Source organism: Streptomyces sp. DSM 116793 (genome assembly GCF_057320905.1).
Genome location: NZ_CM170494.1, coordinates 8,681,103 through 8,796,445, shown reverse-complemented (window position 1 = coordinate 8,796,445; position 115,343 = coordinate 8,681,103). Strand labels below are relative to the sequence as shown.

87 protein-coding genes and 5 pseudogenes (2 of these 92 cut by a window edge) are annotated in these 115,343 nt (G+C 72.3%); 60 read left to right on the top strand and 32 right to left on the bottom strand.

The features are described from left to right. The 3 genes in view from ACSMXW_RS34755 to ACSMXW_RS34745 are tightly spaced (at most 26 nt apart) and all read right to left on the bottom strand, a layout consistent with a single transcriptional unit that may run on beyond the window. Positions 1-600, bottom strand: partial view of a threonine aldolase family protein gene (locus ACSMXW_RS34755; protein WP_485802278.1) — the 5' portion only. The gene continues 471 nt to the left of window position 1, outside the view; the window shows 600 of its 1,071 coding nt (coding positions 1-600); the start codon lies at positions 598-600; its stop codon lies beyond the left edge, outside the window. Next, the gene (locus ACSMXW_RS34750) at positions 597-1,349 is read right to left on the bottom strand and encodes an SDR family NAD(P)-dependent oxidoreductase (protein ID WP_485802276.1); all 753 of its coding nucleotides are present in this window, start codon (positions 1,347-1,349) and stop codon (positions 597-599) included. Before ACSMXW_RS34750 ends, ACSMXW_RS34755 begins: the two co-directional genes overlap by 4 nt. 26 nt (positions 1,350-1,375) lie before the next feature. Beyond that, a complete protein-coding gene (locus ACSMXW_RS34745) occupies positions 1,376-2,773 on the bottom strand; it encodes a DUF6421 family protein (RefSeq protein WP_485802275.1) in 1,398 nt (465 codons plus the stop codon). Positions 2,774-3,233: 460 nt separating this feature from the next. Between ACSMXW_RS34745 and ACSMXW_RS34740 the strand changes: the two genes are divergently transcribed. Further along, positions 3,234-3,917 (top strand): glycerophosphodiester phosphodiesterase, encoded by a 684-nt coding sequence (locus ACSMXW_RS34740; RefSeq protein ID WP_485802273.1) that lies wholly within the window; start codon positions 3,234-3,236, stop codon positions 3,915-3,917. An 81-nt stretch (positions 3,918-3,998) separates the two neighbouring features. On the opposite strand, the gene ACSMXW_RS34735 is transcribed toward ACSMXW_RS34740, so the two are convergent. Then, positions 3,999-4,550, bottom strand: coding sequence for a GNAT family N-acetyltransferase (locus tag ACSMXW_RS34735; RefSeq protein WP_485802272.1), 552 nt, complete (start codon positions 4,548-4,550; stop codon positions 3,999-4,001). Between the two features lie 181 nt (positions 4,551-4,731). On the opposite strand from ACSMXW_RS34735, the gene ACSMXW_RS34730 reads away from it, so the two are divergent. The 7 genes from ACSMXW_RS34730 (at position 4,732) to ACSMXW_RS34700 (ending at position 11,163) form a co-directional block, all read left to right on the top strand. Further along, positions 4,732-5,118 carry a VOC family protein gene (locus tag ACSMXW_RS34730; protein WP_485802270.1) on the top strand — a complete coding sequence of 129 codons (387 nt, stop codon included), beginning with the start codon at positions 4,732-4,734 and terminating at the stop codon, positions 5,116-5,118. 336 nt (positions 5,119-5,454) lie between these two features. Then, the gene (locus ACSMXW_RS34725; RefSeq protein WP_485802268.1) at positions 5,455-6,042 is read left to right on the top strand and encodes a DUF5134 domain-containing protein; all 588 of its coding nucleotides are present in this window, start codon (positions 5,455-5,457) and stop codon (positions 6,040-6,042) included. A gap of 181 nt (positions 6,043-6,223) precedes the next feature. Beyond that, a complete protein-coding gene (locus ACSMXW_RS34720; RefSeq protein WP_485802266.1) occupies positions 6,224-7,156 on the top strand; it encodes a M56 family metallopeptidase in 933 nt (310 codons plus the stop codon). Between the two features lie 373 nt (positions 7,157-7,529). Next, on the top strand, positions 7,530-8,207 hold the full coding sequence (locus ACSMXW_RS34715; protein WP_485802264.1) for a phosphatase PAP2 family protein: 678 nt from the start codon (positions 7,530-7,532) through the stop codon (positions 8,205-8,207). Between the two features lie 113 nt (positions 8,208-8,320). Next, positions 8,321-9,016 carry an HAD family hydrolase gene (locus tag ACSMXW_RS34710; protein ID WP_485802263.1) on the top strand — a complete coding sequence of 232 codons (696 nt, stop codon included), beginning with the start codon at positions 8,321-8,323 and terminating at the stop codon, positions 9,014-9,016. A 199-nt stretch (positions 9,017-9,215) separates the two neighbouring features. After that, the gene (locus tag ACSMXW_RS34705) at positions 9,216-9,893 is read left to right on the top strand and encodes a TetR/AcrR family transcriptional regulator (RefSeq protein ID WP_485802261.1); all 678 of its coding nucleotides are present in this window, start codon (positions 9,216-9,218) and stop codon (positions 9,891-9,893) included. Positions 9,894-10,290: 397 nt separating this feature from the next. Continuing rightward, the gene (locus ACSMXW_RS34700; RefSeq protein WP_485802259.1) at positions 10,291-11,163 is read left to right on the top strand and encodes an aldo/keto reductase; all 873 of its coding nucleotides are present in this window, start codon (positions 10,291-10,293) and stop codon (positions 11,161-11,163) included. A 569-nt stretch (positions 11,164-11,732) separates the two neighbouring features. On the opposite strand, the gene ACSMXW_RS34695 is transcribed toward ACSMXW_RS34700, so the two are convergent. Next, entirely contained in the window at positions 11,733-12,104 is a 372-nt protein-coding gene (locus tag ACSMXW_RS34695) for an ArsR/SmtB family transcription factor (RefSeq protein ID WP_485802257.1), read from the bottom strand. A 272-nt stretch (positions 12,105-12,376) separates the two neighbouring features. Here ACSMXW_RS34695 and ACSMXW_RS34690 point away from each other — a divergent pair, with 272 nt between their 5' ends. From ACSMXW_RS34690 to ACSMXW_RS34665, 6 genes are all read left to right on the top strand, one after another. Beyond that, positions 12,377-13,456: an NADH:flavin oxidoreductase/NADH oxidase gene (locus ACSMXW_RS34690; RefSeq protein WP_485802255.1), complete on the top strand. Its 1,080-nt coding sequence runs from the start codon at positions 12,377-12,379 to the stop codon at positions 13,454-13,456. A 375-nt stretch (positions 13,457-13,831) separates the two neighbouring features. After that, positions 13,832-14,803 carry a homocysteine S-methyltransferase gene (mmuM, locus tag ACSMXW_RS34685; RefSeq protein ID WP_485802253.1) on the top strand — a complete coding sequence of 324 codons (972 nt, stop codon included), beginning with the start codon at positions 13,832-13,834 and terminating at the stop codon, positions 14,801-14,803. Between the two features lie 116 nt (positions 14,804-14,919). Further along, positions 14,920-16,005, top strand: a complete 1,086-nt coding sequence (locus ACSMXW_RS34680) for a WD40/YVTN/BNR-like repeat-containing protein (RefSeq protein ID WP_485802251.1) — start codon at positions 14,920-14,922, stop codon at positions 16,003-16,005. A 496-nt stretch (positions 16,006-16,501) separates the two neighbouring features. Next, the gene (locus ACSMXW_RS34675; RefSeq protein WP_485802250.1) at positions 16,502-17,179 is read left to right on the top strand and encodes a uracil-DNA glycosylase; all 678 of its coding nucleotides are present in this window, start codon (positions 16,502-16,504) and stop codon (positions 17,177-17,179) included. Then, the gene (locus tag ACSMXW_RS34670; protein WP_485802248.1) at positions 17,176-18,213 is read left to right on the top strand and encodes an N-acetylglucosamine kinase; all 1,038 of its coding nucleotides are present in this window, start codon (positions 17,176-17,178) and stop codon (positions 18,211-18,213) included. Before ACSMXW_RS34675 ends, ACSMXW_RS34670 begins: the two co-directional genes overlap by 4 nt. Before the next feature lie 581 nt (positions 18,214-18,794). Then, entirely contained in the window at positions 18,795-19,721 is a 927-nt protein-coding gene (locus ACSMXW_RS34665; protein ID WP_485802246.1) for a sirohydrochlorin chelatase, read from the top strand. A 248-nt stretch (positions 19,722-19,969) separates the two neighbouring features. Here ACSMXW_RS34665 and ACSMXW_RS34660 read toward each other — a convergent pair whose 3' ends face one another. Continuing rightward, positions 19,970-21,007: a lactonase family protein gene (locus ACSMXW_RS34660; RefSeq protein WP_485802244.1), complete on the bottom strand. Its 1,038-nt coding sequence runs from the start codon at positions 21,005-21,007 to the stop codon at positions 19,970-19,972. A gap of 112 nt (positions 21,008-21,119) precedes the next feature. Here ACSMXW_RS34660 and ACSMXW_RS34655 point away from each other — a divergent pair, with 112 nt between their 5' ends. Further along, positions 21,120-21,896 carry an HAD family hydrolase gene (locus ACSMXW_RS34655; RefSeq protein ID WP_485802242.1) on the top strand — a complete coding sequence of 259 codons (777 nt, stop codon included), beginning with the start codon at positions 21,120-21,122 and terminating at the stop codon, positions 21,894-21,896. Between the two features lie 270 nt (positions 21,897-22,166). Here ACSMXW_RS34655 and ACSMXW_RS34650 read toward each other — a convergent pair whose 3' ends face one another. Both ACSMXW_RS34650 and ACSMXW_RS34645 read right to left on the bottom strand, forming a co-directional pair. Then, positions 22,167-25,442, bottom strand: coding sequence for a glycoside hydrolase family 2 TIM barrel-domain containing protein (locus ACSMXW_RS34650; protein ID WP_485802240.1), 3,276 nt, complete (start codon positions 25,440-25,442; stop codon positions 22,167-22,169). A gap of 349 nt (positions 25,443-25,791) precedes the next feature. Continuing rightward, the gene (locus ACSMXW_RS34645) at positions 25,792-26,214 is read right to left on the bottom strand and encodes a secondary thiamine-phosphate synthase enzyme YjbQ (protein WP_485802238.1); all 423 of its coding nucleotides are present in this window, start codon (positions 26,212-26,214) and stop codon (positions 25,792-25,794) included. Positions 26,215-26,414: 200 nt separating this feature from the next. Here ACSMXW_RS34645 and ACSMXW_RS34640 point away from each other — a divergent pair, with 200 nt between their 5' ends. Further along, positions 26,415-27,524 carry an NAD(P)-binding domain-containing protein gene (locus ACSMXW_RS34640; RefSeq protein ID WP_485802236.1) on the top strand — a complete coding sequence of 370 codons (1,110 nt, stop codon included), beginning with the start codon at positions 26,415-26,417 and terminating at the stop codon, positions 27,522-27,524. 2 nt (positions 27,525-27,526) lie between these two features. Here ACSMXW_RS34640 and mltG read toward each other — a convergent pair whose 3' ends face one another. Continuing rightward, positions 27,527-28,378: an endolytic transglycosylase MltG gene (mltG, locus tag ACSMXW_RS34635; RefSeq protein ID WP_485802234.1), complete on the bottom strand. Its 852-nt coding sequence runs from the start codon at positions 28,376-28,378 to the stop codon at positions 27,527-27,529. A 43-nt stretch (positions 28,379-28,421) separates the two neighbouring features. Beyond that, positions 28,422-30,221, bottom strand: coding sequence for an ABC transporter ATP-binding protein (locus tag ACSMXW_RS34630; protein ID WP_485802233.1), 1,800 nt, complete (start codon positions 30,219-30,221; stop codon positions 28,422-28,424). 154 nt (positions 30,222-30,375) lie between these two features. Here ACSMXW_RS34630 and ACSMXW_RS34625 point away from each other — a divergent pair, with 154 nt between their 5' ends. Continuing rightward, entirely contained in the window at positions 30,376-30,852 is a 477-nt protein-coding gene (locus ACSMXW_RS34625; protein ID WP_485802232.1) for a MarR family winged helix-turn-helix transcriptional regulator, read from the top strand. Between the two features lie 73 nt (positions 30,853-30,925). On the opposite strand, the gene ACSMXW_RS34620 is transcribed toward ACSMXW_RS34625, so the two are convergent. Then, positions 30,926-31,612 (bottom strand): L,D-transpeptidase family protein, encoded by a 687-nt coding sequence (locus tag ACSMXW_RS34620; protein ID WP_485808494.1) that lies wholly within the window; start codon positions 31,610-31,612, stop codon positions 30,926-30,928. A 354-nt stretch (positions 31,613-31,966) separates the two neighbouring features. Between ACSMXW_RS34620 and ACSMXW_RS34615 the strand changes: the two genes are divergently transcribed. Both ACSMXW_RS34615 and ACSMXW_RS34610 read left to right on the top strand, forming a co-directional pair. After that, complete coding sequence (locus ACSMXW_RS34615; protein ID WP_485802230.1) at positions 31,967-33,880, top strand: ABC transporter transmembrane domain-containing protein; 1,914 nt, start codon at positions 31,967-31,969, stop codon at positions 33,878-33,880. Next, complete coding sequence (locus ACSMXW_RS34610) at positions 33,877-35,712, top strand: ABC transporter ATP-binding protein (protein ID WP_485802228.1); 1,836 nt, start codon at positions 33,877-33,879, stop codon at positions 35,710-35,712. Before ACSMXW_RS34615 ends, ACSMXW_RS34610 begins: the two co-directional genes overlap by 4 nt. A 200-nt stretch (positions 35,713-35,912) precedes the next feature. Here ACSMXW_RS34610 and ACSMXW_RS34605 read toward each other — a convergent pair whose 3' ends face one another. Beyond that, positions 35,913-36,707, bottom strand: coding sequence for a metal-dependent hydrolase (locus ACSMXW_RS34605; protein ID WP_485802226.1), 795 nt, complete (start codon positions 36,705-36,707; stop codon positions 35,913-35,915). Positions 36,708-36,852: 145 nt separating this feature from the next. On the opposite strand from ACSMXW_RS34605, the gene ACSMXW_RS34600 reads away from it, so the two are divergent. Further along, entirely contained in the window at positions 36,853-39,366 is a 2,514-nt protein-coding gene (locus tag ACSMXW_RS34600; RefSeq protein WP_485802224.1) for a DEAD/DEAH box helicase, read from the top strand. A gap of 73 nt (positions 39,367-39,439) precedes the next feature. After that, positions 39,440-40,306: an acyl-CoA thioesterase gene (locus ACSMXW_RS34595; protein WP_485802222.1), complete on the top strand. Its 867-nt coding sequence runs from the start codon at positions 39,440-39,442 to the stop codon at positions 40,304-40,306. A gap of 98 nt (positions 40,307-40,404) precedes the next feature. Here ACSMXW_RS34595 and ACSMXW_RS34590 read toward each other — a convergent pair whose 3' ends face one another. Then, positions 40,405-41,376 (bottom strand): DUF6397 family protein, encoded by a 972-nt coding sequence (locus ACSMXW_RS34590; protein ID WP_485802220.1) that lies wholly within the window; start codon positions 41,374-41,376, stop codon positions 40,405-40,407. A gap of 179 nt (positions 41,377-41,555) precedes the next feature. Beyond that, a complete protein-coding gene (locus ACSMXW_RS34585) occupies positions 41,556-41,969 on the bottom strand; it encodes a roadblock/LC7 domain-containing protein (protein WP_485802218.1) in 414 nt (137 codons plus the stop codon). Positions 41,970-42,071: 102 nt separating this feature from the next. Here ACSMXW_RS34585 and ACSMXW_RS34580 point away from each other — a divergent pair, with 102 nt between their 5' ends. The 3 genes from ACSMXW_RS34580 (at position 42,072) to ACSMXW_RS34570 (ending at position 44,196) form a co-directional block, all read left to right on the top strand. After that, entirely contained in the window at positions 42,072-42,500 is a 429-nt protein-coding gene (locus ACSMXW_RS34580; protein ID WP_485802216.1) for a PPOX class F420-dependent oxidoreductase, read from the top strand. A gap of 86 nt (positions 42,501-42,586) precedes the next feature. Next, positions 42,587-43,186 (top strand): class I SAM-dependent methyltransferase, encoded by a 600-nt coding sequence (locus tag ACSMXW_RS34575; protein ID WP_485802214.1) that lies wholly within the window; start codon positions 42,587-42,589, stop codon positions 43,184-43,186. 158 nt (positions 43,187-43,344) lie between these two features. After that, a complete protein-coding gene (locus tag ACSMXW_RS34570) occupies positions 43,345-44,196 on the top strand; it encodes a hypothetical protein (protein ID WP_485802213.1) in 852 nt (283 codons plus the stop codon). Between the two features lie 144 nt (positions 44,197-44,340). Here the strand turns inward: ACSMXW_RS34570 and ACSMXW_RS34565 are convergent, their stop codons facing one another. Both ACSMXW_RS34565 and ACSMXW_RS34560 read right to left on the bottom strand, forming a co-directional pair. Then, positions 44,341-44,523: a hypothetical protein gene (locus tag ACSMXW_RS34565; RefSeq protein ID WP_485802211.1), complete on the bottom strand. Its 183-nt coding sequence runs from the start codon at positions 44,521-44,523 to the stop codon at positions 44,341-44,343. 128 nt (positions 44,524-44,651) lie between these two features. Beyond that, complete coding sequence (locus ACSMXW_RS34560; protein ID WP_485802209.1) at positions 44,652-45,755, bottom strand: fatty acid desaturase family protein; 1,104 nt, start codon at positions 45,753-45,755, stop codon at positions 44,652-44,654. An 822-nt stretch (positions 45,756-46,577) separates the two neighbouring features. Between ACSMXW_RS34560 and ACSMXW_RS34555 the strand changes: the two are divergent. Next, positions 46,578-46,811, top strand: a pseudogene (locus ACSMXW_RS34555) (SNF2-related protein); the annotation flags it as partial. A gap of 407 nt (positions 46,812-47,218) precedes the next feature. Continuing rightward, complete coding sequence (locus ACSMXW_RS34550) at positions 47,219-49,246, top strand: HelD family protein (RefSeq protein ID WP_485802207.1); 2,028 nt, start codon at positions 47,219-47,221, stop codon at positions 49,244-49,246. Between the two features lie 516 nt (positions 49,247-49,762). Here ACSMXW_RS34550 and ACSMXW_RS34545 read toward each other — a convergent pair. The 3 genes and pseudogenes from ACSMXW_RS34545 to ACSMXW_RS34535 form a co-directional block, all read right to left on the bottom strand. Beyond that, a complete protein-coding gene (locus tag ACSMXW_RS34545) occupies positions 49,763-50,056 on the bottom strand; it encodes a DUF1330 domain-containing protein (protein ID WP_391432481.1) in 294 nt (97 codons plus the stop codon). A gap of 225 nt (positions 50,057-50,281) precedes the next feature. Continuing rightward, a pseudogene (locus tag ACSMXW_RS34540) lies at positions 50,282-50,464 on the bottom strand (carboxymuconolactone decarboxylase family protein); the annotation flags it as partial. 29 nt (positions 50,465-50,493) lie between these two features. After that, the gene (locus ACSMXW_RS34535; RefSeq protein ID WP_485802205.1) at positions 50,494-50,901 is read right to left on the bottom strand and encodes a winged helix-turn-helix transcriptional regulator; all 408 of its coding nucleotides are present in this window, start codon (positions 50,899-50,901) and stop codon (positions 50,494-50,496) included. Between the two features lie 230 nt (positions 50,902-51,131). Here ACSMXW_RS34535 and ACSMXW_RS34530 point away from each other — a divergent pair. The 4 genes and pseudogenes from ACSMXW_RS34530 to ACSMXW_RS34515 all read left to right on the top strand — a co-directional run. After that, positions 51,132-51,422 (top strand): annotated as a pseudogene (locus tag ACSMXW_RS34530) (hypothetical protein); the annotation flags it as partial. Between the two features lie 91 nt (positions 51,423-51,513). Further along, positions 51,514-51,678, top strand: a complete 165-nt coding sequence (locus tag ACSMXW_RS34525; protein WP_485808492.1) for a hypothetical protein — start codon at positions 51,514-51,516, stop codon at positions 51,676-51,678. Further along, the gene (locus ACSMXW_RS34520) at positions 51,675-52,034 is read left to right on the top strand and encodes a beta/alpha barrel domain-containing protein (RefSeq protein WP_485808490.1); all 360 of its coding nucleotides are present in this window, start codon (positions 51,675-51,677) and stop codon (positions 52,032-52,034) included. Before ACSMXW_RS34525 ends, ACSMXW_RS34520 begins: the two co-directional genes overlap by 4 nt. Further along, positions 52,022-52,876 (top strand): PhzF family phenazine biosynthesis protein, encoded by an 855-nt coding sequence (locus ACSMXW_RS34515; protein ID WP_485802203.1) that lies wholly within the window; start codon positions 52,022-52,024, stop codon positions 52,874-52,876. Before ACSMXW_RS34520 ends, ACSMXW_RS34515 begins: the two co-directional genes overlap by 13 nt. A 12-nt stretch (positions 52,877-52,888) precedes the next feature. Here ACSMXW_RS34515 and ACSMXW_RS34510 read toward each other — a convergent pair whose 3' ends face one another. Then, on the bottom strand, positions 52,889-53,044 hold the full coding sequence (locus tag ACSMXW_RS34510; protein WP_485802202.1) for a hypothetical protein: 156 nt from the start codon (positions 53,042-53,044) through the stop codon (positions 52,889-52,891). A gap of 111 nt (positions 53,045-53,155) precedes the next feature. Between ACSMXW_RS34510 and ACSMXW_RS34505 the strand changes: the two are divergent. Beyond that, positions 53,156-54,514: pseudogene (locus ACSMXW_RS34505) on the top strand (SWIM zinc finger family protein). A gap of 138 nt (positions 54,515-54,652) precedes the next feature. Here ACSMXW_RS34505 and xylA read toward each other — a convergent pair. Then, complete coding sequence (xylA, locus tag ACSMXW_RS34500) at positions 54,653-55,819, bottom strand: xylose isomerase (RefSeq protein WP_485802200.1); 1,167 nt, start codon at positions 55,817-55,819, stop codon at positions 54,653-54,655. 185 nt (positions 55,820-56,004) lie between these two features. Here xylA and xylB point away from each other — a divergent pair, with 185 nt between their 5' ends. The 13 genes from xylB to cimA all read left to right on the top strand — a co-directional run bounded on the left by xylB (position 56,005) and on the right by cimA (position 76,918). Then, positions 56,005-57,438, top strand: coding sequence for a xylulokinase (xylB, locus tag ACSMXW_RS34495; RefSeq protein ID WP_485802198.1), 1,434 nt, complete (start codon positions 56,005-56,007; stop codon positions 57,436-57,438). A 61-nt stretch (positions 57,439-57,499) separates the two neighbouring features. Beyond that, on the top strand, positions 57,500-58,693 hold the full coding sequence (locus ACSMXW_RS34490) for an ROK family protein (protein WP_485802196.1): 1,194 nt from the start codon (positions 57,500-57,502) through the stop codon (positions 58,691-58,693). Positions 58,694-59,546: 853 nt separating this feature from the next. Then, positions 59,547-61,583, top strand: a complete 2,037-nt coding sequence (locus tag ACSMXW_RS34485; RefSeq protein WP_485802194.1) for an AfsR/SARP family transcriptional regulator — start codon at positions 59,547-59,549, stop codon at positions 61,581-61,583. Positions 61,584-61,611: 28 nt separating this feature from the next. Then, positions 61,612-63,399, top strand: coding sequence for an ABC transporter ATP-binding protein (locus tag ACSMXW_RS34480; RefSeq protein WP_485802193.1), 1,788 nt, complete (start codon positions 61,612-61,614; stop codon positions 63,397-63,399). A gap of 395 nt (positions 63,400-63,794) precedes the next feature. Further along, positions 63,795-65,363: a Rossmann-fold NAD(P)-binding domain-containing protein gene (locus tag ACSMXW_RS34475; RefSeq protein WP_485802191.1), complete on the top strand. Its 1,569-nt coding sequence runs from the start codon at positions 63,795-63,797 to the stop codon at positions 65,361-65,363. Next, positions 65,363-66,394 carry a Gfo/Idh/MocA family oxidoreductase gene (locus ACSMXW_RS34470; protein ID WP_485802189.1) on the top strand — a complete coding sequence of 344 codons (1,032 nt, stop codon included), beginning with the start codon at positions 65,363-65,365 and terminating at the stop codon, positions 66,392-66,394. Before ACSMXW_RS34475 ends, ACSMXW_RS34470 begins: the two co-directional genes overlap by 1 nt. A gap of 129 nt (positions 66,395-66,523) precedes the next feature. Then, positions 66,524-67,795, top strand: a complete 1,272-nt coding sequence (locus tag ACSMXW_RS34465; RefSeq protein ID WP_485802187.1) for a B12-binding domain-containing radical SAM protein — start codon at positions 66,524-66,526, stop codon at positions 67,793-67,795. A 35-nt stretch (positions 67,796-67,830) separates the two neighbouring features. Further along, positions 67,831-69,345: a methionine--tRNA ligase gene (locus ACSMXW_RS34460; RefSeq protein WP_485802185.1), complete on the top strand. Its 1,515-nt coding sequence runs from the start codon at positions 67,831-67,833 to the stop codon at positions 69,343-69,345. Further along, on the top strand, positions 69,342-70,604 hold the full coding sequence (locus ACSMXW_RS34455) for a GNAT family N-acetyltransferase (protein WP_485802183.1): 1,263 nt from the start codon (positions 69,342-69,344) through the stop codon (positions 70,602-70,604). The genes ACSMXW_RS34460 and ACSMXW_RS34455 overlap by 4 nt, the downstream gene beginning before the upstream one ends. Beyond that, a complete protein-coding gene (locus tag ACSMXW_RS34450) occupies positions 70,571-71,665 on the top strand; it encodes a Gfo/Idh/MocA family protein (RefSeq protein WP_485802181.1) in 1,095 nt (364 codons plus the stop codon). The genes ACSMXW_RS34455 and ACSMXW_RS34450 overlap by 34 nt, the downstream gene beginning before the upstream one ends. Positions 71,666-71,676: 11 nt before the next feature. Then, entirely contained in the window at positions 71,677-73,308 is a 1,632-nt protein-coding gene (locus ACSMXW_RS34445) for a serine hydrolase domain-containing protein (RefSeq protein ID WP_485802179.1), read from the top strand. Between the two features lie 65 nt (positions 73,309-73,373). Then, positions 73,374-75,212, top strand: a complete 1,839-nt coding sequence (gene asnB / locus ACSMXW_RS34440; RefSeq protein ID WP_485802177.1) for an asparagine synthase (glutamine-hydrolyzing) — start codon at positions 73,374-73,376, stop codon at positions 75,210-75,212. Further along, a complete protein-coding gene (cimA, locus tag ACSMXW_RS34435; protein ID WP_485802175.1) occupies positions 75,209-76,918 on the top strand; it encodes a citramalate synthase in 1,710 nt (569 codons plus the stop codon). The genes asnB and cimA overlap by 4 nt, the downstream gene beginning before the upstream one ends. A 98-nt stretch (positions 76,919-77,016) precedes the next feature. Here cimA and ACSMXW_RS34430 read toward each other — a convergent pair whose 3' ends face one another. Then, positions 77,017-77,670 (bottom strand): CoA transferase, encoded by a 654-nt coding sequence (locus ACSMXW_RS34430; RefSeq protein ID WP_485808489.1) that lies wholly within the window; start codon positions 77,668-77,670, stop codon positions 77,017-77,019. Positions 77,671-77,738: 68 nt separating this feature from the next. Here ACSMXW_RS34430 and ACSMXW_RS34425 point away from each other — a divergent pair, with 68 nt between their 5' ends. The 7 genes from ACSMXW_RS34425 to ACSMXW_RS34395 all read left to right on the top strand — a co-directional run bounded on the left by ACSMXW_RS34425 (position 77,739) and on the right by ACSMXW_RS34395 (position 91,481). Next, positions 77,739-80,957, top strand: coding sequence for a S41 family peptidase (locus ACSMXW_RS34425; protein WP_485802173.1), 3,219 nt, complete (start codon positions 77,739-77,741; stop codon positions 80,955-80,957). Positions 80,958-81,142: 185 nt separating this feature from the next. After that, the gene (locus ACSMXW_RS34420) at positions 81,143-82,951 is read left to right on the top strand and encodes an asparagine synthetase B family protein (protein WP_485802171.1); all 1,809 of its coding nucleotides are present in this window, start codon (positions 81,143-81,145) and stop codon (positions 82,949-82,951) included. 60 nt (positions 82,952-83,011) lie between these two features. Further along, positions 83,012-84,589, top strand: a complete 1,578-nt coding sequence (locus tag ACSMXW_RS34415) for an amino acid adenylation domain-containing protein (RefSeq protein ID WP_485802169.1) — start codon at positions 83,012-83,014, stop codon at positions 84,587-84,589. After that, entirely contained in the window at positions 84,586-87,561 is a 2,976-nt protein-coding gene (locus tag ACSMXW_RS34410) for a condensation domain-containing protein (protein WP_485802167.1), read from the top strand. Before ACSMXW_RS34415 ends, ACSMXW_RS34410 begins: the two co-directional genes overlap by 4 nt. 317 nt (positions 87,562-87,878) lie before the next feature. Continuing rightward, complete coding sequence (locus ACSMXW_RS34405) at positions 87,879-89,381, top strand: APC family permease (RefSeq protein WP_485802165.1); 1,503 nt, start codon at positions 87,879-87,881, stop codon at positions 89,379-89,381. Further along, complete coding sequence (locus ACSMXW_RS34400; RefSeq protein WP_485802163.1) at positions 89,378-90,391, top strand: acetamidase/formamidase family protein; 1,014 nt, start codon at positions 89,378-89,380, stop codon at positions 90,389-90,391. Before ACSMXW_RS34405 ends, ACSMXW_RS34400 begins: the two co-directional genes overlap by 4 nt. Positions 90,392-90,866: 475 nt before the next feature. Beyond that, on the top strand, positions 90,867-91,481 hold the full coding sequence (locus tag ACSMXW_RS34395; RefSeq protein WP_485802161.1) for an N-acetylmuramoyl-L-alanine amidase: 615 nt from the start codon (positions 90,867-90,869) through the stop codon (positions 91,479-91,481). A 107-nt stretch (positions 91,482-91,588) separates the two neighbouring features. Here ACSMXW_RS34395 and ACSMXW_RS34390 read toward each other — a convergent pair whose 3' ends face one another. From ACSMXW_RS34390 to ACSMXW_RS34365, 6 genes are all read right to left on the bottom strand, one after another. Then, positions 91,589-91,783 (bottom strand): hypothetical protein, encoded by a 195-nt coding sequence (locus ACSMXW_RS34390; RefSeq protein WP_485802159.1) that lies wholly within the window; start codon positions 91,781-91,783, stop codon positions 91,589-91,591. Between the two features lie 162 nt (positions 91,784-91,945). Continuing rightward, positions 91,946-92,803, bottom strand: a complete 858-nt coding sequence (locus ACSMXW_RS34385; protein WP_485802157.1) for a phosphatidylinositol-specific phospholipase C/glycerophosphodiester phosphodiesterase family protein — start codon at positions 92,801-92,803, stop codon at positions 91,946-91,948. A gap of 184 nt (positions 92,804-92,987) precedes the next feature. Beyond that, positions 92,988-94,439 (bottom strand): acyl-CoA dehydrogenase family protein, encoded by a 1,452-nt coding sequence (locus ACSMXW_RS34380; RefSeq protein WP_485802155.1) that lies wholly within the window; start codon positions 94,437-94,439, stop codon positions 92,988-92,990. After that, positions 94,436-95,707, bottom strand: coding sequence for an acyl-CoA dehydrogenase family protein (locus tag ACSMXW_RS34375; RefSeq protein ID WP_485802153.1), 1,272 nt, complete (start codon positions 95,705-95,707; stop codon positions 94,436-94,438). Before ACSMXW_RS34375 ends, ACSMXW_RS34380 begins: the two co-directional genes overlap by 4 nt. Then, a complete protein-coding gene (locus ACSMXW_RS34370) occupies positions 95,704-96,702 on the bottom strand; it encodes an NADPH:quinone oxidoreductase family protein (protein ID WP_485808487.1) in 999 nt (332 codons plus the stop codon). The genes ACSMXW_RS34375 and ACSMXW_RS34370 overlap by 4 nt, the downstream gene beginning before the upstream one ends. A 634-nt stretch (positions 96,703-97,336) precedes the next feature. After that, complete coding sequence (locus ACSMXW_RS34365) at positions 97,337-98,362, bottom strand: LacI family DNA-binding transcriptional regulator (RefSeq protein ID WP_485802151.1); 1,026 nt, start codon at positions 98,360-98,362, stop codon at positions 97,337-97,339. A gap of 634 nt (positions 98,363-98,996) precedes the next feature. On the opposite strand from ACSMXW_RS34365, the gene rhaI reads away from it, so the two are divergent. The 6 genes and pseudogenes from rhaI to ACSMXW_RS34335 all read left to right on the top strand — a co-directional run bounded on the left by rhaI (position 98,997) and on the right by ACSMXW_RS34335 (position 105,374). Beyond that, positions 98,997-100,163: an L-rhamnose isomerase gene (rhaI, locus tag ACSMXW_RS34360; RefSeq protein WP_485802149.1), complete on the top strand. Its 1,167-nt coding sequence runs from the start codon at positions 98,997-98,999 to the stop codon at positions 100,161-100,163. A gap of 160 nt (positions 100,164-100,323) precedes the next feature. Continuing rightward, positions 100,324-100,737, top strand: a pseudogene (locus tag ACSMXW_RS34355) (SDR family oxidoreductase); the annotation flags it as partial. 130 nt (positions 100,738-100,867) lie between these two features. After that, on the top strand, positions 100,868-102,379 hold the full coding sequence (locus ACSMXW_RS34350) for a rhamnulokinase (RefSeq protein ID WP_485802147.1): 1,512 nt from the start codon (positions 100,868-100,870) through the stop codon (positions 102,377-102,379). 90 nt (positions 102,380-102,469) lie between these two features. Further along, entirely contained in the window at positions 102,470-103,225 is a 756-nt protein-coding gene (locus tag ACSMXW_RS34345) for a (Fe-S)-binding protein (RefSeq protein WP_485808486.1), read from the top strand. After that, entirely contained in the window at positions 103,222-104,730 is a 1,509-nt protein-coding gene (locus ACSMXW_RS34340) for a lactate utilization protein B (RefSeq protein ID WP_485802145.1), read from the top strand. The genes ACSMXW_RS34345 and ACSMXW_RS34340 overlap by 4 nt, the downstream gene beginning before the upstream one ends. Further along, positions 104,727-105,374: a LutC/YkgG family protein gene (locus tag ACSMXW_RS34335; protein WP_485802143.1), complete on the top strand. Its 648-nt coding sequence runs from the start codon at positions 104,727-104,729 to the stop codon at positions 105,372-105,374. Before ACSMXW_RS34340 ends, ACSMXW_RS34335 begins: the two co-directional genes overlap by 4 nt. A 262-nt stretch (positions 105,375-105,636) precedes the next feature. Here the strand turns inward: ACSMXW_RS34335 and ACSMXW_RS34330 are convergent, their stop codons facing one another. Then, positions 105,637-107,667 carry a SpoIIE family protein phosphatase gene (locus tag ACSMXW_RS34330; protein ID WP_485802141.1) on the bottom strand — a complete coding sequence of 677 codons (2,031 nt, stop codon included), beginning with the start codon at positions 107,665-107,667 and terminating at the stop codon, positions 105,637-105,639. A 439-nt stretch (positions 107,668-108,106) separates the two neighbouring features. On the opposite strand from ACSMXW_RS34330, the gene ACSMXW_RS34325 reads away from it, so the two are divergent. From ACSMXW_RS34325 to ACSMXW_RS34315, 3 genes are all read left to right on the top strand, one after another. Further along, positions 108,107-108,466 carry a (2Fe-2S)-binding protein gene (locus ACSMXW_RS34325; protein ID WP_485802139.1) on the top strand — a complete coding sequence of 120 codons (360 nt, stop codon included), beginning with the start codon at positions 108,107-108,109 and terminating at the stop codon, positions 108,464-108,466. Positions 108,467-108,652: 186 nt separating this feature from the next. Further along, complete coding sequence (nhaA, locus tag ACSMXW_RS34320) at positions 108,653-110,536, top strand: Na+/H+ antiporter NhaA (protein WP_485802137.1); 1,884 nt, start codon at positions 108,653-108,655, stop codon at positions 110,534-110,536. Between the two features lie 266 nt (positions 110,537-110,802). Then, positions 110,803-111,690 carry an LLM class F420-dependent oxidoreductase gene (locus ACSMXW_RS34315; protein WP_485802136.1) on the top strand — a complete coding sequence of 296 codons (888 nt, stop codon included), beginning with the start codon at positions 110,803-110,805 and terminating at the stop codon, positions 111,688-111,690. A 142-nt stretch (positions 111,691-111,832) separates the two neighbouring features. Here the strand turns inward: ACSMXW_RS34315 and ACSMXW_RS34310 are convergent, their stop codons facing one another. The 3 genes from ACSMXW_RS34310 to ACSMXW_RS34300 form a co-directional block, all read right to left on the bottom strand. Further along, positions 111,833-113,059 carry a phosphodiester glycosidase family protein gene (locus tag ACSMXW_RS34310; RefSeq protein ID WP_485802134.1) on the bottom strand — a complete coding sequence of 409 codons (1,227 nt, stop codon included), beginning with the start codon at positions 113,057-113,059 and terminating at the stop codon, positions 111,833-111,835. Between the two features lie 372 nt (positions 113,060-113,431). Then, positions 113,432-115,297, bottom strand: coding sequence for an ATP-binding protein (locus tag ACSMXW_RS34305; RefSeq protein ID WP_485802132.1), 1,866 nt, complete (start codon positions 115,295-115,297; stop codon positions 113,432-113,434). Then, positions 115,294-115,343, bottom strand: partial view of a response regulator gene (locus tag ACSMXW_RS34300; protein WP_485802130.1) — the 3' end only. Its footprint extends 652 nt past the window's final position; the window shows 50 of its 702 coding nt (coding positions 653-702); its start codon lies beyond the right edge, outside the window — the gene reads right to left on this strand; its stop codon occupies positions 115,294-115,296. The genes ACSMXW_RS34305 and ACSMXW_RS34300 overlap by 4 nt, the downstream gene beginning before the upstream one ends.

The window sequence follows — 115,343 nt, the reverse complement described above, 5'->3', positions numbered from 1 at the left end:
GCGCATGGGGACGTCGAGCGAGGCCGCGGCGTTGGCGAGGCGCGCGCCGTCCATGTGCACCAGCATGCCGAGCTGGTGGGCGTGGTCGCAGACGGCGCGGATCTCCGCGGGGGTGTAGACGGTGCCCAGCTCGGTGTTCTGGGTGATGGAGACGGCCTGCGGCATGGCGCGGTGTTCGTCCTCGAAACCGAACGCCTGCCGGTCGATCAGCTCCGGCGTCAGCTTGCCGTCGGGGGTGGGCACGGTGAGCAGCTTGAGGCCCGCGACGTGTTCGGGTGCGCCGCACTCGTCGGTGTGCACATGGGCGGACTCGGCGCAGATCACCGCGCCCCAGCGGTCGGTGACGGCCTGGAGGGAGATGACGTTCGCCCCGGTGCCGTTGAAGACGGGGTACGCCTCCGCGGTGGCGCCGAAGTGGCTGCGGACGACCTGCTGGAGGTGGTCGGTGTAGACATCCTCCCCGTAGGCGACCTGGTGCCCGCCGTTGGCGACCGCGAGGGCGGCGAGCACCTCGGGGTGCACGCCGGCGTAGTTGTCGCTGGCGAAGCCGCGTATGTCCGGGTCGTGCCGGCGGCGGGCGTCGGTCCTGGGAGGGTTCACGGCTTCTCGGTGAGCCACAGACGGTTTCCGTTCACTTCACTGGCGGGCCTCTCCCAGATCCCGGCGATGGCGTCGGCCAGCTCCTTGACGTCGGTGAAGCCCGCGAACTTGGCTTTCGGCCGCTCGGCACGCATCGCGTCGTGCACAAGCGCCTTCACCACCAGGATCGCAGCCGCCGCCCGCGGCCCCTGCTCGCCCCCCGCCTTGCGGAAGTCGTCGGCGAGCGCCAGCGTCCAGGCCTCGGCGGCCGCCTTCGCCGCGGAGTAGGCGGCGTTTCCTGCGGTCGGCCGGCTCGCGCCCGCCGCGCTGACGAGGACGTAGCGGCCGCGGTCGCTGCGCGAGAGCGGGGCGTGGAAGGCGAGCGAGGTCTGCTGCACGGTCCTGATCAGCAGCTTCTCCAGTAGGTCCCAGTCGGCCAGATCGGTGTCCGCGAAGGTGGCACCGCCGCGCCAGCCGCCGACCAGGTGGACGAGCCCGTCGACGTGCCCGAAGTCCTTCTCGATGCGCTCCGCCCAGTGGCGGGTGGCCGCGGGGTCGAGCAGGTCGACGGTGTCCCCGGTGACGGTGGCGCCGCCGGCGGCGCCCGCCGCGGCGTCCACCGCCTCCGCCAGGCGCTCGGGGTCGGCGTCGGCGCCCACGACCGTGGCCCCGGCCTCCGCGAGCCTGAGCAGGGTGGCCCGTCCCGCGGGTCCCGCCGCGCCCGCGACCGCGATCACCGCACCGTCGAGTGCCCCGGTACTGCCGTCCATCGTCCTCACCTCCGGCCCCTGGCGGCTCACGCGGCCGCCTTCGCCACGCCCGCCGCCGTGATTCCCTTGGTCGAGGCGATCACTTTCCTGAGCTTCTTGGCAAGCGCTTCGTAGAACATGCTCAGCGGAAACTCGTCCGGGAGCACGTCGTCGACGAGCTTGCGCGGCGGCTGGGAGAGGTCGAGCGCCTCGGGGCCCTTGGCCCAGCGCGAGCCGGGGTGCGGGGCGAGGTAGCGGGAGACCAGCTCGTAGCCCGCGAACCAGTGCACCAGCTTGGGGCGGTCGATGCCGTCCCGGTAGAGCTGCTCGATCTCGGCGCACAGCCGGGTGGTGACCTGGGGGGCACGGTCCCAGTCGATGCTCAGGGTGTTGTCCGTCCAGCGGACGACGTCGTGCTGGTGCAGGTAGGCGAAGAGCAGCTGGCCGCCGAGTCCGTCGTAGTTCCGCACCCGCTGGCCGGTGACGGGGAAGCGGAACATCCGGTCGAAGAGGATCGCGTACTGGACGTCACGCCCCTGGGGGACGCCGTCCGCCGCCAGGGCGCAGGCCTCCCGGAAGGCGGTGAGGTCGCAGCGCAGTTCCTCCAGGCCGTACATCCAGAACGGCTGCCGCTGCTTGATCATGAAGGGGTCGAACGGCAGGTCGCCGTGGCTGTGGGTGCGGTCGTGGATCATGTCCCAGAGCACGAAGGCCTGCTGGCAGCGGTCCTGGTCGCGGATCATCGCGCGGATGTCGTCCGGCAGCCGCAGGCCGAGGACGTCCACGGCCGCGTCGATGACGGTGCGGAAACGGGCGGCCTCGCGGTCGCAGAAGATGCCGCCCCAGCCGAAGCGCTCCGGCGCCTCGCGCACGGCGATGGTCTCCGGGAAGAGCACGGCGGAGTTGGTGTCGTAGCCGGACGTGAAGTCCTCGAAGGTGATCCCGCAGAAGGCAGGGTTGTCGTAACGGGTCCGCTCCAGTTCGGCGAGCCAGTCGGGCCACACCATGCGGAACACGAGCGCCTCCAGGTTGCGGTCCGGGTTGCCGTTCTGCGTGTACATAGGAAAGACGGCGAGGTGCTGGAGGCCGTCCTCGCGTCGTGCGGCGGGCTGGAAGGCGAGCAGCGCGTCGAGGAAGTCCGGGACCTGGAGGCCGCCCTCGACCCACCGCCGCAGGTCGGCGACGAGCGCCTGGTGGTAGGCGGCGTCGTGCGGCAGCAGAGGAGCCAGCCGCTCGATGGCCGAGATGACGCGCTGGACGGCCTCCCGGGCGGTGGCGGGCGACGGGGCGCCCTCGGCGTCGAAATCGATGGAGCCGTCCTTGGACTGCCAGGCCCTGATGTCCTCGACGGCCTGCTTCAGCAGGGGCCAGGCAGGATGCTCCACCACGCGCATGGCCGGAGAAATCCTCTCTTCCTCACGGTACTGCGCAAGCATTTCCGTCATGACCCCTCCTTCACAGCAGAACCTCTTGTGGCACCACGGTATGCGGCCAAGGTCATCGCCACAAGTCGGCCTTCAGGAAATCATCCGGCTCACTGAGCCTACTGCGCCTGTTTTTCCTGCTTGAGAAATGTTTCGCGGATGTTTCTGCGGAAAGGGTTGCACTACCGGCCCAACGCAGCCCGCCCCGCGGGCCGTCCGCGCACGCCTTGTGTCACCCCGTCCGGGACACGCCCACGCATGGGTGAGGCGGCACGGGCGGAAGCCAGGCGCGAGGGCGTCCGGAGGGGCGTGACGCCGGACTTCGGCCACTCACGTCGGAGCGGTTCCCTCTCACAGGAGGGCCATTAGGCTGCCAGCCTGGCCGCGTGAGCACGCTCCCCCTGCTCCCAGCGCCGTTCCGAGCCGGGGACCCCCACCGCCACGCGGGAGCCGAGCCGCCGTCGACGGAAGCGAGTGAACCTTGAACTTCCTCACCATCGGTCATCGTGGAGTCATGGGTGTCGCACCCGAGAACACCCTGCGCTCCTTCATCGCCGCGCAGCACGCCGGCCTCGACGCCATCGAACTCGACCTGCACCTGAGCAAGGACGGCGCCCTCGTCGTCATGCACGACGCGGACGTGGACCGTACGACGGACGGCAAAGGGCCGATCGCCGAGAAGACGCTGGACGAGCTGCGCGCGCTGGACGCCGGCGGCGGCGAGCGCGTCCCGGTCTTCGAGGAGGTGCTGGACGCCGTCACGGCACCGCTGCAGGCCGAGATCAAGGACATCGCGGCGGCCCGGGCGCTCGCGGAGGTGATGGTCCGGCGCGACCTGTGTGCCCGGGTGGAGGTGCTCTCGTTCCACGACGACGCCCTCGCCGAGATGGCACGCCTGGTGCCGGGCGTGCGGACGACGCTCGTCGCGAGCCACTACGGGACGGACGTGGCGCGGCGGGCGACGGACGTGGGGGCGACGGCGCTCGCGCTGGACATCCAGCGGCTCACCCTGGAGGTCGTCGCGGCCGCCAGGAAGGCCGGTCTGAAGGTCTACGGCTGGGTCGTCAACACCCAGGAGCACCTGAGGCTGGTACGCGCGCTGGAGCTGGACGGGGCGACCACCGACTACCCGGAGATCAAGCGCACCGCCCGCTTCACCGCCTGAGCCGTCCGCCCGGGGCGGGGCCCCGGCCCAGGGTGCCCGCCGGCCCGGCCCGCACCGGCGCACCGCCCCCGGCGGCCGTGCTCACACCAGCGGCTTGACCAGCAGCTCGAACTCCAGGTCCGGGCGCTGCGGGATCCCGAACCGCTCGTCGCCGTAGGGGAACGGGCTCGTCGTGCCGGTGCGGCGGTAGCCGCGCCGCTCGTACCAGGCGATCAGGTCGTCGCGCACCGAGATGACGGTCATCTGCATCTCCCGTGCTCCCCAGTCCTCGCGGGCGGTCCGCTCCGCCTCGGCGATGATCGTCTTGCCCAGCCCCGCGCCCTGGAGCGCCGGACGGACCGCGAACATCCCGAAGTAGGCGCTGTCGCCGCGGCGTTCCAGCTGGCAGCAGGCCACGATCTCGCCGTCGCGCTCCACCGCGATCAGACGGCTGGCGGGGCTCTCGATGACCTCCAGCACGCCCTGCGGGTCGGTGCGCTGCCCCTGAAGGATGTCGGCCTCGGTGGTCCAGCCCTTCCTGCTGGAGTCCCCGCGGTAGGCCGACTCGATGAGTGCCACCAGCGCGTCGACGTCGCTGCCGAGCGCATCACGGAAGACGAGTTCGCCGGGGGCGGGGGACGGGGCGGTGGCCATGGGACGATCTCCGAATCTGTACTGTGACGGGACCGCCCGCCGGGGCTCGAGCGCACGATGCGGCGCTCGAAGCGAGGCGGGGCGCACGGCGGAGGCGAGTGCGCGGGGTGAGCGCCTCTGCGGCTCCGTACGGTCGAGTGAGCCTAACCCGGCGGCGCCGCGGCCCGTAAGGTCGGCCCTCATGGTGCATGTATTGAGCAGCAGGACCCTTCTCAGGCCCACCGACCCCGAGCGCTCCCGCACCTTCTACGGGGAGCAGCTCGGCCTTGAGGTCTACCGCGAGTTCGGCACGGGCCCCGAGCGCGGCACCGTCTACTTCCTGGGCGGTGGCTTCCTGGAGGTCTCCGGCCGCTCGGAGCAGCCACCCGCCCCGGGCCTCGGGCTCTGGCTCCAGGTGGCGGACGCGGCGGCGGCCCACGACGAGCTCAGGGCGCGCGGCGTCGAGGTCGCCCGTCCGCCCCGGCGGGAGCCCTGGGGCCTGATCGAAATGTGGATCAAGGATCCGGACGGCTGCGACATCGCGGTCGTGGAAGTCCCCGCGGACCATCCGCTGCGGTACCGGCCCTGACGGGCCCGGGCCGCCCCCGGTCCGCACCCGGTGGCCGGGACGGGACGTGGGGCGCGGTGAGCGGGGCGTGGGGCGTGGTGATGGGCAGGCGCTCCGGGGGGCGGGGCGCGCGGTGGTGGGGTCGGGGCGCTTGGTGGCGTGCGTGCCGAGGGGATCGGGCAGAGGCGCCCCGTCGGCGCGCGACCGGAGGGCAAGCGCGTGCGCCCTGCGGCGGCTTCCGCACTCTTGTCCGGCGCACTCGCGTGCGGTTCTGCTCCCCCCTTGCACTCCTGTGCGCTCGGTTACGCCGCCCGCCGTGGGGGCATCGCTCACCGGGACACGTCGAGGGGGTGTGCGGTGCACGGACCTGCGCCGGCAGCGTGGCTCGTCGTAGTGGTGTGCGCGACGAGCGGTGCGTACTGCCTGCTGCGGATGCGCGGCACGGTGGGTGCGGAGCGGCACGCCGCGGGCGGGGATGCCCTGATGGGGTTGGGCACCGCGGCGATGGCGGTGCCCGCGGCCGTACTGACCCCGCCGCGGCAGGCGTGGCTCGTCTGCGCGGCGGTCTTCGGCGCCGCGGCGCTGCACGCTGCCTGGTCGGCCCGGCACGACCGCGGCCATCTGCACCATCTGGTCTGCTCCGGTGCCATGGTGTACATGTCCGTGGCCATGGCGGTGATACCGCCGATGCCGGACGGGCGCATGGACCACGGCACGGCGGGCGTGCCCGGAGTGACCGGACCGCTGCTGCTGTACTTCGCCGGGTACGCGCTGTGGGCCGGGATCCGGCTGGTGCCCGCCGCGGCGGCGGCGCCGGCCGTCGCCGCCGCCGGCGGTCCCCCGAGCGGCCCCTCGGCGGGCGGCTGGACGGACCGGCCCGAGCTGGCGCGCGCCTGCCGGATCTGCATGAGCATCGGCATGCTGGCGACCCTGCTCGCGCTGTGACGGTGGAGGGGCGGACACCCCGCGGCCCGGCGGCCGTCCGGCGGCCGTCCGGGGGCCGTCCGGGGGCTGTCCGGGGGCTGTCCGGGGGCTGTCCGGGGGCCGTTGACGGCTGGCGTGGCGTACGTCACACGGCCCGTCATCCCATATCGCGGTCGGTATCCCCGCTCATAGGGTGACGTTCATGATGGTCCCCGTGGCATTGCTGCTGCTCGGCGCGCTGATCGCCGTCGTCGGACCCCGCTTGCTCGCCCGTGCCGACTGGCTGGAGCGCGAGCCCATCGTGGCGCTGTGGGCGTGGCAGTGCGTGGTGGCCGCCGTCCTGCTGTGCTGTGTGCTGTCGATGACGCTGAGCGCATCCGGGGCCTGGCAGGCGGTGCGCGGCCAGGTGTTCGCGCCTGCGCCGCGGCCGGTCGTCGAGGCGTACGCCCTCGAAGCGCCGCGCCCCTGGGCCGCGGCGGTGGCGGTGGCGCTGGCCTGCGGCGGGCTGTGGACGGCCGCGATGCTGGTCCGGGAGATCGTCAGGGCGCGCGCCCGGCGCCGCGTGCGGCGCGCCGAACTGCTCGTGCGGGCACCGCTGCTGCCGGGCGAGGAGCCGGGCAGCGACCGTCTGGTGGTGCTGGAGGGCGACCGCCCCGAGGCCTGGTGGCTGCCGGGAACCCCGCCCCGGCTGGTCATCACGACGGCCGCGCTGCGCCGCCTGAAGGGGCGCCAGCTCGACGCCGTCGTCGCCCACGAGCAGGGCCACGCGCAGGCCAGGCACGACTGGCTGCTGCACTGCTCGGGCGCGTTGGCCGAAGGGTTCCCGCAGGTCCCGGTGTTCGCGGCGTTCCGCAGGGAGATGCACCGGCTGGTCGAGCTGGCCGCGGACGATGTCGCGTCCCGGCGCTTCGGGCGGCTCACGACGGCCCTCGCCCTGGTCGAGCTGAACGAGGACCGGGGCGTCTTCGGCCCCAGTGCCGCCCCCGGCGCCCACCTCCCCCAGCGGGTGAACCGCCTCCTCGCCGCGCAGTCCCGGCTCCCCGCCGTGCACCGCCTGCGTCTCACGGCGGTCGCGGCGCTGGTGCCGGTCATCCCCCTGCTGGTGGCGTTCTGGCCGGGGCTGCGGGCGATGTGACAGCGCCCGCTCACCACTGCGCGCTCCAGCAACGGACGCAGTGGTGGCGCGCCGGCCCGATCACGGTGCTGGCCTTCGGGCCGGAGGCGCGGGCCGCCGCCGGTCTCCAGGATGCGGGCATCCGGGGGCGTGGGTCGCGGGACTGGGCCCTCCCGTCCGGGCCGGCCCCGTGGCGGGGACTCCCCGGGGGGATCCACGCGGCGGAGCTCCGCCGGCGGCGGGGTGCGGTGGGCCGAGCGGCGCCGGCGCCGCTCCCCTGGACCCGGGCTCCCCCTCTGGCGCCCCTCCCCCGGCCGGCCGGATTCCTCCGCCGGGGCCCGTCCCCGGGCGTGGGCACCCGCCCCGGATGGCGCCCGTCGGCGAGGATCACGGCATGCGTCCCGCCACCCCGCCCGGCGCCCCGGCCCGTTCGCGGGCCTCCCGCGCCGTGCTGCTGACCGCGCTCCTGCTGTCGGTGCCCACGGCTCTGCTCGTGGCGCTGGTGGCGGCACGCTGGCAGCCGCTGATGGACTGGGACGCCTCCCTGGCACGCACCGTGCACCGCACCGCGCTGGCCCACCCCGCCCCGACCCGGGCGAGCCGGGTGCTGACCGACTGGGTGTGGGGCCCGTGGCCGACGCGTGCGGCGAGCGCCGTGGTGGCGGGCCTGCTGCTGTGGCTGAGGGCCTGGCGGACGGCGCTGTGGCTGGTCGGGACGGACGTGTGCGGCGGTCTGGTGCAGCACGGCATCAAGGCGGGGGTGGACCGGGCGCGCCCGGTGTGGCGCCACCCGCTGGACTCCGTGGGCTATGAGGCCTTCCCGTCCGCGCACGCGATGACCGCGACCATGGTCTGCGGGGCGCTGCTGTGGGTGCTGCACCTGCGCGGCGGCGACCGGGGAGGGTGGTGGTGGCCCGCCGTCACGCTCGCCGTGGTCAGCGTGGTGGGCGCGGGCGTGACCCGCGTGTGGCTCGGAGTGCACTGGCCCTCCGACGTCCTGGGCGGCTGGCTGCTGGGCGCCCTGCTGGTGGCGCTGGCGGTGCCCCTGTCACCGGCCCGGCGGGACCGCTGAGGCCCGAGGGCAGTCCCTCTCCACACCCCTGCCGTTGCTGTCCCGGCCGGCCAAGGCCTGCGAAACCGGGCAGCGCCCTTGACCGCCGCCCGCCGGTGCCAAAGGATCTTCGTATGGCCACAGGCGTGCTGTTCGACTTCTCGGGGACCCTCTTCCGCGTCGAGCCGGTCGGGACCTGGCTGCGTGCGGTGCTCGACGACTCGGGCACGCGCATGTCCGACGCAGAGGTGGCGCGGGCCGCCGCCCGCCTGGCCGCGGCGGGTGCGCTGCCCGGCGGGTCCACGCCCGAGCGGGTTCCGGAAGAGCTGGCCGGGGCCTGGGCCACCCGGGACAGCACGGCAGCTCTGCACCGCACCGTGTACACGGGCCTGTCCCGCCAGGTGGAGCTGCCGGACCCGGCCCTGCACGACGCCCTGTACGACCGCCATATGAGACCCGAGGCCTGGCGGCCCTACCCGGACGCCGAGCCGGTACTCGCGGAGCTGCACGCGCGCGGTGTGGCAGTGGGCGTGGTCAGCAACGTCGGCTGGGACCTGCGCCCCGTCTTCCGCGCCCACCGCCTCGACGGCTACATCGACACGTACGTCCTGTCCTACGAGCACGGCATCCAGAAGCCGGACGCCCGGATCTTCGAACTCGCCTGCGCGGAGCTGGGGCTACCGCCCCAGGAGGTGCTGATGGTCGGGGACGACCGCAGGGCGGACGGCGGGGCGGCCCGGATCGGCTGCGGCGTCCACTTCGTGGACCACCTGCCGGAGACCGAGCGTCCCGAGGGCCTGCGGCCCGTTCTGGAGCTGGCCGGTGGCTGAACCCGACCGTGCTGCGAGCACCCGACGTGCGGGGCATATGCTTACGGCATATCGCAGACCGGAATAAAGCCGTCCGCATGGACGATCCCCCGCGTCGCCCATGCGGACGGCAGCCTCGCACACCTCTCCCCGAGAGGGGCCCGGTGGCGGGACAGTCTGAGTATATTGGCTGTGGGCCAGTCAACGCAGGAGTTACAGGATGTCCCCTCGAAGCGCATCGGTCAATGAAGAGTTGCGCCGGCGCTCACGGGAGCGACTTCTGCAGGCGGCCCTGGAGTTGGTCAGCGAGCGGGGCTACGACTCCACGACGCTGGCGGGGATCGCCGACCGGGCCGGCTCGGCACGGGGCCTGGTCTCGTACTACTTCCCCGGCAAGCGCCAGCTCGTGCAGTCGGCGGTGCACCGGCTGATGCACCGCACACTGGAGTCGGCCCTGGAGCGCGAGCCGCGCGCGGAGGACGGTCGGGAGCGGATGGCGCGAGCGATTGACGCGATATTGGGCCTCGCCCGGGACCAGCCGGTGCTGATGCGCACTCATATGGCGGGCATCCTGCAGGCCGAGGGATTCGTGCAGTGCCCGGAGCAGCAGCGGCTCGCCGAGTTGCTGCGCGACACGGTCCGGCGGTACGGCTCCACGGCCGTCGACAGCGACTATCCGATGCTCAGGGCGCTGCTGATGGGCGCCGTCTTCGCGGCACTGGTACCCGGCGCCCCGATGCCCTTGCCGACGCTGCGCACCGAGCTGTTCCGGCGCTACCGGCTCGACTGGGAACTGGGCTCGCCGCCCGGGGAGCCCGCAGCGGAGGACGGCGAGCGGAAGCCCGCGGACCTGTCCGTGTTCTTCGACCCGCGCCCGGTGGCCGAGGGGCGGGCTTAGCTCGGCGCGCCGTTCCAGGCCACCGGCGTGACCCACCCGACCCGCGATGTGACTCTTCCCGGATTCGAGCACTGCACGTCGATCGCCGACGACCTGCGCGTGGAGCACAATCGGCTGACGTGACCAAGGGCCAGCAGATGAAGCAGGGGGATCAAACCACCGGGGCCGCCCCTCTCTCCGGCTTCCGCCGTCCGCGCTCGCCGCCCGTGCTCGCGGTCCCAGCCCGTCGTCGTCCCTCGTCCAGGGTGCTCCGAGCTCCGTGCCTACTGCCGCCCAGGACGACACCACCGGCCGAGTGATCTTCCGGAATGGTCCGCTCACCAATGTCAGAGAGTGGCCGTAAGGTCACCGGGTGAAAGCCACTCAGGGGATTTTCCGGGCGGAGGATGCGACAGGAATGCGGACACGCCATATCGGTGCTGTCGAGGTCAGCGCGGTGGGCCTCGGAGCCATGAACCTGTCGATCGAGGGTAGGCCCGAGGAGGCACGCGCGATCGCCACCATCCACGCGGCGATCGACGCCGGTGTGAACCTGATCGACACGGCCGACTCGTATCACCTGGCCGGACACGACGAGGTGGGGCACAACGAGAAACTGATCGCGAAGGCACTGTCCTCGCACAGTCTCGGGTCCGAGGTACTGGTCGCCACCAAGGGTGGTCACATGCGCCCCGATCTCAACCCGGGCCCGTACATCTGGCCCGTGAACGGGCGGCCCGAGCACATCAAGGCGGCCTGTGAGGCCTCGCTCAAGCGGCTGGGTGGAGAGGCGATCGGCCTGTACTTCCTGCACCGTACCGACAAGGACGTCCCGTACGCGGACTCCGTCGGTGCGATCCGCGACCTGCTCGATGACGGCAAGATCCGGATGGCCGGCATCTCCAACGCCGATCCCGCCCAGATCGAGCTCGCCAATGAGGTCCTGGGCGGACGGCTCGCCGCGGTGCAGAACCAGTTCGCCCCTGGCTTTCGATCCAGTGAACCCGAGCTGGAACGGTGCGACGCGATGGGTGTCGCGTTCCTGCCCTGGGGCCCGTTCGGCGGCGTCTCCCGGTCGGGCGACGGCAGCGACGTCCACGACCGGTTCGCCCGGGTGGCGCAGGCACACGGGGTGAGCCGCCAGCAGGTCATCTTGGCGTGGATGCTCGCCAAGTCACCGATGGTCATCCCGATCCCTGGTTCCACGCGTCCGGAGACCGCACGCGACTCCGCGGCAGCGGCTGACCTCGTGTTGGACGACGCCGAACTCAGGGAACTCGACACCGTCTGAGGCTCCGTATACCCGGGCCTGCACCCAGAGCCGTCGGCGACCCTGCGCAGTCCAGTCCCCGGGTCTCTTCGCCATCGCCACCAGCGCCGGAATCCGCCACGCCCACGTCCCAGACCGCGCCGCCACGACCAGAACATGGTCAGCGTGACGATGGGCGCCCCGCACTTTCCCGGCCCCGATCGCGCGACCCCGATCGCGCGACCACCCATCCGAGCACAAGGGCGCGGCAAGAGCCGAGGCTCAGGCGTGCCGTTGCCCGGGCGTCCGCGTACGGCAACAGGTGCCCCAGCGTCGGAAACCTCGCCTGAGCGTCGGAAACATCGGCTGAACGGCACCGGCCAGCTCCGGCCCCCACAGACGACACCATGCTTGGCGCGAGCCTCGATCGAGCCGCCCCCGCCACGGATCTGGATGTTGATCACGGTCCGGGCCCCATGGCCCGAGATCCGCCGAGCCCAGAGGCCCGCGCCCCGTTCAAGGACCGCTCACAGCGTGTCGCCCGTCACCAACGTCCCCGGACAGCACACCAACGTCCCCGGACAGCACACCTACGCCCCCGGACAGCACACCTAGCGCGGCGCGCCGGCTTCCGGGGCCACCGCACGTCCGGCCTGCCGCTCAGCGGCGTCCAGGACGCTGTCGAGCAGGCCGGGAAAGAGCGCGTCCAGATCGGACCTGCGCAGTACGTTCATCTTGGCGGTCCCCCGGTAGGCCTGCCGGATCACCCCGTTCTCCCGCAGCACCCGGAAATGGTGCGTCGTGGTGGACTTGGTGACGGGCAGCTCGAAGGTGCCGCAGGGCAGTTCGCCGTCGCGGGCCGCCAGCTCCCGGACCACCCTCAGGCGCATGGGGTCGGACAGGGCGTGCAGCACGCCCTCCAGCCGGATGGCCTCGCGGGCCGGGTGGGCCAGGGCCCGGCTGCCGGATGGTGCGGTGGTCACGGCGGCTCCACTTCGTCGGCGATCTAAGGATGGACGGTTCTTCCGGAGTGCGCGGTTCTTCGGCGCTGTGCGATGCGCCGGCGGTGGGGGGGGTCGCGGGCGACGACGGCTCGCCGGAGCGATGAGCGGTTTCCGGGGGTCGCTCCATGCGCATTGTACGAGACTCATCGTAGTTTGACATTCGCCGTACTACGAAGAGTATCGTCCATGCAGGTTGCCCCAGGAGAGCGCCGGGGCGGCCGCTGTGTCGCCCCCGATTCGAGGAGTCCGCCGTGAGCGCCTTGTTCGAGCCCTGCACGCTGCGTTCGCTGACCGTGCCGAACCGCGTCTGGATGTCGCCGATGTGCCAGTACAGCGCCGCCGCCGAGGGGCCCGAGCAGGGGGCGCCGAGGGACTGGCACTTCCAGCACCTGGCCGCACGGGCGGTCGGCGGTGCCGGCCTGATCCTCGCCGAGGCCACCGCGGTGAGCCCCGAGGGCCGGATCAGCCCCTACGACCTCGGCCTGTGGAACGGCACCCAGACGGAGGCGTTCCGGCGGATCACCGCCTTCCTGAAGGAGCAGGGCAGCGTTCCCGGGGTTCAGCTCGCCCACGCGGGCCGCAAGGCCTCGACCAACGCCCCCTGGAACGGCGGCGGCCCGCTCGGCGAGGACGAGGGCGGCTGGCCGGTGGTGGGGCCGAGCCCGCTGGCGTTCGACGAGGGGCACCCGGTTCCCGTGGAGCTGACCACCGACCAGATCCGCGAGATCACGGGGCAGTTCGCCGCGGCCGCCCTGCGGGCCCTGGACGCCGGTTTCGAGGTGGTCGAGGTGCACGGCGCGCACGGCTACCTGCTCAGCGAGTTCGTCTCCCCGTACTCCAACCACCGCACCGACGAGTACGGCGGCTCCTTCGAGAACCGCACCCGCTTCCCCCTGGAGGTCGTGGACGCGATCCGCGCGGTGTGGCCCGCGGACAAGCCGGTGTTCTACCGGGTCACCGCCACCGACTGGCTGGAGGAGGGCGGCTGGACCGCCGACGACACCGTCCGCTTCGCCGCCCTGCTCCGCGACCACGGCGTGGATCTCCTGGACGTCTCCTCGGGCGGCAACGCCCCGGGGGTACGCATCCCCGTGGGCCCCGGCTACCAGGTGCCCTTCGCCGCCCGGGTCAGGAACGAGACCGGGATGCCGGTCGCCGCGGTCGGGATGATCACGGAGTCCGACCAGGCGGAGAAGATCGTGTCCGGCGGCGAGGCCGACGCGGTGCTGCTCGGCCGGGAGTTGCTGCGCGACCCGTACTGGCCGCGGCACGCGGCGCAGCAGCTCGGCGCCCCCGCGCACGTACCGGACCAGTACCTGCGGTCCGTCTGAGGCGGTTGGGCGGCCTGTCCCGGGCCCGTCTGGGAGGTCTGCCCGCCTGGAGTGCGCCCGCCTTGGAGGTGCCGTCCCGCCTGGGGCGGTTGCCCCGGTGGTGGTTGCCGTCCGGGGTTGGCTGCCGCCCCAGGGATTGCTGCCGCCCGGGGCCGGCTGCCGTCGTCCTGGGGCGGTTTGCCGGGGGCCGTTGGGGTCCGCGGGGCCGGGCGGCCGGGCCTTGCGAGGGCGTGCCCGCCCGGGCTGGTTGCCGGGGTGCCGCTCGCCCGGACCGGCGCCCGGCCGCGGGTGTCGTCCATCGGCCCCGGCCGGGCCCCGGGGGCCTCCCGAGTCCGTGGGCACGCCCGTGTGCGCCGGTGGGCTAGCGTCGGTGCTGTGAACGGTGCAGGCACTTTCGCGGACGCGCTCGCCCGGGGTCCTCTCGTGCTCGACGGCGGCCTGTCGAACCAACTGGAGGCCGCGGGACACGACCTGGGCGACGCGCTCTGGTCGGCACGGCTGCTCGCGGACCGGCCGGAGGCGATCACCGCGGCCCACCGCGCCTACGCGGACGCGGGCGCCGATGTGCTGATCACGGCCAGCTACCAGGCCACCTTCGAGGGCTTCGAGCGGCGCGGCATCGACTGCGCGCGGGCTGCGGAGCTGCTGCGACTGAGCGTCCGGCTGGCCCGTGCCGCGGTGCGCGGTGTCCCGGGCCGTCCGCGGTGGGTGGCGGCCTCCGCCGGGCCCTACGGGGCCATGCTCGCGGACGGCTCCGAGTACCGCGGCCGGTACGGACTGAGCGTGCCGGAGCTGGTGCGTTTCCACCGACCCCGGCTGGCGGCCCTCGCCGAGGCGGGGCCGGACGTGTTCGCGCTGGAGACCGTGCCGGACGTCGACGAGGCCCGGGCGCTGCTGCGTGCGGTGCGCGGACTCGGGGTGCCCGCCTGGCTGTCCTACAGCGTCGCGGAGGGCCGGACGCGGGCCGGGCAGCCCCTGGACGAGGCCTTCGCGGTGGCGGCCGCGGCGGACGAGGTGGTCGCGGTCGGGGTGAACTGCTGCTCGCCGCAGGACGCGGACGCCGCGGTGCCGCTGGCCGCCGAGATCACCGGCAAGCCCGTCGTCGTCTACCCGAACAGCGGCGAGCAGTGGGACCCGGTGGCACGCGCCTGGCGGGGCCCCCGGCGCTTCGCGGCGGGCCGGGCCGGGGCCTGGCGCGCGGCCGGCGCCCGGCTGATCGGCGGCTGCTGCCGGGTGGGCCCCGACGCCATCGCCCAGGTGGCCGCCGAACTCACCGGAACACCGCCCGCCCGCACCGCCCACCCGCGCCCCACCACTCCCCCGCCCCGGCCCGGCCGACCGCTCTGACATGCGGAGGGACACCCTGGTATGCGGAGTGCCGGCGCGCGTCCGGGGTGACTGTCAGTGGCACGGTGCAGACTGACCCGTGGCTGAGACAGCGCATTCCCGGAGGTGGTTCCGTCATGGCCGACGTACTGCTCACGGTGGGCACCAGGAAAGGTCTCTTCATCGCCCGCAGACGTGGCGGCACCTGGGAGTTCGACAAGGCGCCGTACTTCACCGCCCAGGCCGTGTACTCGGTCGCCATCGACACTCGGGGGCCGGTCCCCCGGCTGCTCGCCGGCGGCGACAGCGCCCACTGGGGCCCGTCCGTCTTCCATTCGGACGACCTCGGGCGGACCTGGACAGAGCCGGCGCGGCCGCCCGTCAAGTTCCCCGAGGACACCGGCGCCTCCCTGGAGCGCGTCTGGCAGCTCCACCCTGCCGCCGCCGAGCCGGACGTGGTCTACGCCGGTACCGAGCCCGCCGCGCTGTACCGGTCGGAGGACCGGGGCGAGACCTTCGAGCTGGTGCGCCCGCTGTGGGAGCACCCGACACGCGGGCGGTGGGTGCCGGGCGGCGGCGGGGAGGGGCTGCACACCGTGGTCACCGACCCACGTGACCCCCGGTCGGTGACCGTGGCGGTCTCCGCGGCCGGCGTCTTCCGCACCCACGACGGCGGCGCGAGCTGGACCCCGTCGAACAAGGGCGTGTCCGCCGTCTTCCTGCCGGACCCGGACCCCGAGTTCGGCCAGTGCGTGCACAAGGTCGTCCAGGACGCCGTGGACCCGGACCGCCTCTACCTCCAGAACCACTGGGGCGTCTACCGCAGCGACGACGCGGGCGCGCAGTGGACCGACATCGGCGAGGGTCTGCCGTCCACGTTCGGCTTCGCGGCGGCGGCACATCCGCACCGTGCGGACACCGCGTACCTCTTCCCGATCAACGCCGACTCGGACCGCGTGCCCGCGGGCCGCCGCTGCCGGGTGCACCGCACCGCCGACGCGGGCAGCACCTGGGAGGCGCTCTCCGCCGGGCTCCCCGAGGAGCAGCATTACGGCACGGTACTCAGGGACGCGATGTGCACGGACGACGCCGACCCGGCGGGGGTCTACTTCGGCAACCGCAATGGGGAGGTGTACGCGTCGGCGGACGACGGCGACAGCTGGCGGCAGATCGCTGCGCACTTGCCGGACGTGCTGTGTGTCCGGGCGGCGGTGGTGGGCTGACCACTGTGCGTCCGGGCGGCGGTGGTGGGCTGACCGCCGCCGGCGGAGGCTGCGCGCGTCACGCTCCGGCCGGTGGCCCCGTGCGGGAGGCTGTCCCGTGCGGGGGGCTGTCCCGTGCGGGGGGCTGTCCCGTGCGGGGGGCTGCCACTTCGAGGGTAGCCATGGGGCGGCTCATCGGGGCTGCGCGCACAGTTCCGCGCGCCCCTTGCGGGGCGCTCTGGGCGGAGAGAGGGCCCACTGCACTGCTGTGGGCCTGGGGCCGCTGCCGGCTGGGCGCCTTGGGTCGCGCGCATTGTGTGGGGCAGGTGGTTCGGGCGGCAGGGGCTGCCCTTGGGGCGCAGGTCAAGTGGCGGGCGCGCCGGGGCTGGGAGCGCGGTTCCCCGCGCCCCTTGCGGGGGGCCGTGGGCGCAAGGGGGGCCATGGGGGCTTGAGGCAAGACGAATGCCGGGGTCGGGAGTTGATCGCGGATCGGTGGGCGGCAGTAGAGTGACGCTCCGTGGCACCACGACCCTTGCATGAAATCGTCGAAGAAGGCTGGGCGAAAGCCCTGGAGCCCGTCGCGGGCCGGATCTCCGCCATGGGGGAGTTCCTGCGGGCGGAGATCGCCGCGGGCCGCACCTACCTGCCCGCCGGGCAGCATGTGCTGCGGGCCTTCCAGCAGCCCTTCGACGACGTCCGCGTCCTCATCGTCGGCCAGGATCCCTACCCCACCCCGGGGCACGCCGTGGGGCTCTCGTTCGCCGTCGCCCCGGACGTCAGACCGCTACCCGGCAGCCTGATCAACATCTTCCGGGAGCTGAGCACCGACCTCGGCCTGCCCCAGCCGAGCACCGGTGACCTCACCCCGTGGACGGAGCAGGGCGTGCTGCTGCTCAACAGGTCGCTGACGACCGCCCCGAGGCGTCCCGGTGCGCATCGCGGCAAGGGCTGGGAGGAGGTCACGGAACAGGCCATCCGGGCGCTGGCGGCCCGCGGCAAGCCACTGGTGTCGATCCTCTGGGGCCGCGACGCCCGCAACGCCCGTCCGCTGCTCGGCCAGCTGCCGGCCGTGGAGTCGGCCCATCCCTCGCCGATGTCGGCGGACCGCGGCTTCTTCGGCTCCAGGCCGTTCAGCCGCACCAACGAGCTCCTCGTCGGACAGGGCGCCAGCCCGGTCGACTGGCGGCTGTCGTGACCGAGGCGCACCGCCCGGAGGAGGGCGGCACCGCGGACGCCGTACTCGGCGTGGACTCGGGTGGCTCGGGACTGCGCGCCGCCCTCGCGCTCCGCCACGGCACCGGAGGGCCACCCCTGGCCTCGCGTACCCCCGTCCGTACGGGGCCCGGCGGCATCGACCCCGGCCACCTGCTGGAACAGCTGGTGCCGATGGTCCGCGAGCTGATGGCGCGGACCGGAAGCACCCGGCTGAGGGCCGTCGCCATCGGCGCCGCGGGCATGGCCACCCTCGGTGACGCCCTCCGCGCCGAACTGCCGGCCGCGCTGGAGAAGGAGTTCGGCACCCGTCGTGTGGCGCTCGCCGCCGACGCCGTGACCGCGTACGTCGGCGCCCTGGGCACACGTCCGGGCGCCGTGGTCGCCGCGGGCACCGGTCTGATCGCGCTCGGCACGGACCTGCGGACCTGGCGCCGCGCCGACGGCTGGGGCCATCTGCTCGGCGACTGCGGCTCCGGCGCCTGGATCGGCAGGGCCGGTCTGGAAGCCGCGCTGCGCGCTTTCGACGGGCGGCGGGGCGGGTCGGCGGCGCTGCTGGAGCGCGCGGAGCGGATGTTCGGCCCGGCGTCCGACCTGCCCGGGAAGGTCTACCCCCGCACCGACCGGCCCGCGGTGCTCGCCTCGTTCGCCCCCGAGGTGGCGGGCGCGGCCCGGGACGGCAGTGCGGCGGGCGGCGGGGACGAGGTGGCGGCGGGCATTCTCCGCTCGGCGGCCCGGCACATCGCCGAGGCCGCCGCGGCCGCCTGCCCCCGTACCGGGCCGTGCGACGTGTCCCTGACGGGCGGGCTGCTGCAGATCGGCGAACCCCTGCTGGGCCCGCTCCGCGCCGAGCTGGCCGAACAGGTGCCGCACGCCCGCCAGGTCCCCGCCGCCGGCGATCCCCTGGCCGGTTCCGTCCACATCGCCTCCGACCTCGCGGACGGCCGTCTGGCACTGCCCCGGGACGGCCGCATGCTGTACGTCGAGCCCGGACCGGAGGTTTCTGCCACGGAGTGAGGCGCCTTCCGCCACGGAGTGACACTCCGGCCGGCCCTCCTGTGCCCACGGCGTGGCCGGCCGCCTTCAGCGACCACCGTCCGGCCCCGGTCCTGCACCGCCGACACCGTCCGGCCCCGGTCCGCGCCCGCGTCCGGCTCCGGTCCGCGCCCGCGTCCGGCTCCGGCCGCGTCCGCCGTCCGGAACGTGTCGGCGATCGTCATCGGGCCTGTCCGCGACCGCCGTCGCGAACAGGCCCGGAAGTGCGGCCGGGACCGCCCCAAGCGCTCCCGCGGCCGCCGGGCCGATTCCGCGCAGACGGGCCTGCCCCGTATGCGCGGATCCTGTCCCGGCTCACCCCACGAGCCCGTGCTCACCGGCCCCTCTTGCTCACCGGCCCCTTCCGCACCGCGCGCGGCGCGGGCGCGCGCGGTCGGCTCTCGTGTGAATAGGGCGGTATCTCCCATCCCCTCCCCGTCATCCCCATCGACACCATCTGTGGCGCACCGCCCCAATCCGCCACTCCGACAAACAGGGATATACACCGCTCAGAAGCCCCTCCCCGAACAGAGATGCCCGGAAAGCCAGTAGCATGCGGCGCCATGAGCTCCCCCACTGGGCCCGCTTCCGGCCTGCCTGTACGAATGCCGCCGCCCCGCCGGTCGGGGCGACACCGCCGCCCGGAGCCTGCCGTGGCTCCCGAGGGTGCACCCGCGCTCGTTCTCGCGGTGCCGGGCACCCCCGGCACGGACACGCGCAGTCTCGCCGAGGAGGTCGTGAGCATCGCGCGCTCCGAACTCCCCGGCCTGGACGGCCGCATCGGCTACGTGGACGGGGAGGGGGACGACGCCGAGTTCCCCGGACTTGCGACGGTACTCACCCGAACCGTGGAGGAGCGCACAGCCCGCTACGAGCAGGCCAAGGCCGCCGGCGCCGAGGTGACTGAGCCCGAGGGCCCGGCCGCCGTGGTGGTGCCGCTCCTCGCGGGCCCGCACCCGGCGCTGCTCGACCGCATCCGCCAGGAGGTGGCCGCCAGTGGGGCGCCGGCCGAACTGACCGATGTGCTCGGCCCCCACCCGCTGCTCGCCGAGGCGCTGCACGTGCGCCTCTCCGAGGCGGGCCTGGCGCGCGCCGACCGGGCCCGGCTTTTCACCGTGGCCACCGCGGCCGACGGCATCATCCTCGCGTCCGTGGGCGGTGCGGAGGCCGTGCAGGCCGCGGGCATCACGGGGATGCTGCTGGCCGCACGGCTCGCGGTCCCGGTGATGGCGGCCGCCCTCGACGAGGACGGCGCCGTCGCGACCACCGCCAAGGAGTTGCAGGCGGCCGGTTCCGGGCAGTTGGCACTCGCCCCGTACCTCATCGGCCCCGAGGTCGACCGCACCCGGCTCGAGGCCGCGGCCATGGAGGCAGGCTGCTCGACCGCCGAGCCACTCGGCGCCTATCCGGCGATCGGCAGGCTGGCGCTGTCCCAGTACGCCGCGGCCGTGGGCATCAAGCTGCAGCAGCAGGGGACGGCCGGCCGCTGACCGACCGGCACACGATCACCCGCAAGGGCCCGCTCCACCGAGCGGGCCCTTCGTGAACCGCCGGGGCACCGTCGTGCGCCTCCGCGACCATGTGGTGCGCCTCCGGGGCTGTTCGTGCACCCTCCACGACCGTCTCATGCACCTCCGGTTGATCACCTCGTGCACGATCACCTCGTGCACCGTCAAGACCACCCCGTGCACCGGCGCGCCTCCCCCGCCGGCCTCCCCGGAGCCCGGACGCCAGGCGGTCAGTCGAAGATCACACAGGAGGCCGCCGGGGCCTGCACGGCGCCGGCCCGGGCCGGCAACCCGGTCTCCGGGTCGAGGGTGAACCAGGTGACGTCCCCGGACCGCTCGTTCGCCACGTACAGGAACCGCCCGGAGGGGTGGACGGCCAGGTCGCGGGGCCAGTGGCCGCCACACGGCACCATGGCGGCGACGGTGAGGCGTTCACCGTCGGCGTCGAGCGCCAGCACCGAGATCACGTCCTCGCCACGGGTCGCCGTCCAGGCGAACCGGCCGTCGGGGGCGACCACGATCTCGGACGGGTAGGCGTCGCCGTCCGGCGCACCGGTGAGCACGGCGATCTCCGGCCCCGGCTGGAGCACGCCGTCGGCGGCGTTCCAGCGGCAGACGGTCACCGCAGGGGCGAGTTCGTTCAGGACGTAGGCGCGGTGGCCGCGGGGGTGGAAGGCGAGGTGGCGTGGGCCGGAGCCGGGCCGCAGCGCCGTCTCGTGATGGAGCTTGAGGCCACCGGACGGGTCGAGCGCGCAGACCCGCACCGAGTCGGTGCCGAGGTCGACGCTCACCGCCCACCGCCCGCTGGGATCCGGCAGCACCTGGTGGGCGTGCGGGCCCTGCTGGCGCTGCGGATGCGGGCCGCGGCCCTCGTGCAGCAGCACGGAGGCCCGCGCGCCGAGCCGCCCGTCGGGCCGTACGGGCACCGCGGTCACACTGCCCGAACCGTAGTTGGCGGTCAGCGCGTGCCCGGCGTACAGGGCCAGGTGCGTGGGGCCGTCGCCGCCGACGCGCACCGGCTCGCCGGCGGGCCGGGGGCCCTCGGGGGTCACGTCGAACGCGGCGAGCGCGCCGTCGTTCGTCTCGCTCACCGCGTAGAGGGTCCCGCCGGAGGCCGAGAGCGCGAGGTACGACGGGTCCGGGACCGCGTCGGTGGCGCTCAGCACGGTCAGCGCGCCGGTGTCCGGATGCACGGCGGCCGTGAGCACGCCTCTGCCGCCGGCCGCGGTGAACGATCCGATATATGCCCGACTACCCGCCTTGCCCACTGTTGTCCCCTCTCGGCTCCACGCTGTCGCGGCCGACGGTAGCAGTCCCCGGCCTCAGGTCCGGACCAAATGGCCGCCGCGCCGGCTGTGCCGGGTTGGCATGCTGGGAGGCATGAGCAGCCCCGGCAACAGCACATGTCAGGCCCTTCGTCCCCCGACCGCCGCCACCGCCACGCCGGCCGTCGTCTTCGACCTGGACGGCACGCTGGTGGACAGCGAGCCGCTCTACTACGAGGCGGGGCGCGGCACCCTCGCCGACCACGGCGTCACCGGTTTCACCTGGCAGGAGCACGAGAGCTATGTCGGCATCAGCACCCGGGAGACGGTGGTGCTGTGGCGGGAGCGGTACGGGATCGCGGCGTCCGTGGAGGAACTGCTGGCGGACCTGGAGCGCCGCTATCTGCGGCTGGCGCGCACCGACGCCAGGGTCTACCCGGAGATGCGGTCCTTCGTCGAACGGCTGGGGGCGGCGGGGGTGCCGATGGCGGTGGCCTCCGGGTCCTCACGGGCGGCGATCGAGGCGGTTCTGTCGGGCACGGGCCTGGCGGCTCTGCTGCCCGTGACGGTCTCCTCCGACGAGGTCGCCCGCGGCAAGCCCGCCCCCGACACCTTTCTGGAGGCGGCCCGGCGGCTCGGCGCCGCCCCCGGGAACTGCGTGGTGGTGGAGGACGCCGCGCCCGGTGCGGCGGCCGCCCGGGCCGCGGGGATGCGCTGCATCGCGGTGCCCTACGTGGCCGCGCAGGCCGACGATCCCGGGTTCGCCTCCGCGGGGCTGCTGTTCCGTGGCGGCCAGCGCGAGTTCACGGCCGGGGCCGCGTTCGCGTGGGTGATGGGGGCGGGAGGGGGACGGGACGGCGGGGACGCTGCCGAGGCGCCGGCCGAGGAGTAGGCCCGTACCCCGGGTGGAGGGCAGGCCGACGCCTCGCCGGGCCATGTCGCGGCGTGGACACGTCGGGGCATGGACACCGGATGGTGCACACGTCGGGGCGCCGACACCCCGGAGCGTCGTCAGGTGGGACCGGTGGCCACGTGACCGTGGTGGGCCACGTGGCCGTGCGGCCGACGGCACGCCTGCTCCGGCGCCGGGTACCGTGCGGAGCAGCCGCGCACCCGAGCGGGACGCCGACCACCCGCGCGCCCGAGCGGGGCAGCCCTCTGCTCAGTCCTGCTCGCCGGCGGGCAGGCCCCGGAGAGCGACCAGCCGCAGGAAGCCGTTGGGCTCGTGGGGATGCCGGCTGGCCATGTCGAGCCGGAGGGCGGTGGTGGCCACCGGCTCGAAGGTCACCCGGGTGGGCTGGTCCGAGTCGGCCGCCCAGGTGACGGCGGGGTGGTCCACGGGCACGTACTCCCTGCCGTTCCAGTGGCTCACCCGGATCGAGGCCGGCAGAGCGTGCCTGCCGTCGGCCGTGAACACCGCCTCCACCCCCTGGAACTGGCGACGCTCCGGCCAGGTCAGCGAGACCCAGGCAGTGGGGTGCGCCCTGCTGATCTCGGGCAGCAGGGCTGTGGCGGCCATCGAGTAGGCGTTGGACCAGGCGGTGGAGGGGTCGCCGTCCAGCATGTGCGCGGGGACGGTGCCGGGGGCGCCCGAGAAGCCGGCATCCGCCTCGGGGCCGGGCGTGGCGGCGGAATCGGCGACCGGCGGGGTGAGCGGGACGGGCGTGGTGGGCGGGGCGGGCGTTCCTGAGGTGATCCGGGCGGCCGGCGTGCCGCCGTGGCCGCCGTGGCTCCGGGGCCCGTCCTGGCCGCTGCGGCCGCCGTGGCCACCGTAGCCGCCGTGGGCCGTCACCGACGCGGAGTCCGGCCGCAGCCCCTCCGCGTGGGCGGTGACCGTGATCGTCCCCGCGTCCCGGCCCGCCCGTACGATCGCGAGGGCCTTGCCGCCCCAGGCCGTCCTGGTGGCCGAGCGGTAGTTCTCGGCGCTCTCCTGCCGGCCGTTGTCGGCGCCCAGGAGGTGGCCGCCGGTCACGGTGAACGTCAGCGCGTGGCAGGCGTCCGGCACGGTCACGCCCCGTGCGTCGGTCACCTCGGCGGTGACGAAGAAGAGCGCACGGCCGTCGGCCGCGACCTCCTCCCGGTCCGCGGTCAGCCGCAGCGCGGCCGGCTGCCCGGCGGTGCGCAGCACGTCACGGGCGACCTCCGCGCCGTCCCGCCGTGCCACCGCGACGAGCTTCCCGGGGGCGAACGGCACCCGCCACGTCAGGTGCAGGTGCCCAGCGCTGCCGTTCGGGCTCGTGTAGCTGCCCGGGTAGGGGCCCGAGGTGACGGTCTTGTCATCGCCGGTGGCCTCGGTGGTCTCCAGGTAGGCGGCTCCGTACGGGGTCGTCTTGCGGTCGAAGCGGCGGGTGCCGAGCGAGGTTCCGTTGAGGAACAGCTCGACCTCCTCGACATTGCTGTAGGCCCACACCACCACCTCCTCCTTCGGGCGGTGGCCGGTCCAGTCCATGGGCACCAGGTGCACCATCGGCTCGTCGCTCCACTGGCTGCGGAAGAGGAAGAACTGGTCCTTGGGGAACCCGGCGGTGTCCACGGCGCCGAAGAAGGACGACTTCACCGGGAAGACGTCGTTGTACGGGGTGGGCTCACCGATGTAGTCGATGCCGGTCCACACGAACTGCCCGGCGTGGAACTCCCGGTCGCGGTCCTTCTTGAGCACGTACTCGCCGCTCATGGTCCACGTCTCGAGGTTGTTGTCGTAGGACGAGACGCCGCGCCGGCCGGGCGAGTAGTTCTCGCCGGTGTTGAGCTGGTCCGGGTTGTCGTAGACGCCCCGGGTCGAGGTGCACGAGGAGGACTCGGACTCGAAGAAGAAGGTGTCCGGGTACTTCGCATGCAGGGCGTCCACGGAGACCGCGGTGTTGTAGTTCAGCCCGACGCCGTCCAGCATCCGCAGGATCAGGTCCTGCGGCGAGCCGTCCGCGGGCACGCCCCGGTACTTGTCGGAGCCGATCACCACCGGCCGGGTGGGGTCGGCGGCCCGGACCGCCTCGATCAGCGCCTTGGCCATCGGCACCCCCGCGGCGCTCGTGCTGTCGGGGATCTCGTTGCCGATCGACCACATCACCACCGCGGGCGAGTTCCTCGCGGCCCGCACCATCTCCGTGATGTCGTCCTGGCCGTGCTCGTCGAAGAACCGGCCGTAGTCGTACCGGTTCTTGGGGGTTCGCCAGCAGTCGAAGGCCTCCACCATCAGCAGGATCCCCAGCTCGTCGCAGAGGTCGACGAGCTGGGGCGCGGGCGGGTTGTGCGAGGTCCGCAGCGCGTTGACGCCCATCCGGCGCATCAGCGTCAGCTGGCGGCGGGCGGCGTCTGGGTGGAACGCGGAGCCGAGCGCCCCCAGGTCGTGGTGGAGGTTGACGCCGTGCAGCTTGGTACGCCGGCCGTTGAGGGAGAAGCCGTGGTCGGGGTCGAAGGCGAAGTGACGGAAGCCGAAGCAGGTACGGGTCTCGTCGCAGGTGCGGCCGTCGACATTGACGCGGGTGCGCACGGTGTACAGCGCCGTCGTAGGCTCTCCGGCCGGGCGTCCGGCGGACGGCTCCGTGGACCAGAGCCTGGGGTGGTCGACCCGCAGGCTGATCGTGGCGGTGGCGGGGGTACCGGTGAGGGTGACGGTGGTGCGGCCGTCTGCCACGATCCTGCCCGCCGGGTCCTCCACGACCGCCGTCACCTCTGCCGGAACGGTGCGCTCCGCGCTGACGGCGACCGCCGCCACCCGCACCTCGGCGTGCCCGGCGGTGATCGTCTCGGTGAGCCGCGGGGTGGTGACGGTGACACCGTGCCGGGTGAGGTGGACGGGGTCGGTGACGATGAGGCGCACGTCGCGGTGGATGCCGCTGCCCGAGTACCAGCGGCTGCTGGGTACCTGGTTGCGCACCCGGACCGCGAGCGTGTTCCGCGTCGTTCCGTCGGTGTGCGCCAGGGAGGTGAGGTCGGCGGCGAACCCCGTGTACCCGTACGGGTGGGCGGCGACCAGCTCGCCGTTGAAGTGGACCTGCGCGTCCATGTAGACGCCGTCGAACTCCACGGCCAGCCGCTTCCCCGCGGTCGCCGGCGGGAGGGTGAAGGTCTTCGTGTACCAGCCGAGCCCGCCCGGCAGGTAGCCGCTGCCCGCGGTGGTGTGCGCGTCGCGGCGCGGGTCGAGTTCGATGCTCCAGTCATGCGGGAGGTCCACGTCGCGCCAGCCCGGGTCACCGGCGTCCGGTTGGGCGGCTTCGTCCCCCGTGGTGTTGACCAGGGCGAAGCGCCAGCCCTGGCGGAGGTCGACGGTGCGGGCGGACGCGGCGTCCGCGAGCAGGTCCGGCGCCGGGCCACCGCTGCCGGCCGGCCCGCCGACGGCGGCCGACGCGGGCGCGGCCGCGGCCGTCTGCCGGGCCGCCGCACCCCCGAGTGCAGCCACGCCCACCCCGCTCAGAGCCGTTCTTCGTGAGATCGCCATCCGTGCCTCCTGGACCGTGGTCGTCGCGGCGGCGCTCCGGACGGCGCCGCCGCGCTGGCCGAACGATGGCGAGTGTGTCGCTCTCTGTTTGATTTAGTCAATGAACCAAACAAACCTTTCCAAGATGGCTCAATATGTCGTACAGGAAGCCCTGTCGGGCCCGGCTGGACGGCGAACGAGGGCAGCCACGGGTCGGGCCCGAGGGCAGCCGCTGGGGCACCGCTGCCGGCAACCCGCTGAATCGGGGGGCAACCGGCTGAGCCGGGGCAGCCGTGGGCATGCGTCCGGGCAACCGTGCGGCATGCGCCGGGGCAGCCGTGGTCCATGCGCCGGGGAGGCGGCGGCGCGGTCAGCCGAGGAAGGTCAGACGCACCGTCCGGCGCGGGTTGTCCCCGTTGGTGTCGACCAGGCACACCGACTGCCAGGTGCCCAGCTCCAGGCTCCCGTCGAGCACGGGCAGCGTGGCGTGCGGCGGTACGAACGCCGGCAGGACATGGTCCCGGCCGTGCCCGCGGCTGCCGTGCCGGTGCTGCCACCGATCGTCCGCGGGGAGCAGGTCGCGCAGCGCCGCCAGCAGGTCGTGGTCGCTGCCCGAGCCCGTCTCGATCAGTGCGATCCCGGCGGTGGCGTGCGGTACGAACACATTGAGCAGACCGTTCCTGCCGGGGGCCACCTCCCTGAGGTACGTGTCGCAGGTGCGGGTGATGTCGACGACGGTCTCGTCGGATCCCGTGGTGATACTCAGGACGCGCGTGCTGAAGGCTTCGGACATGGCCCCATCCTGCCCCGGGACACGTATTTCACCGTGTCGCCACGGGGACGCGCCGTGATCCGGGCGCCCGGCGGGGTGTGACGGACGGGGGCTGGGGCGGGGGCGCGGAGGCGCGGGCGCGGAGGCGTAGGAGCGAGCGCGGGCACGGGCACGGACGGCGTGTGGGGAAGATTCGGCGGTGCCGGAAAGTTAGTAGAACCGTGAACGAATTCGTGGGTACCGACCTCGACGTGCTGGTCATCGGCGCGGGACAGGCCGGGCTGTCCAGCGCCTTCCACCTGCGCCGCACCGGCTTCGAGCCGGGCCCCGGCTTCGTCGTGCTCGACCATGCGCCGGGACCCGGTGGCGCCTGGCAGTTCCGCTGGCCGACGCTGACCTACGGAGTGGTGCACGGCATGCACTCCCTGCCGGGCATGGAGCTGACCGACGCCGATCCCGCCCGGCCGTCGTCCGAGGTGATCACCGAGTACTTCGCCGCGTACGAGCGGACGTTCGACCTGCGTGTCCGGCGCCCGGTGGACGTCCACGCGGTGCGCGAGGGCACCGGCGGCCGTCTGCTGGTGGAGACCTCGGCGGGGAACTGGGCGCCACGGGCGCTGGTCAACGCCACCGGCACCTGGGACCGGCCGTTCTGGCCTCGCTACCCCGGTCAGCGGGACTTCCGCGGGCGCCAGCTGCACACGGCGCAGTACCGGGGCCCCGAGGAGTTCGCCGGGCTGCGGGTCGTCGTGGTGGGCGGCGGGGCGTCGGGAACCCAGCACCTCATGGAGATCGCCCCCTACGCCGCCGCGACGACCTGGGTGACGCGCCGGCCTCCGGTCTTCCGTGCGGGCCCCTTCGACGAGAACCGGGGCCGGGAGGCCGTGGCGCTCGTCGAGGAACGGGTCCGGCAGGGGCTGCCGCCGCTGAGCGTGGTCTCGGTCACCGGCCTGCCCCTCACCGACGCCATCCGCCGGGCGCGCGCCGAGGGCGTGCTGGACCGGCTGCCCATGTTCGACCGGATCGTCCCCGAGGGCGTGGTGTGGCGGGACGGCCACCGGGTCGAGGCCGACGTCATCCTCTGGGCGACCGGCTTCCGGGCCGCCGTCGACCACCTGGCGCCGCTCCGACTGCGGGGAGCCGGCGGTGGGATCCGGGTCGACGGCACCCGGGTGGTGGCGGACCCGCGCATCCACCTCGTGGGCTACGGCCCCTCGGCCAGCACCATCGGGGCCAACCGGGCGGGGCGGGCGGCGGTGCGGGACATCCGGCGGCTGTTCGCGGGCGAGTTCGGGGAATCCCGGAAGCCCGGGGAGCCGGTCGCGGCCTGAGCTCAGCTCGCCATCCGGGCGGCCCGGTGATTGCGGTTGAACTCCGCCACGTTCCGCATCTGCTCCTCGTACCTCGAGGTGAAACGGGTGTCCCCCGGCTTGACGGTCACGAAGTACAACCAGTCGCCCGGCGTGGGGTCGACCGCTGCGCGCAACGCCTGGTCGCCCGGGTTGCCGATGGGCGTCGGGGGCAGGCCCATCCTGTTGTACGAGTTGTAGGGGCTGTTGAGCTTCGTGTCCTTCTCGGTGGTGTGCACCGTGGAGCGGTTCAGGGCGTAGTTGAGGGTGGAGTCCATCTGCAGCGGCATACCACGGGAGAGTCGGTTGTAGACGATCCGTGCCACCTTGCCCATGTCATCCTGGTTGGCCGCCTCGGCCTGGACGACGCTTGCGATGGTGATGGCCTGATAGCCGTTCAGGGCGTTGGCCTGGGCCCTCGCCGCCACGCCCCGCTCGCTGAACTTCTTGTTGGCGGTCTCCACCATGGCGGCCAGCAGAGACGCCGGCGTGGTCTGCTGGGTGATCGGGTACGTGGCCGGGAAGAGGTAGCCCTCCGGATTACCCCGCGCCTCCTGGGGCAGCGCGAGGTGCGCCTGGGCCACGGACTTCTTGGTCGTGCCCGCGGGAATGGCGAGCACCTTGTCCACGGCCTCGTACACCTGGCTGGCGCGCCAGCCCTCGGGAATCGTCAGCATCTGCGGCGGCTCCGGATGGTCGTCGTCCGGAAGCAGCGCTGTCACGATCACCGCGATGACGGCCCCGAGGGTGAGCGCGCAGACGGTGCTCACCACGAGCCGGCCGCGGCGCGTCAGCCGGACCTTGCTCCGCCTCCGTCGCGGGGGTGTGGATCTCATGGCGGCACGGTATCCCGCATAAGGGTGGAAACCGGGCATATTTTCACTTCGCCTGCTCCAGTCGTGCGTCCCTGCGGACCAGTGCCGCATAGCGCCCGCCGGCCTCGAGGAGTTCCCCGTGCGTTCCTCGCTCGGCTATCCGGCCGGCCTCCAGCACCACGATCTGGTCGGCGCCGCGGACGGTGGAGAGCCGGTGCGCGATGGTGATGGTGGTCCGGTCGGCCGACAAGGCGTCGATGGCCTCCTGCACCGCATACTCGGTGCGGGTGTCCAGTGCGCTGGTCGCCTCGTCCAGGATGAGCACGGGCGGGTCGCGCAGGATGGTGCGGGCGATCGCCAGGCGCTGCTTCTCGCCGCCGGAGAAGCGGTGGCCGCGCTCCCCGACGAGCGTCTCGTACCCCTGGGGCAGCGAGGCGATGTGGTCGTGGATCTGGGCGGCGCGGGCGGCGGTGACCAGCTCCTCGTCGGTGGCGTCCGGCTTGGCGAAGCGGAGGTTGTCCGCCACCGAGGCATGGAAGAGGTAGGTCTCCTGGGAGACCACACCGACCGCGCGCGCGAGGCTCTCGAAGTCCATGTCGCGCACGTCGACACCGTCGATGGTGACGCGGCCCGCCGTCACGTCGTACAGCCGCGGGACCAGGTAGCTCAGCGTCGACTTGCCCGCCCCGGTCTGCCCGACGACGGCCAGGCTGCTGCCCGCCGGGACGGTGAGGTCGATGCCGTCGAGCGTCGGCGGGGCCTTCTCGTCGTAGCGGAACCCGACGCCCTCGAAGCGGATCTCACCCTTCACCTCGCCGAGGCGCACCGGACGCGCCGGCTCCTCGATGTCGATGGGCAGGTCGAGGTACTCGAAGATGCGCTGGAAGAGCGCGAGCGAGGTCTGTATCTGCACACCGGTGACCAGCAGGCTGACCGCCGGCCTGAACAGGCCCTGCTGGAGGGAGACGAAGGCGACCAGCGTGCCGATCGAGACGGTCGGGCCGCCGAGCTGGAACGCGAGGCCCGCCGCCCAGTAGATGACGGCGGGCATGGCGGCCATGACGATCGTGATGACCGCCATACGCCAGCGGCCCGCCATGTTCGACCGCACCTCCAGGTCGACCAGGCCCTCGGACTCGACCGCGAAGGAACGCGTGAGGGAATCGGCCCGGCCCATGGTGCGGCCGAGCAGGATGCCGCTGACGGAGAGGGATTCGGTGACGGTGGCCGCCATCGTGGCCATCTGCTTCTGCCGCTGTGTGGCGATCTTCTTGCGCTCCTGGCCGACCCTGCGGCTGATCCACACGAACACCGGCATCAGCAGCAGCGACACGATGGTCAGCCGCCAGTCCAGCGCGACCATCGCCACGACCGTCGCGACGACGCTGGTGACGTTGGAGACCAGCGAGGTGGCCGTGGAGGTGACCGTGGCCTGCATGCCGCCGATGTCGTTGGCGATGCGCGACTGGACCTCGCCGGTGCGGGTGCGGGTGAAGAACGCCAGCGACATGCGCTGCAGGCGGCCGTACACGGCGGTGCGCAGGTCGTGCATGACGCGCTGGCCGACGGTGGTCGAGATGAGCGTCTGCAGCACGCCGAAGATGCTGCTGACCACCGCGCTGAGGATCATGCCCAGGGCGAGCAGGCTCAGCAGGCCGGTACGGCCCTGCGGGATGGCCGTGTCCAGGATGGCCCTGAGGAGGAAGGGCGTGACGACCGACACCAGGGACGAGGCGCAGACCAGCAGGCCGACGACGGCGAGGCGGCCGCGGTAGGGGCGGAAGAGACGGAGGATACGGCGGGTCTGGCGGGGCTGGTCCGGATCGACGGCGGGCGGCGTCCAGTCGGACTGGTCGATGCGCATGGGCTCCTACGGTGATCGGGGCGGCGGAAAGGGGCATGAGAGGTCTGCGGACACGCGGAACGGCGAGTGGGCGGCACACGCCGGCGAGGATCTACAGAGCCTAGCTCATTGTTACCTATACTCACAATGATGGGAGTCCTGATATGGTTCCCGCATGAGCACCCCAGATGCCGACGGCCTGCTCGCCGAGCAACTGCTGCGCCTGACGCGCCGTGTGCACCGCATCCAGAAGCGCCACCTGGAGCGGTCCGGACTCGGCATCACGCCGGCCCAGTCCCGGCTACTGCGTGTCCTTGCGCAGTACGGGGCGCCGCCCAGCATGGCCGACCTGGCACGCCATCTGGAGGTGGTGCCCCGGGCCGTGACCACGCTGGTGGACGGCCTGGAGAGTGGCGGATCGGTGCGCCGCGCCCCCGATCCCGTCAACCGCCGGGTGATACGGATCGAGATCACCGACCACGGACGCCAGGCGCTCAAGGAGCTGCGGCGTGCGCGCAGGGTCGCCGCGGAGGAGATCCTGGCACCGCTGAACGGCCATCAGCGCGACGCCCTGGGCGAGCTGCTGTCCGCCCTGCTGGAGGACCCCGACGTCCGGACGAGGGACGAACGGTCGCCCGCTGCGCGGGTCTAGGGGCTTCTGATGGATCTCCGCGGCGTCGCGACGCCCGGCACGCACTCTCCCACGGAGATCCCTCAAAAACCCCCTAGGTCTCCAGGTCCGCGCTGTCCCCCATGACCACGACCGGATGCCGACCGGGGTCCAGCGTGCGCAGCAGGTACTCCATGGCCGTCTTGGGCAGGCTCACACATCCCGACGTGCCGCTGCCGTGGTCCATGTGCAGCCAGATGCTGCCGCCCTTGCCATAACCCTGGGGACGGGTCGGATCATTGGGCGGTGTGCCCTTGACGCGGTTGTAGTCGATCGCGATCACGTAGTCGAAGTCGTGGTGGTACGCCTTGCCCCAGAAGGCCGGGGCCTGGAACGCCGCGGACGCGGTGTACGGCAGCCTGGCACCCGGGTCGGGCAGCACCCCGCCCGCGTCGCTGAGCGTGAACACGCCCACCGGGCTTCGCTTGTCGCCCTCGTGGTGTGCGCGCGTCCATCCCTTCCTGCCGTTGTGCGCGGGCCAGGTACGGCCCTTGTGCCATACCGCTCCCTGTTTGGTGAACAACGTCACGGTGGATTCCGGGGAGTCCGCGCCCTTGCCGTAGACGGCGACCACCTGGCGGGAGTCGGCCGGGATCCGCCGCCGCAGCCTGTCACCCACATCGGGGATCCGGTCGAGACCGACCGAGCGCGGGCGGGCGTGCTGGGTCCGCTCCGCGCCCGCCCCGTTCTTCGGCGTGCCCGGGTCGTCCTGCTGCCCGCACGCAACGAGCGCAGCCACCAGAACCCCGCAGGTCACAGCGGTGCGCACGGCGCGGCCCGCCCCGCCCGGACGCGTCGGCACCGGACCGCCCGCGGACGCGCGGTGGGCACTATGAGGTGGTGTGGTCCCCCTGAGGCGCGGCACAAGCCATCGCCCGCCGGTGGAAAATCGATTGCTTCGGGCTGCCTCGTGCCGGGAGCCTGTCACGGTTTACGTCCTCTCTCACCGCCCGTTTCCACACCCGTCCTGCCGGTTCGGCCCATCACCGGGTCCGGACCCTCTTGATCCCCTTCATCGCCTCCGCAGCCCATCTCATCTCCTCGGCACTCTTCCACCTGTCCGTCCTATTCCCAACTTTGCGAGCCCTGGGACACCATGCAGATCCGAGATCTCCCGTACGCCGACCCGGGTGTGCCCGATGCCAGCTCGGGTCCCCGATTCCTGCTGTGGCTCGGCCGCAACCAGCTCGGCGGGCAGTTGAAGTCCCTTGCGTGGGGGCTGATGACATTCCTGTCCATCTCGTCCCTCCCCTATCTGGTCGGCTTCGCCGTCCAGGCCGTGGTGGACCGCGACGGCGCACGGCTCGCCCTGACCGGCGAGCTCACCGCGCTGTGCGGTGGGGTGATCGCCATGAGCGACACCATGCTGCACCGCGCCGCCGTCACCAACTGGATCACCGCGGCCGCCCGTGTCCAGCAGCTGCTCGCCCGGCACACCGCTCACCTCGGCTCGACCCTCACCCGCAGGGTCGCGGCAGGCGAGGTGGTCGCCGTGTCCACGGGCGACGTCGAGAAGATCGGCTGGTTCGTCGAGGCGCTCTCCCGCTTCACCGCGGCGGCCCTCACCGTGGTCGCCATCTGTGCGGGTCTCCTCGTCTACCAGCCCGCGCTGGGCGTGATCGTCGCGATCGGCGTGCCCGTGCTGGCCCTGGCCGTGCTGCCGCTGCTGCCGCGTGCGACGCGCAGGGCCGACCAGCAGCGCACCAAGGCGGGCCGGGCGACCGAGCTGGCCTCCGACACGGTCGCCGGCCTGCGAGTGCTGCGCGGCATCGGCGGCGAGGAACTGTTCCTCGACCGCTACCGCCGCGCCTCCCAGGAGGTCCGCAAGGCGGCCGTGCACAGCGCCCGCATGTGGTCGTTGATCGCGATGGTGCAGGTGCTGCTGCCCGGAGCGCTGCTGATCGTGGTCGTCTGGTACGGCGTGCACCTCGCCCGCGAGGGCCGGATCAGCGTGGGCGAACTGGTGACCGTCTACAGCGCCGTCACCCTGCTCAACTTCCCGCTGCGCCACTTCGAGGAGATCGCCATGGCGTACTCCTTCTCCCGGCCGTCGGCGCAGCGCGCGGCCCGAGTGCTGTCGCTGCAGCGGTCCACGGACGCGGGCGGGGCACGCACGCACACCGCGCCACCCCCGGGCGGCGACCTGTCCGACCCGGCGACGGGTCTGCTCGCGCCCACGGGGCAGTTCACCGCGGTGGTGTGCGGGGACCCGGACGCCGCCGGCCGGCTCGCGGAACGCCTCGGGGGCCACGCCGCGGACGACGCCTCTCCCGACGACCCGAGGCCGCCGTCCGCCCGGCTCGGCGGTGTCCCCCTGGACGAGCTGCCGCTGGAGGCCGCCCGCACGGCCGTCCTCGTCCAGGACAAGGACCCGGTGCTGCTCTCCGGCACACTGGGGGAACTCTTCGACGTCCCCGCCTCGGGCTCGGTCACGCCCGAAAGGGCCCTCGACGCCGCCCAGTGCTCCGACGTCCTGGACGCCCTCCTGCAGGGCTCGCCGGATCGGGCAGACCCCTTGCGGGCCCATATCACCGAGCGCGGCCGCTCCCTCTCCGGCGGCCAGCGGCAGCGACTCGCGCTGGCCAGATCACTGGTCACCGACCCCGAGGTGCTGGTGCTGGACGAGCCCACCTCGGCGGTCGACTCCCACACGGAGGCGCGCATCGCGGAGGGTCTGCGGGGCCTGCGGGCCGGCCGTACGACGGTGGTCCTCACCTCCTCGCCGTTGCTGCTGGACCGCGCCGACCGGGTCGTCCTGGTCCACGAGGGCACGGTCCTCGCCACGGGCGCCCACCGCGAGTTGATGGTCACCGAGCCGCGGTACCGGGCCGTGGTGGCCCGCGAAGCCGGGGACGAGACGTCCGCCCCGGCGGCGGGTCCCGCCGAGGAGGGCACACCCGGTGCCGCGGCAACCGGGCCCCGCACGGCCGCCCGGACAGCCCGGGCCCCCGACGAGCTGCGGGCCGTGAGCACACTCGGCCAACTGGAAGACATCGAGGAGACCGCATGATCGGCCTGGCGCCCCCGACCTACGACCCGGCGGCACCGACCACCGCACACACCCTCCCCGTGGGCGGCCCCGCCACCGTGCGGTCCTACGTCGGCGAACTCTTCCGCCGCCACCGGCGGGCCTTCCTGCTGCTCGTCTCGGCCAACGCGATCGCCGTCGTCGCCTCCATGGCGGGCCCGTACCTGTTGGGCGACCTCGTCCAGGACGTGACGGACTCCGACGCGCTGCGCCAGCTCCACCTTGGGCGGGCCGTCACGCTGTTCACGGTCGCCCTGGTGATCCAGGCCTACTTCGTGCGGGAGGTGCGACTGCGGGGGGCAGTGCTCGGTGAGCGGATGCTCGCGGACCTGCGCGAGGACTTCCTCGTACGGTCCGTGGGGCTGCCGCCCGGAGTGCTGGAGCGGGCCGGGACGGGTGACCTGCTGTCCCGGATCACCACCGACATCGACCGCCTCGCCAACGCCATGCGTGAAGCGGTGCCCCAACTGGCCATCGGTGTCGTGTGGGCCGCCCTGCTGCTCGGCGGGCTCGCCGTGACCGCCCCTGTGGTGGCTCCCGCCGTGCTGATCGCGGTGCCGCTGCTGGTGGCGGGCTGCCGCTGGTACTTCAAGCGGGCGCCGTCCGCGTACCGCTCGGAAGCCGCCGGCTACGCCGCGGTGGCCGCTGCACTCGCGGAGACCGTCGACGCCGGGCGGACGGTGGAGGCCCACCGGCTCGGCCCGCACCGCATCGGGCTGTCCGACCGGCGTGTCGCCCAGTGGACCGCGTGGGAGCGCTACACGCTGTGGCTGCGGTCGGTGCTCTTCCCCGTCGTCAACGTCACACACGCGACCGTGCTGTGCTCGGTGCTCATGATCGGCGGTGTCTTCGTCCTGGAGGGCTGGATCGACGTCGGCCAGCTGACCACCAGTGCCCTCATCGCCCAGATGCTGGTCGACCCGGTGGGGCTGATCCTGCGCTGGTACGACGAGCTTCAGGTCGCCCAGGTCTCGCTCGCCCGGCTCGTGGGTGTGCGGGAGATCGCTCCCGACCAGGGCGACGCCTCCGTCGCCCCCGAGGGGCGGGCCGTGCACGCCGACGCCGTGCACTTCGGGTACCGGCCGGACGTGGATGTGCTCCGCAAGGTGTCCCTGGAGGTGGAGCCCGGCACACGGCTGGCGCTCGTCGGCCCGTCCGGCGCCGGGAAGTCCACCCTGGGCCGGCTGCTCGCGGGCATCTACGCCCCCCGGAGCGGGCGGATCACTCTGGGTGGCGCCGAGCTGTCCCGGATGCCGGCCGAGCAGGTCCGCGCCCATGTGGCCCTCGTCAACCAGGAGCACCACGTGTTCGTCGGCTCGCTGCGCGACAACCTCCTGCTGGCCCGCCCAGAGGCCGAGGACGCCGAGCTGTGGGCGGCCCTCGCGGCGGTGGACGCCCGTACCTGGGCGAGCGCGCTCGCCGACGGGCTGGACACCGAGGTCGGCTCGGGCGGACTGGCACTCACCCCTGCACAGGCGCAGCAGATCGCGCTGGCCCGGCTGGTGCTCGCCGACCCGCACACCCTCGTCCTCGACGAGGCCACGTCGCTCCTGGATCCGCGCGCGGCCCGGCACCTGGAGCGCTCGCTCGCCCGTGTGCTGGACGGACGCACCGTCGTGGCGATCGCACACCGGCTGCACACCGCTCATGACGCCGATCTGATCGCGGTCGTCGAGGACGGCCGCATCAGGGAACTGGGCAGCCATGACGCACTGGTGGCGGCCGACGGCGCCTACGCGGCGCTGTGGCGGTCGTGGCACGGCCAGCCAGGCCGGGAGCCAGAGGGTGGGCAGCTCTCGGGCCGGTTCGGGTGAGCGGGCTGGGAGGACTGGACCGGCCGCCCGGGGCGACGTCCAGACGGTCCGCTGCCGTGGCACGACCGGACCGAACAGGCCGGCAAGCCGAGGCCGCGGATCCACCGTCCTGAGCCACGGCGCCGGCGAGCGGACTGGCGGAACCACCGAGCGCGGCCGCGGACCGGGCAGCCGTTCCCCCGGCGCCCGGGGCGCCGCCCTCAGATCACGTTCAGTGCGGCGGCGGCGCCGACCCCGCCCAGCAGCATGAAGAGCGGCATGAGGACCTTCAGCTCGACCCAGCTCCCCGCCCGAAAGCGCATCGCCTTGGGCGGGCCGACCGGATACCAGCGCTTGCGGCCCACGGGTATCGGCCAGAATATCGGGCAGCCGGACACCGTCAGGGCATCGCCGATGTCGTGCACCAGGGAGCCCAGCACGATCGGCAGGCCCAGCCACAGGTACTCCTGGCCGGGGGCGGTGAACAGCCAGTCCGAGCCGTTCCCCGGTTGGTCCAGGATCCCCGCGAGGATCCAGGCGCTGGTCGCCGCCAGCAGCCACACCAGCACATCGCTGCTCGATCCGCGGGCGGCCCGCCAGAGCAGCCCTTCGATGGCCAGCACCATATGGATGAAGAGGATCGCAAGGACCGCCCAGCGGCCGATCGTGATCGCCAGCGCCGAGGTGGCGGCGCCGACCAGAACCGCCCACAGCCAGGTGTGGGTGAGGGTGCGGTGTCCTCCGGTGCGCCTGGGGTCGCCCTTCATCCGGGTGGCCTTGTAGACGGCGTAGGAGAGCTTGTCGACGACCTCGCACACCCCCCGTGAGATCGGCCCGAAGGCCCGGGAGATCGTCGCCGCCTTGTGGTCCAGATCCGGAGCCAGGGCGGCCCCCGCACAGATCAGGGCGCCCACGAGGAGGACCGGCCAGGGCATGGCGTGTCCCGCGGCAGCGGCCGCCGCGCCCACCCCCAGCCAGGCCGCCGCTCCCGACAGTGAGTGTGCCGGTCCCATCATGGTTGCATCCCGCCCCGTTTCCCTTGTCCTCGTGTGCAGTTGTCCGCGATCGATGACGTGCCGTCGGCGCCTCAGCGTAGCGTTCGCGATCTTCGCATGAGCGTCCGATTGCCTCTTCGGTCGGGTCGACGGGCAAGATGGGGGTGTGACCCTTATCGATCAGCTTCCGAAGACCGCCGACCCCGACGCCCTCTACGAGGCCTTCGAGTCGTGGGCCACCGAGCGCGGTCTCACCCTCTACCCGCACCAGGAGGAGGCGCTGATCGAGGTGGTCTCCGGTGCGAATGTGATCGTGTCGACCCCCACCGGATCGGGGAAGAGCATGATCGCCGCCGGTGCGCACTTCGCCGCGCTCGCCCGTGACGAGGTCACCTTCTACACCGCCCCCATCAAGGCCCTGGTGTCGGAGAAGTTCTTCGAGCTGTGCAAGCTCTTCGGCACCGAGAACGTGGGCATGCTGACCGGCGACGCCTCCGTGAACGCCGACGCGCCGGTGATCTGCTGCACCGCCGAGGTGCTGGCCTCCATCGCGCTGCGCGACGGCAGGCATGCCGACGTCGGCCAGGTCGTGATGGACGAGTTCCACTTCTACGCGGAGGCCGACCGCGGCTGGGCCTGGCAGATCCCCCTGCTGGAGCTGCCGCAGGCCCAGTTCATCCTGATGTCGGCCACGCTCGGTGACGTGTCGATGTTCGAGAAGGACCTCACACGCCGCACCGGCCGTCCGACCGCGGTGGTCCGCTCCGCCACCCGCCCCGTCCCGCTGTCGTACGAGTACCGCCTGACTCCGCTGACGGAGACGCTGACCGAACTGCTGGAGACCCGGCAGGCGCCCGTCTACATCGTGCACTTCACGCAGGCCCAGGCCGTCGAGCGGGCCCAGGCGCTGATGAGCATCAATATGTGCAGCCGGGAGGAGAAGGACCGCATCGCGGAGCTCATCGGCAACTTCCGCTTCACCACCAGGTTCGGCCGCAATCTGTCGCGCTACGTGCGGCACGGTATCGGCGTCCACCATGCGGGCATGCTGCCGAAGTACCGGCGCCTGGTGGAGAAGCTGGCTCAGGCCGGGCTGCTGAAGGTCATCTGCGGGACGGACACTCTGGGTGTGGGCGTGAACGTGCCGATCCGCACGGTGCTGTTCACGGCGCTCACCAAGTACGACGGCAACCGGGTGCGGGTGCTGCGCGCCAGGGAGTTCCACCAGATCGCGGGCCGCGCCGGCCGCGCGGGTTTCGACACGGCGGGTCTGGTGGTGGCGCAGGCGCCCGAGCACGTCATCGAGAACGAGAAGGCTCTTGCGAAGGCGGGCGACGACCCCAAGAAGCGGCGGAAGGTGGTCCGCAAGAAGGCGCCCGAGGGCTTCGTGGGCTGGACGCAGAACACTTTTGAGAAGCTGATCGCGTCCGAGCCGGAACCGCTTACCTCCCGCTTCCGCGTCACCCACACCATGCTGCTCGCGGTGATCGCCCGGCCCGGCAACGCGTTCCAGGAGATGCGCCGCCTGCTGGAAGACAATCACGAGCCGCGCAAGCAGCAGCTCCGGCACATCCGGCGCGCCATCGCCATCTACCGGTCGCTGCTGGACGGCGGCATCGTGGAGAAGCTGGACGAACCGGACGCCGAGGGCCGCATCGTCCGCCTGACGGTCGACCTGCAGCAGGACTTCGCGCTCACCCAGCCGCTGTCGACGTTCGCCCTGGCCGCCTTCGAGCTGCTGGATCCGGAGTCGCCCTCCTACGCGCTCGACATGGTCTCCGTCATCGAGTCCACCCTCGACGACCCGCGGCAGATCCTCGCCGCCCAGCAGAACAAGGCACGCGGCGAGGCCGTCGCCGCGATGAAGGCGGACGGGGTCGACTACGAGGAGCGCATGGAGCGGCTGCAGGACATCTCGTACCCCAAGCCGCTGGAGGAATTGCTCTTCCACGCGTACAACACCTACCGGAGGAGCCATCCCTGGGTGGGTGACCACCCCCTGTCGCCCAAGTCGGTCGTACGGGACATGTACGAACGGGCGCTTTCCTTCGGGGAGTTCGTCTCCTTCTACGAGCTGGCGAGGACCGAGGGCATCGTGCTGCGCTACCTCGCCGGCGCCTACAAGGCGCTGGACCACACCGTGCCCGACGACCTGAAGTCGGACGACCTTCAGGACCTGATCGCCTGGCTCGGCGAAATGGTCCGCCAGGTCGACTCCAGCCTGCTCGACGAGTGGGAGCAGCTCGCGAACCCGGAGGAGATGACCGCGGAGGAGGCGCAGGAGAAGGCCGACCAGGTCAAGCCGGTCACCTCCAATGCCCGCGCCTTCCGGGTCCTGGTCCGCAATGCGATGTTCCGCCGCGTGGAACTCGCGGCGCTCGACCATGTCGAGGAGCTCGGAGAGATGGACGCCGAGTCCGGATGGGATGCCGAGGCATGGGGCGAGGCGATGGACGCATACTGGGACGAGTACGACACCCTCGGTACCGGCCCTGACGCGCGCGGCCCGAAGCTTCTGATGATCGAGGAGGAGCCGGCGAACGGACTCTGGCGCGTCCGGCAGACCTTCGCCGATCCGAACGGTGATCATGACTGGGGCATCAGTGCGGAGATCGATCTCGCGGCCTCCGACGCGGAGGGCCGGGCCGTGGTCCGCGTCACCGACGTCGGCCAGTTGTGACGCGCCCCTTTCGACGCCTGCCCGGCCCAAGGGCTTGTTCCCGTCCCATCGTGCACCCAGGAGTACACCAGTCATGACGAATCCGGCGGAGCGGCTTGTCGACCTGCTCGACCTGGAGCGGATCGAGGTCGACATCTTCCGTGGGCGCAGCCCCCATGAGTCCCTCCAGCGGGTCTTCGGCGGACAGGTCGCGGGCCAGGCCCTGGTGGCGGCCGGGCGCACCACCGACGGCGAGCGCCCCGTGCACTCCCTGCATGCGTACTTCCTGCGCCCGGGCCGGCCGGGCGTGCCGATCGTGTACTTGGTGGAGCGGGTGCGCGACGGGCGGTCGTTCACCACACGACGGGTCACCGCCGTACAGGAGGGCCGAACGATCTTCACTCTCACCGCCTCCTTTCACAAACCCGAGGAAGGAACGTTCGAACACCAACTGCCGCTGCCGCGGGAGGTGCCGGGACCCGAGGAGCTGCCCACGATCGGGCAGGAGGTCCGCGAGCACCTGGGGGCCCTGCCCGAGCAGTTGGAGAGGATGGCCAGGCGACAGCCCTTCGACATCCGCTACGTGGACCGGCTGCGCTGGACCCCTGAGGAGATCAAGGACGCTCCTCCGCGCAGTGCCGTGTGGATGCGTGCGGTCGGCCCCCTGGGAGACGATCCGCTGGTGCACACCTGCGCCCTGACCTACGCCAGCGACATGACCCTTCTGGACGCCGTACGCATTCCCGTAGAACCGCTGTGGGGCCCTCGCGGCTTCGACATGGCGTCGCTGGACCACGCGATGTGGTTCCACCGGCCGTTCCGCGCGGACGAGTGGTTCCTGTACGACCAGGAGTCCCCGATCGCCATCGGCGGACGCGGACTGGCACGCGGCCGGATCTACGACCAGAAGGGCTGCCTGCTGGTGTCGGTCGTCCAGGAGGGGCTCTTCAGGCCTGTCTGAGATGCGGGGAGCCAGGCAGGGGTGGTGCTGTGCGACCGCGCCCTGCGCGGCTTCCAGCCGGCGGAGCACGCCCGTGAGGGACCGGCGCCGCCGTCCGTCTACTCGCGGCTGCGGCGGAACCGGGCCAGCAGGCCCTTCGGGCGGGACGCGGGCCCATGCGTCACCGTCTCGTCCTCGGGGGCCTCGGCTCGGTATGTGGCAGCCGGGGCCCCGCCCCCCGCTGGCTCCGTGAGCGGGGCCGTCGGCTGCGGGCGCGGCGCCGGCCGGGCCTTTCTCGCCTCGGCCAGGCCCAGCGCGAGGCTTGACCGCAGCCACTCGATCTCGTCCGGGGTGTCCGCTCTCATCAGTTCGCCGACGACCTGGGAGGCAAGCGAGCCGGGTGAGCCCTGCGCGGGTCGCTCGGGCCTGAGCCAGGCAAGGTAGGCGCGCTCACTCGGGTCGCCGACGATGTCCTCGACCTCATCGGCGTCGAGCAGGGACGCGGTGATCGCCGCACGGGCCCAGGGGTCCTCTGCGAGCCGCAGGAGGAAGCCGGTGTGCCTGCCGCGCCAGTTCCGGGCGCGCAGGTCGGTGCCCGAGTCGAGCTGCGAGCGGAGTGTCTCCGGGAGCCGGGCGGTCAGCAGGGCTTCGTTCGCCTTGACCGCGGCGAAGGTGCGGAGCTCCTCGGCCAGGTACATCCACACCACCGTGCGGTACCGGTTGAGGTAGAAGCGGACGGGGACCAGGAGGCCGAGCCGCGCCAGGCGGGTGAATCGTGCCGTGGTGATGCCCATGAGCTGGGCGCCCTGCGGGGCACTGACCGTCGAGATGTCCGCGCGCAGGGTGTCCGGGAAGCCCTTGGCGGCGCGGAGGCGGTCGATCTCCTCGCGTGCGACACGCCTGCGGGCACCTGGCGGCTCATGTGCCCGCGCGGCGTCCGCGAAGGTGCGGATGCGTCCCAGGTGGACGGCCAGGTCGAACTCCGCGCGCCGCAGGCCGAGCTCGCGGGCGGCACGGCCCGCCGTGAGCGACTGTGTGCGGGCGGGTGAGCCGGTGGTGGCATCGGGCTTGGTGATGGTGTTTCCGCTCATGACTGGTCTCCCCCGTGTGATGCGATCGATCGGGGTGCGATCGATCCCGGGAAAACCGTAGCCCGATTGCCGCTCGGCCCGCTGAGCCTGTGGATAACTCTGCTTTCGCCGAGTCTGCGCAGGTCAGATGCGGTGTCGGCGAAGGAACGGAACTCGGCCGGCGAGGGGGCGCACCCGGCTCAGCTCTCCACGGCGGGGGCGTGCTCCGGCTGCCTGGCGTCCACGCCGAGGTGCTCCCCGACACGGTTGACCAGCAGGGTCATCTCGTAGGCGACCTGGCCGACGTCCGCCTCGGCGGCACTCAGCACGCACAGGCAGCTGCCGTCGCCCGCCGCCGTGACGAACAGCACCGCGTCATCGAACTCGATCATGGTCTGCCTGACCCGGCCCGCGCGGAAGTGGCGTCCGGAGCCCTTGGCCAGGCTGTGCAGCCCTGACGAGACGGCGGCCAGATGCTCGGCGTCCTCGCGTTTCAGCCCGGTGCTGGCTCCGGTGACGAGTCCGTCGTTCGACAGGATCATGGCATGCCGTACATGTTCGACGCGTTGCGTCAAGTCGTCCAGCAGCCAGCCGAGCCCTTTGTTCTGCGGCATGTGCGGTCTCCCCGCTCGCGGTTCCTCCCCGTGTCCCCCCGGCCGGAGGATCTGTCTGCCAGCCTTCACCACCGTCGGCCTTCGGGCAAGCAGGATGGAGGCATGGCACACAAGATGACCGATGACGAATGGCGGGCCTTCGTCTCCAAGGGCACCCGCACGGCGATTCTCTCGACCGTACGAGCCGACGGCAGCCCGCACAGCGCGCCCGTCTGGTTCCTGCTGGACGGCGACGACATCGTCCTCACCACGGACAAGCGGAGTGTGAAAGGACGAAACCTCGCCCGGGACGGACGTGCCAGCCTGTGCGTGGACGACGACCGGACACCCTACTCGTTCGTGGTGCTCCAGGGCCGCGCCACCATCTCGGAGGACCTCACCGAGTTGCGGGCGTGGGCCACGCGGCTCGGCGGCCGGTACATGGGCGAGGACCTGGCTGAGGAGATCGGTGCGCGCAACGGCGTGCCCGGCCAGCTGCTGGTACGCGTGCATGTCGACAAGGTGGTCTCGATGGCCGACCTGGCGGACTGACCGCCGCTTCGGCTTGCCCGGCCCTGCCACCCCCGCCCACCGGCACCCGGGCGCACGCGCGCCGACGGTGCGAGAACATGCCGTGCATGAGTGACGACCACGCCCATGTACGAGAGTTCTTCACGGCTCGCGCGGCCGACTGGGACCGCAGGTTTCCCGACGACGGCCCTGCGTTCCGGGACGCGGTCGCCCAACTGGGACTGCGCCACGGGGACCGCGTCCTGGACGCAGGGTGCGGCACCGGCCGTGCTCTGCCCGCGCTGCGGCATGCCGTGGGTGCCGAGGGCATCGTGCTCGGCGCCGATCTCACCCCGGCCATGCTGGACGAGGCCGTCCGCGCGGAACGGCACACCAAGGGTCTGCTGCTGCTTGCGGACGTGGCGCGGCTTCCGGTGCGCACGGCGGCGCTCGACGCGGTGTTCGCGGCGGGCCTGATCGCCCATCTGCCGCAGCCCGACGACAACCTCAGGGAGCTTGCCCGCGCGGTGCGCCCCGGCGGTGTCCTCGCTCTCTTCCACCCGATCGGGCGGGCGGCCCTGGCAGCACGGCAGGGCCGCCGGATCACGCCGGGCGACCTTCGGGCCGAGGAGAACCTTCGGCCTCTGCTGGCACGCTCCGGTTGGCGTATGACGTCCTATGTGGATGTCGACACGCAGTTCCTCGCGCTTTCCGTGCGGACGCGGTGAGCTCCGGCGGACGGTGCACCTTGACCCCCGCCGGCCCGCCGGTCGGGCGGAGCGGCGCCGTACCCCACTTTCGCGTGAGTTTCCTGCTCACCCGCCCTCGACGGCGTGATCGGCGGGGGTTAAGGTGCGCCGACGGACGTAGCGATGGGAAGGACGACATGGCCGGGACGGATGACGCAGCCGTCGCTGCCGGAGACGACGCACTGTATGTGCTGACCGCGGTGCTGCTGACGCCCGCGCAGTTTCCGAGCGTGCTGGGCGACGACTACCCCGAGGCGTGCCGAGCGCTCGGGCTGGTTCCGGATGCCGAGGGGTACGGGCTGGTGCTGGGCCAGGACAGCACGGGCGCCCGGTGGACGGTCGTGGTGGACGATGTGTCGCTTGTAGCGGTGGCGATCGCCTCCTGGGACTGCGGCATGGAGTACGACCTTTCGCCCGACGAGCGCTCCGTGGTCACCGCGCTGCCCGGCTGGCCCCTCGCCCTGGCGGTGGCCGCCCCGGGCGTGCCCGCTCCGCACGACCCCGAGCCGGGCCCCGAGAACGCCGACCGGCCTCCCCTGACGCCTCCCAACACCGAGACCTGGGGCCCCGCCCAGCGGCGACTGGGCGCCGACGAAATAGCACTCCAGTGGGCCGCGTGGCGGGAACAGATCGACGACGCGAACTTCGCCACCGACGGCGGCGACGTGCCGGATGCTGAGGCGGCGTCGGAGAAGGGCGATGAGGGGGGTAAGCCGAAGCCTCACCACGGTATCCAGCGGGCGCTGGCCGAGGCGCGTGCCTATGTGGACTCGCCACCGCCACTCGGGCGGGTGCGCTCGTCCTTCGCCCCGGGGGAGGCCCGGACGCTGCGTGCCGACGGACCCGGCTGGTCGATGGTCGCCAGGACGGACGACATCGCCTTCGTCCTGCTCGACGAGGAGCCGGGTGAGGTGCTTCCCGTGGGACGTGGGCCGGAGCTGCCGGGGCTTCTGGAAGCGCTCGACAAGATGGCCGTACGCCCGTCCTGACCTCCGCGGGGGCACTCCGCCGCCCGGTCCCTGTATCGTGCCCGGCCCGCCGCCCGCGGTCGTGCCGGGCCGACCGCGCCGAGTGGCGGCCGGTAATGGCTCACGGTGGGCCACCGGCGCAGGACAGGGGCGCCGGGTCAGGGCTCAGCGGCCCAGTTCCCTACGGGAGATACGGCGCAGCCTGCGTCGCTGGCCCGGGTCCAGCGCCAGATAGGCCGCCGCGGGCACGCCCACCACGATCAGGAATGCGGCCCACCAGGGCAGCCAGATCAGCAGGAACAGTCCGACCGCCACACCTCCAGCGGCGATCTTCGCCCTCTTCGACATGTGCGTCGCCTCCTCCAGCGGCATGTGCCGCCCTCTGCTGTGAAAACGGCCGTGCGTCCCCGGCAGTTCCATCCCTGGACCCTGAGAAACCCCTGAAGAGCGTCCCCTACGCGACCCTGAGCCACTTCTCACGGTCGTTCCCCGTCCCTGTCCCCGCTGGGGACGGTGCCGGTCACCGGCGAGCCGCCCCTGAGCGGCTCCCCCACGTTGTGCATGTACCGCAAGGCCTGCCGATAGGAGTCCACGAGGCCGGTCTCCGTGTACGGGATGCCGAGGCCGAGGCAGTGGGCGCGCACCATGGGCTGCGCCAGCCTGAGGTGGGGGCGGGGCATGCTGGGGAACAGATGGTGCTCGACCTGGTAATTGAGCCCTCCCAGGAACCAGTCCGTCAGTACGCCGCCGCGGATGTTGCGGGAGGTGAGCACCTGGCGGCGCAGATGGTCCCACCGGTCCTCGCCGGGGTCGGGCATCTCCATGCCCTTGTGGTTGGGCGCGAAGGCGAGACCCAGGTGCAGGCCGAAAAGTGCCTGGTGCAGAGCCGCGAACAGCAGGGCCTTGCCAGGCGACAGGGCGCCGAGCAGCAGGGACGCGTACCCGATCACATGGGCGGCCAGCAACAGCGCCTCCACCGTGCGCCTGCCCGGTGACTGCGTGCGCAGGCTCCGGAAGCTGTGCACCTTGAGTGCCACGCCCTCCAGGAGGGTGAGCGGGAAGAAGAGCCATGCCTGGTTGCGGGTGAGCCAGCGCCTGAGGCCCGTGCGGACGGCCGCCTGCCGCCGTGTGAACACCAGGACGTCGGCGGCCACGTCGGGGTCCTTCTCGGTGTGGTTGGGGTTGGCGTGGTGGCGGTGGTGCTTCTCGTTCCACCAGGCGTAGCTCATGCCCAGAAGGAGGTTCCCGTGGACCAGGCCGATGGCGCGGCCGACCGTACGGTCGCCGGATATCTGGGCGTGTCCGGCGTCGTGGCCGATGAAGGCGGTCCTGGTGGACAGCACCGCGAGCACGGGGGCCAGGGCGAGCGTCCACCAGGTGTCTCCCAGCAGGATGACGCCGGTGACCACGGCGGTGAGCAGCAACAGGTTGACGGTGATCCCGGCCGCGTACCAGCCGGTGCGGCGGTCGAGCAGGCCCTGGCCCCGCACCGTCCGCAGCAGCGGTGCGAAATCGCTTCCCCTGTCGTGGGAGCCGGACTCGGGTGGGGGGCCTGCAAGGGCGGTGGCGGCCTGAGGCATGGTGGGTCTCCGAGTCTCATGGATATGGGGCTGACCTCAGGAAACGTACGCAGAGTGACTGCCTGGGGCCATGGCGCTGCCACCCCGATACGAGCGGTGCGGACCCCCTGAGCGGCGGGGGGCTGACCACACCCCGCCCCTGGGGTGAACCCCCGGACCGGCCCGAGGTTCCCGCTCCGGCGCCCGCGTGGTACACCCTCGTCCGCCCAGTACTCAAATTTGAGGAGTAGTCTTCCCGCCGCGCGTTCCTGTGCCGGCGTTCTCGGACACCTCCGAACTGACCCGGTGCTCCGTGGTGTTCGTCCCCGCCGATCCGCCGCGCGCCGGAAGCTTCGCCTTCTGGTGCCCCGACGGGGCGGACCCGCCCGTGGCGGCAGGCGGCCGGCGGGAGCGGCTGACCGTTGTGCTGCCGGGTGCCGCAGGCGTGGAGGCCGTCTCCGTGCCCGCGGTGCACCTGCCTGTGCGCAGTGCCCTGCCGGGGTGCCCTGCCGGTCCTCACACGCGAGCGTGGCGCGGCCGACGCTCATCCGTCAGCGGAGTTCTGGAGCGCTGCGGCGCTGCTGGCACTGCACTTCCTCGCGCGCGGGATGCTCCTTCCCGGTGTGAGCCCGGACAGTCACGACACATGGCGCTGCGCGCCGTCGGGCGTCGAGGACACCGCCTCGATCCGTGAACTCGCCGCCGCGGCACCGCCCGCTGCGCACGCCGTGCCGCCGGCCGCGGCCGTGCCGCCATCCGGGACGCTCCCTGCCCTCGGCCCGTCCGCAGGGGCCCCTTCGGAAGCTCTCCCGGATCCTCTGCGGCTGCCGGAGCCCGAGCTCCGCCGAGATGGCGGGGCGCAGGGTCGACGTCGAGCCCGACGCGGCTCCGGCCCGCTTGCGTGCGGCATTGTCGGATCCGGAGGCCGCGACACAGGTGCGGCAGCCCGCGGCGCCCTCCGTTCCGCTGCGGGACTACCAGGTGCGCGGCCTGAGCCGGCTGGCCCGGATGACGTCACTTGGCCTCGGCGGATGCCTCGCGGACGACATGGGTCTCGGCAAGACGATCACGCTGATCTTCCCTGTCAAGTCAGCATGTTGAGTCGTTGAGGTCCGGCATCCGGGCCGCACACGGCTGCGGGAACATCACCCAACTCGCCGCGTCGCACAACCGGATCACGGCGGCCGCCGGTGTCCGCATTTGGAATGCAGGCCAGCCCCGTCCCAACCTGTGACGCGACCACGAACCTTTCCCGTGGATTCACTGCCTTTCCAGTGCACGGGAAAGCATCACCGGCGTTCAAGGGAAACGAAGGAATGCATGACAAGAAGTGCGGTCAGCTGTAAGGACATAGACGCGACAAGTAAGTCAAGACTTACCTTTAGGGAACTTTGGCCGTATGGTGCGGCTCGAATCGAAGGAGTCCCTTGTTGTCAAACACAAATGATTCTGCCGTGCGTGCGGTTGAATCGGAGCAAGGTTACGTGTCCTCATTGTATGAGCTGCTCACCGAGCGGCTTTCCGAGGCGCGAGCGAACCGGGAGAGTGTGCTGAAGGCCCCGGCGGACGGCGCCGGCGAGGCGTACGAGAGAGAGATCGCCGCCGACCGTCTGACCAAGGAGATCGGCCGGCTGGAAGGCGCCGAGAAGGGGCTGGTCTTCGGGCGCATCGACTGGACGGACGGCACGGCCCTGCGCATCGGGCGGATCGGACTGCACACGGAGGAGGACGAACTGCCGCTGCTCGTGGACTGGCGCGCGAACGCGGCGCGGCCCTTCTACGAGGCGACACCGGTCCACCCGATGGAGCTGCGGCGGCGCCGGCACCTGCGCCTCGAGGGGCGCACGGTCGTCTCGGTGAGCGACGAACTGCTCGACGGGACCGCCCCGACCGACGGAGACGTCGTGGGGGACGGCCCGTTGACCGAGGCTCTGTCGGCACGGCGTACGGGCAGGATGCACGCGGCCGTCGCGACGCTGCAGGCCGAGCAGGACGAGATCGTGCGCTCCGCCCACCGCGGGGTGACCGTGGTGCAGGGCGGGCCCGGCACCGGCAAGACGGTGGTCGCCCTGCACCGGGCGGCCTACGTCCTGTACGCGTTCCCGCGCGCCGCGGAGGAAGGCGTCCTCGTGGTGGGCCCCAACGCCCGTTTCCTCGACTACATCTCCCAGGTCCTTCCCTCGCTCGGGGAGAACGACGTCGATCTGGCGACCTGCCAGGAACTGGCCGGAGTGTCCCCGGACGCGGTGGACCCGTTCGACACGGCGCGCCTCAAGGGCGGCCTGGACCTCGCCGACGCCCTGGCCGGCCTGCTGCGAGACCACCAGGCCCCCGCCGGTGACTTCACCGTCCGGGTCGGGCGGGAACTGGTCCACCTGTCCGGGAAGGAGGTCGCCACTGCACGCGCCGCCGCCCTGGCGGCCGCATCCGGCCACAACCCCGCCCGCCAGGCGTTCAGGGAACTCCTGGTCGACGCCGTCACCGACGCGATGCAACGGGACATGGGCGACCTCCTGGAGCAGATCGACGCCGATGCCGAGCAGATGACGGGCCTGAACTTCGACCGGTTCACGGGGGTCGCCCAGCGCCGTGCCGAGGGCGCCGCCGACCCGGGTCCGGTCCACGAGCTGGACCTGGACGCCATCCGGGCCGATCTCCTCGACGACGCCGGTGTCGACCGGGCGGTCGAGGCGCTGTGGCCGAGGCTGGTACCCGGCAACCTCGTGAAGGCACTGCTGACGGATGCCGACGCCCTGGCCGGGCGCCTGCCGACCCTGACCCCGCAGGAGCGGTCCCTTCTCCTGCGTGCCCCGGACGCCCCGTGGACCGATGCGGACGTGCCGTTGCTGGACGAGGCGGCGAGCCTGGTCGACGGCCCGCCCGAGCGGACGTACGGGCACGTCGTCGTCGACGAGGCGCAGGAACTAACCGCTATGCAGTGGCGGATGATCGTCCGCCGCTGCCCGGCGAGGGCGATGACGCTGGTGGGTGACTTCGCCCAGTCGGGCCCGGCCACGACGGCACGCGACTGGAAGGAAGCCCTGAGCCCGTATGTCGGGACGCGGTTCAGACTGCACGACCTGACGGTCAGTTACCGCACCACGCAGGAGATCCTGGAGAACGTCCGGGACCTGCTCACGCGGATCGCTCCGGACCAGCGGCCCACTCGGTCACTGCGCAGCGGTGAGAGCCCGCGCACCGTGACCACACATGGGGACGGGTTGGTCACCGCCGTCGTGGAGGAACTGCGCGCCCAGAGCACCGCGCAGCCGGACGAACTCCTGGGAGTGATCTGCGCGGACACCCGAGTGAGCCAGTTGACGGCTCACGGCATCGCCGACCACGCACGCATCGTGCCCGCGTCCGAAGCACGGGGCCTCGAGTTCGACGGGGTCGTCGTCCTGAACCCCGAGGAGATCATCACGGCCCGCCCCGGCGGGGAGAGGGACCTGTACGTGGCCCTGACCCGGGCCACCAAGCGCCTGTGCACCATCACCACCCGGCCCGCATGATGGCGCGGCGCCCGCGTGGTCGCCGCGGGCGCACAAGTGCCCCAACGCGCCGTCAACGTGCGCACTGGTACGGCCCTGGCCTCCCTGCTCAGCCTGATGTCCTGCCGTCCGGCGTGCGTCGTCCAACGAGAGAGGCGGCTACCGGGTCCCTGCGGACTGATACCGACGGAGTCCGCGACCTGTTCTACCCGTCCGAGGGGTTCGCCTCGGACGGGTAAGGCCTGTCCCGCAATGTTGGACAGGAGTGTGAGTGAGGTTTTCTCGGGCACTCGTGCACACTGGAGATCGCACAAGGCCCGCGACCGGCATTCCTGCTGGTCACGGGCCTTTCATGAAAGTAGCCCCGACGGGTCACACAGCAGATGGATGCTGGACGTGCCGCTGGTCATCAGATCCGTTTGCTCGCTGGACCCATCTGTCGTATGAGTACCGGTTCGCGGTTCACTTCGGGTGAGCGTGAGTTCCGCCGGCGGGGCCGGCGGGGCCGCCAGGCCACCCTGGACGTCAGTGCGCCGGTCAGTCGACGCCTTCGATGATGCGGAAGTCGCGCTCGACGGCGTCGGAAAGGACGACCAGCGCCTCCTGGTATGCGGCGCTCTCGTGTGCCGCGACCGCCTGTTCAAAGGTGTCGAACTCGACCAGGACGGTGCGCTCGGCGATTCCGGCGTCGTGGGCGACGACCCGACCGCCACGGGCGAGCGTCCGCCCGCCCCCGGCCTGGACAGCCGGACCGGCCAGCTTGTTGTAGGCGGCTAGCTTCTCGGGGTCGGAAATGGTGCGGTAGACGCTGACCCAGTAGCCCTTGGCCATGGAAACCTCCTGTGTTCGGACAAGCGTGCCAGGCATCGAGTCGACACTCAGATTGATCGGCCCCGGCGACGGATCACCGGGCATTTCAGAGGGCGGCTCGCAAGGGACTGGCTGATTGTGGTGTGCTGTTGAGATAGGACGATGTCTCAGTTGGAGATGGACCCCTGCCTACGACTCGTACCAATCGCTCAGTTCACCAGGCACCCCTGTTCCGATGAAGTCGTGAACCAGTCCGTGGCCCAGCAGGCCGGCCCCCAGGGCGAACATGCGTGAGGCCAGTTCCGGGTTGCGGTGCAGTACCCGGAACAGTGTGAGCGGCTCGTGTGTCACGCCGGGAGGCATCCATCGGCGCAGTGCCTGGTCGATGGGCGCGGGGTATGGCGGGGTGAGCGGTTCGATGCGCGGCATGGGCACCTCTTGCTTCGGGTTTCGAATCACTATGATGCTTCGAAACCCGAAGCGCAAGGATGCGAGGTGCCGTCGGCGGGCCGCTCGCTGTTGCGGTGCTCGGGTTGCGGGTCGAGCATCGCCGCCCAGCGCTCCGACCACTGGACGAGGGGGCCGAGTGCGAGGCAGGCATCCCGCCCCATTGGAGTGAGCTCGTACCGGCTGTCGGGTAGTTGGTGAACCACGAGGGCATCCAGCAGTTCGGTCAGGCGCTGCCGCATCACGCTGGAGGACATGTCGTCGCACTGCTTCTGCAGGGGACGGAACCCAAGGGGGCCTCCGCGCAGCTCCCACAGGATGCGCAGGCTCCACCGCCGTCCGAACAGGTCGAGTGCGGCCATGAGGGGGCGACCGGTGGTCGAACCACGAACTGGCTTGCCGGGTTTTGGGGTTGGCATGGCGTGGAGTCCAGCCTCCAAGGTTGATGCTTCGGATTCCGAAACGCTACCATCGGCGATCGCTTCGGAAAACGAAACGAAGGGGACCCTCGTGGCAACCACCCACCCGCGTCGCCCCGCACCGTGCGCTGCGGAATCCCACGATCACTGCTTGAAAACACTACCTGCGCTGCAGCTGAGTCAGTGGTGGTGACCGCCAGGCTCAACCCCCGCTCGGAGATGCAGACCAGATGACCACGACACAGTTCCCTCGGCTTCCCTCGGCTGCGGGACGAACCGCCGTCGCCGCCGCCCTGGCCGGGGACGCCTCGGGGAACGACATCACCACCGCGTGGAGTGTTCCCGAAGACCTGGCGGCCACGGCCGAAGACCGCACCCGGCAGCGCGGCATTGCCGCCGGCCTCCCCACGGTCGCCGAGGTCTTCGCGCAGGTCGATCCCGAGGTCGAGATCGAGGCGAGCGTCGCCGACGGCGCCCGGCTGACCGACGGCGACGTCCTGTTGTGCCTGTCCGGTCCGGCGCGCAGCCTGATCACCCGGCGAGCGCACGGCGCTGAACTTCCTGCAGCGCCTGTGCGGCATCGCGACACTGACCGACCGCTACGTCCAGGCCGTGGCCGCGACCAAGACCCGCATTCTGGACACCCGCAAGACGGCACCGGGCCTGCGTGCCCTCGACAAGTGCGCGGTGACCGTCGGCGGTGGCCGCAACCACCGGCTCGACCTGGCGGCGATGGTCCTGTTCAAGGAGAACCACATCGCCGCGGCGGGCGGGTGACCGCAGCGATCGAGGCGGTCCGCAGCGGGATGGCGCGTAGCGGGCAGACGGTGGAGGTCGATGTCGAAGTGCAGACCGTGGCGGAAGCTGCTGAGGCGCTCGATGCCGGGACCCGCTGGATCATGCTCGACAACATGCCGTTGGCCGACATCGAGCAGGTGGTGAAGATCCGGGCCGGGCGGGCCGACGCTCCCCGGATCCTGCTGGAGGCCTCGGGTACCGTCCGCCTGGACGGTACCCGCGCCATCGCCGAAACGGGCGTCGACCTCATCTCGGTCGGAGCGTTGACGCACAGCGCGCTCGCACTCGACCTGACGATGCTGCTGACCACCGGCCCGGTGCCATGCCCGAGGTAGCGATCGTCGACGCGTGTCAGCGACAGCGCAGGGGTGGCAGCGCGACCGCCGTTCTGGACGACGCGCCGTTGGCCGACGAGGAACGATGCCGTGTTCCCACGGAGTTGGGAACGTCGCACGCCGTCTTCCTCCGCGCGACCGGAACCGAGCGCGCCCATCCGTCGTACACCCTCCGGTTCTTCACCGCCGCAGGCGAACTGCCCGCCTGCGGCCACGGCACCGTCGCCGCCCTCGCGCTGCTCGCCGAGCGTGAAGGCGGCGACGACTACCGCGCCGTCCTGCGGACGGCCCACCGCAGCTTCGACGGCCGGGCCACCCGAGACGGTGACAGCCTGACAGCATCGTTCGATCCAGGCCCGGTCAGCCTGAGCGACGCCCAAGGGCCCGAACTGGAGGCGATCGCACACGGCCTCGGACTGCCCGAGGACGCAGTCGCCGGGGACGCCTGCGTGGCGTCGAACGGACGGCCGAGGCTTCTGATGCCCGTCCGGTCCCGCGCCGTGCTGGCCGATCTCACCCCGGACTTCACCCTGCTGCGCGCAGCCTGCGACCGCCACGGTCTGCTGGGCTGCTACGCCTACTCGCTCCCGGACCGGCACGGCCGGGCGGCAGCCCGGATGTTCGCGCCGTCGATCGGAGTCCCCGAGGACATCGCCAACGCCAACAGCACGGCCTGCCTGGCCGCGCACTCGGCCGGATCCGGTACGGACCGCCTCATCGTCGACATGGGCGACCACCTCGGCTGCCCGTCGACCATCACAGCAACCGTTCACCACGACGGCGTGGAGCACCGAATCCGGGTCGGCGGCCAAGCGACGATCGCGCGAACGGTCGTGCGCTGAGGCCTGCGGTACTCAGGGCCGGTCAGGCTGCGTGCCGAGCAGAGCCGCCCACGGGCTGTCGGCCGGTGCGGCCAGGACGAAGCGTTCGTGCGGTGCGTCGGGCGGGAGCGGACGCCAGGCCATTCCCGCCTCGGCGCCGAAGGCGCTCGCCGACGCGGTGCTCGGCATGGGCGAGCCGGCACCGACCGAGTTGACGGACGCCGAGCCGGCGGACCTCGTGAAGCTGCGCGGAGGCGGGCGATGAGCACGGCGGACGACCACCGTGCGGAAGGCGGCGGGATGGGGGACGAGTACGACGACGAAGCGGCGGACGGGTGCGGCGAGGACCGGCGGGATGACCGGGACGAGCACGCCCGGACCTTCGAAGCCCTGCCTCCCGCGCGCGGGAGTGCCTTCGCACGGACCTGGTGGGGGCATGCCCGGCTGAAGGCCCTGGAGAACACCGCCCTCGACGGCGGGCAGGTCAAGGCGGGCAGGTCAAAGGCGGGCCGGCGGCTGGCGCGGGCCGGTGCGGTCGGAGCCGTCTCGGTGCGGCCGGGAAGAATCACGGCGGTGGTCAGGGACCCGGACCGCACAGCGCACCGCTCCGATGTGCTGGTCCAGCCGCTGAGCGATGCCGAGTGGGACCGGTTCCTGGCCATGACGGTCGAGCGCGCCGGGCACATCGCGGCCCTGTGTGAGCGCGACATTCCGCCGGACCTCGTGGCGGACGCCATGGCGGCCGGTGTCGAGCTGCTGCCCGGCGTCGGGGACCAGGAGCCCGCCTGCGACTGCGGTGCCCGGGACCACTGCGGTCACACCGCGGCCCTGTGCCATCAGGTAGCCCGGCTCCTCGACTCAGACCCGTTCGTCCTGTTCCTGATGCGTGGCCGGGCCGAACGGGACCTGCTGGACGAGCTCCAGGAGCGCACGCCGGCACCGGCCGACCACGACGCGCCCGGGACGGGCACCGCCGACCCGTACGGCCTGACCGGGGTGGACGCCGCGGAGACATACGTCTCCGGGGGCGTCCTTCCGCCGCTGCCCGGGCCGCCGCAGCCGCCCGCCGCGCCCGGGGGGCCGCCGTTCCTGGGCAGTGGCGTGGAACCGGTGCCCGGTATCGACGTCGACGGTCTGGAATGCATCGCAGCACGTGCCGCGGAGGAGGCCCACCGGCTGCTCACGGCGGCGCCCGCCCGGCGGAGGGGGACACCGCCCTGGGAGCTCACCGTGGCTCAGGACGCCGTCCGGATCGCGGCCGCACGGCCCGGCCCCGGCCAGGGCGCGGAAGCGGAGACCGCCGCCCGGCTGGCCGCCGGCAGCGGACGGGGCACCGCCGCCCTCTCCCGGGCCGTACGCGCGTGGGCGCACGGCGGGGTGGCCGCACTGCGGGTGCTCGAAGAGGAGCTGGAACCGGCCCCGGAGACGTAGGCACGCGCGCGTGCCGCACTCGACACGGCGTGGGACGACGACGAACGCCCGGGCCTTGGGAGGAGGGCCGGGAACCGCTGGACCACGGATGACGGCCGCGCGCGGGTGCGCCTCGATCTCGAGGGCCGCTGGTGGCCGAACCGCGAGGAGCACGGTCACCGGGCGCCGGCGGGGCCGGGCGCCCCTGATCCGGCCTCGGCCCTCGCCCAGGCCGTGGAGTCCGGCTGACAGCCCCGGCTCGGCAAGCTCCACGGAGCCGGACAGGCCAGGCCCGGACTCCATACGATCGCGGAAGAGGGGCGCCGCAAAGCCGCGTCCGGGGCCACGGGAGCACCCTCCCACGGCCCCGGCGCACGAGGTGCGGCGTCAGCCGCGCGCCGCCAGCAGGTGGTCCATCGCCAGCTGGTCGAGCCGCTCGAAGGCCATGCCGCGCCGGGCGGCGGCCTCCACGTCGAACTCCTCGAAGGCGCTCCGGTCGGCAAGCAGCCCGGACAGGCCGTCAGCGGCGGTGGGCTGGGCCAGCTCGTCCAGGCGCGAGGCCCGCAGCGCCTCCTGGACCTCCGGATCGGCGCGGAAGGCCGCAGCACGCTCCTTGAGGATGAGGTAGTTGCGCATGCACCCTGCGGCCGAGGCCCACACGCCCTCGAAGTCCTCGGTCCGCGGGGGCTTGAAGTCGAAGTGCCGCGGGCCCTCGTACCCGCCGCGCTCCAGGAGGTCCACGAGCCAGAAGGCGGCACGGAGGTCACCGGCACCGAAACGCAGGTCCTGGTCGTACTTGATGCCCGACTGGCCGTTCAGGTCGATGTGGTAGAGCTTGCCCGCCCACAGCGCCTGGGCGATGCCGTGCGGGAAGTTGAGGCCCGCCATCTGCTCGTGGCCGACCTCCGGGTTGACGCCGTACAGCTCCGGCCGCTCCAGACGCTCGATGAAGGCGAGCGCGTGGCCGACGGTCGGCAGAAGGATGTCGCCGCGCGGCTCGTTCGGCTTGGGCTCGATCGCGAAACGGATGTCGTACCCCTGGGAGGTGACGTACTCGCCCAGCAGGTCGAAGGCCTCCTTCATGCGGTCGAGCGCGTCCCGTACGTCCTTCGCGCCGCCGGACTCCGAGCCCTCACGGCCGCCCCAGGCCACATAGGTCTTGGCACCCAGCTCCACCGCGAGGTCGATGTTCCGGATCGTCTTGCGGATGGCGTACCGGCGCACGTCGCGGTCGTTGGCGGTGAAGCCGCCGTCCTTGAAGACGGGGTGCGTGAACAGGTTCGTGGTGGCCATCGGCACCACCATGCCGGTGGCGTCGAGAGCCTGCCGGAAGCGCTTGATGTGGGACTCGCGCTCCGTCTCCGTGGCACCGAACGGAATCAGGTCGTTGTCGTGGAAGGTGACGCCGTAGGCACCGAGCTCGGCCAGGCGCTGCACGGACTCGACCGGATCGAGGGCCGGACGGGTGGCGTCGCCGAAGGGGTCCCTCCCCTGCCAGCCGACGGTCCACAGACCGAAGGTGAACCTGTCCTCGGGGGTGGGCTGAAAACTCATGACACGGCTCCTCGCTCGCTCACGCTATTTCGTCATGGCACTTTACAAATTAGTATGCATACGCAGCCCTGGGAAGCCGGGGAGCGCAGATCGCGACGGATCGCACACCGCAGGCCCCTGCATCCGGTGATCCGACGAGAACAGTTCAAACAGGTCCGGTACACGCCGCAGAAACGGAGAGCCCGATGACAGCAGCCGATGGACCACTCGTCGTCGGGGTGGACTCGTCCACCCAGTCCACGAAGGCCCTGGTCGTCGATGTCGCCACCGGACGTGTCGTGGCGAGCGGGCAGGCCGGGCACACGGTGACGTCGGGCGCCGGCCGGGAGAGCGATCCGGAGCAGTGGTGGAGCGCCCTCCTGGAGGCGCTGGCCCAGTGCGGTGACGCGGCACACGAGGCGGCGGCGGTCTCGGTGGGCGGCCAGCAGCACGGTCTTGTCACCCTGGACGCCCAGGGCAATCCGGTACGCCCGGCGCTGCTGTGGAACGACGTGCGTTCGGCACCCCAGGCGCAGCGGCTCATCGAGGAGCTGGGCGGCGCGAAGGAGTGGGCCGACCGCTTCGGCAGCGTCCCCGGGCCGTCGTTCACGGTCACCAAGTGGGCCTGGCTCACCGAGCACGAGCCCGAGGCGGCCCGTGCCACGGCCGCGGTCCGGCTCCCCCACGACTACCTGACCGAGCGTCTGACGGGCACGGGCACCACCGACCGCGGCGACGCCTCGGGGACGGGCTGGTGGGCGTCGTCCACCGAGTCGTACGACGAGGACATCCTGGGCCGGGTGGGACTCGATCCTGCGCTGCTGCCCCGTGTCGTGCGCCCCGGGGAGGTCGCAGGCACGGTCCGCGACGGCAGCGACCTGCCGTTCGCGAGGGGCACGCTGGTGGCGCCCGGCACCGGCGACAACGCGGCCGCCGCGCTGGGCCTCGGCCTGCGGACCGGAACCCCCGTCCTCAGCCTCGGCACGTCCGGCACGGTCTACGCCGTGTCCCAGAGCAGGCCGTCGGACCCCACCGGTATCGTCGCCGGATTCGCCGACGCCCGGGGCGACTGGCTGCCCCTGGCGTGCACCCTCAACTGCACGCTCGCCGTCGACCGGATCGCCGCCTTGCTCGGCCGGGACCGCGAGGCGGTGGAACCGGGCGGCGAGGTCACCCTCCTGCCGTACCTGGACGGCGAGCGGACCCCGGCACTGCCCGGCGCTTCGGGTCTGCTGCACGGTCTGCGGCACGAGACGACGGCCGGGCAGTTGCTCCAGGCGGCGTACGACGGCGCGGTCCACTCGCTGCTGGGCGCGCTGGACCTGGTACTCGACGCGGCTGCGGACCGCTCGACTCCGCTGCTGCTGATCGGCGGCGGAGCCCGGGGCACCGCCTGGCAGCAGACGGTACGCCGGCTGTCCGGGCGGCCGGTGCAGATCCCCGAGGCCAAGGAGCTGGTCGCCCTGGGTGCCGCCGCCCAGGCCGCGGGCGTCCTGACGGGCGAGGACCCCGCGGCGGTCGCCCAGCGGTGGGGCACGGCCGAGGGTCCGGTGCTGGAGGCCGTCGAGCGGGACGAGGCGACACTGGAGCGGATCAGCGCGGTGCTCTCCGACGCCGCACCGCTGCTCGACCGGGCGTGACCGCACGCTTGACCGGGCCCGTGGCACCCGCCACGGGCCTCCCGCACAGAGGACCCACCGTATGACCGCACCCCTGCACGAGGCAGGCAACGGCACTCCCGACACACAGCAGGGGATGCGCCGCAGGAACCTCTCCCGAGTGATGCACGCGATCGCCGCCGACGGCCCCATGTCGCGTGCGGCGGTCGCCTCGCGGATCGGGCTCACCCGGGCAGCCGTCTCCACCCTGGTGGACGAGCTGATCCGGGCCGGCCTCCTTCAGGAGCTGGGTCCCGAGCGGCCGGGGCGGGTCGGGCGCCCGGGCTCCGCGCTCGCGGTCAGCGGCAGCGGCCCGGCCGGCGTCGGGGCGGAGGTCGGTGTGGATCACCTCGCCGCGTGCGTCGTCGACCTCCGCGGGGACGTGCGGGCCCGCGCCGAGCGCCATGTCAGCAACAGAGGCCGCGCTCCCGAACCGGTGATCGCGGATCTGACGGCACTGGTCCGGCAGGTGATCGACGCGGTGGCCACGGAGGGACTCCGGCCGGCCGGACTCGCCGTGGCGGTTCCCGGGCTGGTGGCACGGGACAGCCGTACGGTCGTCAGGGCACCCAACCTGAACTGGCACGACACCGACCTCACCGACCTGCTGCCCGCGCACCCGCCGGTCACGGTGGACAATGAGGCCAACCTCGGTGCCCTCGCGGAACTGTGGCTCGGCCGGCCGGCCCCGGGCGACTTCGTCCATGTGTCCGCCGAGATCGGCATCGGTGCCGCGGTGGTGGTCGACGGACGGCTGCTGCGCGGCACTCGGGGGTTCGCGGGTGAGCTCGGCCATGTGCCGGTGCATCCGGAGGGGCCGCCGTGCGCGTGCGGCGGGCAGGGGTGTCTGGAGCAGTTCGCGGGCGAGGAAGCCGTCTTGCGCGCAGCAGGGCTCGACCCTGGCGAGGGGCGTGTCGGGCTGCTCGCCGAGCGGGCCGCCGAAGGGGATCAGCGGGTGCGGAAGGCGTTGCGGGAGGCCGGCACCGCGATGGGCATAGCGCTCACCGGCACGGTCAATCTGCTCGATCCGCAGTCCGTGGTGCTGGGGGGCTCGCTGTCACGCCTGGCGCCGTGGTTGCTGCCGTCGCTGGAGGCAGAGTTGGAGCGGCGCACGGCGAGCCCGGCCTGCGGGATCGCCGTGTCGCATCTGGGGCCGGAGGGTCCGCTGCTCGGCGCCGCGCACTCCGTCGTCCGGGCGGTGCTGGACGATCCGGCCGGCGTCGCCAACGCGACCTGAGGCTCGCCCCGCGGTGGGCCCGCGCTGGGTAAGTCCTCGGGTGCTTCGGCTCCACGACGTGAAGGACGGTTCCGTCAACGTCGCCCGCGCCCGCGCCGAGCCGGGCGACGCCCATGCTGCCGTAGAGACCGCCCACGAAGCCCTGGGCGGCGGGCCCAGCCGAGGCGGACGCCGAGTTCTCCGGGCGTGCGACGGAGCTTTACGTAGCCCTGTGGAATCACATACCCCTGCCTGTGGTCAAGGATGACAAGACGCTCGCAGAGCTATGGCGCACCTCCTCGATGACCTTACAGGAGGTCTGGGTGAACCTCCGTGGAGACCGCGTCTCACCGTCCGAGCGTTTGGGGCGTGAGTAGTTGACGACACTGAAACCAGGCTGGGGAGCCAGAGGGAGACCGGCGAGCTGGAGGAGGTGAGCTCGGCTGCCTCCCCGGTGCGTCAGAGGAACCCCGGCTCAGGCGAGCAGGACGGCCCGCCGTGGCCGCCGGCCACAGGCGCCGCGCGTCGGGGCTCGGGTGCGCCTCGACGGGGCCACCCGCTCCGGCCGCCCGCCCGCAGGGCGCCGGCCGCCCGGCGGAGCCCGCCGGACCCGTCCGCCATGAGGCCGTACGGACCAACCCCAGCCGTCATCACCACGGCCCCATCTACACCGTCCGCTGCTCTCCGCCGGGATCTCGCCGCCCGCCCCGAACGCCTCACGGGCACCACCCGCCCCGGCTCCACGCCCCCGCCGCGGCGGCATTGACGGCGCAGCCGCGCAGTCCGTTTACCGCGATACCTTATTTTTACCTGTGATCTCTTCGACACGTCGTCCCGTTGTGAGCGCAAGGAGAGACCACGATAATCAGCTGTAATGTGCAATAAGCCCCGAGCACGTCATGGGGGTGGGAGGAAAGTGCTTCACTCAACCGTGGCCGGTACGGCATACCGAACAGCACTCGACCGAGCTGCCCAATTATCGGCGTCTCCGCTGAGCAGTGACTCCTCGATACTTCACGGAGGAGGCCACGAGAAAGGCCTCAGATTCACGATACTGGGCCCGGTCACCGCCTGGGACGGGGCGACCGAACTCGACCTGGGAAGTCCACAGCAGCGCGCAGTACTCGCCATTCTCCTCATGCATGCGGGCACATACGTCTCGCTTGAGCGCATTGTCGAAGGCGTGTGGGGCTCCCATGCCATCGCCACCGCGGAGAAGACCGTCCGCACTTATGTGTACCGGTTACGCCGAGTCCTGGGTGCCGGAAGAGCGGGCCAGCCGCCTGTCATCACCTCGGCGACCGGCGGATATCTGGCCAATTTATCACCGGAGATGCTGGATTTCAATATCTTCGACCGGCACAGACGGAGAGCCGATACCGCCCGCAAGACGGGAGATGTGGCCACCGCTCTGCGTCACCTGAGAGCCGCGCTTGCCCTCTGGGACGGAAACACGGCACTGAGCGGAATCCCAGGAGAATCCGCCGAGCGACAGCGCTCGTACCTGGAGGAGTTGCGGCTGTCCACGCTGGCGACGTGCCTCACCCTGGACCTGGAGATGGGAATGGTGAGCTCCGCCGTGGCGGAACTCGCGGGGTTGGTTGCCGACCACCCCGTGGACGAGCGTTTCCGAGCCCTGTACATGATGGCTCTCTACCGCAGCGACCGGCGTGCGGACGCGTTGCAGACCTACAGCGAGGCACGCTCGGTGCTCTCCGAGGAACTCGGCATCGATCCGAGCGGCGTGCTGCAGCAGCTCTACATGCGCATACTGCGTGACGATCCCGACCTGGTGCCGAGCGGGTCGGCTCCCGCGAAGCCCTCCCCGACGCGCCGGGGAGAGGCGCCCGCGCCGGCGCAGCTCCCGCCCGATCTCCCGGCGTTCGCCGGCCGTGCCGCAGAACTCGCGGAGTTGGACAGGTGCCTGGCGTCGCGCGACGCCGGGCTGCCTCCCCTCGTGGTCAGCGGCATGGGTGGAACGGGAAAGAGCACTCTCGCGATCCATTGGGCCCACCGGATCGGGCACCTCTTCCCGGACGGGCAGGTCTATGTCAACCTCCGTGAGGCCGACCGCTCTCGCACTGCCGCCATGCATGCGAGCCGTCTGGTGCTCGAAAGCTACGGAATCGACACATCACGTCTGCCTCAGGACCGTCTGGCGCGGCAGTCCTACTACCGCAGCGCGCTGAGGGGGCGGCGATTCCTGCTGCTGCTCGACGGCGCCGAGCGTGGTGAGCAGGTGCTGGAACTGATGCCGGGTTCGTCCGACTGTCTCATCGTCGTCACCAGCCGGAACCAACTCTCCGACCTCACCATCAGGTGGGGTGCGCGGAATCTGCAGCTGTCCGGTCTTCCTCCGCTGGAGGCCCGGGAGTTCTTCACCAAGCGCATGCGGCTCACCGCCGTGTCGCCGCATCCCGACGTGATCGACCGGATCATCGAGGCCTGCGACGGACTTCCGCTGGCTCTCGCCATTGTCACCAGCTATGTGACACGGTGTCCCGACTGCGCCCTGCGGGAGATCGCCGGGCGCATGGAAGAGAAGGGCCCCCTTGAGGCCCTTGGCGCCATGAACGCCTTCGCCGACGTGAGTGCCGCCTTCGACGGGCCGTATTCCTCTCTCGACCCGACGACCGCCGAACTGCTCAGGGGACTGGCAGAGCTCCCTGACACCCTGTACGGGCCGGAGCAGTGCGCGGCTCTGTCGGGCCGCCCGGTCCGTGAAACCCTCACGCTGATCCGCGGCCTGTTGGAGTCGAGTCTTCTGACGCGTGTTTCCTCGTTCACCTACACGATGCCCAGTCTCCTGCGCACCTACCTGAGAGAGCGGAAGGCGACCCTTCCGGAGAGTGCCGGAGGCCGGACTGCCGAAGGCCTCGTTCTCCCCTCTCCGGGGACGGTACACGCCTGACGACGGTAGCCGCCTGAAGAGGGATTCCGTGCTCGTTCGACTCCTGCGCGTCCGTCTCGCTCCCTATCGCGGAGACATCGCGACGCTGGCGGCGTTCCAGTTGCTGGGGACCGCCGCCAACCTGTTCCTCCCCACCCTCAACGCACAGATCATCGACAACGGCGTCGTGAACGGAGACACGGACTACATCCTGGGTGCCGGCGGCCTCATGCTGGCCGCCAGCGTGTTCCAGATCGTCTGCGCCATGGGAGCCGTACGCCACAGCGCTCGCACGGCCGCGGCCTTCGGACGTGATGTGCGCGCAGCGGTCTTCGCACACGTGCAGACGTTCTCCGAGCAGGAGATGCAGCGGTTCGGTACGGCCTCGCTGGTGAACCGCACCACGAACGACGTCCAGCAGGTACAGAACGCCGTACTGACCTCGCTGACGCTGGCGGTGACCGCTCCCCTCATGTGCGCCGGAGGGATCGTCATGGCCCTCGGTCAGGACGTGCCGCTGTCGGCGGTCCTGATCGCAGTGGTGCCGGCGATGGGAGTCCCGGTCGGTCTCATGGTCCGTCGGCTGCGGCCGCTGTACCGCCGTATGCAGAGGAGAATCGACCGCGTCAACCGGGTACTGCGTGAGCAGATCACCGGCGGCCGGGTGATCCGCGCCTTCGGCCGGGACGCCTACGAACGCGACCGCTTCAGCGAGGCCAACCACGCGCTGGTGAGCATGCAGTCCTCGACGGGGCGCCTGATGGCGCTCATGTTCCCCACGGTGATGACAGTCGTGAACCTGGCCTCGATCGCGATCATCTGGTTCGGTGCCGGCCGCATGGACCGGGGCGCGTTGGACATCGGGGCGCTGACCGCCTTTCTCTCCTACCTGACCCAGGTCGCCACATCCGTGCTGACGGCCAGTCTCATGTTCATGATGCTGCCGCGGGCCGAGGTGTGCGCGGAGCGCATCCAGGAGGTACTGGACACCCACCCCTGCGTCGTGCCACCAGTCGCCGCCGTAACCCAGGTGCGCAGGCGCGGCCGGCTGGAGATACGGGGTGTGGGCTTCCGCTATCCGGGCGCAGAGGAACCGGTGCTCAGACGGGTCGACCTGGTGGCCGATCCCGGGGAGACGATCGCCGTCGTCGGTTCGACGGGCAGTGGCAAATCGACTCTGCTGAATCTCGTTCCGCGGCTGATGGAGCCCAGCGAGGGCCTTGTCCGGGTGGGGGACCAGGATGTGCGCGCCCTCGATCCCCGGCTTCTCGCGAAGGCCGTCGGTATCGTGCCTCAGCGGCCCTATCTTTTCGCCGGCACGGTGGCCACGAACCTGAGGTACGGAAATCCGGACGCCACCGACGAGGAATTGTGGCATGCCCTCGCGGTGGCGCAGGCCAGGCAATTCGTGATGGCCTTGGAGGGCGGGCTCGACGCGCCCATCGCCCAGGGCGGACGCAATGTCTCGGGCGGACAGCGGCAGCGGCTCGCCATCGCGCGGACCCTTGTGCAGCGCCCCGACATCTATCTGTTCGACGACTCATTCTCGGCGCTCGACCATGCCACGGACGCCCGACTGCGGACCGCTCTGAAGAAGGAGACGGCGGAGGCGACGGTGCTGATGGTCACGCAGCGCGCGACGACCCTCGCGGGCGCCGACCGCATCGTGGTGCTCGACGCGGGCCGGGTGGTGGCGACGGGTCGGCACGAGGAACTGGTCTCCTCCAGCGCGGCCTACCGGGAACTCCTCTTCTCCGAGCAGCCCTCCGCGGAGGCGGCCGTGCCGCCAGCCGGCTCCTCGTCCCCGTCGCCGACACTGCCCTCGCCGCGAGTCTGACCGGCTCCGCTGCGGCACCCGCCGTCGCGGATCGCCGCCCGGTCGGCCGTGGAGAACCCCGGCCAACAATTGACATGACCTCGTCACATTCCGCGCGTCCGGCCGAACCCGCTGACGCCGGAACGCGCCGTACGTCGGCATGCGGAGGATGAAATATCTATCTGGTGACTATCTCGGCTCGCGATGCTCTCTGAGGACGCACTCGAATGCGCCTGTACCTGCACAAAAGACACCGTAAAGAGTCACCGATCAATTGGTAACGTCCGCGCCGGTTACCGGCTGCTCCGGGGTACGGAGCGCGGACGTCGTAATCGACGAGGTTGCAAATGGTCTACCAAGAAACTGTGGCCGGACAGGTCGGTATTGATTACGGCTCGGCTGCCCGTGCTCTGACCATGTCGGGGGAGATCCGCGGACTCGAAGCCTCGCTACTGGAATTCGCTCGGGAACACGGGCTCACCTGTGCCGAGCTGCCCTCGAACTCCGAGGACCGGGTGCAGCTCAGCCTGGTCGGGGACCAGGTGCAGCTCTTCGTGTTCGGCCGGTCGACGCCGGCACAGCACGGAGGCACCCTGGCGCTTCCCCCGGAGGGAGTCACCCGGACCGAGGTCATCCTGACCGCGAGCGGAGTCCGCGCCGCCGGGCCACCGGCCCTCCTCGACGACCTCACCGCGTACCTCCGGGCCCGGAACTGCGCCTATTCGGCGGCGGAGGCCGAGAGCATCATCGCGGCGATGCCGATCCTCAACCGGTACGCGGAACCCGATGAGGCGCTGAAGTCGTGGGCGCTGATCTTCCGGGATCACTACGTCGAGAACAGCGTCGGCTTCCTGCATGCCTTCGTGCAGGCCGGGCTCGACCCCCAGTGGATCTACGCCCTCGCCAAGGGGGACAGGACCTCCCACCGCGACCGGGTCCACGCGTGGTTCCTCCAGCGGGGGTACCGCAGTGCGGTGCTCGACAACTCCGTCATCAACGGCACGGCGTCCGACGAGGAGGTGCGGCACGCCGCGGAGGTCGGTGCCGACGTCAATGACTTCATCCGGGCCGCGCACAGGGCCGGTCGTCGCGTCCTCATCATCGACGACGGCGGACTCATCGCGCAGGGCGGGGCCGCCGAGGGGCTCGGCTACGAGAAGGCCGACGCGGCCATCGAGTTGACGGTCAGCGGCCTCAAGCGCATCTCGGGTTCGCGGGTGGAGATCCCGGTGTTCAACATGGCCCGTTCCGCGCTGAAGACCCACCTCGGGTACAACGAGATCGCCGACTCCTGTCTGCGCCGTATCCGGGCCCTGCTGGGCGGGCAGAAGTTCCTCGGCCGCCGGGTGGTCTGTCTGGGCTTCGGGACGCTGGGGGCCCGCCTGGCCAGAGCACTGCGGGCCGTCGGCAGCCGCGTCGTCGTCGTGGACACGGACGCGCTCGCTCTGGTGCGTGCCGCGGAGGAGGGTTTCGAGACGGCGCGTTCCCTGCGCTCCGCGCTCCTGCTCGGCGCACCGTTCCTGGTGACGGGCAGCACCGGAGAGGTGGCGATCGGCATGGGCGACCTCGACGCGCTGCCGGACGGCGTCCATCTCGCGGGCTTCGCCACGAAGGACTTCAGTTTCTTCTCCCAGAACCTCCAAGACCTGCCCTGCCGGCCGGTGGCGGACTGCGGAACGGAGTACACCCTCCCGACCGGAGCCCGCGTGGTGCTGCTGGGCGACGGACGCTCGCTCAACCTGTTCGACTACGAGGGCATCCCGAACCAGGGCTACGACGCCTACCGGGCCGGCACGTTCATCGTCGCCAAGGCCGTCTGCCGCTCACTGTGGGAGATGCCGCCGGGCGTGTACGTCTCCGAGGTCGACGGCCTGATCGACTCGGCGGGCCTCTTCGACCTCTACTACGACACGTACATCGACCGCGGCGCCCGGGAGCCTCTCCCCGCCGCCGGCCTCGCGGCCTCGACGGGCAGGCGCCCGTGATGAACGGGGCGCCGCAGGTGTGCGTCGTCGGCTTCGGCAAGGTCGGCCGGCTGCACCACCGCCTGCTCCGCGAACTGGGCGCCACGGTGGTCGTCGTGGACCCCCACTCCCCCGGTACTGACGGTGCCTGGTGGCGGACGATCGAGGAGGTGCCCGCGGGAACGGTCGACGTGTGGCTCGTCTGCACCCCGACTTCCGCACACCTGACCTGCCTGCGCCGCATCCTCGCCGTCGAGCCGGACGCCCGTGTGATCGTGGAGAAACCGGCCTGCGCCCCGTCGGAGGTCGACGAGCTCGCGCACCTCGTGAGCCAGGGCGCCGCCGGGCGGATCGCCCTCATGGACCAGTACGCCCACGCCCACGCCCTCGCGGAGTTCGTAGGCCGCTTCCGCACCGTCGCCGAGCGGTACCCCCTCCACGAGGTGCGGATCGAGTTCAGCAAGGACCGTTCGCAGGACGCGCTCCGGGGCCGGTTCGTCGACCGGGACTACGGCGTCTTCGGCTACGAGTGGCTGCACATGCTGACCTGTCTGCGCACCGTGCTCGGCGATCAGGAGTACGACCGCTACCTCGCGACGGCGGCCAGGCCGGTCGTCAGGACGGCTGACGAGGAGCTGGGACTGGCCAGCGCCCGGGAGCACAGCAGCGTCAGCGGTGTCGGCATCGATCTCTACTCCAGCACCGGAGGGCAGGACGTCCAAGGCGACCCGGCGGGCTGGTCCAGCGACTACCTCACCGGCCGGGGCGGGCGCCGGCGCGTCGTCGAGCTCCGAGCGGGACCTGCCCTGCTCACCCTGCAACTCGATCCGGCCGTCACCGCGGACGGCAGGGAACTCCCGCTCAACACCCACCTGCTCACCGTCCGGACCCCCGACACCCATCGGGCCTGGACCGTCAGCGACTCCCCCATGCGTTCCGCCCTCCGGTGCTACCTCGACTACCTGCTGCGGGGACTGGGCGCCCCTCCGACGGATCTGCGCTCACTGCGGCGGTTGGTGACGACGGCGAACGCCCTCTCATACGCCCCGTAGAGCCCGAGTCTCCGTACGAAAGTGCGCCGGGGCACCGGGGCGCCCCGCCGCCGGACGTGCACTGCGCAAGCCGACCTCCCCGGACCCGTGCCGGTCCGGTATCCGCACCCATTGAAAAGGGAACTCCCCGTGGCCCACATTCGGTTTGTCATCCCCGAGGATGAGTTCGAGCGTGTCTTCTTCCAGATGCCGGTGGACGTCGCCTACGCGGCGGCCGTCCTACGGAACCAGGGGCACGAGGTCAGCGTCTGGGACCGGCGGGTGGAGGCCACTCCCCCGAGCGGGAACACCGCCGTCGACGGCCTCGTCCTCGTCACGGCGATAGCCGACCGCGCCCAGTGTTACCCACTGGACATCGGCCCGATTCGCGAAGCCGCCCGCAGCGCGCGGCTGCATCACCCCGGGGCCTGGCTGCTCGCCGTCGGCCCACACCCCACTCAGCTGCCCGAACCCACCAGGGCCGACCTCGGCGTCGACCACGTCGCCGTGGGCGAGGTGGACGCCGCCGCGGTGCACGGCGTGGCGCAGGTCCTCGCACACCCGGACACCGCGCCCGCCGTGCTCGTACCGCCGGCCGACGCCGCCGCCTACGACCTGGAGCACCTGCCCCTTCCGGCGTACGACCTGCTGAAGCTGGACTCCTACCGCGCCGAGATGTTCGACGGCCACCAGCTGTACCAGGGACCGAGCGGCATGGTCTTCGCAGCCCGTGGGTGCACCTACGGTTGCACGTTCTGCCACCTCCCCTTCGGCACGCGCATGCGGACCCGGCCGGTGCACCGGGTGCTGGCCGAGGTCGAGGAGCTCACGCTGCGGGGCGTCTCCACCCTGTTCTTCCTCGACTACGTCTTCGGGATCAACCGGGCCTTCTACGGGGAGCTGTGCCGCGGGCTGCGGCAACGCGATGTCACCTGGCTCGGCCAGACGAGGACCGAGGTCGTGCTCAAGAGCAACGTCGAGGAGTGGGCGGAGGCGGGGTGCCGGGGCATGTGGCTCGGCGCCGAGTCGCCCGCGGTGGCCATGGCCGGCGTGAACAAGAACGTCACGGACACGCAGATCAGGGAGGCCATACACAAGCTGGAGAGCGCCGGTATCCAGCCGTTCGCCTTCGTCATCCTCGGCCTGCCGGGCGACCCGGCGTGTCTGAGCGGGCAGATCGTCGACTGGGCGGCCGACCTGCCGGCGAAGTTCGGCATCAACCAGTTGTTCCTGCGCCCCGGGACCTCGCTGTACACCGAGCTCGCCCCCCGGTACTCCGGCGGCAGGATGCCGGCGACCTGGGACGAGGTGAAGGCCGCCACCGACGCCTACCGGCGGGACTACCCCGTCGACCTGGACGCGCTGGAGGCCAGGCTCCTGGCCCTGCCGAACAACCTCGGGAACGCCATGGCCGAGCTCTGACCGTTCCGCCGCACCTCATCACCACCCGGAGAATCATGTCCCGAGTACTCATCAGTGCGCCGATCCCCTACGCCGACGCCCGGCCGCACCTCGGCTACGCTCTGGACCTCGTCCATGCGGACGCGTTGGCCCGCCACTTCGACCGCGACGCCACGGTCCACCGGGTGACGGGCGTCGACGAGAACCCCCTGTCGGTGCTCCGTGCCGCCGAGGAGAACGGGGCCACCCCCGCGGCCTTCGTCCGGCAGCGGGCGGAGGGCTTCAAGGAGCTGCTCGCCGCCCTTCAGGCCCCCTTCGAGCAGGTCGTCCGGACCAGTGCCGACACACGCCACGCCCGGGGGGTGCAACGCCTGTGGACGCACTGCCTGGACCGGGGCGACCTGGTCCAGCGGCGCTACACCGGTCGGTACTGCCCGTCGTGCGAGCGGTTCGTGTCCGAGCCGGACGCGGTGCGCTGCCCCGACGACGACACGGTACTGGTCGCCCGCACCGAGCAGAACTGGTACTTCACACTCTCCCGGCACACCGAGCGGCTCAGGGAGCTCGTCGAGAGCGGTCGTCTCGTCATCCGCCCGGAGCCGTTCCGCCGGGAGACGCTGGCGCTGCTCGACCAGGGCCTCGAGGACATCAGCGTCTCCCGGTCCGCGGACCGGGCGCACGGCTGGGGCATCCCCGTACCCAACGACCCGGACCAGGTCGTCTACGCGTGGTTCGACGCCCTGGCCGCGTACACCAGTGCCTACCGCGGCGCCGGGGAGCAGGAGGAGGCGTGGCTGTCGGCGCGTCGGCTGCACGTCATCGGAAAGAACATCCTCCGCTTCCACACCGTGATCCTGCCGGCCATCCTGCTGTCGGCCGGTGACCGCCCGGACGCGGAGGTGCTGGTCCACGGGCACCTGCGGCTCGCCGATCCCACCGCCGCCCGCAGCGCCCTGGAGTACGACCCGATCGCCATGGTGCGGGACTACGGGGTCGAGCCCGTCCGGTGGTGGCTGCTCAGGGACGGGCCGGCGAGCGGGGACTCCGCCTTCAGCGTGGCACTCATGCTGGAGCGCGCGAACGAGGACCTGACCCACGGCATCGGCAACCTCTGCCACCGGCTCTCCAGCATGGTGTGGCGCTACCGCGCCGGTACCGTGCCGCGCGCGGACCGGCGGGCGGAACCGGTCCTCGCCCCCCGCCTCGCCGAGGCCCGGCGCGCGATCGACGGTCATATGCGCGCCTACGAGCTGCGGCCGGCCACGCAGGAGCTGATGGCCGTCGTCGGGGTGGTCAACCGGTATCTCGAAGCGAAGGAGCCATGGGCGCTCGCCAAGGCGGAACGGGACGGTGACCCGTCGGCGGCGCCGGAGCTGGACACCGTGCTGGCCGAGACGGCGGCGGCCCTCGGGGAACTCGCCGACCTGCTGGGTCCCTTCCTCCCGGGCGCCGCGCAGGGTCTGCGTGACCGGTGCGCCCCGCCGGGAGGGCGACTGCCCCGGCCTGCGAAGCTGTTCCCCGCCTACGAGAGCGCCGAGCCCGGTGTCGGCGGGGAGCGTGTGCCGTCATGACGGGCGCCGGACTGGCCGTGGCCCGGCGGATCGGGGCGCTGGAGGACCGGTGGCGCCCCTTCGTCAGAGGGCTGTACACGACGCCGGAGTGGCTGCGGCCGTACGAGAGCACCGGCGCCGAGCGGCGGTACGCGGTCGTCGGCCCGGCGCGCGGTACGGGTGCGGCGCTGCTGGTGGAGCGCCTGGACGACCGGCAGGGCCTGAGCCACAACCCGGCCGCGCTGCTGTACCGGGATTTCGCCGATCTCGGACCGCACCTCAGCCGGGACGAGAGCGCTGCCCTCGACTCCGCCCGCGCCGCGCTCGCCGCCGCGGGCACGCGTCTGTTCCCGAGCGCCGTCGCCGTGCTTCCCGGTGCGTTCCTGCCGGGAGTCCTGCGGGAGGACCCGGATGACGCCGGTGTCGTCGAGCGGGCGCTCGACGTCCTGGAGGACGTGTCGGAGGATCTGGGCGCCGTCACCACCGCCTGTGCTCACGTGCCCGAGCACGACGGGGTGCTGTCGACGGCACTGGCCGAACGCGGCTATGTGTCCTTCGCGTGCCTCGCCGAGTGTGTGCTGCACACGCCCTGGTGTGACCTCGACGGCTACTTCTCGGCGATGTCGCAGCGCCGCCGCTCCCGGGCGCGGCGGGAGATCCGGGACTTCAGGGCGTCAGGGGCCACCCTCGTGGACGCGCCCGTGGAGTCCCTGGACGAGCGGCACGCGCGACTGCACGTCACGCACATGGCCAAGCTCGGCCACACCGTCTCCTCGGAGCTGGCGCACCGGATCGTGTGCGGTATCCGTGACCACCTCGCTCCGCACGCACGGCTGCTCGAGGCGCACCACGCCGGAGAGCTCATCGGCTTCCTCGTCTACTACGTCGCCGACGGGCTCCTCCACCCGAAGTTCCTCGGGCTGTCGGAGGCGGCCGCCGAGGTGCCCTACACGTACTTCAACCTCGCCTACTACGCCATGGTCGAGCGCGCCGTGGCGGCGGGGGCCGACGGACTGGTCATGGGCCCGGAGGCGTACGACGCCAAGGCGCTGCGCGGCTGCGACCACGAGGTCAGGGTCCTGCACCTCAAGGTGCCTCCGCAGGCGCGGGAGCCGGTGGCAGCCGTGGCCGGTCTCCTCGACGGGGGCTACCGCAGGCGGATCGCCGCCAATCCGTGGTCACCGTTCGTACCGGCACACACGGACCGGCCCCGGGCGGGGTCCGCGTCCCCGACGAAGGGAGCAGCGTGCTGCGCTTCGGAATCATCGGCTGCGGAGTGATAGGCGGCCTGTTCGGCCGGCTGCTGTCCGGGGCCGACGAGGTGTCCGCCGCGGCGTTCGCGGGGCGGGCCGAGCTCGTCGCGGTCGCGGCCGCGCGCCCCGACCGGGCACGGGCGGCGGCCGCGGAACTCTCCTGCGCCGCGGAGACCGTCGAGGGTCTGCTCCTACGGAAGGACATCGACGCGGTCTGCGTGTGCACCCCGAGTGGCACGCACGCGGCCGTGGGCGGACAGGCGCTCGCGGCGGGCAAGCACGTGCTCGTGGAGAAGCCGATCGATGTCACGCTGGACGCCGCGGACCGGCTCATCGCCGCGGCGGACAAGGCGGGACGCGTGCTCGGCGTGGTCTCGCAGCACCGGTTCGACCCCTCGGCACGGCTCGCGCACGACGCCATCGCCGCGGGGGAGCTGGGCCGCGTCGCGTCGGTGGTCGTCGAGGTGCCGTGGTGGCGGGGGCAGTCGTACTACTCCTCCGCGTCCTGGCGGGGCACCACCGCGCTCGACGGCGGCGGCGCCCTCATGAACCAGGCGATCCACTCCGTGGACCTGGCCCAGTGGTTCGCCGGGCCGGTGGCGGAGGTCAGCGGGCACACCGCGCGGAGCGCCCACCGCTCGCTCGAGGTGGAGGACGTGGCGACCGCCAGCCTGCGCTTCACGAGTGGCGCCCTCGGTGTCCTGCTCGCGACCACGGGCGCCTACCCGGGGCGCACCTCCCGGGTCAGCGTGAACGGAGACCGGGGCTCCCTGGTCCTGGAGAACGACGAGCTGGTGTACTTCCACGCCCGCGCGCAGGGCGCGGCACCCGTGGGTTCCCACGGCGCGTACGGCAGCCACAACCAGGCGGCGGAGCGGCTCGCCGCAAGCGGCCGGACGGACGGCGGACGGGACGCGACGGGACTGCTGCGCCAGCCCCACCGGGACCAGCTTCTGGACTTCGTCTCGGCGGTGACGGCCGGGACCGAGCCCGCCGTCCGCGGACGCGAGGCCCGGCGCGCGCTGGAAACCGTCCTCGCCGTCTACCGGTCCGCAGCGAGGACCGAATTCATACGGATATTCGACTGAGGGAGAGGGCCGTGAACGCGAGCCAGACCATGGACGGTGCCGTGGCGAGCCGTCCGACCAGTGCCGCACTGTTCTCCTCACCGTGGTTCCGGAGCGCCGGTGCGCTGCTGTCGGCGACCGTGGTCGACGAGGAGGACGCCATACGTTTCCGGCTGAACGTGACGGACGGGAGGGAGGACGGGGCCGCGCAGAGCGTTCTGCTGCTGCTGGACCGGAACACCGACGGCCTCAGGTGCGTGCCGTGGACCGAGTCCCCCCGGCCGAACCTGGAGATCACCCTGAGCCGCGACCAGGCGGCCGCCCTCCTCTTCGGCAATGCCGCGGAGCGGGCACGGCTGCTGGAGGACGACGGGATCCTCGTGGTCGGCGTGTTCCAGTACCTGTACTACGTGGACCGCGCCCTTCAGCAGGACCGGGTGAACGCGCTCGCCCGGCTGCGTCGGCTGACCGCGGACCTGCCGGCCGGCATCGGCCGGCCCTGCTGGCCGGAGCCCCGGCCGGGCGGCCTCCTTCGGGACCATGTGGACGCCACCGACGGTGCGGGCGAGATGCTGCCCCGGACCATGGCCGCGTTGCGGGCCGAGATCCCGTCGTCCACGCCCGGCGCCCAGCTGTACGTCTCACACGCGCCGTCCGGCAGGTCCGCCTCGGTCGCCCTGGGCGAGTGCAGGCCCGGCGTGCCCTTCGACCGCGAGGCCCTGGCGCAGTGGAACTGCTGCGCGAAGCCGTTGGGCGCGGTGGCCGTGGGGCAGTTGTGGGAACGGGGTCTGCTCGATCCGTCGGCGCCCGCCGCCGAGTATGTGCCGTGGTTCTCCGGGCAGGGCCGGGAGACCGTCACCATACGGCAGTTGCTGACGCACACGACCGCGCTGCCCGCCGCGTTCGATCCCTTTCACGGCCGGCTGGTCATCGACCGTGCGGGCCGCCGGGAACTGCTGAGCAGGCTGGTCGTTCCGGCCGGCTCCGAGGCGGGCGGGCAGCACAACTACAGCGCCAAGTGGGCCTGGTTCCTCCTCGCCGAGGTGGTGCAGGCGGTCGACGGCCGCGACTACGACACCTACCTCGCCGAGGAGATCCTGCGGCCCTGCGGCATGACGCTGAGCAGGTCGTTCCTGAGCCCCGAGGAGTACGGCCGGCTGGCCGGCCGGCTGCCGGTCAGGTACATCAGCGGCGACGGCAGGACCGCGCAGCCCAGCTACTGGTTCAGTACGGAGGCCGCATGCACCACCTCGCTCCCCGGTGCGAGCCACCGCGGGCCGATGTCGGACCTCGGGCTGCTGCTCGAGATGCTGCTGCACGACGGCGAGGCACCCGGCGGCCGGGTCCTGATGCCCCAGACGGTCGCGGCGCTCACGGGCCGGCAGCGCGCCGGGGTGACCGACCGGTTCGGCAATGCGGACTGGGGCCTTGGATTCCGCATCGAATCACACCATCTCGGGGCGCTCTACACCGCGTTCAGCAAGCATGCCTCGCTGCGTAGCTACGGCCACTACGGACTGTGGACGAACGTCGGCTTCGCCGACCCGGACGCAGGGCTCGTGGTGGCCCTGCACTTCAACGGGCAGACCTGGCACGAGGAGCACCTGGCTCGCATGCTCCGGGTCGACGACGCCGTCTACGAGGACCTCGGCCTCGTCCCGTAGCCGGCCGCACGTGCGGCCCCGGTCGGCAAGTGCCCTCAGGTCAGGACGAATGTCAGGAGAATGCGATGTGCGGTATCACCGGCTGGATCTCGTTCGAACGTGACATGGCGAACGAGCGGCCCACGGTCGAGGCGATGACGTCCACCATGGCGTGCCGGGGGCCGGACGCGTCGGGTGTGTGGAGCCGGGGCCACGCCGCCGTCGGCCACCGGCGGCTCGGTGTCATCGACCTCGTGGGCGGGCGGCAGCCGATGACGTTCGAGACGTCCGGGGGCTCGATCGCGCTGGTCTACTCCGGCGAGGCCTACAACTTCCAGGAGCTGCGCACCGAACTGGCCGGTCGCGGCCATGTCTTCCGCACCTCCAGCGATACCGAGGTCGTCCTGCACGGATACCTGGAGTGGGGCGAGCGGGTCGCCGAACGTCTCAACGGGATGTACGCCTTCGCCGTCTGGGACGGGCGGGCCGAGAAGCTGGTCATGATCCGCGACCGGATGGGCGTCAAGCCCCTCTACTACCGGCCCACGCCGGACGGGGTGCTCTTCGGCTCCGAACCGAAGGCCATCCTGGCCAACCCCGCGGCCGCACGCCGGATCGAGACCGACGGCCTGCGGGAGATCCTGGCGTTCACGCACCGGCCCGGCTGGACGTTGTGGAAGGACATGCGTCAGGTCGAGCCCGGCACGGTCGTCACGGTGACCACCGAGGGCATCCGCACCAGGACGTACTGGAGGCTGGAGACCCGTCCGCACGAGGACGGCCGGGATACGACGGTGGCGACCGTACGGGAGCTGCTGTCCGATGCCGTGCACCGCCAACTGGTCGCCGACGTCCCGCTGTGCGTGCTGCTGTCCGGCGGTCTCGACTCCAGCGCCATCACCGGGATCGCGGCCTCGTTCCTGGCGGGCCGGGGCGAGCGACTGCGTACGTTCTCCGTGGACTTCGCCGGGCGGCAGGAGCATTTCGTCCCCGACGACATGCGGTCCACCACGGACGCGCCGTATGTGAGGGCCATGGCCACGCGTGCCGGCTCGGAGCACCGGGACATCCTGCTGGACGCCGAGGAGCTCACGGATCCCGCCGTCCGCCGTGCCGTGATCGCCGCTCGCGACAGTCCCGCGGGCCTGGGGGACATGGACACCTCCCTGTACCTCCTCTTCCGGGCGATCAAGACGGAGTCGACGGTGGCGCTCTCCGGAGAGGCCGCGGACGAGGTGTTCGGCGGCTACCGGTGGTTCCACAACGACACGGCGCTCAACACGAGCACCTTCCCCTGGCTCGTCCAGCGCGGCGTGCTGGACAGGACGCGGGGCATCCGCGCCGACGTCCTGGCCGAGCTGGACATCGAGCAGTACGTCGCCGACGAGTACGCGACCGCGGCGGCCTCGGTCGAGCACGTCCTCGGCGCGAGCCCGGCCGAGCGCCGGATGCGGGTGTTCAGCCATCTCCATCTCACCCGGCACGTCCGCATGCTGTTGGACCGCAAGGACCGCACGTCGATGGCCCTGGGCCTGGAGGTGCGCGTGCCCTTCTGCGACCACCGGCTCGTGGAGTACGTCTACAACGCCCCCTGGGCCCTGAAGTCCTTCGACGGCAGGGAGAAGAGCCTGCTCAGGCACGCCACCAGACACCTCCTGCCGGGCATGGTCGCGCTGCGTCCCAAGGCCCACTTCCCGTCCGTCCAGGACCCCGGCTACGCGAGGGAACTCCAGCGGCAGGCCAAGGAGATGCTGGTCGCCTCCGACAACTCCGCCTTCGCCCTGATCGACCGGGACTGGGTGGAGGAGGCCGCAGCCCTCGACCCGGAGGCGATCCCGATCCGTACGCGCCACGACCTGGACCGGGTCCTCGACATGTACCACTGGTTCGACCTGTACTCGCCGCACATCGGAGTAGGTGGATGACTACGCGACAGGAATCGGCGCCGCACCCGTGCGAGGCCACCGGCACCGCCCCGCGTCCGGGGCACCCCCGAGCACATGCGCCCGTGTCCGAGCGGCCGGGGGCACCGGCGGCCCGCCGCCTCGCGCCGTCCGACGAGTTCCATGTGTTCGACACCACCCTCCGTGACGGAGCGCAGCGCCAGGGCATCAGTCTGAGCGTCGACGACCGGCTGGAGATCGCGCGGCTGCTGGACGGGCTGGGGGTCGGCTTCATCGAGGGGGGCTGGCCTGGGTCGAACCCACGGGACACCGAGTTCTTCCGGCGCGCCGGAAAGGAGCTGGACCTCACGCACGCCCAGCTCGTGGCCTTCGGCTCGACCCGCAGGGCCCATGTGCCGGCCGCACGCGATCCGCAGGTCCAGGACCTGCTGGAGGCGGGCACCTCGGTGGTCACACTGGTGGCGAAGGCGGATCGGCGGCATGTGGAGCAGGCTCTGCGCACCTCCCCGGAGGAGAACCTCGCCATGATCGCCGACACGGTCTGCTACCTGCGGTCACAGGGCCGACGGGTCTTCGTCGACTGTGAGCACTTCTTCGACGGGTACCACGCCGACCCCGGCTACGCCCGGCAGGTGGTGCTGACCGCGCACCAGGCCGGGGCCTCCGTGGTCCTCCTGTGCGACACCAACGGCGGCACCTTACCGCCGCGGGTCCACGCCGTGGCCGGGTCCGTGCTCGCCGACACGGGCGTTAGGCTGGGGATCCACGCCCAGGACGACTCGGGCTGCGCGGTGGCCAACACGCTGGCGGCCGTGGACGCGGGCGTCACGCACGTACAGTGCACGGCCAACGGGTACGGCGAACGGGTCGGCAACGCGAACCTCTTCTCCGTGCTGGGCACGCTGGAGCTCAAGTACGACCGGCGCGTGCTGCCGGACGTAGCCCTGGCGGGGATGACACACGTCTCCGGGGCCATCGCCCGGCTGGCCCGCATGGAGCCGGTCAGCCATCAGCCGTACGTCGGCCTGTCGGCGTTCGCGCACAAGGCCGGGCTGCACGCGGCCGCCATCAGGACGGACCCCGATCTGTACCAGCACGTCACACCCGGGGCCGTGGGCAACTCCATGCGCATGCTGGTCTGCGAGATGGCGGGGCGGGCGTCGGTCGAGTTGAAGGCCCGCGAGCTCGGTTACGACCTCTCGGACGACCGTGAGCTGCTGGGACGGCTCACCCACCGGATCAAGCAGGGGGAGGCCGCCGGCCTCACCTACGAGATCGCCGACGCCTCCCTGGAACTGCTCATCCGCGCCGAACTGTGCGGGCCGGAGGACCGTCGCTTCTCCGTCGACTCCTGGTACACGTCCTCGGGCGTCGACGCCGACGGCACGCACCACGCCAACGCCCTGGTGACGGTGACGGTCGGAGACCGGAAGGTCGCCGCCACCGGCGGCGGCAGTGTGTGCGGCGCGCTCGACGACGCACTGCGTGCCGCCCTCGGCGGCACTTATCCGGCGGTGGGGCTGGTGTCGGTCGAGGACATCAGGATCGATGTCCTCGACGGCCGCGGCACCGCGGGGAACCCCGGCGCGCGTGCGCTGGTCACCATGGCGGACGGCGAGCGCAGGTGGTCCACCGTCGCGGTGGGCGGCGACAGGGACGAAGCCTGCTGGCAGGCGTTGTGCGAGGGGTACGCCTACGCCCTGGTGAAGCACGGGGCGGACCGCTGATGTGCCCTGACCCGGCCGGCGGAGACTCTCCGCGACGCGGGACGGGACGGGTGCCTCCCGGCGGACGAACCGGCCGTGAGGCACCCGGCGGCGGGCCGTCACAGCACGCCGCGCGACCTCAGCTCGGCACGCCTGCGCTCGTTAAGTCCCAGCTCGTCGAGCACGGCGTCGGTGTGCTCACCGAGCTCCGGGCCGAGCCACCGGGTGGCGCCCGGTGAGTGCTGGAACTTGGGGACTATTCCGGGGAACGTCACCTCCGCGGTCGTCTCCTCGGTCAGCGCCACGGGGTGCCTCTCCAGCATGTCCCGCGCACGGAAGTGCGGGTCGTGCACGATGTCCTCGACCGTGTAGATGGCCCCGCCGGGCACGCCGGCCTCCTCCAGCACACGCAGTACGGCCGCACGCGGGAGAGTCGCCGTCCACGCGCCGATGGCCTCGTCCAGTTCCGCCGTGCGGGCGACCCGGCCCGCGTTGTCCGCGAGCGAGGGGTCGGCCGCGAGGTCGGGGCGCCCCACCACCGCCATCAACCGTCGGTAGATCGCGTCCCCGTTGCCGCTGATGACCGCGAACGTGCCGTCCGCGCACCGATACGTGTTGGACGGCGCGATGCCGGGCAGTCCGCTGCCGGTGCGTTCGGGGGTGACGCCGAAGGCGTCGTAGTCGGGCACCAGGGACTCCAGCAGGGAGAACACCCCTTCATAAAGGGCCACATCCACGACGTCGCCGCCCCTTCCGAAGTCTCTCTTGGCCAGTCCCGCCTCGGAGGATGCGGGACGGCGTGGGAAGCGCTTTTCAACAGACCCGCCAGGGAGGCTTGAAGATGAATCCGTACGGTAAAGACACGGCAGATACAGGAAGCTCAGGGCAGGCTTCCTATCTTCGTTTTCCCGACATACACGGTGGGTCCGTCGTCTTCACCGCCGAACACGACGTGTGGACCGCCCCGCTCGACGGAGGGCGGGCCTGGCGGGCCACTTCGGATGGCGCGCCCGTGTCCCGCCCCAGGTTCTCGCCGGACGGCGCCTGGATCGCCTACACGTCGCTGCGTGACGGGGCGTCCGAGGTGTACCTGGCACCGGCCGACGGCGGAGAGGTCACTCGCCTCACCTACTGGGGCAGTCCCAGGACCTCGGTGTGCGGGTGGACTCCGGACGGCGAGATCCTCGTCACCACCACGCACGGCGAGGCCACGGTCCGCCGCACGTGGGCCTACGCCCTTCCCCCCACCGGAGGAACCGGACGGCGCCTGCCGTATGGACCGGTCAGCGATGTCTCCCCCGGCCCGGGCAACGCCGTTCTGATCGCCTCGGCGACGATGGGCCGCGATGCCAGCACCTGGAAGCGGTTCCGGGGCGGCATGGCCGGCAGGCTGTGGATCGACCGGGAAGGGGACGGTGCCTTCGAGCGGCTCCTGCCGGACCTCGACGGCAATGTGGAGTGCCCGATGTGGGTGCGCGACCGGGTGGCGTTCCTGTCGGACCACGAGGGCACGGGAGCCGTCTACTCCTGCCTCCCGGACGGGTCCCGGTTGCGCCGGCACACGGAACTCGGCGGGTTCTACGCACGGCATGCCGCGACGGACGGCGAGCGTGTCGTCTACTGCGCGGCGGGCGTACTGCACCTGCTCGACGGCCTGGACGCCACGCCCGTACCCCTCCCCGTGCGGCTGGGCGGTCAGCGCACGGAACGGGCCCCGTACCGGATCAGCGCCGCACGGTACCTGGGAGACGTCTGCCCGGATCACGACGGGCTCGGGCAGGCCGTAGAGGTGCGCGGCTCCCTCCACTGGCTCACGGGCGCCCGGGGACCCGCCCGCCTGATCGCTCACCGGCCGGACGTGCGGTGCCGGCTGCCCCGTGTCTTCCGGCGGGGGCACGACGGCGAGTCCATGCTGCTCTGGGTCACCGACGAGCTCGGCGACGACGCACTCGCCTGCGCTCCCGTCCACCCCTGTGGCGGGCCGGCGAGACACCGGGTCCTGACGGCCGGGGGGCTCGGCCGGGTGCTGGAGATGACGGTCGCGCCCGATGGCCGCGCGGCGGCGGTGGCCTGCGACGACGGCCGTGTCCTGCTGATCTCCACCGGGGACGGTGCCAGGCGCGAAGTGACGACCGGTGAGCACGGCGAGGCGACCGGCCTCGTGTTCTCGCCCGACTCCCGCTGGCTCGCCTGGTCGCATCCGGGCCCGGCTCCGCTGCGGCAGCTGTTGATCGCCGACACGGCGGACCTGGTGGTCTCCGAGGTGACACCGCTGCGGTTCAACGACTTCTCGCCCGCCTTCACCGCTGACGGCATGTACCTGGCCTTCCTGTCGGAGCGGGTCTTCGATCCGGCCTACGACACACAGTCCTTCGGGCTCTCCTTCCCGGTGGCCTGCCGCCCCCATCTCGTGGCCCTGGCCGGCACCACCCCGTCGCCCTTCGGCCCGCCGTACGAGCAGCGGGACCCGGCGGGCGCGGACCGGGACGGTGCCGGCGTGCCCGACGGGCCCTTCGTCGAAGTCGAGCGTGCCGGGCTCGGCGAGCGGGTGGAGCCCTTCCCCGTGGCGGCCGCCGAATACAGCACGCTCCAGGCCGGGCACGGAGCCGTCTTCTGGTTGCGGCATCCGAGGAGGACGGAGCTCGGGACCTCTCGCGAAGCCACGGGGCCGGGGCCCGAGGCACCGGTCCTGGAGCGGTTCCGCCTGCCGGGCCACGGCACGGTCGAGCAGCTCGACTCGGGTGTCACCGCCGTCCGCGTGTCGGGCAACGGGCGCCGGCTGCTGCTGAAGCGGGACGGTGAGCTGCGGGTGGCGGACGCGGACCGCGACGCGGGGACCGGCGCGTCCGTCCCCGTCGATCTGTCCTGTGTCGGGGTGACCGTCGAACCGGCTGCCGAGTGGCGGCAGATGTACGCGGAGGCCGGCCGCCTGATGCGGGACAACTTCTACCGCGCCGACATGCTGGGCGTCGACTGGGAGGAGGTCCTCGACCGCTACCGCCCCGTCCTCGAACGGGTGGCCACGCACGACGACCTCGTCGATCTGCTGTGGGAGGTGCAGGGCGAGCTCGCCACGTCGCACGCGTACGTCGGTCCGCAACTCGGCACGCCCGACGACGCCCGACGGCAGGGCATGCTCGGTGCGGACATCTCCCGGGACGAGCACGGCGTCTGGCGGATCGACCGGGTGCTGCCCACGGAGAGCTCCGATCCCGCGGCCCGGTCTCCTCTGGCGGCCTCAGGGGTCCGCATAACCGGCGGTGAGGCGATCCTCGCCGTCGGCGGACGGCCGGTGGACCCGGCCCGGGGACCGGCGCCACTGCTCACGGGCACGGCCGGACGGCCCGTCGAACTCACCGTCGCCGCCGAAGGCGGTGCGCCCCGCGACGTCGTGGTGGTTCCGCTGGCCACCGAGGAACCGCTGCGCTACCACGACTGGGTGGGCGGCCGCCGCGCGCGGGTCCGGCGCCGGTCCGGTGGACGCCTCGGCTACCTGCACGTGCCGGACATGATGGGCGAGGGCTGGGCCCAGCTGCACCGGGACCTGCGGGTCGAAACGGCGTACGACGGCCTGATCGTGGACGTGCGGGAGAACCGCGGGGGCCGTTGTTCCCAGTTGGTGCTCGAACGGCTGGCTCGGCCGATCGTGGGGTGGAGCGCGTCCCGCAGGGCCCTTCCGGTCAGCTATCCCCGGTCGGCTCCCCGCGGCCCGGTCGTGGTGGTCTGCAACGAGTTCTCCGGATCCGACGCCGAGATCTTCTGTGCGGCCTTCCAGGCGCGCGGACTCGGCCCGGTCGTCGGCACCCGTACGTCGGGCGGTGTGATCGGCATCGACCTCAAGTACACGCTTGTCGACGGCACGGGAGTCACCCAGCCCAAGGTCGGTACCTGGTCCGAGCTGTACGGCTGGGACATCGAGAATCGCGGGATCGACCCGGATGTGGTGGTCGTGCAGACCCCCCAGGACTGGGCCGCGGACCGCGATCCCCAGTTGGACACGGCGGTCGACGTGGCCTTGGAGAAGCTGGTGAAGTCGCCCGCCAGGACCGCGCCCCGGTGACCGGCCCGCAGGTGCGGCGGGAGCGCCGCGCACCGCCGCCTCCCTCTGGAGCCCATGCCCATGCCCATGCCCATGCGAATTCTATCTCCCGTCTACTCCCCCGGATGAAGATCGATGAGGACGTTTCCAGTCAGGAGTATCCGACCTCATATCGTCACGGGAATTCTTGCTGCGGAGAGGGCTTCATGTCGGGAATAGCTGGGTGGGTGGACCACACCCGCGATCTGGAGAACGAAGGGCCCGCAGCCGTGCGTATGGCGGAGGATCTCCACACCCGCGGGCAGCGCGCGGGCGGTGTGTGGCTGGGCCGGCACGCATGTCTGGCACTGCGGCCCGACCCGGTCTGGCCGGGCCGGGAGACACCGGCGACCTACGAGGTCGGGGGCCGCGTGGTGGCGGCGGCCGTTTGCGACGGTTACCTGCACAACGACGCATCTCTGCGGGACGCGAGCGGCGTAGTCGCGGATGACGACCATTCACCCGCCGACACGGTTCTCCACGCATACCTGCGCTGGGGGCCGGAATTCGTTGAGCGACTCGACGGCAGTTTTGCGTTCGCCGTCTGGGATGCCCGACGGGAAGAACTCGTTCTCGGGCGTGACCGGATGGGCATCAAGCCCCTCAGCTACGCGCTCGTCCCGCACGGGCTGGTCTTCGCCTCGGACCTGCCGACTCTGGTGAGGCATCCGCTGATCCGGCCGGTCGTGGATGTGGACTCCTTCCGCGCGCTCGTCACCCAGATTCGCCCGCCGGGTGACGGCGCGCTGCGCGGGATCCGCGAGGTGCGCGCCGGACACACGGTCCGTTTCTCCGCCGAGCGGGTTGCCGAACACCGGTACTGGAGTCTTGAGGCACACGAGCACACGCAGGGCCGAGACGAGACGCTCCAGAAGGCGAAGGAGCTGCTGGAGGCGTCCATCAGCCGGAACCTGCAGGGCATCCCCCCTGCCGTACTGCTCTCCGGGGGCCTCGACTCGAGCGTGCTGACCGGCCTCGTCGCGGGCAGGGCGGGCGGCCGGGTGACGCAGACCTTCACCGTCGCGTTCGGTGACGGCGCGGCGCCGATTCCCGATCGGCCCTACGCGGAGGAGGTGGTCCGTTTCTGGCAGACGGACCACGAGGAGATCGCGATCCGTCCTGCCGAACTCTCCGATCCGGCGACGTTGACGTCCGTGCTCTCCGCGAAGGACTATCCGACCCCCTTCGGCGACAAGAACATCAGTCCCTACCTCTTCGGACGCCGGGTCGCCGGGAAGACGCCCGCCGCGCTCAGCGGCGAAGGGGCCGACACGGTCTTCGGCGGGATCGGCGGTGTGATCGACGACCAACGCGAACTCAAGACGTTTCCCTGGGTGGAGACATACCAGGCCTTCGGCAGGACCCACGGCATCGGCACCGGCCTGTTCGACCCCGAACTACTGCGCACGACGGACACGATGGGCCATCTGGAGCGCATGTTCCGCGCTGCCCTCGACGAGGTTCCGCAGGTGCCGGGCGCGGCGCCCGCCGACCGCCTGAGCCGCCAGGTCGACTACCTGATCGTCACCCGCATGCTGGAGCAGGCGATCCAGCACTCGGAACGCCTGTCCGCCGCCGCGGGGCTCCAGGTGCGCTTCCCCTTCGCCGATCACAGGCTCTACTCCTACCTGTTCAACGTGCCCGCCCGCATCAAGTACTTCGACGGGCGGGAGAAGAGCGTCCTGAGGGCCATCGGTCAGAAGGTCGTGCCTGACTCGGTCCTCGCCCGGCGCAAGGTCGCCTACCCGGTCACGTTCGACAAGCGTTACAAGACGGCGCTCCAGCGGCGGTTGATCGCCGTGCTGGACGACTCGGCGGCGCCGGTGCGTCCGTTGATCGATGTCGAGGCGGCCAGGCGCGTCGCGAGCAGCCCGAAACTGTTCGACCGCGGCGGCTGGTTCGGCCGGGCGGACATCGAAATGGTTCTTCAACTCGACGCGTGGATGAAGTGGCTGGGCGTCCGCACGAGTCTGTAACCCCGCGCGCCTCCCCTTCTCGAGGTCTCGACGTCTCGAACAGAACGGTGACACCACACCATGCCGACTACCTCCGACAAGGCACCCACACTGTACGGACTCTTCGCCGAACGGGCCGCCGCCGCCCCGGACAGCGAGGCGGTACGCGACGAGCACACCTCGCTCACCTACGGTGAGCTGGCCCACCGGGTCGGTGTGCTCACCGCCGCCATCCAGGGGGAGGACCCCGGGCGCGGCAGCCGGATCGGCCTGTACCTGACCCGGGGCGTGGACCTGGTGGCCGCCGTCCTCGCCGTGGTCGCGGCCGGGTGCACCTATGTGCCGCTGGATCCCTCGTATCCCGTCCAGCGCGTGCGCTTCATGGCCGATGACAGCGGGATCGCCCTGGTCCTCAGCGACAGCGCACCGCCGGCGGGGCTGTTCGACGTGCCCGTGCTGCGGACGGACACCCTCGATCCGACCGGGCAGGCGCGTGCGGTGACCGCACCGGCGGACGACGACGAGGCGGCGGCGTACGTCATCTACACGTCGGGATCGACGGGGCGTCCCAAGGGGGTCGAGATCCCGCGGAAGAACGTCGTGGCGATGGTGCGAGGTGTCTGCTCCCGTTACGACTTCCTCCCCGGTGACGTGTGGACGCTCTTCCACTCCTACTGCTTCGACTTCTCGGTCTGGGAGATGTGGGGTGCCTTGGCGACCGGTGCCACGCTGGTGGTCGTCCCCGCCGAGACCGCGCTCTCGCCCCGCTCGACCGCCGAGCTGCTCGCGCGTGAGCGCGTCACCGTGATGAGCATCGTCCCCTCGGTGTTCCGCTACCTGGTGGGGGCGCTCCGGGCGAAGGCGGCGCCCCCGCTCCAGCTGCGCCGCATCATCTTCGGCGGCGAGTCGATCGAGGTCAGGGACATCAACGCGTGGCGGAGCCGCTACGGGGACGCCTGCCAGTTCGTGAACACGTACGGCATCACGGAGACGACCGTCTTCGTCACCACACGCACTCTGGGTCCCGAGGAACTGGCCGCCGACGACGGCGAGATGGCCAGGGATCTCGGGATCGCACTGCCGGGCTGGGAGTACCACGTGCTGGACCCCTCCGGCAGGCCCGTGGGCCGGGGCGAGACCGGGGAGATCTGGGTGACGGGGCGAGGAGTGGCGACCGGTTACCTGAACCGGCCGGAACTCACCGCGGAGCGGTTCACGCCGCTGTCCCTGCCGGGAGGTGTGACCACGCGCGCGTACCGGAGCGGCGACCTCGCCACCCGGACGCAGAACGACGTCCTGTGCTACGCGGGCCGCGCCGACGACCAGGTGAAGATCAACGGCTTCCGCATCGAACTGGGCGAGGTCGAACGCACGTTGCGGCGGCTGCCCGCGGTCCGGGACGCGGCGGTGGTGTACGGCCGCAGCAGGGTGGGCGGCCCCCTGCTCACGGCATACGTCGTGTCCGATGACGGCACCACGGGCGAGGAGATCGCCCGGCAGGCCGGGGAGGCGCTGCCGCGGCACATGGTGCCGGGGCGGTTCCACTGCCTGCCCCACCTGCCCAAGGGCGCCTCGGGCAAGACCGACCGGCGTGCGCTGGCGGACGCCGATCACCAGCCCGGGGAGCGCCTTCGTTCCCCGAGGAAGGAAGAAGTGTGACAACCAAGCCCCAGTGCTCGACACCTCTCTCGGTGAACCAGGAGGCCATGTGGGTCGCCTGGCAGGTGGAGCCCACGCAGTGGACGAACATCATTCCCACGCCGTTCTCCATCGACGGCACACTCGATCCCGCGCGGATCGCGCACGCGGTGCGTTCGGTCGGTGACGCCTTTCCGCAGCTGAGGGCACGGGTGGTGACCGAGGCCGGCGAGACCGCCCGGCTGGACTGGTCCGACGCGCCCGCCATCCCGGTACGGGAGACCACCACCTCGCTGGACCGCGACGAGGCGGTGCGGCGTGCCTGGCAGGTCCCCTTCGACCTGCGTCGCGGACCACTCGCACGGGTCGACCTGCTGCACGGGCCGGGCTACGACGTGCTCCTGCTGGCGGTGCACCACCTGGTGTTCGACGGCGCCTCGATCCTGCTCCTCCTCGAAGCGCTCCGGGACGCCTACGCGGGCGGGGAACCGGCCCGCGCACCCCAGGCGCCGCCCCTGGCGGAGCACGCCCGGCACACCCGCGCACTGACCCGGACGGCGCGCGGTGCCGAGCACCGGACGTTCTGGCAGGGGGTACTCGGCCCGGACACACCCGACCTCCCCCTGCCCACATCCGTCGACCTGCCTCAGTACACCGTACGGAGCGACCTGCTGCCCGACGGGCTCGCACGCGACCTCCGCACGGTCGCGTCCGGCCTCGGCGTCTCCTACGTGTCGGTCCTGATGTCGGGCTACTACGCACTGCTGCGGCGCTACAGCGGGGCGGACGACATCCTCTCCTTCCTGCCGTTCCACGGCCGCACCCTCGAATCGGCACGGCACCAGATCGGCTATTTCGTCAACCCGCTGCCCATCCGGTGCGAGGTCCGCGGCGACGACACCTACGCCGAGCTCGCCGGGCGGATCCACACCCGGGTACGGGAAGCCGTGCGGCACGGGGACCTGCCGCTGCCGGAGATCATGCGGACGGCACGCCTGACCGGTGCCGAGGCCCGGGAACGCACGCACCAGTCGGTGTTCCAGTTCTGGCACGCGGGCCTGCGGGACGGCGTGGACGTCCAGGACCTGCGCCTCGCCCACGCGGGCACCGGGGCGCGGCTGAGTCTGCTGGACATGGAGAGCAGTGCCGGCTTCACGCTGGCTGTGATGGTCCGCGAGGACAGCGCGGGAACCCACGTTCTGTGGAAGGACCCGACGGGTGCCATCGGGCCCACTCTGGTGGACTCCATGGCCACGGACTTCTTCACCGTGCTGCGGACGCTGGCGTCCGCGCCGCGCACGTGCCTGGTGGAGAAACTCGCGTCACCGCGCTCGGTCGGGGCCCCGGCCGAGCCGACCGCACCGGACGCGGACCCGCCGGTCCCCTCGGACGGTCGGGCTCTCGCCGACATGATCGCCGTGTGGGAGGAGGTTCTGGAGATCGAGGGGGTCACGCCGGCGGACTCCTTCTTCGAGCTGGGCGGCCACTCACTCCTCGCGGAGAGCCTGGTCCTCGCGGTCGCCGACCGGTTCGGCGCCGAGGTCTCGATGCTGACGCTCTTCGACAGCCCCCGGCTGCGGGATTTCACGGCGGCCGTTCTCGGCGCCTCCTCCCAGGCGTCCGCCCCCGCGCCGGCGCCCGCGGCCGCACACCGGTGCATGGTCGGGGACGAGCAGCGAGAATGGCGTGCGCTGCCGGCACGCATGAGCCTCGGAGTGCGGCGTCTGGAACGGGAGGACGGTTCCATCGGCTCCGAGGGCACCATCTGCAAGACCTACCACTTCCCGGAGTCCACGGTCGACGCCGAGCGGCTGGAGACGGCGGTGCGCCGGGCCGTGGCGGTCAACCCGGCGTTGCACAGCGTCTTCCGGAACGACGAGACGCTGGGCCCCCAGTACCGTGAGCGCTCTCTTCCCGCCGGTCTGGTGGCACACCTCGACATGGGGACCGGTACCTGGGAGGAGTTGACCGCCGCCGCTCAGCGGATCGCCGACGGCGAGGTGGCGCGGAAGGTGGACCTCCGCGAGAGCGACCTCGTCCATGTGGTGTGCCTGCGGAGACGAGGCCCGGGGTTCGCCCTCGTGGTCCGGGCCGACCACTCCGTGTGTGACGGGATGTCGTTCATCCGCTTCCTGGAGGACATCGCCGACGCCTACACGGCGAAGGACGGCGAGGAGTTCCACGCGTCGCACGCCCGGCCCTCCCTCGCCGCCGTGGCGGAGGCGGAGAAGGCCGTGCTCGCCGGGGAGAACGGTCAGGCGCTGCGCGCTGCCTGGCGCCGGCGGCTGCCCGCGGGGGTGCCGGAGGTGATGCTCAAGGACACCCGGCCCTGGCACGAGAACTCGCTGGAGGGACGCTCGTTCGACTCGTCGCTGGGCGCTGCCGCCTACCGACGTCACAGGACGGAGGCCAGCGCCCTGGGCGTGACGAGCTTCGCCCTCGGGGCCGCCAAGGTCCTGCACGCCATGCGCGCCGATGTCGTGGGCGACGAGCTGGCCTTCTTCTGCCCGTTCCCCGGACGCTTCGTCCCCGAGGCGAAGCAAGTGGTCGGCAACTTCACCAACCTGCTGCCCGTGGTCGTCGACGCGCCGCGCGACGCGGACCTGGTGACCACCGTGCGGTCCGTGCGGGAGGGCCTGCTGTGGACCCTGCTGCACCAGGGCCTGCCGTTCGCCGAGATCATGCGCGAGGTACGGGATGTGGACGCCACCGGCGAGGAACTGCCGCGCAAACGGCGCTCGGTGTTCCTCGCGGGCAATCCTCCGGAGCGCTTCACCCTCGAAGGGGAGACCGGACGGTTGCGTCTGCCCCGGATGAACAGCGCCCTCTTCGATGTCAGCCTGTGGCTCTCGGACACGGGCGAGGACCTGCGCTGCGGAGTGATCTACCGCGACTGCCTGCTGACCCGGACCACGGTCGAGACATGGCTGGACGCTCTGCGCATGCCCGTCACACTCGATCAGCCGGACCTTGTGGGGGCCGTGGGCGCTTAGGCGGCCCGCGTGGGCGGCGTGCGCCGCGACTGGCCCGCCGCCCCCGGCCCTCCGGGACGCCCGGCCGTCGGACGCCCTGGTCGGCGGCCGCCACGTGTCGCGGGCCGATTCCTCGGTGAGGTCCCACGCGGCGAGCTGGGCGGAGACGAGGTTCCGGGCCTGGGCGACGACGACCGGATCGGCCGGCAGGTCCCAAGTGGCGACGTGCATCTACTCCGTGCTCTTCCGTCCCAACCTCCGTGGCTCGTACCGTGAATGACGCGCGTCGAATCGCGTGCATGCACGAACGTGCAGGGTGATGGTGGGAGGGGGAGGCGATGCCGGAGCAGATCGGCCGGGCCGGTCCGGATGGTCCGGGCCTGCGGCGCGGGGCCGTCGGTTTGCGGGATGTCCTGTTCCAGAGCATCACGGCCATGGCGCCGGCCGCGGCAGTCGCCGCCTCCATTCCGTCGGGCGCGGCCTTCGCGGGCGGCAGCCTGCCCCTGTCCGTGCTGGTCGCGCTCGTCGCCTGCCTGTTCACGGCGTCCTGCGTGGCCGATCTCGCCCGGCAGCTGCCCGCCGCCGGCTCGGTGGCCACCTACACCGCGCAGGGTCTGCATCCGGCCGTGGGGTTCCTGGTCGGCTGGGGCTATGTGTTCGTGCAGGCGCTGGTCCCTCCCCTGCTGCTGCTTCAGCTCGGCTTCACCACGGCCGGCACGCTGCACGACGAGTGGTCCTCCTACCCGGTGGAGCTGTGGTGGCCATGGGCACTGGCGGGTGCGGTGATCATCGCAGCGGCGGGCTACTTCGGGGTGCGGGCCTCGGCCCGGTTCGGCACCGTGCTCGGCGTGTTCGAGGTGGCCGTCCTGCTGGTCTTCGCCGTGCTGCTGATCGTGAAGGCCGGCGGGGAGAACACGCTCTCGGTGTTCGGCACCTCCCACACACCGGCGGACCACAGAGGCATCAGCGGTGTGTTCGCGGGTTCGGTCTACACGGTGCTGGCGTTCTCCGGCTTCGAGGCGGCCGCCCCGCTCGCCGAGGAGACGAAGGACCCGCGGCGCACCATGCACCGCGCCGTGCTGGGGTCGGCACTCGGCATCGGGCTGTTCTACGTGGTGACGACCTATGCGATGACCGTGTTCTTCGGCGCTGACGACTTCGCCGGGTTCGGCGCCTCGGGGGCCGCGTCCTGGCAAGGGGTGGCCCGGACCTCGTTCGGGCTGTTCTGGGTGCTGGTGTTCCTCGCCGTCGTCAACTCCACGATCGCCAACGCCAACGCCAGCGCGAACGTCTCCACCCGCACCGCCTTCGCCCTGGGCCGTATCGGTGTCTTCCCCGGGCCGTTCGCACGGTTGCACGGGGTCCGGCTCTCGCCGGTGGCCGGTGTTGCGGCGCAGTTCGTGGTGGCGGTGGCCGTCATGCTGGGCCTGGGGTTCGGCTACGACCCGCAGACGGCCTTCCTGCTGCTCGCGACGGTGATCGTGACGGTCGTGATCGGCGTCTACATCCTCACCAACGCGGCGTGCGCCGGGTACTTCCTGCGCCGCAGGCGCACGGAGCTGCGCCCCGTGCGCCATCTGCTCTTCCCCGTGCTGGGCATCGCCGCCTTCGTGCCGGCGCTGTTCACGGCGGCGGGGCTGCCCGTGTTCGACTTCGTCTCCAAGCTGACGGCGCCCGTGTCGTACGCGGGCCCGATTGTGGGGCTCTGGCTGCTCGCCGGCGTCGTGGTGCTGGCCGTGCTGGCGAAACGCCACCCGGGGCGCATAGCCGAGACCGCCCGTGTTCACCTGGACGACGATCCCGTATCCGCCCCTGGACAGAGTGGAGCCGAGCTGCGATGAGCGACCCGCGGATTCTCACGGTGCGTCCCCGACCGGACGAATACGCCTGGACGTTCGGCGGTGCCCCGCCGGTGGCGCGTATCGCCCCGGGCACGGTTCTCGACCTCTTCACGGAGGACTGCTACGCCGGGCGGGTCAGGTCGGAGAAGGACCTGGTCTCCGAGGTCTGCGAGTTCCCGTTCCTGAACCCGCAGACGGGGCCCTTCCATGTGGAGGGCGCGGAGCCGGGCGACACACTGGCGGTGCACTTCGTCTCCGTCGAGCCCGCGCGCGACTGGGCGGCCTCGACGACGGTGCCGTTGTTCGGGGCGCTCACCTCCACGCACGCGACGGCCTCGCTACAGGCGCCGCTGCCCGAGCGGGTGTGGATCTGGCAGCTCGACCGGGAGAAGCGGACCGCGACGTTCTCCGCACGGGACGGCGGCTTCGAGAGGGAGTTGCCCATGGACCCGATGCACGGCACGGTCGGCGTGGCCCCCGCCAATCTGGAGGTGCGCTCGGCCCTGGTGCCCGATGCGCATGGCGGGAACATGGACACACCGGAGATGCGTGCCGGAGTGACGTGCTACCTCGGGGTGAACGTGGAAGGCGCCCAGGTGAGCCTCGGCGACGGGCATGCGCGGCAGGGCGAGGGCGAGACCTGTGGTGTGGCGGTCGAGTGCGCCATGAACACGGTGGTCATCGTGGACCTGCTCAAGGGGGTCGTCACACCCTGGCCGCGGCTGGAGTCCGACACGCACATCATGTCCACCGGGTCGGCCCGCCCGCTTGAGGACGCCTTCCGGATATCCCAGCTCGACCTGGTGCAGTGGCTGGTGAGGGACTACGGGTTCAGCGAGCTGGACGCCTATCAGTTCGCGTCACAGACCGTGGAGTCGCCGCTCGCCAACGTCTGCGACACCAACTACACCTGCGTGGCGAAGCTCCGCAAGGAGTGGCTGCCGGCGCGTGAGACCTACCGCGGAATACATGCACACCTGCGGGAGGCCGCGTCGGCGCTGTCCCTCTGACCCATCCCGGTCGATGCTGCCGCTTCGCCGCTCCTCCCGCCGTCCTGCCCCACCCTGACCCGCCTGGGCACCATCGGCCGGCCACCCGGCTGCCCGGGCGGGACCGGAGCACGGGGCCGGGATCCAGCCATCTGGCCGGCCACAGCCCAGGATTCCAGCCCCTCTGGCCAGCCCTGACCCGGGATCCAGCCGCACTGTCCGCACCGGCTGCTCCGCCCGCTCCAGACGCTCCACCTGCTCCACCCGCTGCCTGTACCGTCCGCTTCAGCCACTCCACCCGCTCCTGACCGCCCGCTTCAGCCGCTCATTCCCTTCCGACTGCTCCACCCGTTCGAACAGCCCCACCCGCTCCAACCGCCCCATCCGCTCCGGTGCAGTGCATGCACTGCACTGCACGGAGTGCATCCGCACCACCCCGCTCCACCGTGCAGTTCGCTCCCTTTCCGCTGTTCCCCCACCGAGAGGTAGGCCAGCAATGGAACGAGCAAGACCCTCCCTCAGCCGGCGCCGGTTGCTCCAAGGCGCCGCTCTCGCCGCGGTGCCCACCGCACTGCTCAGCGAGGAGCCCGCCCTCGCCGATGCGCAGGCGGTCGACTACCCGGCGGCCGAGTCGCGCCCCGCCAGCACGTCCAACTACACCGCGTCCAGCCGCCCGACCAGCTACCCCATCGACCATGTGGTCATCCACGTCACCCAGGAGACGTGGGACGACGCCATAGGGATCTTCCAGGACCCGACCGCGGCGGTGTCGGCCCACTACGTGGTGCGCTCGCGGGACGGCCACATCGCCCAGTGCGTCCGCGAGCACGACATCGCCTGGCACGCCGGGAACTGGGACTACAACACGCGCAGCATCGGGATCGAACACGAGGGCTGGGTGGACCAGCCGGAGTACTTCACGGACGCGCTCTACCAGCAGTCGGCGCTGCTGACCGCGGCGATCTGCACCAAGTACCGCATCCCGATCAACCGCGGCTACATCATCGGTCACCGTGAGGTCCCCGGGGCGACCCACACCGACCCCGGCCCCTACTGGGACTGGGACAAGTACCTGAATCTCATCATCCAGGCGGCGCAGCGGGCGCGCTGACGGCCCGGGCCTGGTCCCCGGGCGGTGGCCGCCTGCCGGCGGCCGCCGCCCGGGGCGGGCCCTGGACGGCCGGCACCCGGGTCAGGGACGGGCGGGGCACATCCGGTTCAGGGGTTGAGGCGGCTGACGATGTCCGCGGTGGCGGTCAGCCCCTCCTGGATGGTCGGGGCCATGCTGGTGCTGGACAGGTAGAAGCCGAGCAGCGCGCACACCACGGCGTGCGACATCTTCAGCGTGCCGTTGCGCACGAAGATCACGGCAAGGATCAGCAACAGCAGCACCGCGGAGATGGAAATCGCCATCGTCACCCTCCAGGGCCATGCCGACACCCATGGCCTTCGGCCGTAAGTGTGGCGCAGCGCGGGCTCCGTCCGGGCGAGCGGCATGTCCTCCGAACGTGTATGACTTCGGGTGACGGCGGCGGGGCCCCGGGAGCCGCGTCACCGTGCCGGCGCGCGCCCCGGCTATCCGGTTGCGTGAGCGGTGAGGAACTCCTCCAGGCCGGCCAGGTCGTCGGTGTTCAGCAGGTCGGTGCCGGCGGCCAGCAGTTCCGTCCACAGGGCGTCACGGGCGGGGCCGGGAGTGTCGGGGGTGGCCCAGAAGCGCACGCGCTGCCCGTGGGCGTGGGCGGTGCGGACCATCCGGCGCAGGGCGGCGCGTTCCGCGGCGGGGATCGGACCGGTGCCTCGCCAGGTGAACATCGTCGTCCAGTCCTCGCTGATCAGCGGGATGAACGAGGCGGGGGCGCCGCCCAGGTCGGTGCCGCGTCCGTCGTAGAAGGCGTGGCGGACCTGCTGGGACTCCATCGGGGCGCGCGCGGCGCGGTCACCGGAGACGACCGCGGTGACCGGTCCGCGGCGGACCGCGCCCTGGGCGTAGGTGGTGAGGATCCGCTGATAGCGCCGGAGGTGGCGGGCGAGTGCCAGGTAGGTCGCGGCGCCCTCGGTCTTGATGTCGATCAGCAGGTGCAGCGGGGTGCGCCGGCCTTCGTACACCCAGCCGTGGTGGTCCGTGATCCTGGCGAGGAGGGGGGCGAGGTAGAGCGATTCGAGGGTGCGGGCAGGGTCGAGGTCCGCGGCATCGTGGGCGACGAGCAACTGGCCGTCCACCAGGTGGATGTCGGCCTCGACGCTGCCGAACCGGTGGTCGAGAGCGTCGAGCAGGGGGCGGGGGTGGTCGTAGTCGTTGTGGGCGTGCGCGTGGATCAGCGGGCGGGGGCCGCGGGCGCGGGCGTGCGCTTGGGCGGTCCCGGTGGGGAGTGTGCTGCACGCAAGGGCGGTGCCCAGGGTGGTGAGGGCTCCGCGGCGGGTGATGAGGGCCATGCGCTGCCTCCCTGGAGGTGGCGTACGGGACCTCAGCGAGTATGGGGCGCCGGAGGCCGGCGGGGCGGCGGTCCGGGATGAGTTGGCCGAATGGCCGTTCGGCGTTCACCTGGAGAGGCGGCGGGACGGTGGGGACGGGTCTGGGGCGCCCGGATCCGGCCGCCCCGCCTCCCGGAGCGTGGCGTCAGGTGTGGCGAGGCGCCGTCAGGCCGGTGAGTTCTCCCAGGAGTGCACGGTGGTGGCCGGCGGTACCGAGGGCGATGGAGTCGGCCTTGGCGCGTTTGAGGTAGAGGTGCACGGGGTGCTCCCAGGTCATACCGATCCCGCCGTGCAGTTGGAGCGCCTCCTCGGCCGCGTGCACGGCTACGCCCGGGGCGTAGGACTGGGCGAGCGCGGCGGCGAGCGCGGTCTCGGGGCTGCCGGTGGCCAGGGCGTCGGCGGCGTTCCGGGCAGCGGCTCGGGTGTGGACGGTCTCCAGCCAGAGTTGGGCGAGTCGGTGCTTCAGCGCCTGGAAGGAGCCCACAGGGCGGTTGAACTGGTACCGGTCGCGGGTGTACCCGACGGTTTCGGTCAGGCACCACTCGGCGATGCCGAGTTGTTCCGAGGCGAGCAGACCGGCGCCCGCGCGCAGGGCGCGCCGCAGCGGCTCTTCCACCTCGGTGGTGAGCCGGCGTCCGGGTGCGGCGTGCAGGGTGACGTCGGCGAGCGGCCGGGTCCGGTCGAGCGAGGTGCGAGCCGTGACGGTGACCCCGTCGTGGCCGGACTCCACCGCGTGAAGACCGGCGTCGGTGGGCACGAGCAGGACGTCCGCCGCGGCCACGTCTGCGACGCCGGTGATACGGCCGTGCAGCGCGCCCTTCTCGACCCGCACGGCGCCGGGTGCGGGCCGTCCGGTCGGTCCGGCCTCTTCCCCCGTCGGCACCACAGGTGCCGTCGACAGGGGCACGGCGAGCACCGCGACGGTCTGCCCGGTGGCGAGTGCGGTCAGCAGTTCGGCCGCCGCTGCGCCGTCGGCGCCGGCGTCGGACGGCTGGCCGTCCGCTCCCTGCGGCAGGCATCCGAGCAGGGCCTCCGTGGCAAGGACCGCGCTGGTCAGGAAGGGGACAGGGGCGACGGCGCGGCCCAGTTCCTCCAGCACGACCGCGGTCTCGCGGTGGGTCGCGCCCTGGCCGCCGAGGTGTTCGGGGACCAGCAGCCCGGCCAGGCCCATGTCCGCCAGGGCCGTCCAGAGTCCCTGGTCATGGGGCGTGTCGGACTCGATGCGGGCGAGCACCGCGGCCGCATCGCAGCGGTCGGCCAGGAGGCGGCGCACGGCGGCGCGCAGTGCCTCCTCCTCTTCGGAATAGAGCAGGTCGGGGGCGGATTCCCCCGTGCCGTCCGGGTCCGGGCCAGTGGGGCGGGGCTCCCGCGGCGTGGGCACGCCGCCGTCCGCGGGCGGCCCGCCGTTCCCGGACAGCGTGTTCTCCGACGGCGCCTCGTTCCCGGACGGCACGCCACCGGCGGGAGTACCACCAGCCGGAGCGTCACCCTGCGGAGCATCCCCGGGCCGTGCGTCGCCCGCAGGCGCCGCGCCGCCGCGGGAGGCGGGTGCCGCGCCGGAGAACGGGTCGCCGGTGGTCTCGTGCGGCGTGCTCATCGGGTGAGGTCCTTCCAGGCGACGTCCTTGTCGGTGCGCGGCTCGGGCGGCAGGCCCAGGACGCGCTCGGCGATGATGTTCAGCAGGATCTCGCTGGTGCCGCCCTCGATGCTGTTGCCCTTGGCGCGTAGATAGCGGTAGCCGGCCTCGCGGCCGGTGAAGTCCACGAGTTCGGGACGGCGCATCGTCCAGTCGTCGTACAGCAGTCCCTCCTCGCCGAGGAGTTCCACCTCCAGGGCGCTGATCTCCTGGTTCAGCCGGGCGAACGCCAGCTTCATCCCGGAGCCCTCGGGTCCGGGATGGCCGACGGCCAGTTGCTGGCGCAGTCGCTCGCCGGTGAGCCGGGCCACCTCGGCCTCCGACCAGAGGGTCAGCAGCCGTTGGTGGAGGTCGTGGGTGCGCAGTTCCGGGCGTTCCCGCCAGGTCCTGGCGAGCGGGCCGATCATGCCGCCCTCGCGGGGCACGCGGGAGCCGCCGATGGACACCCGCTCGTTCATCAGGGTGGTCTGGGCGACTTTCCACCCCTCGCCGACCGGGCCGAGGCGCTGGGCGTCGGGGATGCGGACGCCGGTCAGGAAGACCTCGTTGAACTCGGCCTCGCCGGTGATCTGGCGCAACGGGCGCACCTCGACACCGGGGGCGGTCATGTCGCAGATGAAGTAGGTGATGCCGCGGTGCTTGGGCACGCCGGGGTCGGTGCGGGCGACGAGGATGGCCCATCGGGCGAGGTGGGCACTGGACGTCCACACCTTCTGCCCGTTCACGATCCACTCGCCGGCTCCGGGGCCCTCGGCCCCACCGGCGTCGGGGCCGTCGCCGTCCGGTACGCCTCCCCCGCCGCCGGCCCCCGGGCCCGCGGAGCCGTCCTCCACACGCACCGCACGCGTCGCGAGTGCCGCCAGGTCGGAGCCGGCGCCCGGCTCGCTGAACAGCTGGCACCACACCTCCTCGCCGGTCCACAACGGCCGCAGGAAGCGCCTCTTCTGCTCCTCGGTGCCGAATGCCAGGAGGGTGGGGGCGGCCATGCCGAGGCCGATGCCGATGCGGCGCGGGTTGTTGTCGGGAGCTCCCGCGGCCGCCAGCTCGGCGTCGACCACGGCCTGGACAGCGCGCGGTGCCGCGAGACCGCCCAACCCCTCCGGGTAGTGCACCCAGGCGAGTCCGGCGTCGAAGCGGGCCCGGAGAAAAGCCTGGCGGTCGGTGGTGGCGGGCGGGTAGGCCGCCAGCAGCTCCCTGGTGCGGCGGCGCAGTTCGGTGGCGTCGGTCATGCCGTCACCCCGTCCGCGGCGGCGGAGCCCTCGGAGGCGGGTCCGGGCAGCACGCACAGCCGCCCCGTGGTCGTTCCGTCCGCCACCCGCTGGACCGCGTCGGCCGCGGCCGCCAGGGGTACCCGCTCGCTGACCAGCGGGGTGATGGCGCCCTTCTCGGCCAGCGCGGTGAGCTGGCCGTGGCACTCCAGCACCGCGCCCGGGGACTTGGCCGCATACAGACCCCAGTGCAGGCCGAGGAGGGAGTAGTTCTTCACCAGGACGTGCCCCAGGGCGGGGTTCGGGATGGTGCCGCTGCTGAAGCCGACCAGGACGATCCGGCCCTCGAAGGCGACGCATTTGGTGGACTGGGTGTAGGCGTCGCCGCCCACGGGGTCGTAGACCACGTCGGCGCCCCGGCCGCCCGTCGCCTCCTTCACCGCCGCGACGACATCGTCCTCGTGCCGGTCGATCACCAGGTCGCAGCCGAGCGCCCGGGCCGTCTCGGCCTTCGCCGGGCCGCCCACGACCCCGATGACCCGGGCGCCCGCGGCCTTGCCGAGCTGTACGGCGGCGCTGCCGACGCCGCCGGCGGCCGCGTGCACCAGCAGCGTCTCGCCCGCCCGCAGCCCTGCCCTGCGGTGCAGGCCGAACCATCCGGTCTGGTACGCGATGAGCAGCGCGGCGGCCTGTGCGTCGTCCAGCACCTCGGGCGCGGGCAGCAGGCCCCTGGCGTCCGCGAGTGCGTACTCGGCGAAGCCGCCGTGCGGCAGGGCGCAGGTGGTGATGACACGGCGGCCGTCCTCGGTCGTGCCGCAGATCTCCACCCCCGGGATGAACGGCAGCGGCGGGTGCACCTGGTACCGGCCGCGGCAGAGCAGCGCGTCGGGGAAGTTGACGCTCGCCGCACGCACCCTCAGCAGGACCTGGCCCTCGCCCGGCACGGGCCGCTCCGACTCCTCCAGGCGCATCACCTCGCGCGGCTCGCCGGTCTGGTGCACGTGCCATGCCTGCATCGGGGGCATGGGGGGCATAGGTGGCCTCCACGGAGAATCGTAGAACCTGGCCCTTGACATACTAAGCGGTCGCTTGCCATCCGAAAAGCACCGCGAACCACACCGCGCCCGCACACGGGGCCCACGCCCACCCACGCCACCGCGTCCCCACCCCCACCCTGCGGCCCGCGCAACCCACGCCACCGCGGGCCCACCACCCGGTCGCGCACAGCCACGCCACCGCGTCCGGCGCCGCCTGGTCCCGCACAGCCACGCCACCGCGTCCGGCGCCGCCTGGTCCCGCACAGCCACGCCACCGCGTCCGGCGCCGCCTGGTCCCGCACAGCACACGCCACCGCGCCCCGCACCTGGTCCCGCAGAGCCGACGCCGCCCGCATGTCCAGCCCACGCACCAGCCACCGCACCATCCCCCCACACCAACCGCACGCACCCCTACCGCACGCCGCAGGTCACAGGACCGCAGACCGCAGACCGCAGACCGCAGGACCCCAGAATCGCGGGACCGCAGCCAGCACCACCACAGGCCACAGCACCACAGCCAGCAACACCGCAGATCACAGCGCCACAGCCGACAGCACCACAGATCACAGCACCACACCCGGCAGGACCGCCAAAAGCAGCCCGCCCCCGCCGCTCACAGACGCCGCAGGCTTGACCTCCGGACCACCAGTTCCGGCTGAAGCACCACCCGCCGGTGGGTATGGCCGGCCACGCCCCCGGCCGACGCGCCCGCCTCCGTCTCCTCCAGGAGGAGTTCCGCCGCCATCGCCCCCATGGTGACCGCGGGCTGGCGCACCGAGGTGAGGGGCACCGCGGCCGCGGCGGCGAACTCGATGTCGTCGTAGCCGACGATGGCCACCTCGTCGGGGACCGAGACGCCGGCCGCGAACATCGCCTGGAGGACGCCGAGCGCCAGCAGGTCGTTGGCGCAGAAGACGGCGGTGGGCCGGTCGGCGAGGCCCAGCAGGCGGGCGCCGGCGTCCCGGCCGGCGGCGACGTCCAGGCGTTCGGTGGGCAGTTCGTGCAGGGTCTCGGGCGGCAGCCCGGCCTCGGCGAGCGCCCGCAGCGCGCCCTCCCTGCGGTCCCTGACCTGGTTGAGCCCGGGCGGGCCGCTCACATACGCGATGCGGCGGTGCCCGGTGTCGGCGAGGTGCCGTACCGCGAGCGCGCCGCCCGCGACGTCGTCGACGGAGACGGAGCACTCGGTGGTGCCCTCCGCGACCCGGTCGACCAGCACGAAGGGGATCCGGTGGCGCCGGAACGCCTCGATGTTGCTGCCGCTGGCGTCGGTCGGGGTGAGGAGCACGCCGCGGACCCGCTGCTCGGCGAAGAGCGAGAGGTAGTCGGCCTCCTCGGCGGGGTTCTGGTCGCTGTTGCAGACCATCACGCCGAGGCCGGCCTCGCGGGCGGCGCGCTCGGCGCCGCGCGCCACGTCCACGAAGAACGGGTTCCCCATGTCGAGGACGAGGAGGGCCATGATGCGGCTGTGCCCGGCCCTGAGCTGGCGCGCCGACTCGCTGCGGACGTAGCCGAGCCGGTCGATGACGGCCTGCACCCGGCGGCGGGTCTCCTCGGACACCAGATCGGGACGGTTGATCACGTTCGATACGGTGCCCACCGAGACCCCGGCGTCCCGCGCCACGTCCTTGATGCCGACCATGTCTTGTCGCTGCTCCGTCCTGCCGTCGATGGGCCCGGCGGCGGCGGCGCGGGCCGGGTCGGTGTCAGCGTATGCGGCCCGCGCCGTGTGAAGAGACCGCCACCGGCCGGTGCCGCATCAGAACCGGCCACCGGCGGCCTCCTTCGCGCCGAGGACGAAGGCGAAGACGGGGACGAAGGCGGTGGGCCGACCGAGGTCGATCAGCCCCGGGCTCCGACGGTGAGGCTGCCCGTGTCGCCCGCCTTCCGGAAACGGAGAGCACAACCGTCGGTCGAGGTAAGCGGCGGCACGCCGAGGGCCGCCGCCCCGTGGACACCGCCGGAGCCGCCGCCCCGCGCACGGACCGGGCCCTCCGGCACGCCCGAGCACGTCCGAGACCGGGGCGAGGTCGGGCCCGGGCGAGGTCGGGCCCGGGCTCAGGCGAGCCATGAAGTCCATGAAGCCGGACGTCCATGAAATGATTCAATCCAGTTCCGAGGAAGCTAGCCCCCAACAGAATTCCCGTCAAGGCTGCACACCTTGACTCTCCTGGCGCTTACCACGGAGGATCCAGGGGCACCCGGGGCCTTGACGCCAGCCGCAATCGGCGCCAGAGTTCCTTGATATTGGATTGAATCGTTTTCAGAGGTGGCACATGCCCGATCGCTCGGCCGTGAAGGCGGCACTGGCTGCCCAGCACATCGAGACACCGTCCTGGGCCTACGGCAACTCCGGTACCCGCTTCAAGGTGTTTGCCCAGCCAGGCGTGCCCCGCACCCCGCGGGAGAAGCTGGACGACGCCGCCCGGGTCCACGAGCACACGGGCGTGGCGCCGACCGTGGCCCTGCACATCCCCTGGGACCGGGTCGACGACTACGCGGCCCTCGCGGACCACGCGAAGGAACGGGGGCTCAGGCTCGGCGCGATCAACTCCAACGTCTTCCAGGACGACGACTACAAGCTGGGCTCCGTCACCAACCCGGACCCGGCCGTCCGCCGCAAGGCCCTCGGCCATCTGCTGGAGTGCGTCGACATCATGGACGCCACCGGCTCCCGCGACCTGAAGCTCTGGTTCTCGGACGGCACCAACTACCCGGGCCAGGACGACCTGCGCGCCCGCCAGGACCGGCTCGCCGAGGCGCTGGCCGCGGTGTACGAGCGGCTGGGCGACGGTCAGCGGATGCTCCTGGAGTACAAGCTCTTCGAGCCCGCCTTCTACGCCACCGACGTGCCGGACTGGGGCACCGCCTACGCGCACTGCCTGAAGCTCGGCCCCAAGGCGCAGGTCGTGGTCGACACCGGCCACCACGCGCCGGGCACCAACATCGAGTTCATCGTCGCGTTCCTGCTCCGCGAGAAGAGACTCGGCGGCTTCGACTTCAACTCCCGCTTCTACGCGGACGACGACCTGATGGTGGGCGCCGCGGACCCGTTCCAGCTGTTCAGGATCATGTACGAGGTGGTGCGCGGCGGCGGCCTCGCCCGGGAGTCCGGGATCGCGTTCATGCTCGACCAGTGCCACAACATCGAGCCCAAGATCCCGGCGATCATCCGCTCCGTGATGAACGTCCAGGAGGCGACGGCGAAGGCCCTGCTGGTGGACGCCGAGGCACTGCGGGAGGCCCAGCTCGCGGGCGATGTGCTGGGCGCGAACGCCGCGCTGATGGACGCGTTCGACACCGACGTGCGCCCGCTGCTCGCCGAGGTGCGCACCGAGGCCGGGCTCGCCCCCGACCCGCTGGCGTCCTACCGGGCGTCGGGCTGGCAGGAGCACATCGTCGCTGACCGCGTGGGCGGTACGCAGGCCGGATGGGGAGCGTAGGACCATGACGCGCGAGACCCGGGACAGCGGGGGCACGGCCGGGGCGGAGCCGGCCTCCGGTCCAGCCCCCGCACGGCACCCGCGGGTGGCCGGGCTGCTGGCCCGCTCCCACCGCCTCGGCGCGGATCCCCGCACCACCAACTACGCCGGCGGGGGCGCCTCCGCCAAGGGCATGGGCGGAGACATCGTCCACCTCGCCTCGAAGAACGCGGTCTTCGCCGGCCCCGACAACATCGCCTGCTCGGCCACCAAGGCCCACCAGGCGCACCAGGTGCGGCTGCTCGCCGCCGAGCTGGGCGAGCACGGCATCCGCGTCAACGGCATCAACCCGGACGCCGTGGTGCGCGGCTCGGGCATCCTCGCCGGCGGGCGGGGCGCGAAGCGCGCCGCGGTGTACGGGGTGCCGGAGGAGGAGCCGGGCGAGTTCCACGCCCGGCGCACCCTGCTCAGGCGCGAGGTACTGCCCGAGCACGTCGCGGCTGCGGTCTTCGCGCTGACCGGTGGCGGCCTGTCGCACACCACAGGCCTGCACATCCCGGTGGACGCGGGCGTCGCGGCCGCCTTCCTGCGGTGAGCCGGCCCGCCGTCGCGGGACGGGGAGCAGTGAGCGGACCGGCCGTCGCGGAACGGGGACGAGTGGGGCAGGATGTCACGGCGCGAGCGGCGAAGCCGGCCGGACGTGCCGGGCGGCCGAGGGGGCGGCGATGAGTGCGTTCGTGTGCGCGGCGGTCGACCTGGGCGCCTCCAGCGGGCGGGTGATGACCGGCCGGGTGACCCCGCGCGGCCCCGGGACGCCCGCCGGCCTCGCCCTCGCCGAGGCGCACCGCTTCCCGAACCGGCCGCTGCGGCTCCCCGAGGGGCTGCGCTGGGACGTCCTCGCGCTGTACGGCGGGGTGCTGGACGGTTTGCGGGCCGCCGGGCCCGTCGACTCGGTGGGCATCGACAGCTGGGCCGTGGACTACGGTCTGCTCGACGCCGACGGCGCCCTGCTCGGCAACCCGGTGCACTACCGCGACGACCGCACCGACAAAGTGGCGGAGCGGGTGTGGCGGACGGTGCCGGCGGCCGAGCTGTACGCGGCGACCGGGCTACAGCACGTTCCGTTCAACACGCTCTACCAGCTCGTGGCCGCCCGCGGCAGCGCGCAGTTCGCTGCGGCCCGCAGGCTGCTGCTGATTCCCGACCTGATCACGTACTGGCTGACCGGCGAGGAGGGCACCGAGCTCACCAACGCCTCCACCACCCAGCTCATCGACCCCCGCACCCGCGACTGGTCGTACCGCACGGCCGAGCGGCTCGGCATCGACCTCTCCCTGTTCGCGCCGCTGCGCCGGCCCGGCGACCCGGCCGGCCGGCTGCTGCCCGCGGTGCTGGCCGAGACCGGGCTCGGCTCGCCGGTGCCGGTCACCGCGGTGGGCTCGCACGACACGGCCTCCGCGGTGGCGGCGGTGCCCGCGGCGGACGGCGCCGCCTTCGCCTATGTCTGCACGGGCACCTGGTCCCTGGCCGGCCTGGAGCTGGACGCCCCCGTGCTCACCGAGGGGAGCCGCGCCGCGAACTTCACCAACGAGCTGGGCCTGGACGGCACCGTGCGCTACCTGCGCAACATCATGGGGCTCTGGCTGCTCCAGGAGTGCCTGCGGGAGTGGGGCGACCCGCCGCTCGAGCCGCTGCTGCGCGAGGCCGCGGCGCTGCCCGCGCTGCGCTGGGTGGTGGACGCCGGGGACCCGGCGTTCCTCGCGCCCGGCGGCATGGAGCGGCGCATCGCCGCCGCCTGCCGGGAGCGTGGTGGGCCCGTGCCCGGCAGCCGGGCGGAGGTGACCCGGTGCGTCCTGGACTCCCTCGCCCTCGCCCACCGGCGCGCCGTCGACGAGGCCCAGCGCCTTGCGGGCAGGCACGTGGACGTGGTGCACATCGTCGGCGGCGGCGCACACAATGCTCTGCTGTGCCGGCTCACCGCGGACGCCTGCGGCCTGCCGGTGGTCGCGGGACCCGCGGAGGCAGCCGCGTTCGGCAACGTCCTCGTGCAGGCCAGGGCCCGCGGCCTGGTCGGCGACCTGCCCGGGATGCGCGCCCTGCTGGCCGCCACCCAGCCGCTCACCCGCTACGAGCCCACCGGCGACCGGGCAGCGTGGGACCGCGCCGCCCGCCAGGAGGCCGCCTGCCAGGAGGCCCCGTGCCGGGATGCCCCGCACCGCGAGGACGCGGGACGGTGACCCGCCGGGGCGGCCACCCCGCCGTTGCGTCTCCCTCAGCGGCGACGCGTAGTCTGCATCCATCCGATGACCGATGAAGAGGAGCCCGCGATGCGTGTCGCCCTGTTCCTGACGTGCGTCAACGACACGCTCTATCCCGACACCGGCCGTGCCGTGGTCAAACTCCTGACCAGACTGGGGGTCGAGGTGGACTTCCCCATGGCGCAGACCTGCTGCGGGCAGGCCCACTACAACACCGGCTATCGGCACCAGGCCGAGCCCCTGGCCCGTCAGTTCTCCGATGTCTTCCGGGACTACGAGGCGATCGTGACCCCGTCGGGGTCCTGTGCGGCCATGGTGCGCGAACTGTATCCGCGGCTCGGCGAAAGAGCCCGCGCGGAGGGCCGCGGCAGCGCGCTCGCCGAGCAGCTGGCGCCGGTGGTGCCCAGAACCTACGAACTCACCGAGTTCCTGGTCGACGTGCTGGGTGTGACGGACGTCGGCGCCTACTACCCACACACCGTCACCTACCACCCCACCTGCCACGGGCTGCGCTCGCTGCGCCTCGGCGACCGGCCGCGGCGGCTGCTGTCCGCGGTCCGGGGACTCGACCTGGTGGAGCTGCCCGGCGCCGAGGAGTGCTGCGGTTTCGGCGGCACCTTCGCCGTGAAGAACTCCGATGTCTCCGCGGCCATGGGCGCGGACAAGGTACGCAACGCGGAGTCGACCGGGGCCGAGGTGCTGTGCGCGGCGGACAACTCCTGCCTGATGCACCTCGGCGGCACCATGACCCGGCTGCGCACGTCCGTCCGGCCCGTCCACATCGCCGAGATCCTGGCGAGCACGGTAGAGGAGTCCCTGGCATGACCGGCACCTTCGTGGGCATGCCCGCGTTCCCCACGGCCGCCAAGGAGGCCCTGGGCAACCAGACGCTCCGCCGCAACCTGCGGTACGCCACGCACACCATCCGCGCCAAGCGCGCCGTCGCGGTGTCCGAGCTGGACGACTGGGCCGCGCTGCGCGAGGCGGGCCGGCAGATCAAGGACCACACCCTGCGCCACCTCGACCGCTATCTGCTCCAGCTGGAGGAGGCGGTGACCGCCGCGGGCGGCGTGGTGCACTGGGCGGCCGACGCGGACGAGGCGAACCGCATCGTCACCGGCCTGGTGAAGGCGACCGGCGAGAGCGAGGTCGTCAAGGTGAAGTCCATGGCCACCCAGGAGATCGGCCTCAACGAGGCCCTCGCCGCCGAGGGCATCCGCGCCTACGAGACCGACCTCGCGGAACTCATCGTCCAGCTCGGCAGGGACCGGCCGTCCCACATCCTCGTCCCGGCGATCCACCGCAACCGCGGCGAGATCCGGGACATCTTCACGAGCGAGATGAGCGAGTGGGGCCGCCCCGCACCCGCGGGACTGAGCGACACCCCCGCCGAGCTGGCCGAGGCCGCGCGGCTGCACCTGCGGGAGAAGTTCCTGCGCGCCAAGGTCGGTATCTCCGGCGCCAACTTCATGGTCGCCGAGACCGGCACGCTCGCCGTCTTCGAGTCCGAGGGCAACGGCCGGATGTGCCTGACCCTCCCCGAGACGCTGATCTCGGTGGTCGGCATCGAGAAGCTCGTGCCGACCTGGCGGGACCTGGAGGTCTTCCTCCAGACCCTGCCGCGCTCCTCGACCGCGGAGCGGATGAACCCCTACACGTCCATGTGGACCGGCACCACGGATGACGACGGACCCCGCACGTTCCACCTGGTGCTGCTCGACAACGGCCGCACGGACACCCTCGCCGACCAGGTGGGCCGGCAGGCCCTGCGCTGCATCCGCTGCTCCGCCTGCCTGAACGTCTGCCCGGTCTACGAGCGCGCGGGCGGCCACGCGTACGGGTCGGTGTACCCGGGGCCGATCGGGGCGATCCTCAGCCCCCAGCTGCGCGGCACCGCGACCGACATCGACGCGTCGCTGCCGTATGCGTCCTCGCTGTGCGGCGCCTGCTACGAAGTGTGCCCGGTCGCCATCGACATCCCGGAGGTCCTGGTGCACCTGCGGGAGCGGGTCGTCGAGGGCGGCCCGGTGGTCCGGCGGGGCGCCAAGGTGACGCTGCGGCCGGCCCGCGGGCACGCTGCCGAGCGCGCCGCGATGCGCGCCGCGCGCTTCGCGTTCAGCCATCCGGGTGCGCTCCGCGCCGGCCAGCGCCTGGCCTCCGGTACCCGGCGCATCCAGCCGCGCACCCTGCCGGGCCCGGGGCGGGCCTGGACGGCCACCCGTGACCTGCCCAAGCTGCCGCCGGAACCGTTCCGCGAATGGTGGCGGCGCACCCGGCGGACGCAGCCGGCCGGGCCGGCCCGGGCCGAGGGCGGGGAGGGCCGGCGGTGAGCAGCAAGGACGTGATCCTCGGCCGGGTGCGCAGGGCACTCGCCGACGTGCCGGACGACGACACCCCCTACGAGGCGGCCGTACACCGCGACTACCACCGCGTGCACGGCGACCGCTCGCAGAGCGCGACCGTGGACCTGCTGGCCGAGAACCTGGCGGACTACCGCGCCCTGGTGCACCGTACGGACACCGCGGGCCTGCCCCGACTGATCGCCCGGCTGCTGGCCGAGCGCGGCGCCCGGTCGGTCCTGGTGCCGCACGGGCTGCCGGACGGCTGGCTGACCGGGGAAGGTCCGGAGCGGGTGCCCGACGACCCCGGCCTCACGCCGCACCGGCTGGACCTGGTGGACAGCGTGGTGACGGGATGTGCGGTGGCGATCGCCGAGACCGGCACCCTCGTGCTGGACGGCGGCCCCGACCAGGGCAGGCGCCGGATCACGCTCATCCCGGACCACCACGTCTGCGTGGTGCGGGTGCCTTCCCAGGTCGTCTCGTCGGTCCCCGAGGCCCTCGGCAGGCTGACCCCGGAGCGGCCGCTCACCTGGATCTCCGGCCCCTCGGCGACCAGCGACATCGAACTCGACCGGGTGGAGGGGGTGCACGGGCCCCGCAGGCTGGACGTCGTCCTCCTGGACGAGGGCTGAGCGGCCGTCCCCGCGGCCGAGCCGGGGGCGCCGCACGGCCGCGGGGACGTGGGTGCCTGCACCCGCCGGGGGTCGTACGGCCGCGGGGACGTGAGTGCGGTCGCCTGCACCCGCCGGGGGTCGTACGGCCCCGGGACCGCACGCGCCCCGGCCCGCAAGGGGCGCGCGGCCGCCGTCCTGGGTGCCTCCCGCGCGCCGTGCGCGAACCGGGCCGGTCCAGCGGTCGTGCACCGGCCGGCGCCGGCCCACCGCTTCCGCGGGGTCAGGGCAGCGGCTGCTCCGTCCAGATGGTCTTGCCGCCGTCGGTGCGGCGCATGCCCCACCGGGTGGTGCTCTGCGCGACCAGGTACAGGCCGCGCCCGCCCTCGTCGTCGTCCTCCGCGTGGCGCAGGTGCGGCGCGGCGCCGCTCATGTCGGAGACCTCGCAGATCAGCGACCCGTCCCGGATGAGCCGCAGGTCCACGGGGCCGCTGGAGTAGCGGACCGCGTTGGTCACCAGCTCGCTGGCGATCAGCTCGGTGGTGAAGCGCAGGTCGTCAAGGCCCCAGTCGGTCAGCCGCTGGTGCACCAGGCGGCGGGCCTCGGCGACGCTCTCCGGCCGGCTCGGCAGCGTCCATGACGCCACGTGCCGCGGGGCCAGGGCGCGGGTCCTGGCCAGCAGCAGCATCGCGTCGTCCACGGGATCCTCGGGGAGCAGCCAGGACGCGAGGTCGTCACAGACGTCCCAGAGCATGGCCCCCGGCCGGTTCAGGGCATGCTCGTAGATCCGCAGCTCCTCGTCGGTGTCGGCCTTGATCAGGCCGATGTTGCGCAGGCCGAGCACGGTGCCCGGTGGCAGGCTGAGCCGGGTGGACGCGTAGTCGGCCACCCCGCGCCCCAGCGCCGGTCCCTGCGGCACGTCGGGGACCTCGGCCCGGCCGTCCGGCCGCACGAGCACCGGTGCGGGGTGGCCCGCGCTGGCCATCTCGCAGGAGCGCATCACGGGGTCGTAGACCACGTAGAGGCAGGTCGCCGTCAGGTGCACGGGAGAGCCGATCCGCGAGGGGTACTCGCTGGCGAGCTGCGCGGTCATCTCGTGCAGGCGCTCGAGCAGTTCCTCCGCGGACAGGTCCATCACGGCCAGCGCGCCCACGACCGTGCGCAGCCTGCCCATGGTGACCACCGCGGGCATGCCGTGCCCGGAGACGTCCCCGGCGACCAGCGCCACCCGCGATCCCGAGAGCGAGATGACGTCGTACCAGGCACCGCCGGAGGCGAACGGCAGATAGGTGTACGCGGTCTCGACGGCGGCGTGCTCGGGGAGGCTGATGGGCAGCAGATTGCGCTGGACGAGGCGCGCCCTGGTGTGTTCGCGGGTGTAGTGGCGGGCGTTGTCGATGCTGGTCGCGGCCTGGCTGGCGACGTCCATGGCGAGGTCGAGGTCGGAGTCGTCGAAGGCGGGCGAGCCCGCGGCGCGGTAGAAGGAGGCCATGCCGAGCACCACCCCGCGGGCGGTGAGCGGCACCGTGATCTTGGAGTGCAGCCCCGCGTCCCGCACCAGCTTCGCCAGTGCCTCGTTCTTGGTGAGCCAGATGTCCTCGGGGAGGAGCCTGCGGATCAGCCGGGGCCTGAGGTCGGAGAGCACCTGGGAGTACGGCGTGCCGTGGTGCAGCACGCGCACCGCGCCGAGCCCGTACACGCTGCGGGCCCGGGTACCCGGTGCGGCCCGGAACCCGGCCCGGCGCACGGTGAGCCGGTCGTACACCGGGCCGGGCGCCGGCGCGTCGCCGTGCAGCACCGAGTCGAGGACCTCCACGGACACCATGTCCGCGAGCCCCGTCACGGCCACGTCGGCGAGCTCCTGGGCGGTGCGGAAGATGTCGAGGGTGCTGCCGATGCCCTCGCTCGCACGGTGCAGCAGTTCCAGGCGGCGCTGAGCCCGCCACCGTTCCGTGATGTCGATCGTGGTGGCCGCCACGCCCACCGGGCGCCCGTCCGGCCCCTCCAGGCGGAACGCGGACAGGGACAGCATCCGCTCCTGGGGGGACGGCGCCGGCAGGCGGATCCCATAGGCGTGCTGGATCACCTGCTCACCCGTCTCCAGCACACGCCGCAGCATGTCCTCCACCTCGTCGGTGGCGAGCCCCGCCTCCTTCAGGGTGTGGCCGGCCAGCCGTCCGGGATCCGTCCCGTCCGCCGCCCACGACCCCCGGTTGCTGCGCACCACGCGCAGTTCGCGGTCCATGACGTACAGCCCGAAGGGAGACTGGGTGAACAGCGTCTTCAGCAGCGCCGCACCGTAGTCAGGATCCATGCCGCCCCGGCCTCCCCGGCGCTCCGGTTGCGCGCCGTGGGCTCCAGTCAATCCCCGCCGCGGCCGGACGGCAGTCCGTATGACCCGGACGGCTGAACCCCCCGGCACCCGAAGCGGGCAGGGGCCGGGAGGCGGCACCGCAGTGGGCCACGCAATTGGTTCAGACCATTACCCCGGAGCGGTGGCGTGCATACCGTCGTGTGCCGGCTCGCGGGTTCCCGCACCGGGCGGGCGACGGCAGCGGGCCGGATGTTGGCTGTGGTGTGCCCGTACGGACGATCCGGCTGCACGGCGAACGGGCCGAGGCCGAGTACCAGACGGCAGGCAGCGGCGAGGACGTGGCCGCCGAGCCGCTGCTGTACTGGCTCCGCGAGCGGTTCGGGCAGCACGGGCCGCGGTCGGCTGCGGTGTCTCGCAGTGCGGCGCCTGCACGGTGCTGGTGGACGGCGCCCCCGTGCGGTCCTGCACCACGCAGGTGCACACCGTGGCCGACGGCACCAAGGTGCGCACCCTGGACGGCCTCGCGGCGGACGGGCGGCGGCATCCGCTGCAGGAGGCGTTCGTGGAGTTCCAGGCCGGGCAGTGCGCGTTCTGCGGCAACGGCACGGTGACGGCGGCGCTCGGCGGGCTGGAAGGCCGGATCGCGGCGGTCGACCGCTCGGTGCCGTCCGCCGACGAGATACGGGCCTTCCTGTCCGGCGCCACCGAGGAGAACGAGCGCGCCTACCTCTGCCGCTGCGGCAGCCACACCCGGATCACCGCCGCCATACGCTCCGCCGCCGAGGAGATGGTCAGGTGAGCGTCGAGACCACCCGCCGCGGATTCCTGCTCGGTGCCGGCTCCCTCGCGGTCGGCTTCTCCTTCCTCGCCGCACCCGGGTCTCCTCGCCGAGCGAATCGCTGATCGATTACGGTTACGGCTCAGGCGACGGTACTGCCTGCCGAGCGGTCGGCCGAGGAATCCACGCCGGGAGGAGGGGTCGGCGATGGGCCGACCGCAGGACACAGACGACACCTACTCCTCGTACAGCGCCTGGACCAGGAACCTGACCACTCCGCTGCGGGAGTTCCTGCGCACCGAGGTCGGCAGCGCCGTGGTGCTCCTGCTGGCCACCGTGGGCGCCGTGGCATGGGCCAACGCCGCGCCCGGCACGTACGACTCGTTCTGGCGCACCGACCTGGTGATCCGGGTGGGCGGCCACGGCCTCGCCCAGGACCTGCGGCACTGGGTCAACGGCGGCCTGATGACGTTCTTCTTCTTCGTCGTGGGCCTGGAGGCGCGCCGGGAGCTCGACATGGGCGAACTGCGCGAGCGCCGGCAGGTGGTGGTGCCGCTGCTCGCCGGGCTCAGCGGCATGCTGGTCCCGGTCGGGATCTACCTCGCCCTCAACGCCGGCGGCCCCACCGCGCACGGCTGGGGCGCCGCGATGTCCACGGACACGGCGTTCGCACTCGGACTGCTGTCGCTCTTCGGCGCCCGCTTCCCTCGGGTGCTGCGCACGTTCATCCTGACCGTGACCGTCGTCGACGACCTGGTGGCGCTGGCCGTGATCACGGTCGTGTACAGCGGCTCGGTCTCCCTCACGGCGCTGCTGGTGGGCGTGGGCGTGCTCGCCCTGGTCCTGGTGCTGCACACCGCCGGGGTGCGCCGCGGGCCCGTGGATGCGGTGCTGGGCGTGACCGCATGGGTGGCGTTCTCCGTCTCGGGCGTCGAGGCCGTCGTTGTCGGGCTGGTCATGGGACTGCTCACCTACGCGCACCCGGCGGCCCGCAGCGACCTGGAGCGGGCCAGCGACCTCTTCCGGGAGTTCCGCGAGCAGCCGACGCCGGAGCTGGAGCGCTCGGCACGCAAGGGGCTCGCCGAGGCGCTCTCCCCGAACGAGCGGCTGCAGCGCCTGTACCACCCGTGGACCAGCTATGTGTTCGTGCCGCTCTTCGCGCTCGCCAACGCCGGGGTGACCATCGGGACCGACCTGCTGTCCCGCGCCGTCCACTCGCCGGTCAGCTGGGGCATCCTGCTCGGCTACACACTCGGCAAGCCGTGCGGGATCGTGGGCTCCACATGGCTGGCGTTCAAGCTCGGCAAGGGCCGGCTGCGCCCGGGCACCGGCTGGGCGGGGGTCATGGCCGGCGGCACCATCGCGGGCATCGGCTTCACCGTCTCCCTGCTGATCGCCACCCTGGCGTTCCACGGTGAGCGGCTCGCGGAGGCCAAGCTCGGGGTGCTCGCGGCCGTCGTCTGCGCGCTGCCGACCACGTGGACGGTGGCGCTCGTCGTCTCCCTCCTGCCGCCGCGCTGGCGGGCCCGTGCGCTCTACGGCACCGCGCAGGGCCTGGTCGACCTGGCCGAGCCGGTCGACCCGGACCGCGACCATGTGCGCGGTCCGCACGACGCGCCGGTGACGCTGGTCGAGTACGGCGACTTCGAGTGCCCCTACTGCGGGCAGGCCGAGCCGATCGTCCGGGATCTGCTGCGGGAGTTCGGGGACGAGGTGCGCTATGTGTGGCGGCACCTGCCGCTGATCGACGTCCACCCGCACGCCATGCTCGCCGCGGAGGCCTCGGAGGCCGCGGCCGCTCAGGGCGCGTTCTGGGAGATGCACGACCGCCTCCTCGCGCACCAGGGCGAGCTGACCCAACGGCACCTGGTGCGCTACGCCGAGGAGATCGGCCTCGACCCGGAGCGGTTCCGGCGCGCGCTGCGGGCGAAGTCGGGGGCCGTGCGGATCGCGCAGGACATGGAGTCCGCCGACCTGAGCGGGGTGTCCGGGACACCGTCGTTCTTCGTCAACGGCCGTCGGCACCACGGCTCGTACGACATCGGCAGCCTCTCCGCGGCGGTGCAGGCGGCGGCGGCGAGGACCTGGTGAGGGACCGCACCGGGCGGGGCGGGCGGCCGTGGCCCGCGCGGGCCGCCCGGCGGAAGACGGTGGCGGGCACGGCCCGGGCGTGGCGGGTGCCTGCCGAACGGGTGGCGCGGGCGGCCCGTCGGCATGTGCCGGTGTGCGCCGGGACGGGAATCCGCGAGGGTGAGAAACGGCCGGTCCGGCCCGTGCCGCCAGTGGACGGCCGACGGGGAACGCCGGCGGGGCGCCGAGGAGGAATAATCGTGACGGGTGCGTTCGCTGCTGGTGCTATGACTTCCGACACGCATGAGTTGTTCGGCCGGATCGGCATCTGGAATCCCTCGCTGCGCACAGCGGACGCCGACGCGGCACGCCGCGGTACGGTATCCCAGGCGGTGGCCGAGTTGGAGGAGTTGGGGTACGGCACCGTATGGATCGGCGGCAGTCCCTCGATGGCCGATGCCGCGGCCATCGTGGACGCCACCTCGCGCATCACCGTCGCCACCGGCATCCTCAGCATCTGGGAGCACTCCGCACAGGACGTCGCGGCGCAGGTGGCGCAGCTCGAGGAGCGGGCACCGGGCCGGTTCGTCCTCGGCATCGGCGTCAGCCACGACGCGCTGGCGCCGCAGTACGCGCGGCCCTACTCGCACATGGTGGACTACCTCGCCGCTCTGGACGCGGCGGATCGCCCCGTGCCGCCGGAGCGCCGGGTGCTGGCGGCGCTCGGGCCCAGGATGCTCAAGCTCTCCGGCGAGCGGTCCCGCGGGGCCCATCCGTACCTCGTCACCGCCGAGCACGTGCGGCAGGCGCGGGAGGTGCTCGGCGCCGGGCCGCTGCTGGCGCCCGAGCTGAAGGTGGTCCTGGACGACGATCTCGAAACGGCCCGCGGCATCGCCCGCGAGACCCTCGGGATGTACCTGCGGCTGCCCAACTACACGAGCAATCTGCTCCGGCTGGGCTTCGAGGAGAGCGACTTCGAGGGCGGCGGCAGCAACCGCCTCCTGGACGCGCTCTTCGCCCTGGGCGGCGCAGAGGAGGCCCGGGCCCGGGTGGACGCGTTCTTCACCGCGGGCGCGGACCACGTCGCCCTCCAGGTCCTCACCGCCGAGGGCCGCGACGGAGCACTGCCCCTTGCCGAGTGGCGCGAGCTCTCCACGGTGTTCTCCCTGCGCTGACGCCTGTGACCCGGGCGGGCCCGGGGCGGTGTCCGGAGCCCACGCGCCCGGGCCGCGGGCCCCGCGCAGCATCGGGCCACCGGCCACCCCGCGTCGGCCACCCCGGGCCGGCCGCGCTCGGCCGGCCCGGCGGACGCGTCGGTCACGGCCGCGAGAAGACGCCTATCCCATTGGGCACGGGGCGTTCCGCTCCGCCGCCGGGGTGGTTGCGGACCGTGACGTGCGGGGCGCCGGGGTCGCGGGTGACGAGGGTGGTGGAGCCTCCGCCGTCGAGGTTGACCGCGTCGTCGGCGCCCAAGCCCCGCATGACCGTGGCCAGCTCGCTGATCGTCAGCCCGGCACTGGTCTCGGCGGTGCCGTCCAGGGCGAGCAGGTAGAGGACCCGGCCGTGCGAGCCGACGCCCGCCGCCGTGCGGGTCGCGGCGGTGACGGTGTCGAGGCCGGCGAGGGGGCTCCCGGCGCGCAGGATCGGGAAGCCGCCGACGGCGAACCGCAGCGGGACGCGGCCCTGCCCCGCGAGGTGGTAGGAGACCCGGACACGCGCGCCCGGGACCAGCGCGCGCAGCGCGTCGGCGCCCTGCTCACGGCCGACGAGGACCGTGCTCCCCGGTGCGACGGGGCCCGCGCCGGGCGTGCCGGCGACGGAGACGACGCGGCCGCCGCGCACGGTCACCTCGTAGGTGTCGGTGCTGCACGGCGCCTCGCGCACGGTGTCCGTGCCGCAGGTGGCGCGGGCGCGGGAGACGGTGCCCCAGTCGGAGGTGTAGGCACCCACGCCGTTCTCCGGCAGTGCGTACTGGTTGAGGCCGGTCAGCGGCAGCGTGCCGGACCCGGTGAGCACCGCCCCCTTGAGGGAGAGGGTGTCCAGGCGGCCCCTGCGGTCGGCGCCGACACCGATGACGTCCTGGGTGGAGGTGCCGGGCGGCAGCGCCGGCCCGAACCGCTGGCCGTTCGGCACGGCCGCCTTGAGCTGGTGGCCCCCGGCGATGGCGGGGCCGTCGGAGGAGCCGGTGGGCGGCACCGAGGGGTGGGTCTCGGAGATGTTGAAGAAGTCGCCGTTCACCCCCGCCACCGCGCCCTGGCCGTCGGCGAGTGCGGACACCGGCTCGCGGTCGGTGACCGAGGTACCGTGCAGCAGGTCGACGGAGACGTGCGGATCGCGCAGGTCGACGGTGACCACATGGCCGTTGACCTGACCGTGCGACGCGGTGAAGCCGATGTCCTGGTACACCACGCCGGGCGCGACCCGGGTGGCGCCCGCGGCCTCGACCGCCACCCCGTGCGGCGCGGCCGCGGCGGGCCCCGCGCCCGCGATCCCGCCCGCGACGAGCACACCGCACACGGCCAGCGCGGCCGCCGCCGACCGCACGCATCTGGATTCCCGGACAGCTCGCTGTGCCACAGCCCCACCCCTGACATCTCGCCACTCGTCACATCACTGCGTTCAGGCGAGACTTCAGCACGCCCGGACACCGGGCGGAAGAGGGCGTCAGGGTTGTTGGCCGAGCGCTCCCGGCGTGTTCACCGGGGCCGCCCACCGTTCAGCCGCGGCGTTCGCCCCGACGGCCGCGGTGCTCGCCGCGAGCGGCTGCCGCGTTCTCGTCGAGGTCGGCCGGGGTGGGCGCCGGCCGGTGGCGGTGCGCGGGGTGGGGGAGGGTCAGGCCCGCACGCTGGTGATAACGCAGCGTGTCACCGCTCAGCCCACAGGCCATGGACCGGGCGCGTCCGCCTGCGGTGCGGGTCAGCCGCCGTCGCCCTCGGACGCCGGGGGCGGTGCCGGCCGGGACGGCAGGCGCAGCCGGAAGACGGAGCCGGCGCCCGGCTCGCTCTCGGCGGTCACGGTGCCGCCGTGCGCGGTGACGAGCTGGCGGACGATCGCAAGGCCGAGCCCGCTCCCGCCGGTGCGTCTGCTGCGGGACTTCTCGGCCCGCCAGAACCGGTCGAAGACGTGCGGCAGGTCCTCCGGCGCGATCCCGCTCCCGGTGTCCGCCACCTCGAAGAGGGCCTGCTCGCCGTCCGGCCGCACGGTCAGGGTGATGCTGCCCCCGGCCGGGGTGTGGCGGATGGCGTTGGAGACCAGGTTGCCGATCGCCTGCCGCATCCTGACCGGATCCGCGTCGAGCCAGGGGCTGCCGGGCGCGGCCGTGGCCAGCTCGACGCCGGCCGCGTCCGCCGCGACTCGGTGGGCGGCGGCCACCTGCTCCAGGAGTTCGTCGGCGCGCACCGGCTCCCTGCGCAGGCGGAGCGTGCCCGCGTCGGCGGCCGCGAGGTCCTGGAGGTCGTCGATGACGCGCTGGAGCACCACCGCCTCGTCGTGCAGGGAGGCCAGCAGCTCGGGATCGGGCTCGACGATGCCGTCCCTGGCGACCTCCAGCCAGCCGCGGATGTTGGTGAGCGGGGTGCGCAGCTCGTGGGCGATGTCGCTCACCATCGCCTTGCGCTGTGCTTCGATGCGTTCACGGCGCTCGGTGAGGTCGTTGAAGGCGGCGGCGAGGATGCCCGTCTCGTCCCGGGTGGCGACCGGGACCCGCAGGCGCCGCTCCGGCATCTGCTGGGCGGCCTGGGTGAGGGCGCGCAGCGGCCGCACCAGCCGCAGACCGACGACGACGGTCACGGCGACGGTGAGGGCGAGGACGAGCGCGACGACCGCGACCACCTTCGCCTTGTTGGCGCTGGACATGTCGAACGACGGCTGGGCGGTGTCGGCGCTGCCGAGGAACAGCTCCGCGGTCGGCGCGACATACGGGTCGAGTTGCCGGCGGCGCGCCGATTCGACGCACTCCTGCTCCTTCCGCTGGGCCGCGGTGCTCCGTCCCGTCGCGTCCTCGGGCAGGTAGCGCACGGCGAGGGGCTGGCCTCCGAAGTCCAGCGAGAACAACAGCGTGGCGCCGCGTGACGCGCCGTTTCCTTCCGGGCCCAGGCAGGCCTTCGCGTCGGCGTACAGCCTGTTCAGGGCGGCCTTCTCGGTCGGCACGGGGGCGTTGAGCTTGCCGTCGGCGCAGGCGTCGGGGACGGGGACGTCGGTGGAGCCGTCCTCGCCGACCAGTAGGGAGCGGCCGCTGGGCGTCTGGGTGATGCGTGTGTCGATGCCGTACTTCGCGGCGCAGGTGCGGCGGATCTCGGCCAGCGCGAGCACCCGTTCGCGTTCGGACCGGGTGAGGCGGTAGGGGCCGACGGCACGCGGATCGATGCCGGTGATCTGGGCGCCGGGCTCGGTGGAGGTGTCGGTGTGCAGCGGGTCGATGGTGGCGGCCGCCCTTGGCGGCAGCGGGACCCGGCCGGCGGCGGAGTCCGCGATGGGTTCCCGGTCGGTGGTGGTCAGGGCGATCCGCCGGCCGGTCCTGCGGGTCAGCGCGCGCAGTTCGTCCGAGACGCCTGCCCAGCTCGGGTGGGTGGCCGCCCAGCCACTCAGCCGGCGCAGGATGTCGGTGTCCTCGGAGAGCACCTGGCCCTGTTCCTCGCGGATGGCGCTGGTGGTGGTCTGCACCGCGAGCCAGGCCGTGCCCGCCACCGAGCAGGCGGCGATCAGCACCGAGGTGAACAGCAGCCTGACCAGCAGGCTCTTGTGCAGCGGTATGGTCCGTCGCGGCAGTCGGCGGCCCGTCACGGCCGCTCACCGCTGAGTTTGTACCCCACGCCGAAGACCGTCAGGA

Excerpts from the sequence above, each read along its gene's own strand:
- ACSMXW_RS34585 (WP_485802218.1), bottom strand. The coding sequence starts at position 41,969 with ATGCCGCAGAACAAAGGGCTCGGCTGGCTGCTGGACGACTTGACGCAA.
- ACSMXW_RS34615 (WP_485802230.1), top strand. The coding sequence starts at position 31,967 with ATGCAGATCCGAGATCTCCCGTACGCCGACCCGGGTGTGCCCGATGCC.
- ACSMXW_RS34485 (WP_485802194.1), top strand. The coding sequence starts at position 59,547 with ATGTGCAATAAGCCCCGAGCACGTCATGGGGGTGGGAGGAAAGTGCTT.
- asnB (WP_485802177.1), top strand. The coding sequence starts at position 73,374 with ATGTGCGGTATCACCGGCTGGATCTCGTTCGAACGTGACATGGCGAAC.
- ACSMXW_RS34345 (WP_485808486.1), top strand. The coding sequence starts at position 102,470 with ATGCGTGTCGCCCTGTTCCTGACGTGCGTCAACGACACGCTCTATCCC.
- ACSMXW_RS34490 (WP_485802196.1), top strand. The coding sequence starts at position 57,500 with ATGACCGCACCCCTGCACGAGGCAGGCAACGGCACTCCCGACACACAG.
- ACSMXW_RS34730 (WP_485802270.1), top strand. The coding sequence starts at position 4,732 with ATGGTGCATGTATTGAGCAGCAGGACCCTTCTCAGGCCCACCGACCCC.
- ACSMXW_RS34560 (WP_485802209.1), bottom strand. The coding sequence starts at position 45,755 with ATGCCTCAGGCCGCCACCGCCCTTGCAGGCCCCCCACCCGAGTCCGGC.
- xylA (WP_485802200.1), bottom strand. The coding sequence starts at position 55,819 with ATGAGTTTTCAGCCCACCCCCGAGGACAGGTTCACCTTCGGTCTGTGG.
- ACSMXW_RS34750 (WP_485802276.1), bottom strand. The coding sequence starts at position 1,349 with ATGGACGGCAGTACCGGGGCACTCGACGGTGCGGTGATCGCGGTCGCG.
- ACSMXW_RS34700 (WP_485802259.1), top strand. The coding sequence starts at position 10,291 with ATGCGGACACGCCATATCGGTGCTGTCGAGGTCAGCGCGGTGGGCCTC.
- ACSMXW_RS34415 (WP_485802169.1), top strand. The coding sequence starts at position 83,012 with ATGCCGACTACCTCCGACAAGGCACCCACACTGTACGGACTCTTCGCC.
- ACSMXW_RS34380 (WP_485802155.1), bottom strand. The coding sequence starts at position 94,439 with ATGAGCACGCCGCACGAGACCACCGGCGACCCGTTCTCCGGCGCGGCA.
- mltG (WP_485802234.1), bottom strand. The coding sequence starts at position 28,378 with ATGAGATCCACACCCCCGCGACGGAGGCGGAGCAAGGTCCGGCTGACG.
- ACSMXW_RS34680 (WP_485802251.1), top strand. The coding sequence starts at position 14,920 with ATGGCCGACGTACTGCTCACGGTGGGCACCAGGAAAGGTCTCTTCATC.
- ACSMXW_RS34315 (WP_485802136.1), top strand. The coding sequence starts at position 110,803 with ATGACTTCCGACACGCATGAGTTGTTCGGCCGGATCGGCATCTGGAAT.
- ACSMXW_RS34610 (WP_485802228.1), top strand. The coding sequence starts at position 33,877 with ATGATCGGCCTGGCGCCCCCGACCTACGACCCGGCGGCACCGACCACC.
- ACSMXW_RS34570 (WP_485802213.1), top strand. The coding sequence starts at position 43,345 with ATGGCCGGGACGGATGACGCAGCCGTCGCTGCCGGAGACGACGCACTG.
- rhaI (WP_485802149.1), top strand. The coding sequence starts at position 98,997 with ATGCCCGATCGCTCGGCCGTGAAGGCGGCACTGGCTGCCCAGCACATC.
- ACSMXW_RS34605 (WP_485802226.1), bottom strand. The coding sequence starts at position 36,707 with ATGATGGGACCGGCACACTCACTGTCGGGAGCGGCGGCCTGGCTGGGG.
- ACSMXW_RS34365 (WP_485802151.1), bottom strand. The coding sequence starts at position 98,362 with ATGGTCGGCATCAAGGACGTGGCGCGGGACGCCGGGGTCTCGGTGGGC.
- ACSMXW_RS34645 (WP_485802238.1), bottom strand. The coding sequence starts at position 26,214 with ATGTCCGAAGCCTTCAGCACGCGCGTCCTGAGTATCACCACGGGATCC.
- ACSMXW_RS34340 (WP_485802145.1), top strand. The coding sequence starts at position 103,222 with ATGACCGGCACCTTCGTGGGCATGCCCGCGTTCCCCACGGCCGCCAAG.
- ACSMXW_RS34715 (WP_485802264.1), top strand. The coding sequence starts at position 7,530 with ATGCGTCCCGCCACCCCGCCCGGCGCCCCGGCCCGTTCGCGGGCCTCC.
- ACSMXW_RS34710 (WP_485802263.1), top strand. The coding sequence starts at position 8,321 with ATGGCCACAGGCGTGCTGTTCGACTTCTCGGGGACCCTCTTCCGCGTC.
- nhaA (WP_485802137.1), top strand. The coding sequence starts at position 108,653 with ATGGGCCGACCGCAGGACACAGACGACACCTACTCCTCGTACAGCGCC.
- ACSMXW_RS34590 (WP_485802220.1), bottom strand. The coding sequence starts at position 41,376 with ATGAGCGGAAACACCATCACCAAGCCCGATGCCACCACCGGCTCACCC.
- ACSMXW_RS34575 (WP_485802214.1), top strand. The coding sequence starts at position 42,587 with ATGAGTGACGACCACGCCCATGTACGAGAGTTCTTCACGGCTCGCGCG.
- ACSMXW_RS34720 (WP_485802266.1), top strand. The coding sequence starts at position 6,224 with ATGATGGTCCCCGTGGCATTGCTGCTGCTCGGCGCGCTGATCGCCGTC.
- ACSMXW_RS34545 (WP_391432481.1), bottom strand. The coding sequence starts at position 50,056 with ATGGCCAAGGGCTACTGGGTCAGCGTCTACCGCACCATTTCCGACCCC.
- cimA (WP_485802175.1), top strand. The coding sequence starts at position 75,209 with ATGACTACGCGACAGGAATCGGCGCCGCACCCGTGCGAGGCCACCGGC.
- ACSMXW_RS34625 (WP_485802232.1), top strand. The coding sequence starts at position 30,376 with ATGAGCACCCCAGATGCCGACGGCCTGCTCGCCGAGCAACTGCTGCGC.
- ACSMXW_RS34375 (WP_485802153.1), bottom strand. The coding sequence starts at position 95,707 with ATGACCGACGCCACCGAACTGCGCCGCCGCACCAGGGAGCTGCTGGCG.
- ACSMXW_RS34595 (WP_485802222.1), top strand. The coding sequence starts at position 39,440 with ATGACGAATCCGGCGGAGCGGCTTGTCGACCTGCTCGACCTGGAGCGG.
- ACSMXW_RS34630 (WP_485802233.1), bottom strand. The coding sequence starts at position 30,221 with ATGCGCATCGACCAGTCCGACTGGACGCCGCCCGCCGTCGATCCGGAC.
- ACSMXW_RS34470 (WP_485802189.1), top strand. The coding sequence starts at position 65,363 with ATGAACGGGGCGCCGCAGGTGTGCGTCGTCGGCTTCGGCAAGGTCGGC.
- ACSMXW_RS34370 (WP_485808487.1), bottom strand. The coding sequence starts at position 96,702 with ATGCAGGCATGGCACGTGCACCAGACCGGCGAGCCGCGCGAGGTGATG.
- ACSMXW_RS34395 (WP_485802161.1), top strand. The coding sequence starts at position 90,867 with ATGGAACGAGCAAGACCCTCCCTCAGCCGGCGCCGGTTGCTCCAAGGC.
- ACSMXW_RS34510 (WP_485802202.1), bottom strand. The coding sequence starts at position 53,044 with ATGCCGAGCACCGCGTCGGCGAGCGCCTTCGGCGCCGAGGCGGGAATG.
- ACSMXW_RS34425 (WP_485802173.1), top strand. The coding sequence starts at position 77,739 with ATGAATCCGTACGGTAAAGACACGGCAGATACAGGAAGCTCAGGGCAG.
- ACSMXW_RS34535 (WP_485802205.1), bottom strand. The coding sequence starts at position 50,901 with ATGCCAACCCCAAAACCCGGCAAGCCAGTTCGTGGTTCGACCACCGGT.
- ACSMXW_RS34515 (WP_485802203.1), top strand. The coding sequence starts at position 52,022 with ATGCCCGAGGTAGCGATCGTCGACGCGTGTCAGCGACAGCGCAGGGGT.
- ACSMXW_RS34665 (WP_485802246.1), top strand. The coding sequence starts at position 18,795 with ATGAGCTCCCCCACTGGGCCCGCTTCCGGCCTGCCTGTACGAATGCCG.
- ACSMXW_RS34705 (WP_485802261.1), top strand. The coding sequence starts at position 9,216 with ATGTCCCCTCGAAGCGCATCGGTCAATGAAGAGTTGCGCCGGCGCTCA.
- ACSMXW_RS34390 (WP_485802159.1), bottom strand. The coding sequence starts at position 91,783 with ATGGCGATTTCCATCTCCGCGGTGCTGCTGTTGCTGATCCTTGCCGTG.
- ACSMXW_RS34455 (WP_485802183.1), top strand. The coding sequence starts at position 69,342 with ATGACGGGCGCCGGACTGGCCGTGGCCCGGCGGATCGGGGCGCTGGAG.
- ACSMXW_RS34475 (WP_485802191.1), top strand. The coding sequence starts at position 63,795 with ATGTCGGGGGAGATCCGCGGACTCGAAGCCTCGCTACTGGAATTCGCT.
- ACSMXW_RS34400 (WP_485802163.1), top strand. The coding sequence starts at position 89,378 with ATGAGCGACCCGCGGATTCTCACGGTGCGTCCCCGACCGGACGAATAC.
- ACSMXW_RS34650 (WP_485802240.1), bottom strand. The coding sequence starts at position 25,442 with ATGGCGATCTCACGAAGAACGGCTCTGAGCGGGGTGGGCGTGGCTGCA.
- ACSMXW_RS34745 (WP_485802275.1), bottom strand. The coding sequence starts at position 2,773 with ATGACGGAAATGCTTGCGCAGTACCGTGAGGAAGAGAGGATTTCTCCG.
- ACSMXW_RS34385 (WP_485802157.1), bottom strand. The coding sequence starts at position 92,803 with ATGGCCCTCATCACCCGCCGCGGAGCCCTCACCACCCTGGGCACCGCC.
- ACSMXW_RS34460 (WP_485802185.1), top strand. The coding sequence starts at position 67,831 with ATGTCCCGAGTACTCATCAGTGCGCCGATCCCCTACGCCGACGCCCGG.
- ACSMXW_RS34655 (WP_485802242.1), top strand. The coding sequence starts at position 21,120 with ATGAGCAGCCCCGGCAACAGCACATGTCAGGCCCTTCGTCCCCCGACC.
- xylB (WP_485802198.1), top strand. The coding sequence starts at position 56,005 with ATGACAGCAGCCGATGGACCACTCGTCGTCGGGGTGGACTCGTCCACC.
- ACSMXW_RS34735 (WP_485802272.1), bottom strand. The coding sequence starts at position 4,550 with ATGGCCACCGCCCCGTCCCCCGCCCCCGGCGAACTCGTCTTCCGTGAT.
- ACSMXW_RS34350 (WP_485802147.1), top strand. The coding sequence starts at position 100,868 with ATGAGTGCGTTCGTGTGCGCGGCGGTCGACCTGGGCGCCTCCAGCGGG.
- ACSMXW_RS34565 (WP_485802211.1), bottom strand. The coding sequence starts at position 44,523 with ATGTCGAAGAGGGCGAAGATCGCCGCTGGAGGTGTGGCGGTCGGACTG.
- ACSMXW_RS34330 (WP_485802141.1), bottom strand. The coding sequence starts at position 107,667 with ATGGATCCTGACTACGGTGCGGCGCTGCTGAAGACGCTGTTCACCCAG.
- ACSMXW_RS34580 (WP_485802216.1), top strand. The coding sequence starts at position 42,072 with ATGGCACACAAGATGACCGATGACGAATGGCGGGCCTTCGTCTCCAAG.
- ACSMXW_RS34405 (WP_485802165.1), top strand. The coding sequence starts at position 87,879 with ATGCCGGAGCAGATCGGCCGGGCCGGTCCGGATGGTCCGGGCCTGCGG.
- ACSMXW_RS34420 (WP_485802171.1), top strand. The coding sequence starts at position 81,143 with ATGTCGGGAATAGCTGGGTGGGTGGACCACACCCGCGATCTGGAGAAC.